Origin of the sequence: Streptomyces sp. NBC_00028 (genome assembly GCF_045041065.1) — a bacterium.
Classification (GTDB): domain Bacteria; phylum Actinomycetota; class Actinomycetes; order Streptomycetales; family Streptomycetaceae; genus Streptomyces.
Genome location: NZ_CP108293.1, coordinates 3,330,032 through 3,444,968 on the forward strand (window position 1 = coordinate 3,330,032; position 114,937 = coordinate 3,444,968).

The following is a 114,937-nucleotide window of genomic DNA, read 5'->3' on the forward strand; positions in this document are numbered from 1 at the left end:
GGCAGCGCGACGGCCGAGGTGGTGGCGTACGCAGTGGGCCTGTTCACCGTGATCGTCCTCCTCCGGGGTCAGGGGGTTCCCCTCCCCACCGAGCGTAAAGAGAAGGTAATGGGGTGTCTCTCTTGTTTTGGTGATCGTCCTGCCACAAGCCAGTTACAAAGGCCACGCCAGGTGCGGCCCTGCCGTTGATGACGGATGCGTGCAATGATGTCCGCGCCAACTGCATACCGGCCGTTTGAATCCGCGCGGGAGAGTCCCCACCACTGGTTGGGGCGCCGAAGGAGCAAGTCCCTCCCTTGAATCTCTCAGGCCCCGTTACCGCGCGGGCGAGGCACATCTGAAAAGCGAGCCGCCCTCCGGTGGCTCCACCCAAGGTGCAAGTCATGTCCCCTACGGTCATGGCGAACCTCTCAGGTTCCGATGACAGATGGGGAGGAACGACCTCGCCTGTCATGCCTTGGGAGACAACCGTCCGATGAGCAATGAACCCCGTCTGACCGCGCTCGACGCCCTGCATCGCGCGCTCGGCGCGACGATGACCGACTTCGCCGGCTGGGACATGCCCCTGCGCTACGGCTCCGAGCGCGACGAGCACAACGCCGTGCGGACGAGGGCCGGGCTCTTCGACCTTTCCCACATGGGCGAGATCACGGTGACCGGGCCTGAGGCCGCCCAGCTGCTGAACTTCGCCCTCGTCGGCAACATCGCCTCCGTCGGCGTCGGCCGCGCCCGCTACACCATGATCTGCCGCGAGGACGGTGGCATCCTCGACGACCTGATCGTCTACCGGCTCGAAGACACCGAGGCCGCTTCTTCTGAATACCTGGTCGTCGCCAACGCCTCCAACGCCCAGGTCGTCCTCGACGCGCTCGTCGAGCGCTCCGCCGGCTTCGACGCCGAGGTGCGCGACGACCGGGACGCGTACGCGCTGCTCGCAGTCCAGGGCCCCGAGTCCCCCGGCATCCTCGCGTCCCTCACCGACGCCGACCTCGACGGACTCAAGTACTACGCCGGTCTGCCCGGCACGGTCGCCGGCGTCCCGGCGCTGATCGCCCGCACCGGCTACACCGGCGAGGACGGCTTCGAGCTGTTCGTGAAGCCGGAGCACGCGGTCGAGCTGTGGCAGGCGCTGACCAAGGCCGGCGAGGGCGTCGGTCTGGTCCCCTGCGGCCTGTCCTGCCGGGACACCCTGCGCCTGGAGGCGGGCATGCCGCTGTACGGGCATGAGCTGAACACCTCGCTCACCCCCTTCGACGCCGGGCTCGGCCGGGTGGTGAAGTTCGAGAAGGAGGGCGACTTCGTGGGGCGCGAGGCGCTTCAGGAGGCCGCCGCCCGGTCCGCCGAGAACCCGCCCCGCGTCCTCGTCGGCCTGATCGCCGAGGGCCGCCGCGTCCCGCGCGCCGGGTACACCGTGGTCGCCGACGGCCAGGTGATCGGCGAGGTCACCTCCGGCGCCCCCTCGCCCACCCTGGGCAAGCCGATCGCGATGGCGTACGTCGACGCCGCGCACGCCGCTCCGGGCACCTCCGGCGTCGGGGTGGACATCCGGGGCACCCACGAGCCGTACGAGGTCGTGGCTCTCCCCTTCTACAAGCGGCAGAAGTAGACACTGGACGCCAGGTCGCGCGTCCGCACGTGACCCTGCGCACATTTCCGCTGCTCACGCACGTTCCCAGCAGTCCCGGACATTCATCATCACCCCGCGTACAGGAGAATTCAGGCCATGAGCAACCCCCAGCAGCTGCGCTACAGCAAGGAGCACGAGTGGCTGTCGGGCGCCGAGGACGGCGTCTCGACGGTCGGCATCACGGAGCACGCGGCCAACGCGCTCGGCGATGTCGTCTTCGTGCAGCTCCCGGAGGTCGGTGACACGGTGACCGCGGGCGAGACCTGCGGCGAGCTGGAGTCGACCAAGTCGGTCAGCGACCTGTACTCCCCCGTCTCCGGTGAGGTCACCGAGGTCAACGAGGACGTCGTCAACGACCCGTCGCTGGTGAACTCCGCCCCCTTCGAGGGCGGCTGGCTGTTCAAGGTACGCATCGCGGACGAGCCGGCCGACCTGCTCTCCGCCGACGAGTACACCGCCTTTTCCGCCGGCTGAGGAGTCGTAGACGTATGTCCGTCCTGAACACGTCCCTGCATGAGCTCGACCCGGAGGTCGCCGCCGCGGTCGACGCCGAGCTGAACCGTCAGCAGTCCACCCTGGAGATGATCGCGAGCGAGAACTTCGCCCCGCTCGCGGTCATGGAGGCCCAGGGCTCGGTCCTGACCAACAAGTACGCCGAGGGCTACCCCGGCCGCCGCTACTACGGCGGCTGCGAGCACGTCGACGTCGCCGAACAGATCGCCATCGACCGGATCAAGGAACTGTTCGGCGCCGAGTACGCCAACGTCCAGCCCCACTCCGGCGCCTCCGCCAACCAGGCCGCCCTCTTCGCCCTCGCCTCCCCCGGCGACACCATCCTCGGCCTCGACCTCGCCCACGGCGGCCACCTCACCCACGGCATGCGCCTGAACTTCTCCGGCAAGCAGTTCAACGTGGTCGCCTACCACGTCGACGACGCCGGACTCGTCGACATGGCCGAGGTCGAACGCCTCGCCAAGGAACACCGCCCCAAGGTGATCATCGCCGGCTGGTCCGCCTACCCGCGCCAGCTGGACTTCGCCGAATTCCGGCGCATCGCCGACGAGGTCGAGGCCTACCTGTGGGTCGACATGGCCCACTTCGCCGGCCTCGTCGCCGCAGGACTGCACCCCAACCCCGTCGAACACGCCGACGTGGTCACCTCCACCACCCACAAGACCCTCGGCGGCCCGCGCGGCGGCATCATCCTCGCCAAGCAGACCTTCGCCAAGAAACTCAACTCCTCCGTCTTCCCCGGCTTCCAGGGCGGCCCCCTGGAACACGTGATCGCCGCGAAGGCGGTCTCCTTCAAGGTCGCCGCCTCCGAGGAGTTCAAGGAGCGCCAGCGGCGTACCGTGGAGGGTGCACGCATCCTCGCCGAGCGCCTGACCGCGGCGGACGCCCGCGAGGCCGGGATCAACGTGCTCTCCGGCGGCACGGACGTGCACCTGATCCTGGTGGACCTGCGCGAGTCCGAACTGGACGGACAGCAGGCCGAGGACCGTCTCCACGAGGTCGGCATCACGGTCAACCGCAACGCCGTCCCCAACGACCCGCGCCCCCCGATGGTGACCTCCGGCCTGCGCATCGGCACCCCGGCCCTGGCCACCCGCGGCTTCACCGCCGCCGACTTCACCGAGGTCGCGGACGTGATCGCGTCGGCGCTGAAGCCGTCGTACGACGTCGAAAGCCTCAAGACCCGGGTCAGGGCACTCGCCGACAAGCACCCGCTTTACCCCGGTCTGAACAAGTAGTTCCCTGGTGGGGGCACCCGATGGCGTGTGCCCCCACCCTTTCTTTAGGAGTTCCCGTGGCCATCTCGGTCTTCGACCTGTTCTCGATCGGCATCGGTCCGTCGAGCTCGCACACGGTCGGCCCGATGCGTGCGGCCCGTATGTTCGCCCGCCGTCTGCGCAACGAGGGCGTGCTGTCCTCGGTGGCGACGGTCCGCTCGGAGCTGTACGGCTCCCTGGGCGCGACCGGCCACGGCCACGGCACACCCAAGGCGGTGCTGCTGGGTCTGGAGGGCGCGTCCCCTCGTACGGTGGACGTCGAGACCGCGGACGACCGGGTGTCGTCGATCAAGGACACGGGGCGGCTGAACCTGCTGGGTGAGCGTGAGATCGCGTTCTCCTACGACGACGATCTGGTCCTGCACCGCCGCAAGACGCTCCCCTACCACGCGAACGGCATGACGCTGTGGGCGTTCGACGCGTCCGGGGCGGAGCTGCTGTCGAAGACGTACTACTCGGTCGGCGGCGGGTTCGTCGTCGACGAGGACGCGGTGGGCGCGGACCGCATCAAGCTGGACGACACGGTCCTGAAGTACCCCTTCCGCACCGGCGACGAGCTGCTCCGCCTGACGAAGGAGACCGGCCTGTCGATCTCCGCCCTCATGCTGGAGAACGAGCTTTCCTGGCGCACGGAGGACGAGATCCGGTCCGGGCTCCTCGACATCTGGCGCGTCATGCAGGCCTGCGTCTCACGCGGCATGAGCCGTGAGGGCATCCTGCCGGGCGGACTCCGGGTCAAGCGCCGCGCCGCCGTCACCGCCCGCCAACTCCGGGCGGAGGGCGACCCGTTGGCGCACGCGATGGAGTGGATCACGCTCTACGCGATGGCGGTGAACGAGGAGAACGCGGCCGGTGGGCGCGTGGTGACAGCCCCGACGAACGGCGCGGCCGGCATCATCCCCGCCGTCCTGCACTACTACATCAACTTCGTTCCGGGCGCCGACGAGGACGGGGTCGTGCGGTTCCTGCTGGCCGCCGGCGCCATCGGCATGCTCTTCAAGGAGAACGCCTCCATCTCCGGCGCCGAGGTCGGCTGCCAGGGCGAGGTCGGCTCCGCCTGCTCCATGGCCGCCGGCGCGCTGGCGGAGGTGCTGGGCGGCTCCCCGGAGCAGGTCGAGAACGCCGCCGAGATCGGCATGGAACACAACCTCGGCCTCACCTGCGACCCCGTCGGCGGACTCGTCCAGATCCCCTGCATCGAACGCAACGGCATGGCCGCCGTCAAGGCCGTCACCGCCGCACGCATGGCCATGCGCGGCGACGGCTCCCACAAGGTCTCCCTCGACAAGGTCATCAAGACCATGAAGGAGACCGGCGCCGACATGAGCGTCAAGTACAAGGAAACGGCTCGGGGCGGACTCGCGGTGAACATCATCGAGTGCTGAACGGGCAAGGGGCCTCCATGCCAAGGTGGTTGGCGATTCACCCGCCGACCCCTGCCCCCCAACGGCACTTCAGGGAGCCCCCATGCTGCGCGGCATCGACGTAAGCGCCTACCAGTCCTCCTCCTACAGCACCGACGGCCTCTCCTTCGTCTTCGTCAAGGCGACGGAGGGGCGGACGTACACCAACCCCAAACTCGCGGCCCAGACGAAGCGGGCCCGGGACGCGGGGCTGGTCGTCGGCTTCTATCACTTCCTCTGGCCGGGCAACCTGACGGCCCAGGCGGAGTACTTCGTGAGCAAGGCCCCGGAGCGGGCGGGCGACATCCTCGCCGTGGACTGGGAGACCACGGGCGAGGGGACGCACGCGACCAACGCGGAGAAGGACCGGTTCATCCGGAAGGTGAAGGAGCTGCGGCCGGACAACCGGGTCGTCCTCTACACGAACCGGAACTACTGGCTGAACATCGACACGACCTCCTACGCGGGGGACGGTCTCTGGATCGCCGACTATGTGACGGCGGGCAAGCCCCGCATCAAGGCGAAGTGGCGCTTCCACCAGTACACCGACGACCCGCTGGACAAGAACGTGGCGGACTTCACGAGCAAGGCCGCACTGCGCGAATGGGCCGAGGACGCCTGACGTAGAGTCCGTGCCATGGGCGGGAAGATCACTGCGGTCAGCAGCAACGGGACCTACTCCTTCACCAAACCCAACCGGGAGAGCATCACGCTGCTCGCCGGGCTGGGAGTCGAAGGGGATGTGCACGCCGGGGTGACGGTCAAGCACCGGTCCCGGGTGGCGAGGGACCCCTCTCAGCCGAATCTGCGCCAGGTGCACCTTCTTCACCAGGAGCTGTTCGACGAGGTCAGGGAAGCCGGCATCGAGGTCGGCGCCGGGGAGCTCGGGGAGAACGTCACCACACAGGGCATCGATCTGCTCGCGCTGCCCGTCGGGGCCCGGCTGCGCCTCGGCGAGCGGGCCGTCGTCGAGGTGACCGGGCTGCGGAACCCCTGTCTTCAGATCGACAACTTCCGGCAAGGGCTGCTGAAGCAGGTCGTCACCCGGGACGCCGAGGGGAAGCTCCGGCTCAAGGGCGGGATCATGAGCGTCGTCCTGGAGGGCGGGGTCGTGCGGCCCGGCGACGGGATCGTGGTGGAGCTGCCGGACGGGCCGCACGTGCCCTTGGAGATCGTCTGACCGTCGGCAGGCGTCAGGCGCGGAAACCCTCCGGGCGCTCCGGGCTCGCGTCGGCCAGGGCCTTCGCCACCGCGTCCACGCCCTCCTGGAGTCCGTACACCGGCGTGTCCGGCTGCTGGCGCCAGGAGTCGTCGAGGCCGCCCGCGTCGACCGTGTCGAAGCCGAGTTCGTCGATGAGGGCGCGGACCTTCGCCTTGGCCGCCTCGTCGTCGCCGGCGACCGGGAGGGCCTGGCGGTCGGGGGCGCCGGCCGGGCGGTGGCGGTCCAGGATGTCCTGGGCGTAGGTGCCGTTGAAGGCCTTGATGACGGGGTGGCCGAGGTGCTGTTCCGTCCAGCGGCTCTCCGTCAGACCCTCGTCCTCGATCCCGGCGATCCGGCCGTCCCGCTGCTTCGGGTAGTAGTTGCCGGTGTCGATCACCGCCACCCCGTCCGCCGCCCCGTCGAGGACGCCCTTCGGCAGGTCCGGGATCGCCTTGAGCGGGATCGTGACGACGACCACCTCCGCACCGCGCGCGGCCTCCTCGACCGGGACCGGCGTCGCGCCCGTCTCCTCCGCTAGCGCGGTGAGGGTCTGGGGGCCGCGGGAGTTGGCCACCGCCACCTCGTGCCCGAGGGCGGTGAGCCGTCGGGTGAGGTTGCCGCCGATGTTGCCCGCGCCGATGATGCCGATCTTCATGACAAGCCCTCCAGATCTTATGCATGTGCATATGTCTGAGTGGCATCAACCCCGGTCGGCCGGGGTGTATTCCGGCGGGCTCAGATCCGGACCACGATCTTCCCCGTATGGCGGTTGGACTCCATCAGAGCATGGGCGTCCCGGATGCGGTCCAGGCCCTCGAAGACCTCGGCGATCACCGGCCGGAAGCCGCCGTCGGACAGGCCCGCGTTGAGGAAGGCCGTGGAGCGGCGGCGCCCGCCCGGCGTCGCGGTGAGGATCATGTTGGCGTACGTGTGGATCGTGAAGGGCCAGTTCCAGGGGATCTCGGCGGGACGGCTGTCCAGCCAGCCGTAGGCCACCACCGAACCGCCCTCCGCGAGCGCCTCGGCCAGGGGACGGAAGCCGGGGCCGCCGATCGCGTCGAAGATCACCTCGACGCCCTGACCGCCGGTGAGCCGCCTGGCCTCCTTCGCCACCGTCTCGGCGCCGCCCTCGGAGACGATCACCTCCGCCGCGCCCGCCTCCAGCAGCCCCTGCCGCTTGGCCTCCGTACGGGTCGTCACCAGCGGGATCGCGCCGATACGGCGGGCCACCTGGATCGCCGCCGTACCCACCCCGCTGGAGGCCCCGGTGATCAGGACGTGGTCGCCGGGCCTGAGCCCGGCCGTCTCCAGGAGGGCTCCGTAGGCGGTCGTGTACGTCAGCCAGGACGCCGCCCCCGTGACGGCGTCCACGGAAGCGGGGCGGGGCAGCACCGAGGTCTCGGGCAGGACGACCCGTTCCGCGTAGACGCCCTGGGCGCTCATCTCGATGCCGGGTCCGGTGGTCACCGGGTCGCCGACGGTGAGTGCGGTGACGCCCTCGCCGACCGCCTCGACGACTCCGGACGCCTCGTAGCCGAGGCGGGAGGCGGGGAGGGCGGGCTGGTAGTAGTAGGCGCCGGAGCGGAAGAGGGCTTCGGCGCGGTTGAGGCCCAACGCCTCGACGCGGACGGTGACTTGACCGGGACCGGGGGCGGACACCGGAACGTCCTCGATCGTCAGCACCTCGGGTCCGCCCAGGTCATGAAAGAGCACGGTACGTGCGGTGGTTGGCATGTCGTCCACGCTAGGAGCCACGGCTGAGACGATCCATGTCTGTCGATCTCCGTTTCCTGTCCCAGCGTCTCTTCCCCCAACTCCCGGCTACGGTGGCGGACATGGACGTACTCAGCGACGCGATCGCCGCGATGCGCACCGGGCGGCCGCACTCGGGCAGGCGGGACAAGTACGCGCCCTGGGGCATGCGGATCGAGGACTCGGAGGGCGCCGGGTTCCATGTGGTGCTGCGCGGGTCGGCCTGGCTGTTGCCCTCGGCGGGCGAGCCGGTGGCGCTCGCACCGGGGGACGTGGTGTTCCTGGCGCACGGGCGGGGATACGCGCTGACCAGCGGTCCGGACGTGGAGCCGACGGTCGTCCGGTTCCGCCCGGACGAACCCCCGTCCCCGCCCCCGCCTCCCGTGCGGGACGCCGTGCCGGACACGGTCCTGCTGTGCGGCGCCTACTGGCTGGACCGCAGCCGGGCGCACCCCCTGCTTACCGAGCTGCCGGAGGTCGTGCATCTGCCCGCCACGGTCGGCGCCCACCGGTCCCTGGGGGCGACCGTGGAACTGCTGGGCACCGAGCTGGAGGAACCGCGGCCCGGCGCGGACATCATCGTCGCCTCGCTCCTGGACACCCTGCTGCTCTACATCCTGCGCGCCTGGTGGCAGGGCGAGGCCCGCACCGACCGGCATCCCACCGGCTGGGCGGCGGCGCTCGCCGACCCCGCGGTGACTTCGGCGTTGCAGGCCATCCACGCCGCGCCGGACCACCCCTGGACGGTGGAGGAACTCGGCGCCCACGGCGGCCTGTCCCGGGCGGCGTTCGCCCGCCGGTTCACCACGCTGGTGGGGCGGCCGCCGCTCGCGTATCTGACGTGGTGGCGCATGACGACGGCCGGCCGACTGCTGCGCGCGGCGGACCTGCCGCTCCGCCAGGTCGCCCAACGCACCGGCTACACCTCGGAGTTCGCCTTCGCCAAGGCGTTCAAGCGGGAGTACGGGGTAGCGCCGGGGCAGTACCGCAGGCACGCCTCCTAAGCCGCGAACGGGTCCTCCAGCTCTGCCCGTACCACCTCCGCCGCCGCTTCCGCGTCCCCGTCCGCGACCGCCCGCACCAGCGCCTCATGGGCCTCGTCGGCCGTGTTGGGGTCGTGGCTGCGCAGGCCGGTCAGGGCCAGGAGCTCGATCAGGCCCTGTCGCAGGACCGGGGTGAACTCCGTGAAGAGATCGGCGAGTACGGGGTTGTGGGCGGCCCCCACCACCGCCGCGTGGAAGGCGATGTCGGCGTCGATGAACGCCTCGTCGTCCCGCTGCGAAGCCGCCCTGCGGCCCCGCAGCCCCAGCTCCATGGCCGCCACGTCCTCCGGTGTCCGGCGCCGCGCGGCGAGGCGGGCGGCGTGCACTTCCAGACCCATCCGCACCTCGTAGACATCCGTCACCGCGGCCCGCCGCAGCCGGGTCGGCCAGTCCGCCGTCGGTTCCGTGGCGAGGACGAACACCCCGGCGCCCTGCCGGGGTTGGACCAGCCCCGCGCCGGCCAGGGCGCGCAGGGCCTCGCGGACCGTGGAGCGGCCCACGCCCAACTCCCTGGCGAGGGTGGTCTCGCCGGGCAGCTTGCTGCCGACTTCCCAGTGGCCGGCGGCGATCTGGGCGCGCAGGCGTTCGGCGGCCTGTTCCACCAGCGGGCTGGGCCGGAGGGGGCCCAGGGGCGATGACGACGTACTCACTTCACGTTTCCCACTTGTCTGAGGACCTGAGGAGTGGCTAGCGTACCCCCATGATCTTCCGTGGTCTCCTTCTTCTCGGCTGCCGCGGCGGGGCCTGACGCGACCGGCACCCCGCCGCGGGCGCCGTGCTGCCGCCGGTCTCCCGCGACCGAGCCGAAGGAAACGCCGAAGCCATGACCAGCGTCTGGAATCCACAGCGCCCGAGTCCCATGCCGTACCACCGCTACCGCCCGTACGACGAGCGGGTGAACGTCCCCGCATCCGACCGGAGTTGGCCCTCCGCCCGGATCGAGCGCGCCCCGCTCTGGGTCCCCGTGGACCTGCGCGACGGCAACCAGGCGCTGGCCGAACCGATGGACACCCCGCGCAAGCGCCGTCTGTACGACCTGCTGGTGGCGACCGGGTTCAAGGAGATCGAGGTGGGCTATCCGTCCGCCAGCCGCACCGACTTCGACTTCGTCCGGCATCTGGTGACCACCGACGCCGTACCGGACGACGTCACCCCCGTCGTCTTCACCCCGGCCAGGGCCGACCTCATCGACCGGACCTTCGCGTCGATCGAGGGGTTGCCGAGGGCCGTCGTCCATCTGTACATCGCCACGTCACCGGTGTGGCGCGAGGTCGTCCTCGGCCGTGACCGGGCGGACATCCGGCGGACCGTCCGGGAGGCGGCCGAGCGGATGGCCCGGCTCGGCCGACACCCCGGTGTCCGCTTCCAGTTCTCCCCCGAGACCTTCAACCTCACCGAGCCGGACTTCGTGCTGGAACTGTGCGACCTGCTGACCGGACTGTGGGACGCGAGCCCGGACCGTCCGGTCACCCACAACCTCCCGGCGACGGTGGAGATCGCGACCCCGAACGTCTACGCCGACCAGATCGAGTACGTCCACCGCAACCTGTCCCGCCGTGACTCGGTCATCCTCTCCGTGCACCCCCACAACGACCGCGGCACAGGCGTCGCCTGCGCCGAACTGGCCGTCCTGGCCGGTGCGCAGCGCGTCGAGGGCTGTCTGTTCGGCAACGGCGAGCGCACCGGGAACGTCGACCTGGTGACCCTCGCCATGAACCTGTACGCCCAAGGCGTGGACCCCATGGTCGACTTCAGCGACATCGACCGCGTCAAGGAGACGGTCGAGCACTGCAACCGCCTGCCGGTGCACCCCCGCCACCCCTATGCGGGCGACCTCGTCCACACCGCGTTCTCCGGCACCCACCAGGACGCCATCAGCAAGGGCCTCGCACATCGGGCCGCTCACCCGGACGAGCCCTGGAGCGTCCCGTACCTGCCGATCGACCCGGCCGACATCGGCCGCTCCTACGAGGCGGTGATCCGGGTGAACTCCCAGTCGGGCAAGGGCGGCATGGCGTACCTGCTGAAGACCCACCACGGCGTCGACCTGCCGCCGCGCATGCGTCCGGACTTCTCCCGGGTCGTGCAGGAGGCCACGGACGACAGCGGGCGGGAGATGACACCGAAGGAGCTGTACGACCTGTTCCGCTCGACGTACGTCGTCGCGGACGGCGAGGTGGCGCTGGAGACCTGGTCCACCCAACCGGACGGTTCCGGCGGACACCGCTTCGTCTGCACCCTGCGCACCGGTGACCGGGTCGGCGACTACGAGGGCACGGGCGCGGGCCCGGTCTCCGCCTTCGTCGACGCCCTCGCCGGCGCCGGGTTCACGGTTCGCGTCCTGGACTTCACCGAGGACGCCGGGGCCGCCTACGCCGAGGTCGAGGTCAACGGCCGCACCGCGTGGGGCGCCGGGGAGAGCGCGACGGCGGCGGTGCTGTCCGCGGTGAACCGGGGGCTGCGATGACGGAGGTGCTGCGCGCGGAGGGCGTGGACGTCGTACGGGAGGGGCGGCCGATTCTCCAGGAGGTGAGCCTGACCGTCCGGGCCGGCGAGCACTGGGCGCTCCTCGGCGCCAACGGGGCGGGCAAGTCGACGCTGCTGAGCCTGCTGGGCGCGGTGGTCCATCCCACACGCGGGACGGTGGAGGTGCTCGGGCGCCGCCTGGGCCGGGTCGATCTGCGGGAGCTGCGGGCGTACGTGGGTCATGTCGATCCGCGCCATCCGCTCACACAGCCGTTGCGCACCCGGGACGTCGTCCTGACCGGGCTGACCAACTCCGTGGCCCCGCTGCCGCGTTGGCGTCCGACGCCCGCGCAGGAGGAACGGGCGGACCGGCTCATCGACACGCTCGGTCTCACGGCGCTCCGCGACGCCCGCTGGCCCACGCTCTCGCAGGGGCAGCGCGGGCGCACCCTGATCGCGCGGGCGCTGATGCCCGAACCGCGGCTGCTGCTCCTGGACGAACCGGCGACCGGCCTCGATCTGCCCGGACGGGAGCACCTGATCGGGGCGCTGGACGAGCTGCGCCGGGAGCATCCGACGCTGGCGACGGTCCTGGTCACCCACCATCTGGAAGAACTCCCCGGCGGCACCACCCACGCCCTGCTCCTGCGCGAGGGAAGGGTCCTCGCCCGGGGTCCGGCCGCCGAGGTCCTCACCGGTGACCAGGTCGGCAAGTGCTTCGACCTGCCCCTGGTCCTGGACCGGCGGGACGGCCGCTGGAGCGTGCGCCGGGCATGACGAAGGGGGCGCCCCCAAAAGCCTCTTGCGGCTCCTCGGGCGCCCCCTTCCCGCTCGCGTCACTTGCTCAGGTACGCCCAGAACTCGTCGAAGGAGAGCACCTTGTCGCCGTTGAGGTCACGGGTCTTGATGATCACCTCGGCGACCGACTCGGTGACGTTCCAGTCGCCTTCCTGAGCGAGGGCGCTCTTGAACTCCGCGGCGGTGATGAAGCCGTCACCGTCCGTGTCGATCCGCTCGAAGTCCTTGCGTGCCTCGTCGATGTTCGCCACCGATCCGCCCCTTTTCGTCGTACCTTGCTTGGCTTGTTGCCGGGGGTCAGATTAACCGGCGGTCCGAGAGCGCAGCGCGGCGACCACCCACGCGAACTCCTCCTCGTACGCCGCCTGCGGTCCGAGCCCCGCCACCGCCGCCCACAGCCGGCGGTAGCGGGCCACCCGCACGTTGGAGCCCGCCTCCAGCCGGGTCAGCACCTCGGTCGGGTCCGCGTCGCCGAGCAGTCCCCGCAGCAGGTCGGCGGCCTCGGGCGCGTCCGGCGCGATCCCCCGCTCCAGCGCCTCCCCCGCGAGCTGCACCAGGCGGCTCATGAACCACAGCGAGGTGCCCGCGGGCACGTCCGGGCCGCGGTCGGCCGCGTTGAACTCGATCATCCTGCGCATCAGCGTCCGGAACTCGGGGTCCTGCATCATCTCGGCGAGCTCGACCCACGCGTCGACCTGCTCGGGCGTCGGGTCGTCCGGCAGATCCGCCGGGGCGAACCGCAGCCGCGTGCGGATCTCGGGGTCGGCGGTGTCGAGCCCGTCGAAGATCTCCGTCGTGAAGTCCTCGACGATCCGGGCCCGTTCGGCCGCCGACAGCCGTGCCAGCTTGTTCATCAGGGTCATCTCCTCTGCGGTCGAACCGCGTCGCGCCACGGTCGACAGCACCGCCCGGGTCACCTTGAGCGAACGGATCTGCGCGTCCAGCGCCGTCACATGCGCCGCCGCCACCTCCACGACGGTCCGCTCCCCGTCCAGCACCTTCCGTACGTCGTCCAGGCCGAGGCCCAGCTCGCGCAGGGTGCGGATCAGCTCCAGGCGGGCGGCGCACGAGGTGTCGTAGAGCCGGTAGCCCCCGGCGGAGCGGGTCACTGGCACGAGTACGCCCTCGTCGGACCAGTAGCGGATGGTCCGGACCGTCAGGCCCGTCGCCCGGGCCAGCTCGCCGATGGTGAGAAGTCCGGTGCCGTCGTCGATCATGTGTGTGAGTCTGGGCCTTCCAGTGGGTGGAGACTCAAGGGCGGGTGCGGTGGAGACTCTTCGGGACATTCTCGACGCGGCGGCCCGCGGGGTCTTCCCGCCGGCGGACGGCCGTACGACGGTCGTGCCGCAGCACTCGGCCCGGGACGCGGGGGTGCTCGCCTTCACCGCGCACTCCGTCGTCTTCACCGACGAGGATCCAAACTGGGTGCACGAGACGCTGCGCGGGCTGGACTGCGATCCGCTCGCCGCGACCATGAACCCGCGGTTCCTGGCGGCCTTCCTGGAGCGGACCGGGCGTAGGGCCGAGACGATCGACACGATGCTGGTCGGCCCGCCCCTGTCCGGCGAACCGCCGCTCGCGCTCAGGGAGATCGAGGACGCCGGTCATCCGCGGATCGCCTACGCGCGCGGGCGCCGTGACGAGGTGCGGGCCTGGACGGCGGACGGCGGGGTGCTCGTCATGGGGCGCGGGATCGGTGGCCGCCTGGAGGTCTCGGTCGAGGTCGACGAGGGCGTGCGGCACCGGGGGCTGGGGCGGCTGCTGGTGACGGCCGCCCGGCAGCTCGTCGCCGAGCCGCTGTGGGCGCAGGTCGCGCCGGGGAACGCCCGCAGCACGCGGGCGTTCCAGGCGGCCGGTTACCGGCCGGTGGGGGCGGAGGTGCTGCTGCTCAGTGCCACGCCTCGTAATGCGGGTTGCTCTGACAGCCGCTCATGATCTCGACCTTGGTGGTCTTGTTCACCGGGCAGACGCCGATGATGTACTTCCGGGCGATGCCGCCGGGGAAGGCCACCTCCACCTGGTCGGCCCATTTGTGGGTGTCGCCGATGGTCTTGTTGACGTCCACGCCACCGGGGGCGTCGATGTAGTAGTTGTAGCCGGACTTCCACCACGTCTTGTACAGGTCGTGGTCGTAGGTCGTGGAGACGTACGGGGAGGGCTGGTTGACCAGCACGTACTTCTCGATGTCGTACTGGCCGTCGACGACGTCCTTCGGCTTGAAGCCCTCCGCGAAGACGATCTCCGGGCCGCGGCCGTCGCTGCGGTAGAGGGTGCCGCAGCTCTTGCGCCAGACCGGCTCGGGGGTGATGCGACCGACGTCGACGGTTCGGTCGACGGCGGCCTTGATCGGGTCGTCGAACTGGACCTTGCAGTCAGGGGTCGTGGGGGCCTTCGAGGGAGCGGTGGCCGCCGTGGTGGCGAAGACGGCGGCGAGGGACAGGACGGCGGCAGCGGCACGCCGCCGCAGGCGAGTGGTGATCATGGGAGCACCCTCCCGGCCCGGGCCGGTCGGGTTGCGGATCTTCACTCGTGCGGCGGCGTGTCAACTGACCGAAGATCAGCGGAAGATGCCGGTGTGGCCCAGTGAGTAGCGTCCGGGCTGCGGGTAGACGGCGAGCCCGTGCGGGCCGCTGCCGACCTTGATGCGGGCCAGCTGGGTGCCGGTGCGGGTGTCGATGGCGTACACCTCGGCGTCGTAACGCCCCGACAGCCACAGCACCTTGCCGTCGGCCGAGACGCCGCCCATGTCGGGGCTGCCGCCGTCGGGCAGACGCCACTTCTTCGTCACCTTGTCCTGCGCGAAGTCCCAGACGGAGATGGTCCCTTCGCCCCGGTTGGAGACGTACATCTCGCGCGAGTCGCGGCTGACGTAGAGGCCGTGGGTGCCCTTGCCGGTGGGGATCAGCCTCGGCTTGTCGAACGTGGCGCCGTCGAGGACCCACATGCCGTCGGCCATCATGTCGGCCACGTAGAACCGCTTGCCGTCGGGCGAGATCTTCACGTCCTGCGGCATGGCTCCGCGGAAGGGGAGCTTCTGCTGTCCGACGACCTTCATCTTCTCGGTGTCGACCTTGAGCAGCTCGCCGCTGAACTCGCAGGACACGATGAAGTACCGGCCGTCGAGGGAGAAGTCTGCGTGGTTGACGCCGTAGCAGGTGACCGGGACGGTCTTCTTGCGCTCCATGGTGTGCGGGTCGCGGAAGACGAGTTCGCGGTCGAGGGAGGCCATGACGACGGCGTACTTGCCGTTGGGCGTGAAGTAGAGGTTGTAGGGGTCGTGCACCTCGACCGGCTTGCCCGCCTTCCCGGTGCTCGGGTCGATGGGGGTGAGGGTGTGACCGCGGTTGTTGTTGACCCACAGGGTCTTCATGTCCCAGGAGGGGACGACGTGTTGGGGCTGGCGGCCGACATGGATCGTCTCGATGATCCGGTACGTCTTCGGGTCGATGACGGAGACCGTGTCGGACTCGGTGTTGGGGACGTACACCCGCGACGGGAAGTCCTTGACGACCGGGGAGAGCTTGTTGGGGCGGTCGGCGGCGTAGACGTCCCGCGGATCGAGGACCGGCGGCATGCCGGGCAGTCCGTGGACGGGCTTCTTCTTCGGCGGCGCGGGGACGGCCGCCTGGGTGGGAGCCGCCCGGGTGGGGGTGTGGTGGGGCGCGGCGTGGTCGCGGGTGTCGGTGCCACAGGCGGCGAGGGCGGCGAGGACGGCCCCCGCGGCCAGGGTCTGCTTCACAAGGCGGTGCATCAGCTGAACAGCTCCGTGGTGGTCACCGCGGCCAGGCCGCGGCGGTCGAGTGCTTCCAGTACGGCGGGGAGGGCGGCGACCGTGTCGGCGTACCCGAAGTGCAGGCTCACCACGGACCCGTTCCGGACCTCGCCGAGCACCTTGCGGGTGATCGCGGGGGCGCCGGGCGAGGTGAAGTCCAGGGCGTCGACGTCGTACGACAGGACGTGCGGGTAGCCGACGCGGCGGGCCAGCCGTTCGACGAGCGGCGAGGCCCGGGCGGCGCGCGAGGGCCGGAACCAGCTGCCGATGGAGCCGGTGAGGCCGCGCAGCCGGTCGGCGCAACCCTCGATCTCGGCGAGCGCGTCGGCCTCGGACATGTCGTTGACGCCGAGGTGGTGGAGGGTGTGGTTGCCGAGGTCATGGCCGCCGTCGAGGATGCGGCGGGCGAGCTCGGGGTGCGCGTCGAGCCAGCTGCCGACGGCGAGGACGGTGATACGGGCGCCGTGTGCCTCGGCTGCGGAGAGCAGTGCCCGGGCGGTGGCGGGCTCGCCGTTGCCGTGGAAGGTGAGGGCGACGCGGGGACGGTCGCGGGGGCCGTGGGTGAGCTGGGCGGGAAGGCCGGGCAAGCGGCGGGGGCCGGGGGCGGGGGGTCCGGCCGAGGGGGCGGCGGACCGGGAGGGGGCCGGATGAGCGACGGCACCATGGGTGGCGCACCCGGCGGTGAACGCGAGTCCGGCGGTGAACGCGAGCCCGGCGGTGGCGCGGAGCACTGTCCGACGATCGGTAGTGGTCACTTGCCCCATTTAAGGGCGGTTTGCCTCGACTACCGATCAGCGACCCGCATCTCGAACCACGTCGTCTTCCCGCGCGGCAGCAGATCGACGCCCCAGCGGTCGGACAGCTTGTCCACCAGGAACAGCCCCCGCCCGCTGATGTCCATCTCCTGCACCGGCATCAGACACGGCAGCCCGCGCGAGGGGTCGCGCACCTCGACGCGGATCCAGCCCCGCCGCCGGCGCATCCGGAGCCCGAACACCCGCGCGCCCGTGTGCCGGACGGCGTTGCCGACGAGTTCGGAGACGAGTAAAACGGCGTCCTCGGTCATCTTCGGGGTGAGCCCCCACTGGCGGAGGACGACGACCTGGGTCAGCCGGCGGGCCGTGGCCGCGGACTCGGGGCGGGACGGAAGCGGAACCTCCGCCTCGGTGGGATCTCCGAACAACTCCAGCGCCTTCTGCGCGTGTTCGTCCTCGACCGTGGGCGACCAGCGCGCCGCGGTCGCACGGCCGTGTCCCCGCGGCTGTTCGATACCCTCCAGCCCCGCCATGCCCCCATCATGGCCGCACCGGCCGCCCTCCGGGGCCGTTCCTGCCGAATACGCCCCCCGGAATCCACCATTCCGCTGTTTCCGATCGGCATATGCCAGCGGCAGTTCGGGGTGGTCGACAGTCTCGCTGACCTGCGACGGAGGCTCGGTTGGTGGCAATCGACGGTCCCCCTCGACAAGGCAGACTTAAGGTTGCGTTAAGGCTCCCATAAACCGCCCCATCGAGGGACCCGGATGAGACATCCCGTCAATTGCAAGTGGTTCAAGGAAGTTTCACCACCGGCTTTTCCGCCCGGACCGTCAGAGGAACTTCGCCTTCCCCGGCCCTTCCTCGACGAAGCTGCGCATGCCGATCTCCCGGTCGGCGGTGGCGAACAGGCCCGCGAACCAGTTCCGTTCGACGGCGAGCCCGGTGTCGATGTCCGTCTCCAGACCCGTGTCGATCGACTCCTTCGCGGCCCGCAGCGCGATCGCCGGACCCTGTGCCAGCTTCGCCGCCCACGCCCGCGCCTCGGTGTACACCTCGGAGGCCGGGACCACCCGGTCCACCAGACCCAGCCGCTCCGCCTCGTCCGCCTTGACCATCCGGCCGGTGAAGATGAGGTCCTTCGCCTTGGACGGGCCGATGAGCCGGGCCAGACGCTGGGTGCCACCGGCGCCCGGGATCAGACCGAGCAGGATCTCGGGCTGGCCCAGCTTGGCGTTGTCGGCGGCGATCCGGAAGTCCGCGCACAGCGCCAGCTCGCAACCGCCGCCCAGCGCATAGCCGGTGACGGCCGCGACGACCGGCTTGGGGATGCGGGCCACGGCCGTGAACGAGTCCTGGAGGGCCCGGGCGCGCAGGACCATCGCGGTGTGGTCCATGGCCTGCATCTCCTTGATGTCCGCGCCGGCCGCGAACACCTTCTCCCCGCCGTAGACCACCACGGCCCGCACGTCCTCACGCCGCGTCGCCTCCTCGGCGAGCTCCTTGAGGCGGTCCTGGGTGGCGACGTCCAGCGCGTTCATGGGCGGACGGTCGAGAAGGATGGTGCCGACGCCTTCGGCGACTTCCAGAGTTACGGTCATGGGGGAAGGTTAACGGCCACTAACGACAACGGCCCCGGTGGAGTAGCTCACACCGGGGCCGCACGCCGAGCGTCGTGGGACTACTTCTCACCCCACTTCTCGGACTACTTCTTCCACTCCGACCAGGACATGTTCCAGCCGTTGTAGCCGTTGTCCGGGGCGACCGTGGCGTCGTTGGAGTGCTTCACGACCACCACGTCGCCGATGATCGAGTGGTCGAAGAACCACGCGGCCGGCGCGGAGCGGTCGCCGCCGCCGCGGTTGTCGCGCAGGCCCACGCAGCCGTGGCTGGCGTTGTAGTTGCCGAAGGCGTCGCCGCCCCAGTAGTTGCCGTGGATGAAGGTGCCCGAGTTGGTCAGGCGCATGGCGTCGGGGACGTCCTTGATGTCGTACTCGCCGCCGTAGCCGACCGTCTCGCCGTTCATCCGGGTCACCCGGAGGCGCTCGCTGATGACCATCTGGCCGTTCCAGGTGTCGTAGCCGGGCTTGCCGGTGGTGACGGGCAGGGTCTTGATGACCTTGCCGTCCTGCATGACCTTCATCGTGTGCTTCTTGGCGTCCACGACGGAGACCTGGTTGCGGCCGATGGTGAAGGACACCGACTTGGCCTGCTTGCCGTAGACGCCGTCCCGGCCCTCGACGCCGTCGAGGTTGAGGTCGACGGTGACCTTGGTGCCCTCGGCCCAGTAGTCCTCGGGGCGGAAGTCGAGGCGGTCGTTGCCGAACCAGTGGCCCTCGACGTCGACGGCCGGCTCGGTCTTGATGCTGATGGCCTTCTCGACGTCGTCCGGGTTGGTGATCCCCCGGGTGAAGCGGATCGAGAAGGGCATCCCGACGCCGACCTTCGAGCCGTCCTCCGGCGTGAAGTTGCCGACGAAGGTGTTCTTCGGCGTCAGGGTGGTGAAGCTGGAGTCCTCGGCGGCCTCACGGCCCTCGGAGTCCTTCGCGACCGCGTGCACCGCGTACGTGGTGGCACCGGCCAGGTGGGTGGACGGCGTCCAGGAGGCGCCATCGGCGGATATCTCGCCGTCGACCTTGTCACCCTTGGCCGTCTTGACCTCGACCGCCGTCAGCTTGCCCTTGGTGGCGCTCACCTTGAGGGCGCCGCTGGTCTCCACGGACTTCGCGCCGTCCTTGGGCGCGATGGCGACGACGGCCGCCGACTGCTTGCTCTCCGCGGCGCTCGCGTCCTCGCCCTTGCCGGCCCCGGCCTTGCCGTCCGAGTCCCCGCCGCCGCCCCCGCACGCGGTGACGGCGACCAGCATCACTCCGGACACCACGGCCATCCAGCCCTTGCGCCGCCGCACGCGTGCGTCAACCGACGCCCCCGATATCGGTCGCACGTTCAAAGTGTTTCTCCCCTCGCCGGGCCCGGTCCAGGCCCGCAACCCCCTGCGCGTCCCGCGCACTCGGCGCATATTAACCAGAAGATCCCGGCCGTCGGCGGGGTGTGATTGTCACCGTTCGGTCCCAACCGTGACCCCCGCCCCGCCCGTCAACCCGCCCCCCCCACCTGGTTACTTCACCGCGCTGCCCGCCTTCCACTCCTTCCATCCCATATTCCACCCTCCGAGCCCGTTGTCAGGAGCGACCTTTTTGTCATCACTGTGGACGACCTCGACGACATCCCCGATGAGGCTGCGGTCGAAGAACCAGCCCGCGGGGGTGTCCGAACCGCCCCCCTTCACATCCCTCAGACCGACACAGCCGTGGCTGACGTTGACCTTGCCGGGGGCGTCCGGCGCCCAGTAGTTGCCGTGCAGGAAGGTGCCGGAGTCGGTGAGGCGCAGGGCGTGCGGGACGTCGGGGATGTCGTACTCGCCGCCGAAGCCGACCGTGCGGCTGTTCATCCGCGTCACTTCGAGCATCTCGGTGATGACCATCTTGCCGTTGTAGGTCGTGGTCCGGGGTGCCCCGGCCGTGATCGGCACCGTGGCCAGCAGTTCGTCGTCCCGTCTGACCTGCATGGTGTGCTTGGCGGCGTCGACCAGGGAGACCTGGCTGCGGCCGACGGTGAAGGAGAACGTCTTGTACTGCAGGCCGTAGACGCCGGGGGCGCCCTCGACGTCGCGGAGGCGGAGCGAGACGGTCACCTGGGTGCCGGGCTTCCAGTAGTGCTCGGGGCGGAAGTCGAGGCGGCCCTTGTCGAACCAGTGCGGGCGGATCTCCACGGGCGGCTCGGCGCTGACGTGGACGGCGCGTTCGACGGCGGCGCGGTTCTCGATGTCGCGGTTGAAGCCGAGGGAGACGATCATCCCGGTGCCGACCGTGGAGCGGTTCTCCGGGGTGACGTACCCGATGAAGCGCTCCTCGGGGACGTAGGTGGTGAACGTGGTGTGCCGGGCGGAGCGGCGGCCGTGGCCGTCGAGGGCGACGGCGTCGACGGTGTACTTCGCGGCGAGGGCGAGCCGCCCGTCGTCGGGCTCCCACCTCAGCCCGTCCTCGGAGACGCGACCGGGCACCGGGGTGTCCTGCGCGTCCTGGGACTTGACGACCTTCACCGACTCCAGCCGCCCGCTGGGCACCCGCACCCGCAGCCGGCTGTCCTGTTCCACGCCCTTGCTGCCGTCGTCCGGGGTGACCCGGATGACGTCCTCGGGTGCGGGTGGTTTCCCGAGCCCCCCGAGGTCGAGCCCGCCCGACCCCGAAGTGCAGCCGGCCAGCAGTCCTGCCCATGTCAGTACGGCGGCCAGAGCGGCCCCTGCGCGCCGAGCGCGCCTGTGTGCATGCCTCACGGGGGGTCCAACGATCAGGCCCGCCCTGGGGAAACGTGAGTGCGAGCCTAGCTCTGGGCAGAACAGTGGGGAGGACGACGCGATGGGGAGCCGCGGCCGGGACGCCGTGCGCTCGTTTTCGTGTCGTTCCGCGAGCCGTGGGAGGCCTGAGGTGTCCAGCGCAGCCGAGCAGGAGGCGGTGGCCGACGACGTACGGCCGGCTGCCGTGAACGGTGCGCGGCGCACGCCGTCGGCGCCGGCCGTGCCCGTGTGGCCCGGTGCGCCCGTGCCGTTGGGGGCCCGGTTCCGGGTGGGCCCGGACGGGGTCGCGGGCACCAACTTCGCGTTGTGGGCGGGCGGCGCGGAGGGCGTCGAGCTGTGCCTCTTCGACGAGCACGGCAAGGAGACCCGGGCCCCGCTGACCGAGCTGACGCACGAGATCTGGCACGGGTTCGTGCCGGGCGTCGGGCCGGGTCAGCGGTACGGCTATCGGGTGCACGGACGCTGGGACCCCTGGACCGGCGGGCGCTGGAACCCGGCGAAGCTGCTCCTCGACCCGTACGCCCGTGCCGTGGACGGCGACTTCAGCCTGCCGCCCGAGGTGTACGGGCATGTCCGCGACTGGCCCCAGCAGCAGGTCGCGGACACCGTGCGCGACGACCGGGACTCGGCGCCGTACGTCCCCAAGGGCGTGGTCGTCCACGACGACGCCCCCGACGACGAGTGGGCGGACGACCGCCGCCCGAAGACACCGTGGGCGGACTCGGTCATCTACGAGTTGCATGTACGGGGGTTCACGAAACTGCACCCCGGCATCCCCGAGGAACTGCGCGGCACCTACGCGGGGTTGGCGCATCCGGCGGCCATCGAGCACCTCACCAAGCTCGGTGTCACGGCCGTCGAGCTGCTGCCCGTCCACCAGTTCGCCCACGAGGACCATCTGCTGCGCCGCGGTCTGAAGAACTACTGGGGCTACAACTCCATCGGCTACTTCGCCCCGCACGCCGGCTACGCCGCCTCCGGCACCACCGGCCAGCAGGTCGGCGAGTTCCGCGACATGGTGCGCGCACTGCACGAGGCGGGCATCGAGGTCATCCTCGACGTGGTCTACAACCACACGGCGGAGGCGGGCGAGTTGGGCCCGACGCTGTCGCTGAAGGGCATCGACAACCGGGGCTACTACCGGCTCCAGTCGGACGCCCGCAGGTACGCCGACTACACCGGCTGCGGCAACACCCTCCACGTCGTCCAGCCGCACGTCCTGCGCCTCATCACCGACTCGCTGCGCTACTGGGTCACGGAGATGGGTGTCGACGGCTTCCGCTTCGACCTGGCGGCGGCGCTGGCGCGTTCGATGCACGACGTCGACATGCTGTCCCCGTTCCTCGCGGTGATCGCCCAGGACCCGGTGCTGCGCCGGGTGAAGCTGATCGCCGAGCCGTGGGACGTCGGGTCGGGCGGCTATCAGGTGGGCGCCTTCCCCCCTCTGTGGACGGAGTGGAACGACCGCTACCGCAACGCCGTACGGGACTTCTGGCGCGGCGCGCTGCCGGACGTACGGGATCTCGGCTACCGGCTGTCGGGGTCGAGCGATCTGTACGCCTGGGGCGGGCGGCGGCCGTACGCCTCGGTCAACTTCGTGACGGCGCACGACGGTTTCACGCTGCGCGACACGGTGTCGTACGAACGCAAGCACAACGAGGCCAACGGCGAGGGGAACCGGGACGGTTCGAACGACAACCGGTCGTGGAACTGCGGCGCGGAGGGCGAGACGGACGAGGAGCGGGTACGGGCACTGCGGCGCCGCCAGTTGCGCAATCTGCTCACCACGCTGCTGCTGTCGACGGGCGTGCCGATGCTGGTCGCGGGCGATGAACTGGGGCGCACCCAACGGGGCAACAACAACGCGTACTGCCAGGACAACGAGATCAGCTGGCTGGACTGGGGGCTGCTGGAACAGCCGGGCTGGAAGGCGCTGTTCGAGCTGACGTCCCGGCTCATCGCGCTGCGCCACCAGCACCCCGTACTGCGTCGGCGGGCCTTCTTCTCAGGACGGGCGCACTCCGCGGACGGGCTGCGCGATCTGGCGTGGTTCACGGCACGGGGCGCCGAGATGACGGAACGGGACTGGTACGCGCCGGCCGCCACGCTCGGTATGTATCTCTCCGGGCGGGACATCCCGGGCCGCGACGAGCGCGGCGATGCCGTCCTCGACGACAGCTTCCTCGCCGTGCTGCACGCCGGGGACCGTCCGGCGAGCTTCGTGTTGCCGGGGCCGCCATGGGCGGAACGGTACGAGGTCGTCGTCGACACCTCGCGGGAGGAGCAGGGGTCGGCGCCGGGGGTCGTGCACCGGGCGGGGGCGGCGATCACGGTTCCGGCGCGGGCGGTTCTGCTGCTGCGCGTCGGGTAGGAGTCGGCGGTGACCAACGGGAACACGTACTTCCTGCGGAACAACGACCGGTCGCCACGCGGGCGACAGGACCGTGGCGTGGGGCGGCGGCTGATCGTCGTCGGGTGGGTGCTGCGGGTGGGCGGGGCCGCACTGGGGCTGGGGAGCGTGTTCGTCGCCCAGGCTTGTGTCCGGCGCCTCCTCGAAGGCACATCGCACCAGGGCGGGTGGCTGCTGGCTCTCCTGGTGTGCGTGCCCGTCTTCTTCCTCGGCTGGTGCGGGTTCGCCCTGGGCCGGGTCTGGGAGCAGAACGGCAGACGGCACACCGCCGAGATCCTCGACCCGCTGCGGGCGGCCCACTCGACCGAACACGTCCTGTATCTGCGGCCGTTCGACCTCGACACGGTCATGTCCGGCATGCCGATGGAGCTCTCGGGCGGCGGGGCGAGTCTCACCAACGTCTTCTTCCTCTCCGGCCGGACCTTGGAGGAGGACCTGGTGAGGCGGTTTGGGCGGCTCGGCCGGGTGGTCGCGATCGGCCGTCCCGGGGAGCCGCTGCCGGAGGCCGGCGCCGAGCGCATGTACGTGGCCGACGACGAGTGGCAGCGGGTGGTGAGCGGCCTCATCGCGCGGGCGCGGGTGGTGACACTGTCGGTGGGCACGGGGCAGGGCACGGTGTGGGAGTTCGTGGAGTCCCTGCGCGTGCTGCCGCCCGAGCGGCTGGTGCTGTTGATCTACTGCGACCGGACGGCCTACGACGCGTTCCGCGAGGTCGTGGCGGAGCGGTGCGCCCTGCCGGAGTACCCGCCGCCCGCCCGTCCAAAGCGGCCCCGGTGGGAGGTGCTGATGAACGGCGGCCGCAAACGGCTGCTCTGGGACTTCGCGCTGAAGGGCGTGATCGTCTTCGGTCCCGACTGGCAGCCGCGGTTCGTGCGCTTCGATCCGTCGACGCTGCGGGTGCCGAGCGTGTTCTCGGTGCGCAAGCTGCTGCGGCGTGAGCTCGATCCGGTGCTGGACCGGCTGGCGGCTCTCCCGCCCCGCCGCTGAGACCCGCGTTGCGGGGTCGTTGCAGCCCCGTGAACTCCGCCTGTGATTCCTGGCCAGGACACCCGTCCGGCGATCAGACTCGGCCGCATGCCGAAGATCTCCCGCCGTACGTTCGGTGGTCTCGTCGGTGGCGGTGCCGTGACCGCCGTCGCCGGTACGACCACCGCCGCCGAAGCCGCTCCTGCCGAGCGCCCGTTCACCGCACGTGCCGGCGGTACGAGCCGGCGTCCCAACATCCTCGTCATCCTCGGTGACGACCTCGGCTGGGCCGACCTCTCCTCCTACGGCGCCCCGCACATCAAGACGCCGCACCTCGACCGTCTCGCCCGGCAGGGTGTGCGGTTCACGGACGCGTACTCGGGGTCGGCGACCTGCTCCCCGACCCGGTTCAGCCTCTACACCGGACGCTATCCGGGCCGTACGCCGGGCGGGCTCGCCGAGCCGATCGGCAACCGGACGCAGGGCCTCGACCCGAACCACCCCACCCTCGCCTCCCTGCTGAGGGGGGCCGGTTACGCCACCGCCCTGATCGGCAAGTGGCACTGCGGCTGGCTGCCCGACTACAGCCCCACCAAGTCGGGTTGGGACGAGTTCTTCGGCAACCACGGCGGCGTGCTGGAGTACTTCTCCAAGCTCGGCCAGCTCGGCGAGTACGACCTCTACGAGGGCGACGCCACCTACAAGGACCTGCGCTACTACACGGAGGTCCTGACCGAGCGGGCCGTCGAGTACGTGGGCCGCAAGCACGACAAGCCCTGGCTGCTGAACCTCAACTTCACCACCCCGCACTGGCCCTGGCTCGCGGAGGGCGACGAGGAGACCGGCGCCGAGATCGAGGCGAAGATCCGGGCCGCCACGTCACAGGCCGAGGTCGTCGCCGCGCTCAACCACTACGACGGCGGCTCGGTCGAGAAGTACGCGGAGATGGTGGAGTCCCTGGACGCGGCCGTCGGCGAGGTGCTCGCCGCGCTGCGCCGCTCGGGGCAGGAGGAGAACACGGTCGTGGTGTTCGCCAGCGACAACGGCGGCGAACGCTACTCCTACAACTGGCCCCTCAGCGGTGAGAAGTTCGTCCTCCTGGAGGGCGGTATCCGGGTCCCGACGATCGTCCGCTGGCCCGCCCGCATCGACGGCCACCAGGTCAGCCACGAGCCGAACTTCTCCCCCGACTGGACGGCGACCCTGCTGGAGTTCGGCGGCGCCCGTCCCGACCCGGCGTACCCCCTGGACGGCACGAGCCTCGCGGGCTATCTCCTGCGCGGCGAGGAGCTGCCGGAGCGCGACCTGTTCTGGCGGGTGCGGGCCAACCGGGCGCTCAGGCGCGGCGACTGGAAGTACTACCAGGACGCCGACCAGACCGACCACCTCTACAACCTGGCCGCCGACGCCCGCGAGCAGGCCGATCTCGCCCCGGACAAGCCGGAGTTGCTGGCCGAGCTGAAGGCGGCGTGGGAGAAGAAGGCCGCCACCTTGCTGCCGTATCCCGCCTAGATGATCACTTCGGGTCGACTTCGGGGTGGGTGAACCGCACGGGCCTGCCCAGCGACCGGGCGTAGGCGATCTCGGCTCGGGTGCTGTCTCCGATGTAGTCGCCGACCACGAGCACCTCGTCGGCGAGTCGGATCTTCGCTCGGTGCAGGTCGTCGAGTCGCGCCTTCAGCGCCTCGGCCTCGACAGGATCGGACCAGAGTGCGTGCGGCGACTTCAGGTCGCAGCCCGGCTTGACGACGATCCGTCCGGCTGTCGTCTCCCGCAGATCGGCCTCGGCCATCTCGGCCATGAACCGGGTGGAGCCGCAGATCACGACGATGTGCGGGAGGCCCAGCCGCTTCTTCGCGGCGGCGAGTTCCTCCTCGCCGCCGGTCCGATGAGAAGAGGTCATCAGCCCAGGATCCCCCGCCGGTACGCCGTCGCGACCGCCGCCGCGCGGTCGTTGACGCCCAACTTGGCGTACAGGTGGGTGAGATGGGTCTTCACGGTGGCCTCGCTGATGAAGAGTTCGCGGGCGATCTCGCGGTTGGACGTGCCCTTGGCGACGAGTGTCAGCACCTCGCGTTCGCGTGCGGAGAGCGGCTCGTTGCCGGGGGCGCGGACGGCGGAGACCAGCCGGGTCGCGACCGCCGGGGAGAGGACGGTGCGGCCCTCGGCGGCGGCCCGAACGGCGGTGAACAGCTCGTCGCGCGGGGCGTCCTTGAGCAGATAGCCCGTCGCGCCCGCCTCGATGGCGGGCAGGGTGTCGGAGTCGGTGTCGTACGTCGTCAGGACGAGCACCTTCGCGCGGGCGGCGCGGCGGGTCAGCTCGCGGATGGCGTCGACTCCCCCGCCGCCCGGCATGCGCAGGTCCATGAGAACAACGTCGGGGTCGAGGGCGGCTGTCTTCTCCAGCGCCTCGACACCATTCGACGCCTCACCGAGGACACGGAAGCCGGGGGCGTTCTCGAACATGCCGCGCAGACCGTCCCGTACGACGGGATGGTCGTCGACGATGAGCAGCGAGATGTCAGGGGTCATGGCGGACCAACGGTACGCGAGCCGACAGGGCCGTGCCCTGACCCGGCTCCGACTCCACGGTGAGGGAGCCGGCGATGCGTTCGGCGCGGGCGCGCATGCCGTCGAGGCCGAAGCCGCCGGTGCGGGTGCGTTCGGGGACGGTGGCGGGGTCGAAGCCCCGGCCGTCGTCGCGGATGTCGAGGATGACCTCGTCGCCGAGGTAGGACAGGGTGACGCCGACCCGGCCGGCCTGGGCGTGCCGGGCGGCGTTGGACAGGGCCTCCTGGACGATCCTCAGCAGGGTCGCCGAGACCTCGTCGTGGAGTTGCTCGGCGGTGCCGGTGACGGTGAACTCGGCGCGTACGCCCGTCCGTTCGCCCCATTCGGCGACCGTCTTCTTCAGGGCCTCGGCGAGTCCGGCGTTCTCCAGCGCCACCGGGGCGAGGTTGTGCACGGAGCGGCGGGCCTCGCCGAGGCTGTGCCGGGCCAGGTCGGAGGCGCGGGCCAGATGGGTGCGGGCGAGGTCCAGGTCGGGGGCGTTCGCGACGACCTGGAGCTGGGCGATGATGCCGGTCAGGCCCTGCGCGATGGTGTCGTGGATCTCCGCGGCGAGCCGCCGGCGCTCGTCGGCGACGCCCGCTTCCCGTGCCTGGACGAGGAGTTGGGAGTGCAGGGAGGCGTTTTCGTCGAGCGCCTGGCGCAACGCCTCGATGGTGGCCGCGCGTTCCCGGGAACGCTGTTCCTCCTGGAAGGTGAGGTGGGCGACGGCCATCAGCAGCGCGTTGTTGGCGACCAGCAGTCCGCCGAACACCGCGACCTGGGCCCAGCTGCGGAACGGCAGCCCGCCGGACTGTGAGCCCGCCACCACGATCGAGGTGGCGAACAGCCCGAGCCGCTGCCGCCGTACGCCCGGGATGACCTCGTCGGCGTCGAAGTAGCCGGTGACCGCGTAGAACGCGAAGAACGGGTTGATCCAGGTGAGGACGAAGGCGATGGCCCAGCGCAGGACGTAGTAGACGACTCCGCGCCGGGACGGGACCCGGCGGCCCCGGCGGGGTCCGTGCCACAGCTGGAGCACCAGGGCGGCGATCACCAGGGCCCCGGCCGCGTACCACTCTGCGGGCCCCATCATCAGGTCGCCGGTGACGGCCGAGAGGAAGCTGCCGATGGCGAGCAGCCCGTAGGCGCCCCAGGTGTGGAACTGGTTCCAGCGCCGCTCGATCTGCTCGTCCGCCGCGGTCATGCCCCCAGTCTGCACGGTGGACCGCCTACTCCCAGCGGAACCAGCGCGCGGCGCCGGCCGTCAGCAGGACCGTCCAGGCGACCAGGACGCCAAGGTGGGTCCAGCCGATCCAGTGGCCCGCCGCGGCCCGGTTCAGCGCCTCGGCCGCCGCCCCGAAGGGTGTGCAGCCGACGATCCGGGCGAGGACGTCCGGCATGGTCTGCACCGGCGCCCACAGCCCCGCGCAGAACATCGCCGGGAAGAACACGGCGGAGCCGATGGCACCGGCGATCTTCGTGGTCCGGGACAGCGCACAGACCACCGCGCCGAGCGCGAGGGCGACGAGGACGGCCAGGACCAGGGCGAGGAGATAGCCGAGGGGCTGCTCGGGCAGGCGTACGTCGAAGGCGAGCAGGCCGACGGCGAGGGCGAGCAGCGCGGAGCCGAGGGCGGCCCCGGCGAACACCGTCATCTGGGCGGTGAGCAGGGCGGACGGGCGGACCGGAGTGGTCGACATCCGGCGCAGGATGCCGCGCTCGCGGTAGCCGGTGAGGGTCTGCGGCATCGCCTGGAGGCCGCTCACGATCAGACCGAGCAGGACGGCCACGGGGACGTAGACGTCGATGGTCCGCAGCCCGCCGAGGTCGGCCTCCGCGTGCCGGAAGGACGGGACCGAGCCCAGGATCACCAGCAGCAGGGTCGGGAAGAGCAGGATCCAGAAGAGGGCGCCGGGTTCACGGCGGAAGAGGCGGATCTCGGTGCGCAGGACGGCGGTGTTCATGCCGCGGCCTCTTTCGTCAGGTCGAGGAACGCGTCGTCGAGGGTGGCTTCGGTGACGCGGAGCTGGTGGGCGGTGATGTGGAGCCGGGCGAGGAGGGTCAGTACGGCGCTGACGGTCTCGTCGGTGCCGGACAGGGTGACGCGGCCGTCGTGGTGCGCGAGGGAGGCGAGCCCCGGGAGGGTGTTCAGCTCACGGTCGTCCAGCGGCGCGGACGGGGTGAAGCTGATGACCGTGGCGCCCGCCGAGCGCCGGATGAGACCGGCCGGGGTGTCCAGGGCGGCGATCCGCCCCTTGTCGATCACGGCGATCCGGTCGCACAGCCGCTGCGCCTCCTCCATGAAGTGGGTGACGAGCAGGACGGTGACGCCGCCGGCCCGGACGTCCTCGATGAGTTCCCAGGTGTCGCGGCGGGCGCGGGGATCGAGGCCGGTGGTGAGTTCGTCGAGGACGACGATTTGGGGGTCGCCGATGAGCGCGAGCGCGATGAACAGGCGCTGCTTCTGCCCGCCGGACAGTTTGGCGAACCGCGTGGTGAGCCGGTCGGTGAGGCCGAGGCGTTCGGCGAGGGGCCGCCAGTCGGCGGGGCGGGCGTGGAAGGAGGCGTACAGCTCCAGGGCCTCGCGGACGGTGAGCTTGGCCTGGAGCTCGCTCTGCTGGAGCTGGGCGCCGAGGACGCGGGCGACCTTCTCGTGGTCGGCGACCGGGTCGAGGCCGGTGACCCGGACGCGGCCCGCGTCGGGGACCCGCAGGCCCTCGACGCACTCGACGGTGGTGGTCTTGCCGGCTCCGTTGGGGCCGAGGACGCCGAAGATCTCGCCCTCCTCGACGGCGAAGGAGACACCGTCGACGACGGTTCGGCCGTCGTAGGACTTGCGCAGTTCGCTGACTTCGATGACGGACATGACCTCAGCGTCGCGGTGAGGGGGGCTCGCGCACATCGACCGTCGCGCTCGAACGGACATCAACCGATCGGTCGATGCCGTGGTACGACCCTTCGAACGCGCAGGTCGTAGGACCAGCGCCCGACCCCGGTCAGGCCAAAACTCGGTAGGCGTTGTCAGTGCCGATCCGTAGGCTCGCTGCTGATGCCCACGACACGTGCAACCACCAGGAAACGCTCCGCCGTCAGGACCCTGCTGCGTCTTTGGCCTTACGTCAGACCGGTGCGGGCGCGGCTGTTCACCGCCGCGTTCGTGGCGGTCCTCGCCTCCTGTACCGGCCTGGTGATCCCGCTCGTCCTCAAGTGGATGGTGGACGGCCCGGTCGCCGACCGGGACCCGGCGGGCGTGTGGCTCGGCGCGCTGTTCCTGCTGTTGCTGGGCTTCGGGGAGGCGCTGCTGTTCGGGCTGCGGCGGTGGCTGGTGGCCCGGCCGCTGTCGCATGTCGAGGCGGAGATGAGAGCGGGCCTCTACCGGCATCTGCAACGGCTGCCGGTGGCCTTCCACGACCGCTGGGCGTCCGGTCAGCTGCTGTCGCGGGGCACGACCGACCTGATGCTGCTGCGCATGTTCCTCGCGTTCCCGTTGACGTTCCTGCTGGTCAACAGCGTGACGATCCTCGCCGGTGTGATCATCATGCTGATCCAGGACTGGACGCTCGGGCTGGTGATCCTGGGGCCCGCGATCCCGGTGATCGTCTCCTGTCTGCTCTTCGAGCAGCGCTACTCCTCCGTGGCCCGGCAGGCCCAGGACCAGGTCGGCGATCTGACGACCGTCGTCGAGGAGAGCGTCCTCGGCATCCGCATCATCAAGGGGTTCGGCCGGCATCGCAGTCAGGCGCGGGCGTTCTGGGAACTGTCCCGGACGCTGCGCGGGACGGAGTTGCGCAAGGCCCGGCTGCTCGCCGCGATCCTGGCCGTCATCGTGACGCTGCCGGAGGTGGCGATCGGGGCGGCGCTGGTGCTGGGGTCGGTGCAGGTGGCGGACGGGGAGCTGTCGGCGGGGACGCTGGTGGCGTTCCTGTCGACCGCGCTGGCGCTGCGGTGGCCGATCGACTCCATCGGCTTCCTGCTGGCGATGAGCCAGGACGCGGCGAGTGCGACGGAGCGCTACTTCGAGGTGATGGACGAGGCGCCGGAGGACACCGCCGTCTCCGGTACCCGGGCCACGAGCGCCGAGGGCACCGCCGTCTCCGGTGCCCGGCCCACGAGCGCCAAGGGCACCGGGCTGCGGTTCCACCACGTCCGCTTCCGCTACCCCGACGCCGCACCGGACTCCCCGCCCACCCTCGACCTCGTCGACCTCCACATCCGCCCCGGCGAGTCGATGGCCCTGGTCGGCGCGACCGGCAGCGGCAAGACCACCCTCACCGCCCTCGTCCCCCGCCTGCACGAGGTGACGGAGGGCCGCATCACCCTCGACGGCGAGGACATCACCGCCATGTCCCGCGAAGAGCTGCGCTCCCTGGTCGCCATGGCCTTCGAGGAACCCACCCTCTTCTCGGCCGGCGTCGGTGAGAACGTCCTGATGGGCGCCGCCGACCACGAACTGGACCGTGCCCTGTCCATCGCGCAGGCCGACTTCGCGCACGCCCTCCCCCAGGGCACCGACACCCGGATCGGCGAGCAGGGACTGAGCCTCTCCGGCGGCCAGCGCCAGCGTCTCGCGCTGGCCCGCGCGGTCGTCGGCAGGCCCAGGTTCCTCGTCCTGGACGACCCGCTGTCCGCGCTGGACGTGCACACCGAGGCCGCGGTCGAGGCCGCCCTGCGCGACGTGCTCGCGGACACCACCGCCCTGATCGTCGCCCACCGCCCGTCGACCGTGCTGCTCGCCGACCGGGTGGCGCTGCTGTCGAACGGCCGTATCACCGCAGTCGGCACCCACCACGAACTGCTGCGGACGAACGCCGAGTACGCCCATCTCATGTCGGGCTCCGAGGACCGGCTCGGGTCCGGCTCCCAGGCCCCTCTCCTGCCCGCGACGGAGGACGCCCGATGACCGCGCCGACGACGGCCGCGCCCGCCCCCGCCGACGACGAGGAACCGGACGTCCACAGGAGCGCGGGCGGCGGCGACCCCTTCGACCGTGACGTCCTGCCCACCCCGCCCCGCGCGACCTCCCTCCTCCTGCGCTCCCTGCTCGCGCCCATGCGGGCCCGGGTCGTCGGCACGACCCTTCTGCTGCTGCTCCAGCAGGCGGCGGTGCAGGCGGGCCCGCTGCTGGTGGCGTACGCGATCGACCGTGCCGTACCGGCGTTCCGGGAGGACCGGCACGGGCCGCTGATCGCGGTCGGCGTGGCCTATCTGCTGTGCTCGGTGGCGTCCGGCGGGCTTCAGTACGCGTTCATCCGCGCCTCGGCCCGGATCAACCAGGACGTCCTCCTCGATCTGCGCGGCCGGATCTTCCGCCATGCCCAGGCGCTCAGCGTCGACTTCCACGAGCGCTACACCTCGGGCCGGCTGATCTCCCGCTCCACCACGGACGTCGAGTCGCTGCGCGAGCTCCTCAACGAGGGCCTCCAGGAGCTGATCACGGTCATCCTGTCCTTCGTCTACATCTCCACGCTGCTGCTCTGGCTGGACCTGGGCCTCGGCGCGGTCGCGGTGGCGTCGTTCGTGCCGCTCTACCTCCTGGTACGGCTGTACCGGCAGCGCGCGGGCCGGGTGTACACGCTGCGGTCCACGGCCATCGCGGCCGTCATCGTGAAGTTCGTCGAGACGATGAACGGCATCCGCCCGGTGCGGGCGTTCCGGCGCGAGGCCGCCAACGACGCCGACTTCGCCGTACTGAACAAGCGTCACGAACGCACCAACGGCGACGCGCTGCTGGAGATGGCCCGCTATGTCGTCGGGTCCCGGCTGGTCGCCAACACGGCGGTCGCGCTGATCGTGCTGTGGGGCGCCTACCGGGTGGCGGGCGGCTCGCTGGAGCTGGGTGTGCTGGCGGCGGCGGTGCTGTATCTGCGTCGGCTGTACGACCCGATCGACCGCCTCGGCATGTTCCTCAACTCCTACCAGTCCGCGGCGGCCTCGCTGGAGAAGATCGCGGGCCTGCTGGCCCAGACCCCGTCGGTCCCCGAGCCGGCCACGCCCCGCGAACTCCCGCCGCTGGAGTCCGAGCACCCCGGCCGTGAGGTCGTCTTCGACGATGTCCGCTTCGCCTACCGCACCGGCGGCGAGGTCCTGCCCACCTTCGACCTCACCCTCCCGGCCGGGCAGACGGTGGCGGTCGTCGGCTCCACGGGCGCCGGGAAGTCGACCCTCGCCAAGCTCCTCGCCCGCTTCTACGACCCCACCGAGGGCCGGGTCCTGCTCGACGGCGTCGACCTGCGTGACCTGTCCGTGCCCGAACTGCGGCGCGGGGTCGTCATGGTGACGCAGGAGGCCTTCCTCTTCTCCGGCACGGTCGCCGACAACATCGCCATCGGCCGCCCCGACGCCTCCCGCGAGGAGATCGAGCGGGCCGCGAAGGCGATCGGCGCCCACGAGTTCATCAGCGCCCTGCCCGACGGCTACGACACGGACGTACGCAAGCGCGGCGGCCGGATCTCAGCGGGTCAGCGTCAACTGGTGGCCTTCGCGCGGGCGTTGCTGGCCGACCCGGCGGTCCTGATCCTCGACGAGGCGACCAGCTCCCTGGACATCCCCGGCGAACGGGCGGTGCAGCGCGCCATGTCGACGGTGCTGCACGGCCGTACCGCGGTCGTCATCGCGCACCGGCTGTCCACGGTGGAGATCGCCGACCGGGTCCTGGTGATGGAGCACGGCCGCATCGTGGAGGACGGCTCTCCGGCCGAACTCATCGCGGGCACCGGCCGGTTCGCGGATCTGCACCGGGCGTGGCGGGACAGCCTGGCGTGACACGGCTCTGGGCAGGGGGGACATGATCGACGCATACGAGGATCCCGGCACACCCGACCGCCGGGGCGGCTGGCATTACCTGTGGTGGCTGGTCCGCTGCCAGCGGGGCCGCTCCGCCCTCGGGGCGCTGATCGCCAGCACCTGGATGGTGCTGCTGGCGGCGACGCCGTATCTGATGGCGAGGGCGATCGACGAGGGCCTGGAGCCGGGCGACCTCGGCCGGCTCACCGTCTGGTCGGCCGCGCTGTTCCTGGTGGGCGCCTTCAACGCGTGGCTGAGCATCATGCGGCACCGCACGATGACCCGGGTCCGGATGGACGCCAACTTCCGTACGGTGAAGGTGGTCGTGGGCCACGCGGTCCGGCTGGGCGCCGCGCTCTCCCGCCGGGCGGGCGCGGGGGAGGTCGTCACGATCGGGGTGGGCGACGTACAGACGATCGCCTCCGCCCTGACCGTGGTCGGCCCCGGTGTCGGCGCGGTGATCGCCTATCTCGTGGTCGCGGGCCTGCTGGTCTCGGTCTCGCCGGTCATCGCCGTGGTCGTGCTGCTGGGCATGCCGCTGATCGTCGGCGTGGTCGGGCCGCTCCTCACCCGCCTCCAGGGCACCGAGACCGAGTACCGCGAACGCCAGGGCGTCCTCACCGCCCGTATCGCCGACCTCGCGGGCGGCCTGCGCGTCCTCAACGGCCTCGGCGGCAAGGGCCTGTTCGCCGACGCCTTCCGGCGCGACTCCGGGCGGCTGCGCGAACAGGGCTACCGGGTCGGCGCGGTGACCAGCTGGGTCCAGGCCCTCGGCGTCGGCCTGCCGACGCTCTTCCTCGCGGTGGTGACCTGGCTGGCGGCCCGCCTGGCCGCCCAGGGGCACATCAGCATCGGCGAGTTGGTGTCCGTGTACGGCTATGTCGCCGTTCTGGTGGGCCCGGTGGCGTTCTGGGTCGAGTGCGGCTACATGCTGAGCCGGGGTGTGGTGGCGGCACGCAGGGTCGTACGTTTCCTGAACCTGGAACCGATGGAGGACAGAGGAACGAGGGACGCCCCCGCGGAACCGTCGGCGCTGCACGACCCCGAATCGGGGGTGCGGATCCTGCCGGGCCGCTTGACGGCCTTGGCGGGAGCCCGTCCTGCGGACGCCGCGGAGGTGATCGACCGTCTCGGGCGTTACACCCCGTCGAGGGCGACGTGGGCCGGAGTGCCGCTTGACGAAATCATCTTGGCGCAGATCAGACAGCGCATCCTGGTGGCGGACCACGAGGCGGACGTGTTCGCAGGACGCCTGCACGAGGTAATCGGCGGTGTGTACAGGGCTTTCAGGGGCGCGGGGCTGTATCGAACTGCGGCTCCGCCGCGGGGCGCGGCAAGCCACGACGGCGCCGCACCCGCCACTCAACACCACGCGGCACCCCCTCCCGCGCACCTCACCTCCGCCCTCCACACAGCCGCAGCCGAAGACATCGTCCAAGCTCTCCCCGACGGCCTCGACTCCCCCATAGACGCGAACGCCCGCAACCTCTCCGGCGGCCAACGCCAACGCATCCGCCTGGCAAGAGCCCTCGCCGCCGACCCCGAGATCCTCCTCGCCACAGAACCCACCTCAGCCCTCGACGCCCACACCGAGGCCCGAGTAGCCACCCGCCTCAAAGAAGCCCGCCACGGCCGCACCACCGTCGTCACCACCACCTCCCCCCTGGTCCTGGCCCACGCGGACACCGTCATCCACCTGGTCGACGGCAAGGTCGCGGCCACCGGCACCCACCAAGCCCTCCTCGACCACGACCCGGCGTACAAGGCCCTCGTGGCGAGGGACACCGACACAGAGGAGGCCATGCGATGACTTCCGGCCACCTCCCCGTTGCAGAGCCGGCCGATGTCAGAAGGGCCGCCCAACGTCTGATCCGCGCCGACCGAACCGCGTTCATCACCGCCCTCGCCCTCAACGCCGCCGCAGCCGTCGCAGGCCTCGGCGGTCCCTGGTTCCTCGGCCGCATCATCGACGAGGTCAGATCCAAGGCCGGCGTCGGCACGGTCGACCACCTCGCCCTCGCGCTGCTCATATGTTGCGTAGCGGAGCTACTGCTGGCCCGTTGGGCCCGCTTCGTCGGTCACCGCTTCGGCGAACGCACCCTCGCCCGGGTGCGCGAGGAGTTCGTGGACCGCACGCTGGCCCTGCCCGCGTCGACGGTCGAGAGGGCGGGCACCGGTGACCTCACGGCACGCGGCACCGCCGATGTCTCCACCGTCGGCACCACCCTCCGCGACGCCGGCCCCGACCTCCTCATCAACACGGTCCGTTTCCTGATCGCGCTCGTCGCGGTGTTCGTGCTCGCCCCGCTGCTCGGCGTGGTCGGCCTGTTCTGCCTGGCGCCGATCTGGCTCGCGCTGCGCTGGTATCTGCGCCGCGCCCGGGACGGCTATCTGGCCGAGGGCGCGGCCACGTCGGAGGTCGCCGAGATCGTCGCGTCGACGGCGTCGGGGGCGCGCACGGTGGAGGCGCTGCGGCTGGAGGGGGAGCGGATCGCGGCGAGCCGGGACGCGCTCGCGACCGCGCGCCGCACCCGCCTGCACACCCTCTACCTGCGCAGTGTCTTCTTCCCTGCCGTCGAGGTGTCGTACGTCCTGCCGATCGCCGGGGTCCTGATCGTCGGCGGTGTGCTGCACACGCACGGGTCGATGAGCCTGGGGGCCGTGGTGGCGGCGGCCCTGTATCTGCAGCAGCTCACCGGCCCGCTGGACCAGATCCTGGTCCGGGTCGAGCAACTCCAGAGCAGCGGCGCCTCGTTCGCCCGGGTGGAGGGACTCGCCCGAGCCCCTCAAGTCCCCCGCGGCGACTCCCCGACGCCCGCCGACGACCGGATCGACGTCACCGGCGTGCGCTACTCCTACGGCCGGGGCGGCGAGGTGCTGCACGGCGTGGATCTGACGGTGCGGCCCGGGGAGCGGCTGGCGATCGTCGGCCCGTCCGGGGCCGGGAAGACCACGCTGAGCCGGCTGCTGGCGGGCGTCGACGCGCCCACCGAGGGCACGGTGACCGTCGGTGGCGTTCCGGTCGGCGCGCTCGGTCCCGAGCAGCTGCGCCGCCAGGTCGTGCTGGTCACCCAGGAGCACCATGTGTTCCTGGGCACGGTCCGGGACAATCTCCGTATCGCCGAACCCGGCGCCGGGGACGAGGAGTTGTGGGCAGCGCTGGCCGCCGTCGGCGCCGACACCTGGGTGCGTGAGCTGTCCGACGGTCTCGACACCCCGCTCGGGGAGGGCGGTTGCCGTACGGACGGGTCGCAGGCGCAGCAACTCGCCCTGGCCCGCGTGGTGCTGGCCGACCCGCACACACTGATCCTCGACGAGGCGACGGCGTTGCTGGACCCGACGACCGCCCGGCACACCGAGCGCGCCCTGGCCGCCGTACTGGAGGGCCGTACCGTCATCGCGATCGCGCACCGGCTGCACACCGCGCACGACGCGGACCGGGTGGCGGTGATGGCGGACGGCCTGCTGACCGAACTCGGTTCGCACGAGGAGCTGGTGGCGGCGGACGGGGCGTACGCGGCGCTGTGGCACTCGTGGCACGGGGACCGGCCGTCCTGACCTTCAGGCACATTGCCCGTATAACGAACACGACTATCCGGGCAACGGACGATTTCCAGCCAACTTCCTGACGCGGTCCTGACAGAAACCGCAAACTCCTGCGACTCTTCCCACGGCCACGACACAGCAACCCCACAGCATGCGCACAGTGCTGTGCCGCGGTCGAACTCCCGCACGCGCAATGCCCGTTCTGCCCGGCCGGCCCACCAGCCGCCCGGTCTCCCCATGGCCGCGCGACCCGCGGCCCGCAGACGCAGGAGTCAGTGTTGAGAGAGAGTTCCTCCCACAGACGCACCTCCCACACCATGCACCGCCGTGCCGCCGCCGTCGCGCTCGTCGGTGTGTCCGCCCTGATCGCCGCGGCCGTCCAGTCGGGCGCCGCGTCCGCAGCCCCGGAGAAGGCACCGTCGGCCGCGGGCAAGGTCATACCGGGCGCCGAGTCGGTCAAGCTGACCCCCGCCCAGCGCGCCGAGCTGCTGCGCACGGCCAACGCCGGCAAGGCGGACACCGCCAGGGAACTCGGCCTGGGCGCCAAGGAGAAGCTGGTCGTCCGTGACGTCGTCAAGGACGGCAACGGCACGGTCCACACGCGTTACGAGCGCACCTACGGCGGGCTGCCCGTGCTCGGCGGCGACCTGGTCGTCACCAGCACCAAGGCCGACGCCACCGCGTCCGTCACCAAGGCGACGAAGCAGACCATCAAGGTCGCCTCCGTGAAGCCGCAGCTGTCGACCGCCAAGGCAGAGAAGCAGGCGCTGAGCGCGGCCAAGGCGGAGAAGGCCAAGAGCCCCGCCGTCAGCCACGCCCCGCGCAAGGTGATCTGGGCGGCCGACGGCAAGCCGACGCTCGCCTACGAGACGGTCGTGGGCGGCTTCCAGCACGACGGCACCCCGCAGGAGCTGCACGTCATCACCGACGCGGCGACCGGCGCGAAGCTGTACGAGTGGGAGGCCATCGAGACCGGCACCGGCAACACGGTGTACTCGGGCACGGTCAACCTGACGACGACGCAGTCGGGTTCGACGTACAACCTCACCGACGGCGCCCGCGGCGGCCACAAGACGTACAACCTCAACCGCGGCACCTCCGGCACCGGCACGCTGTTCTCCGGCTCCGACGACGTCTGGGGCAACGGCAGCGCCTCGAACGCGGAGTCGGCGGCGGCGGACGCGCACTACGGGGCGGCGCTGACGTGGGACTACTACAAGAACATCCACGGGCGCAGTGGTATCCGCGGTGACGGGGTGGCGGCCTACAGCCGGGTCCACTACGGCAACCAGTACGTCAACGCGTTCTGGGACGACAGCTGCTTCTGCATGACCTACGGCGACGGCACGGGCAACACCAACCCGCTCGTGTCGATCGACGTGGCCGGCCACGAGATGACGCACGGCGTCACCTCCAACACCGCGGGCCTCAACTACAGCGGTGAGTCCGGCGGTCTCAACGAGGCCACCTCGGATATCTTCGGCACGGCCGTCGAGTTCTACGCGGCCAACGCCAGCGACGTCGGTGACTACCTCATCGGCGAGGAGATCAACATCAACGGCGACGGCACGCCGTTGCGTTACATGGACAAGCCGAGCAAGGACGGCGCGTCGAAGGACAGTTGGTACTCCGGTATCGGCTCGGTCGACGTGCACTACTCGTCCGGCCCGGCGAACCACTTCTTCTACATGCTGTCCGAGGGCAGCGGCGCCAAGGTCATCAACGGCGTCAGCTACAACTCGCCGACCTCGGACGGCCTCCCGGTCACCGGCATCGGCCGCGACAAGGCGGAGAAGATCTGGTTCCGCGCGCTGACCACGAAGTTCACCTCCACCACCAACTACGCGGCGGCCCGCACGGGCACCCTCGCGGCGGCCGGTGAGCTGTACGGCACCACGAGCACCGAGTACAAGGCGGTGCAGGACGCGTGGGCGGCCGTGGCGGTCGGTTCGCGCTCCGGTGGCGGTGGCGGCGGCGGTACGTCCTTCGAGAACACCGCCGACGTATCGATTCCGGACAACGGGGCCGCGGTGACCTCGTCGATCACGGTCTCCGGGCGGACGGGCAACGCGCCCTCCAACCTCCAGGTCGCGGTCGACATCGTGCACACCTACATCGGTGACCTCAAGGTCGACCTCGTGGCCCCCGACGGCAGTGCGTACACGCTGAAGGCGTACGGCACCGGTGGCAGCGCGGACAACATCAACACCACGTACACCGTGAACGCCTCCTCCGAGGTAGCCAACGGGACATGGAAGTTGAGGGTCCAGGACAACGCGGCCATCGACACCGGCTACATCAACAGCTGGAAGATCACTTTCCCGTAGGCCGTCACCTTCTGAGGCCTCCTGGACAGGGCGCCGCCCCGGTGGTTCAACTCCCCGGGGCGGCGCCCTCTTTTTGCCATCCGCTTACCGACGGCTTGTTGGGCCTTTGCCGAGGTCAAGTCGCTTTACATTGCGGCAATATTCACCCGACAGTCGACTTTCAGCCAACATCACTTCAGGGTCCTGACATGTACGCGCCCTGATGCCAGGCTTCCTCACACCCGCCGCACAACTTCACAACTACCCCGGCCCGCTACCCCAACGTCAGGCCGGGCTCCCCCACGAAGGAGCTTGTGTGACCCCCGTCTACGCGCGTCACAAGCGCACCACTCTGGCCATCGCCACCGCCGTTGCCGCCGGAGCCCTCCTCACCACCGGTCTGGCCACCGGTACCGCCACCGCCCAGACCCCGGCGGAGACAAGCGGCAAGGCCACCCTCGCCGCCGCGCCCCTCCAGCTCTCCCCGGCCGCGCGCACCACGCTCATCAAGCAGCAGCAGGCCGGCGCCGCCGACACCGCCGCGGAGATAGGCCTCGGCGCCAAGGAGAAGCTGGTCGTCAAGGACGTCGTCAAGGACACCGACGGCACGGTCCACACCCGCTACGAGCGCACCTACGCGGGCCTCCCGGTCCTCGGCGGCGACCTGGTCGTCCACGCGTCCAAGTCCGGTGCGACCAAGGCCGTCTCCAAGGCGACGACCAGAACCATCAAGGTCGCCTCCCTGACCCCGAAGCTCACCGTCGCCAAGGCGGAGAAGCAGGCGCTGACCGCCGCCAAGGCCGCGGGCTCGGAGAAGACCGCCGCCGACGGCGCGCGCAAGGTCATCTGGGCCGGCTCGGGCACCCCCGTCCTCGCCTACGAGACCATCGTCGGCGGCTTCCAGGACGACGGCACCCCGAACCAGCTGCACGTCATCACCGACGCCGCCACCGGCAAGAAGCTTTTCGAGTACCAGGGCATCGAGAACGCCACCGGCACCGGCAAGAGCCTGTACTCGGGCACGGTCAGCCTGGAGACCACCCTCTCCGGCTCGACGTACCAGCTGACCGACGGCACCCGCGGCAGCCACAAGACGTACAACAAGGCCCACGGCACCAGCTCCTCCGCGGGCACGCTGTTCACGGACGCCGACAACACATGGGGCACCGGCGCGGCCTCCAGCTCCACCACCGACCAGACCGCGGCCGTCGACGCCGCCTACGGCGCGGCGGAGACCTGGGACTTCTACAAGAACACCTTCGGCCGCAGCGGCATCAAGAACAACGGCGTCGCGGCCTACTCGCGCGTCCACTACGGCAACGCGTACGTCAACGCGTTCTGGGACGACAGCTGCTTCTGCATGACGTACGGCGACGGCTCCAGCAACACGCACCCGCTGACCTCGCTGGACGTGGCCGGCCACGAGATGAGCCACGGCGTCACCTCCAACACGGCGGGCCTGAACTACTCGGGCGAGTCCGGTGGCCTCAACGAGGCGACCTCGGACATCTTCGGCACGGGTGTGGAGTTCTACGCGGCGAACTCCTCCGACGTCGGCGACTACCTCATCGGCGAGAAGATCAACATCAACGGCGACGGCACCCCGCTGCGCTACATGGACCAGCCCAGCAAGGACGGCGGCTCCGCCAACTACTGGTCCTCGTCGGTCGGCAACCTGGACGTGCACTACTCGTCCGGCGTCGCGAACCACTTCTTCTACCTCCTCTCGGAGGGCAGCGGTTCGAAGACCATCAACGGCGTCAGCTACAACTCGCCGACGTACAACGGCTCCACGGTCACCGGCATCGGCCGCGCCAAGGCGCTGCAGATCTGGTACAAGGCGCTGACGACGTACTTCACGTCCACGACCAACTACAAGTCGGCGCGCACGGGCACCCTGTCCGCGGCGGCCGCCCTGTACGGCTCCGGCAGCACCGAGTACAACGCGGTCGCGGCGGCCTGGACGGCCGTGAACGTGAGCTAGTCCGAGAGGGACTGACGGGACTGACGGGCGGCACCCGGGAGGAAGGCATTCCGGGGTGCCGCCCTACCCTTGTCTCCCATGCCGCCGAATGAGCCCCCGAACCCCTTCACCTACGCCGACGTGGGCGCGACCCGCCGCCCCGGCTTCTGCCCCCCGGACTTCCACCCCCTCCACGTCCGCACCCGCATAGGCGAGGGCCACGATGTCTTCGACCGCGCCTCGGAAGCGGTCCTGACCTGGGAGATGCACCGCGCGATGGGCGTGGGCATCGACGCGGCGGCGGACCGGGCGGCCCCGGACGTGGACGTCACGGTCACCCTGGCCGGGGTCATCAAGGCCCCCTGCCGGGTGGTGTGGACGGTCGAGGAACCGCGCCGCGCGGGCTGGGCCTACGGGACGCTTTCCGGCCACCCGGAGTGCGGCGAGGAGTCCTTCGTCGTGGACCGCACCGGGGACGGCACGGTGTGGCTGACGGTGTCCGCGTTCAGCCGGGGCGCCAAGTGGTACGCGAAGGCGGGCGGACCGGCGACCCGGGGGTTGCAGCACGCCTACGCGCGCCGCTGCGGAGTGGTTCTGCGCCGGTTGTCCGGCGGGGAGGAGGACTGAGCCGGGCCCAGTCCTCCGGCCGTCATCGCAGCAACACCCCCGCGGCCTCCACCGCCTCCTCGGAAGGCACCGCCACCAGCCCCAGCTCCGCCCCGGAGGCGAGCAGCCGGTGCGCCGGCAGAATGCGGACGGTGTATCCGAAGGGCCCCGTGCGGTCGAGCGACAGCGGCCCCTCGTACACCCACCGCCCCTCCGGATCAGGCCCGCCGACCGGCTTCAGGGGCACGGTCAGCGCGTCCGTGATGCGGTCCTCCTCGTCGACCCGGCCCGAGAGGGCCTGGACGTCCACGTCCTCGGGGCCGAGTTCTCCCAGGCCGACCCGGACCCGCAGCCCCAGGGTCGTCCCCAGCTCCGCCGTCGTGGTCGTCACGGACGTCTCCACATGGTCGACGGTCACGCCCTGCCAGGACGAGCGGGCCCGCGCCTTCCAGCCCGCCAGCTCCCGCGCCGCCGCGGGGTCCATCGCACGGTGCGCGTGCGCGGCCGGGGTGTAGAGGCGCTCCACGTACTCGCGGACCATGCGTCCGGCCAGCACCTTGGGGCCGAGCAGGGTCAGCGTCTGGCGGACCATCTCGATCCAGCGGTCGGGCAGCCCGCCCTGGCCGCGCTCGTAGAAGCGCGGGGTGACCCGCTGTTCGAGCAGGTCGTACAGGGCCGCGGCCTCGATGTCGTCCCGGTGGTCCGGGTCCGTGCCCGTCCCGTCCGCCGTCGGGATCGCCCAGCCGAAGTCCGGCTGGAACCATTCGTCCCACCAGCCGTCCAGCACCGACAGGTTGAGGCAGCCGTTCAGCGCCGCCTTCATGCCGGACGTGCCGCAGGCCTCCAGCGGGCGCAGCGGGTTGTTGAGCCAGATGTCGCAGCCGGGGTAGAGCTTCTGCGCCATCGCCATGCCGTAGTCCGGCAGGAAGACGAGGCGATGGCGGACCCGCGGGTCGTCCGCGAACCGCACCAGCTCCTGCACCAGCCGCTTCCCGCCGTCGTCCGCCGGGTGCGCCTTGCCCGCCACCACGATCTGGATCGGTCGCTCGGGGTGCAGGAGCAGGTCCATCAGCCGGTCACGGTCGCGCAGCATGAGGGTCAGGCGTTTGTACGAGGGGACCCTGCGCGCGAACCCGATCGTCAGGACGTCCGGGTCCAGTACCCCGTCGATCCACCCCAACTCCGCGCTGCCCGCGCCGCGTTGGCGCCAGGACGCGCGCAGCCGCCGCCGTACCTCCACCACCAGCTGCTCGCGCAGGTTGCGCCGCAGCTCCCAGATGTCCTGGTCCGGGATCTCGCCCACCGCGTCCCAGCGGTCCGAGCCGCCGACGGTCAGCGCGTCCTCGGTGCGCTGGGCGCCGATCTGCCGGGCACCGAGGCGGAAGACCTCCGGGGCGACCCAGGTCGGAGCGTGCACCCCGTTCGTCACGGACGTGATCGGAACCTCGTCCGCGTCGAAGCCCGGCCACAGGCCGGAGAACATCTCACGGCTCACCTGGCCGTGCAGCAGCGAGACCCCGTTCGCCCGCTGGCCGAGGCGCAGGCCCATCACCGCCATGTTGAAGAGGTTCGGCTCGCCTCCCGGATAGGTCTCCATGCCCAGGCGCAGGACGTGTTCCACGTCGATGCCGGGGAGTTCGGCATCGGGGCCGAAGTGGTGGGCGACCAGTTCGCGGTCGAAGCGGTCGATGCCGGCGGGGACGGGGGTGTGGGTGGTGAAGACCGTTCCGGCCCGGACCGACTCCAGGGCCGCGTCGAAGTCCAGCCCTTCGGCGGCACACAGTTCGGCGATCCGCTCCAGGCCCAGGAAGCCCGCGTGACCCTCGTTGGTGTGGAAGACCTCCGGCTGGGGATGGCCGGTCAGGCGGCAGTACGTCCGCACCGCCCGCACCCCGCCGATCCCCAGCAGCATCTCCTGCAACAGCCGGTGTTCGCTGCCGCCGCCGTACAACCGGTCGGTCACGCCCCGCTCGCCGAGGTCGTTCTCCTCGACGTCCGAGTCGAGCATCAGCAGCGGCACCCTGCCCACCTGCGCCAGCCAGACGCGGGCGTGCAGCTGCTTGCCGCCGGGCAGCGCCAGGGACACCTGCGCGGGGGTGCCGTCCTCCTCCCGCAGCAGCGCCACCGGCAGCTCGTTGGGGTCCAGGACGGGATAGTGCTCCTGCTGCCAGCCGTCCCGGGACAGGGACTGGCGGAAGTAGCCGTGGCGGTAGAGCAGGCCCACCCCGATCAGCGGTACGCCGAGGTCGCTGGCCGCCTTCAGATGGTCGCCGGCCAGGATGCCCAGGCCGCCGGAGTACTGCGGGAGCGCGGCCGTGATGCCGAACTCGGGCGAGAAGTAGGCGACGGCGGCGGGGAGTTCGCCGGGCTGGACCTGGTACCAGCGCTCGCCGGAGACATAGTCGTGGAGATCGTCGGTGACCGCTGTCAGCCGGCGCAGGAAGCGGCGGTCCTCCGCCAGCTCCGCGAGCCGCCGGGGCGGCACGCTGCCCAGCAGCCGTACCGGGTCGCCGCCGGAGGCGGCCCACTGCTCGGGGTCGACCGACTGGAAGAGGTCGCGGGTCTCCGCGTGCCAGGACCAGCGCAGATTGCGTGCCAGGTCACTCAGCGGGCGGAGGGGTTCGGGGAGTACGGGTCGGACGGTGAAACGACGGATAGCCTTCATTGCCACTGCCACCTCGTCAGGCGTCTCGTCAGGCGTGCGGAAGCGGACGCACCGCGTTGTGCGTCCCGTCGTCGACACCGACGGTATCGGTGAGGGGCCTCCGTAACCACGGTGCCGCGGAGGCAGACAGAACGGAACCAGACCGGAATCGGACCGGAAATCGCCGCAACCTTCACGCACCCCCCATGGCCGATATGGCCGATTCCGCCCCCGTAGGCGTCCTTGTGGTGACTTCACGCCCCACGAGAGGCTGCAAGTGGCGTACCGGTCACCCGCCGGTGACTCCTGGCGCACCACGACCGCCGTACGCCGAGTCGAGGAGGGGAACTCACACCATGGCACGGACGCGAACCCGGCGTCTGCGCCGGGCGGGGGTCTTGACCGCGGTGACTTGTGCCGCCGCGTTTTCGGCCAGCACCCTGCCCGCGCACGCCGCACCTCAGGGGCGGATACTCGGCGCCGGAGCCCCCGGCTCCGTCGGCGGAAGTTACCTGGTGACACTCAAGGGGGATACGCAGGCTCCGTCGTCGGCGGGACAGAGCATCGCCGAGAAGTACGGGGCGAGAATCAGCCACACCTACGGCACGGTCCTCAACGGCTATGCGATCAGGGCCGACGAGAGACAGGCGAGGCTCCTCGCGGCCGACTCCCGGGTCGCCTCGGTCGTCCAGGACACCCGGGTGAGCCTCGACCGCACCCAGCCGAACCCGCCGTCCTGGGGCATCGACCGCGTCGACCAACGGGATCTGCCGCTGGACAAGAGCTACACCTGGCCGAATTCCGCGGGCGCCGGCGTCACGGTGTACATCATCGACACCGGCATCCGCATCTCGCACAAGGACTTCGGCGGACGGGCCGGATACGGCTGGGACTTCGTCGGCGACGACAAGTACGCCGGTGACGGCAACGGCCACGGCACGCATGTCGCCGGTACCGTCGCGGGCAGCAAGTACGGAATCGCCAAGCAGGCCAAGGTCGTCGCCGTCCGCGTCCTCGACAACGCCGGATCCGGTACGACGGCCCAGGTCATCGCCGGCATCGACTGGGTCACCCGGCACGCCAGGAAGCCCGCCGTCGCCAATCTCAGCCTCGGCGGCTACCACAACGCCCAACTCGACGCCGCCGTACGCAACTCGATCAAGTCCGGTGTCACCTACGCGGTCGCGGCGGGCAACGACGGGCTGCCGGCCGGCCTCTACTCCCCCGCGGACGTGAAGGAGGCGATCACGGTCGGCGCGACCGACTCCACGGACACCCGGGCGAGCTTCTCCAACTACGGCTCCGCCCTTGACCTGTTCGCCCCGGGCGTCGCGATCACGTCATCTTCCAACAAGGGCGACAGCGCCAAGGCCACCTACTCGGGTACGTCGATGGCGACCCCGCACGCCGCGGGCGCCGCCGCGCTCCATCTGTCCGACCACCCGAAGGCCACGCCCGCTCAGGTGTCGAAGGCGCTGGTCACGCTGGCGGCGTCCGGCGAGATCTCCGGACGCGGGCCGGGTTCACCGGACAGACTCCTACAGGTTCCTGGCCCGTAGCACTTGTGCGCGAGGCTGCGGGCACGCTCGGCGAACACCGGCCCCGTTCGTTTCGGACGGGGCCGGTCTTGTGTGTAGACATACGCGTGAGTAGTTAACAAAGTGCCGGATTGCCCACCCGAATAGGGTGGGAAGGCTCCTCCGGTACACCCCCAGCCACATCACGGGACCACACGGCACCACTCGGGATCACCACGCAGGACCCACCTCCCCACAGCCATCCGCCCACCCCCAGTTGACGCGGACAGGAGCGGTCATGCCCGCCACGCACCACTCGTCAGCACCCCCGACGTCCAGCACCCGGCCCGCCGTCACCGGGCCACCGTCCCCTCCGGAGCCACCCTCCGCGGACGGCACACCTGACATCGGCCGGATACCTGTTCTGGACGTCCGCCCGGTCGTCCAGCGAGGCCGCCGCCCAGCCAAGGCCGTCACCGGCGAGACCTTCCAGGTCACCGCGACCGTGTTCCGCGAGGGCCATGACGCGGTCGCCGCCAACGTCGTCCTCACCGATCCCGAGGGGCGCCCCGGCCCCTGGACGCCGATGCGTGAACTCGCCCCCGGCACCGACCGCTGGGGCGCCGACGTCACCCCGGGCTCGACGGGACGCTGGACCTTCCACGTGGAGGCATGGGGGGATCCCATCGCCACCTGGCGCCACCACGCCGGCATCAAGATCCCGGCCGGCATGGACACCGAACTGGTCCTGGAGGAGGGCGCGCGCCTGTACGAGCGGGCCGCCGAAGGCGCTCCCAAGGGACAACGCAAGATCCTCCGAGCCGCCGTGACCGCCCTCAGGGACGACTCCCGCCCGGCCACGGCCCGGTTGGCGGCGGCGTTGACGCCGGAGGTGGACGCGGTGCTGGCCGCGCATCCGCTGCGGGAGTTCGTCACCGCCTCCGAGCCACTGCCCCTGCTGGTGGAACGGGAACGGGCCCTGTACGGCTCCTGGTACGAGTTCTTCCCCCGCTCCGAGGGCACCCCCGAACACCCCCACGGCACCTTCCGCACCGCCGCCCGCAGGCTCCCCGCGATCGCCGCGATGGGCTTCGACGTCGTCTACCTCCCCCCGATCCACCCCATCGGCACGACCTTCCGCAAAGGCCCGAACAACACCCTCTCCGCCGGCCCCCAGGACGTCGGCGTGCCCTGGGCGATCGGCTCCCCCGAGGGCGGACACGACGCGATCCACCCGGACCTGGGCACCATCGAGGACTTCGATTACTTCGTGAGTGAAGCCCGCAGGCTTGATCTCGAAATCGCCCTCGACTTCGCGTTGCAGTGCTCCCCGGACCACCCCTGGGTCCACAAACACCCCGAGTGGTTCCACCACCGCCCCGACGGCACCATCGCCTACGCCGAGAACCCGCCCAAGAAGTACCAGGACATCTACCCCATCGCCTTCGACGCCGACATGGACGGCCTGGTCGCCGAGACCCTGCGGGTCCTGCGGCACTGGATGGACCACGGAGTGCGGATCTTCCGCGTCGACAACCCGCACACCAAACCGGTCCTCTTCTGGCAGAGGGTGATCGCGGACATCAACACCACCGACCCCGACGTCATCTTCCTCGCCGAGGCCTTCACCCGGCCCGCGATGATGCGCACCCTGGGGCAGATCGGCTTCCAGCAGTCCTACACGTACTTCACCTGGCGCAACACCAAGCAGGAACTCACCGAGTACCTCACCGAGCTGTCCGGGGAGGCCGCCGCCTCCATGCGGCCCAACTTCTTCGCCAACACCCCCGACATCCTGCACGCCTACCTCCAGCACGGCGGACGCCCCGCCTTCGAGGTCCGCGCCGTCCTGGCCGCCACCCTCTCCCCCACCTGGGGCATCTACAGCGGCTACGAACTCTGCGAGAACACCCCCCTCAGGGACGGCAGCGAGGAATACCTCCACTCGGAGAAATACCAACTCCGCCCCCGCGACTGGGAATCGGAGAAGGACAACATCACCCCCCTGATCACCCGCCTCAACCAGATCAGGCGGGCGAGCCCCGCCCTCCGGCAGCTGCGCGATCTGCACTTCCATCACGCGGACAAGGAGGAGGTGATCGTCTACTCGAAGCAGAGCGGTTCGAACACGGTTCTGGTGGTGGCCAACCTCGACCCCCACCACACCCAGGAGGCCACGGTCTCGTTGGACATGCCGCAACTCGGCCTGGAATGGCACGAGTCGGTGCCGGTGCGCGACGAGCTCACCGGCGAGACCTATCACTGGGGCAGGGCGAACTACGTGCGTCTCGAACCGGGTACTCGTCCCGCGCACATCCTCACCGTCCTGCGACCGTCCACCCCGCAGATCGGAGGGTCACCCACAACATGATCGTCAACGAGCCCGTCCCGGACACCTTCGAGGACACCCCGGCCAAGGACCGGGACCCCGACTGGTTCAAGCGCGCCGTCTTCTACGAGGTGCTCGTCCGTTCCTTCCAGGACAGCAACGGCGACGGCGTCGGCGACCTCAAGGGCCTCACCGCCAAACTCGATTACCTGCAATGGCTGGGCGTCGACTGCCTGTGGCTTCCGCCCTTCTTCAAGTCGCCGTTGCGCGACGGCGGTTACGACGTCTCCGACTACACCGCCGTCCTGCCCGAGTTCGGTGACCTCGCCGACTTCGTCGAGTTCGTCGACGCCGCCCACCAACGCGGCATGCGCGTCATCATCGACTTCGTCATGAACCACACCAGCGACCAGCACCCGTGGTTCCAGGAGTCGAGGCGGGACCCCGACGGCCCCTACGGCGACTACTACGTCTGGGCCGACGACGACAAGCAGTACCAGGACGCGCGGATCATCTTCGTCGACACCGAGGCGTCCAACTGGACCTTCGATCCGGTCCGCAAGCAGTACTACTGGCACCGCTTCTTCTCCCACCAGCCGGACCTCAACTACGAGAACCCGGCGGTCCAGGAGGAGATGATCTCCGCCCTGCGCTTCTGGCTGGACCTCGGCATCGACGGCTTCCGGCTCGACGCGGTGCCGTACCTCTACCAGGAGGAAGGCACGAACTGCGAAAACCTTCCGGCAACCCATGAGTTCCTCAAACGGGTCCGCAAGGAGATCGACGCGTCCTACCCGGACACGGTGCTGCTGGCGGAGGCGAACCAGTGGCCCGAGGACGTCGTCGACTACTTCGGCGACTACCGGTCCGGCGGCGACGAATGCCACATGGCCTTCCACTTCCCCGTCATGCCCCGCATCTTCATGGCGGTACGCAGGGAGTCCCGCTACCCGGTCTCCGAGATCCTCGCCAAGACCCCGGCCATCCCCTCCAGTTGCCAGTGGGGCATCTTCCTGCGCAACCACGACGAGCTGACGCTGGAGATGGTCACCGACGAGGAACGCGACTACATGTGGGCCGAATACGCGAAAGACCCGCGTATGCGCGCCAACATCGGCATCAGGCGAAGGCTCGCCCCGCTCCTCGACAACGACCGCAACCAGATCGAGCTCTTCACCGCTCTCCTGCTGTCCCTGCCCGGCTCGCCGATCCTCTACTACGGCGACGAGATCGGCATGGGCGACAACATCTGGCTCGGCGACCGCGACGCCGTCCGCACCCCCATGCAATGGACCCCGGACCGTAACGCAGGCTTTTCCTCCTGTGACCCCGGGCGGCTCTATCTGCCGACCATCATGGACCCGGTCCACGGCTACCAGGTCACCAACGTCGAGGCGTCGATGGCGTCGCCCTCCTCGCTGCTGCACTGGACCCGCCGCATGATCGAGATCCGCAAGCAGAACCCGGCGTTCGGCCTCGGCTCCTACACCGAGCTCCCATCGTCGAACCCGGCGGTGCTCGCCTTCCTGCGGGAGTACGAGGACGACCTGGTCCTGTGCGTGCACAACTTCTCCCGGTTCGCACAGCCCACGGAACTGGACCTGAGCACCTTCAACGGGCGGCACCCGGTGGAGCTGTTCGGCGGGGTGCGATTCCCGGCCATCGGTGAGCTGCCGTACTTGCTGACGCTGGCAGGGCACGGTTTCTACTGGTTCCGGCTCCGCAAGGACGCCGCCTGAGAGACCCGGCGGGGCGGCGGATTCCCGGTTTCTCCCGCCCCGCCCTGGGCACGCATCAGTAACACCCCGACCACCCGGGGAAAGGACGCGACGCCATGTCGGAAGCCGTCATCCGTACTGCCACGACACATCCGGGCCTGCTTGCGTCACTTGATCCGCTGCTGCGGGAATGGCTGCCGCGGCAGCGCTGGTTCGCCGGCAAGGGCCGTCCGATCACCGGCTTCACGCTGGTCGCGGCAACCGAACTGCTGCCCGCCGACCGCAAGCTGGGCCTGTACCACCTGCTCGTCCAGGCCCATCAGCCGGCCGCGCCCTGGGACTGCTACCAGCTCCTCATAGGCGTGCGCGAGGCGCTGCCACCCCATCTCGCGCCCGCGCTGATCGGCCATGTGGAAGAGGGCCCCCTCGCCGGACGCACGGTGTACGAGGCCCTGTACGACCCCCGGCCCGCCGAGGTGCTCCTGGAGGCGCTGCGCTCCCGGACCCGCATCGGCGGGCTCCGCTGTGAACGGGACCCCGGCCAGGAGATCCGGTCGGGTCTGGTGCCCCGCGTGATGACCGCCGAGCAGTCGAACACGTCGGTCGTCTACGGAGATACGTTCATCCTCAAGCTGCTCCGCCGGGTCGTTCCGGGCGTCAACCCCGATCTGGAGCTGCCGCTGGCGCTGGCCCGCGAGGGCTGCCCGCGGGTACCGGCACCGACGGCGTGGATGAGCGCCGAGCTGGACGGGGAGTCGTACGTCCTCGGCGTGCTGCAACCCTTCGTCAAGGGCGCGGCGGACGGCTGGGAGCTGGCGCTGCGCGAGCTGGCCAAGGGCGAGGACTTCAGCGCGGAGGCGCGGGCGCTGGGGCGGGCCACCGCCGAGGTGCACACCGCGCTCGCCGGCGCCCTGCCCTCGGTGACGCTCGGCGCCGCTCAACTGCGCCTCCTGGTCGACGGCATGATCGAGCGCCTCGACGCGGCCGTCCAGGCGGTGCCCGCGCTCACGTCGTACGGCCCCGGGCTGCACTCGGCGTTCAGCGCGCTGGCCGACCTGGCCGCGGAGGGCCGTACCTGGACCGCGCAGCGCGTCCACGGCGATCTGCATCTCGGCCAGTGTCTGCGCGCGCCCGACGGGCAGTGGTCGCTGATCGACTTCGAGGGCGAGCCGTCCAAGCCGCTGGCCGAACGGCGGATGCCGCAACCACCCGCCCGGGACGTGGCCGGCATGCTCCGCTCCTTCGACTACGCGGCGCTCTCCGCCGACCCGCCGGCGCCGGGCTGGGCCCACGCCTGCCGGGCCGCGTACTGCTCCGGATACGCCGAGGTCAGCGGCGCGGACCCGCGGACCGACCCGGTCCTGCTGCGCGCGTACGAGACGGACAAGGCGATCTACGAGGTCGTCTACGAGGCCAGGCACCGCCCGGACTGGCTGCCGGTGCCGCTGGCGGCGATCGAGCGGTACGCCACATCCGACCTGTTCTGACTTCACGCTCGCCGAGGAGGCTCCCCCGTGACTCCGCCCACGCCCAGCGGATCGGACCCGAAGAAGAAAGCGACAGCGAAGAAAGCGATAGCCAAGAAGGCGGCAACGAAGAAGGCAACAGCCAAGGACGCAATAGCCAAGAAGGCGACGGCCAAGAAAGCCACGGCCAAAAAGGCGACAGCCAAGAAGGTGACAGCCAAGAAAGCGGCAGCCGAGAAGACCACCGCGAAGGCGAAGAAGACCGTCGCCCCGAAGCCCGCCCCGCTGCCGGAGGCCCCCGTCTCCCCCGCCATCGGCGCGGACGACCGCGACCGTCTCCTCTCCGCCACCCACCACGACCCGCACTCCGTCCTCGGCGCCCACCCGGTGCCCGGCGGCACGGCCTTCCGCGCCTTCAGGCCGTACGCCCTCTCCGTCACCGTCCTCGCCGACAACCTGCGCGCCGAGCTGCACGACGACGGGGACGGGTTCTTCAGCGGTCTCCTCCCGCTCAGGGAGGTCCCGGCCTACCGGCTGCTGGTGACGTACGAGGGCTCGGAACAGGAGATCGAGGACGCGTACGGCTTCCTGCCCGCCCTCGGCGAACTGGATCTGCATCTGATCGGCGAGGGGCGGCACGAGGAACTGTGGCGGGCGCTCGGCGCCGAGCCCATGACCCACCAGGGCGTGACCGGCACCCGCTTCACGGTGTGGGCGCCGAACGCCCGCGGCGTCAGCCTGGCCGGCACCTTCAACTTCTGGGACGGCACGGGCCATCCGATGCGCTCGCTGGGCGGCTCCGGCGTCTGGGAGCTGTTCGTGCCCGGCATCGGCGAGGGCGAGCTGTACAAGTTCGCGATCACGCGTCCGGACGGTTCGAGGACCCTGCGGGCCGACCCGCTGGCCCGCCGCACCCAGGTCCCGCCCGAAACGTCGTCCATCGTGCACGCCTCGCACCATGTGTGGCAGGACGCGGCCTGGCTGGAGTCCCGGGCGGCCGTCCCCGCGCACGAGGCGCCGTTCTCGGTGTACGAGGTCCATCTCGCCTCCTGGCGCCCCGGCCTGACCTACCGCCAACTCGCCGAACAGCTCCCGGCGTACGTCAAGGACCTCGGCTTCACACACGTCGAGCTGATGCCGGTGGCCGAGCATCCCTTCGGCGGCTCCTGGGGCTACCAGGTCACCGGGTTCTACGCCCCGACCGCCCGCCTCGGCACCCCCGACGACTTCAAGTTCCTCGTCGACGCCCTGCACCAGGCCGGGATCGGTGTGCTGATGGACTGGGTCCCGGCCCACTTCCCGCGTGACGACTGGGCGTTGGCCGAGTTCGACGGTCGGCCGCTGTACGAGCACGCGGATCCGCTCCGTGCCGCCCACCCCGACTGGGGCACCCTGGAGTTCGACTTCGGCCGCCGTGAGGTGCGCAACTTCCTGGTCGCCAACGCCCTTTACTGGTGCGAGGAGTTCCATATCGACGGGCTGCGGGTGGACGCGGTGGCGTCCATGCTCTACCTGGACTACTCGCGCGAGCCGGGCCAGTGGCTGCCCAACGAACACGGCGGCCGGGAGAACCTGGACGCGGTGGCGTTCCTCCAGGAGATGAACGCGACGGTGTACCGGCGGGCCCCGGGCGTGGTCACCATCGCCGAGGAGTCCACGGCCTGGGACGGTGTCACCCGGGCCACCCACCACATCGGCCCGGGCGGCTTCGGCGGCCTCGGTTTCGGCCTGAAGTGGAACATGGGCTGGATGCACGACTCGCTCGGCTACGTCCAGCACGAGCCGGTGCACCGCAAGTACCACCACCACGAGATGACCTTCTCGATGGTCTACGCCTACAGCGAGAACTACGTCCTGCCCATCTCCCACGACGAAGTGGTGCACGGGAAGCGGTCGTTGGTCTCCAAGATGCCGGGCGACTGGTGGCAGCAGCGCGCCACCCACCGCGCCTACCTCGGCTTCATGTGGGCGCACCCCGGCAAGCAACTCCTCTTCATGGGGCAGGAGTTCGCCCAGGGCGCCGAGTGGTCCGAGGCGCACGGGCCGGACTGGTGGCTCCTCGACCCGGCATACGGCGCCGAACCCGACCATCGCGGCGTCCGTGACCTGGTCCGCGACCTCAACGTCGTCTACCGCCACACCCCGGCGCTGTGGCAGTGCGACACCAATCCCGACGGTTTCCAGTGGGTCGTCGGGGACGCGGCGGACGACAACGTCTTCGCCTTCCTGCGCTACGACGCCGAGGGCACGCCCCTGCTCGCGGTCTCCAACTTCGCCCCCGTCGTCCGCCACGACTACCGCCTCGGCGTCCCCGACGACATCCCCGCCTGGCACGAGGCCCTCAACACCGACCTCGGCAGGTACGGCGGCAGCGACGTCATCAACCCGGACGCCGTGAAACCGGAGGCCACCCCGTGGCACGGCCGCCCGGCCAGCGTCCAGCTGACGCTTCCGCCCCTGGCAACGGTCTGGCTACGGCCCGCGTAGCCGGCCGAGCCGCTCGGTAGAGTCGCCCGGTCGGGGTCATTCACGGGGAAATCGGGGGCGGCACGTGCGGTCCGGAGACATACGCGGGGCGGTCATGGCCGCCCTGCTCAGCACACTCGCCGTCCTGCTCCTCGGCGCGTGCGGGACGCAGGTGGCCGGTCAGAACGGGCCCACCCCGTCGGCCACCGCCCTGCCCTGGACGCTGTCCGCACCCATCGACGTCACCAGCGCGACCCTCAGCTCCGACCAGCGCACGGTGACGCTCGCCGCGACGGTGCCCAGCGGCCCGAAGCCCTGTGTGCGGAACCTCAAAGCGGTCCTCACCGAGCCCGTGCGGAACACCGTGCACGTCCAGGTCACCTACGACTCACCGTCGGGCGACCGAGCCTCCGGCTGCACGAGGACCACCACGGCCAAGGCCCGGGTCGAGCTCACCGAGCCGCTGGGGAAGGACGAGCTGGTGGTCGGCTACCCCGGCACCGTCTTCACCGCCGACGGCGCCACCCCGCCCGCCCTGCGCCTCTGCGGCGACCTGGGCTGCACACCCCCGGCCACGGGCTGCACCACCGGCTCCTACGAGCAGGCGGTGTACGCGGTCGACGCGCCCGCGCACACCTACCGCGACGCGGAGCACTGCGACGGCAAGTGGCTGGTCCTGGACCTCTCCTGGCGCACCGGCCCGGTCTGCGGCGACCCGGCGGACAGCGCCTGCACCTCCCGGCTGGGCGACCGCTGGTTCTACAAGGCCGAGAAGCCGGGCTGGAAGCCGTTCTTCCGGACGACGGAAGGGGGCTGCCAGGCCGTGCGGGACAGGGAGCCGGACTTCCCGACCGCCCTGTGCGCGTCCCTGGAGCCCCTCGCCCCGTCGCTGCACCCGACCTACTCCCCCTCACCCACGGCGAGCCCGTCCTCCTGAACCGCCAGCGCCTTCGGCAGCCGCCCGGTGTGCAGCACCCCCAGCCGCTGCGTGGCCCGCGTGAGCGCGACATAGAGATCGCTGGTCCCGTACAGCCCCGGTTCGACCACCAGCACCGAGTCGAACTCCAGGCCCTTGGACTGGCGCGGTTCGAGGAGTACGACGGTCCGGGTGAGGTCGGGCTCGGCGCCCGCCGTGACCCCGTCCAGCTGGGCCGCCAGCCTGCGGTGCAGATGGCGCGGGGCGATGACCGCGAGCCGGCCCTCCGCGGGGGTCAGCTCCTCGACCGCCTTGGCGACGGCGCCGGGCAGGTCGTCGGTGGCGCGGACCCAGGGCCGTACACCCGTGGAACGGACCGAGCTCGGCGGTTCGAAGTCCGGGTTCTCGGCCCGTACGACGGCCGCCGCGAGGTCCATGATCTCGGCGGGGGTGCGGTAGTTGACGCCCAGTCGGGTGTGCTCCCAGCGGTCCGCGACATACGGCTCCAGGATGTCCGACCAGGAGCCGACACCGGCCGCCTCCGCCGTCTGGGCCGGGTCGCCGACCAGGGTCATCGAGCGGGTCGGGCTGCGCCGCATGAGCAACCGCCAGGCCATCGGCGACAGTTCCTGCGCCTCGTCGACGATGATGTGGCCGAACGCCCAGGTCCGGTCGGCCGCCGCGCGCTCGGCGGCGCTGCGGTGGTCGTCCTCCTCCTGCCGCTCGGCGAACCGTTCGGCGTCGATGATGTCGTGCGCCGACAGCACCTCGGAGTCCTCGTCGTCGATGTCCTCGAACTCATAGGTACGGGAGGCGTACGACACGTCAAGGACGCCCTGCGCATAGGCGACCTGCGTCTCCCGCTCCTGCTCGGCGCGGGCCCGCGCCACCCGCTCGTCCACGCCGAGGAGTTCGGCGGCCTCGTCGAGCAGCGGTACGTCCGCTACCGTCCAGCTCCGGGTCACCGGGCGGCGGATCGCGGCCGCGTCCTCGTCGGGGAGGTAGCCCACGGGATCGGCGAGGAAGTCCGCGACCAGCCGCTGCGGGGTGAGCCGGGGCCACAACTGGTCGATGGCGGCCCATACTTCGGGGTTCTCGGCGATCTCGTCCCGGATCTGGGTGACGTCGGCCGGGTCGAGGAGGCTGCCGCCGTCGTACGGGTCGGTGCCGACCCGCTCGGCGTACAGCTCGGTGAGCGTGTTGAGGATGTGGCCCTCGAAGTGCTCGCGCGCCACGTTGTGCGGCAGCCGCGCGGCCCGGGTCTGCTCCCGGGCCACCTTCACCAGCCCGTCGTCGAGCATCAGCACCTCCCGGTCGTGCTCGATCGCGATCACCGGGTCGGGCAGCGCCTGCCAGTCGCGTACGGCGTCGGCGAGGACGTCCGCCATGTCGGCGCGCCCCTTCACCGCCGCCGCGGCCCGGGTGTCGGTGGCCGTCGCCCTCACCCCGGGGAACAGCTCCCCGACCGTCGCGAGCAGCACGCCCGTCTCGCCGAGCGAGGGCAGCACCTCGCCGATGTAGCCGAGGAAGGCGGGGTTGGGGCCGACGATCAGCACGGCGCGCTTGGCGAGCAACTCCCGGTGTTCGTAGAGCAGATAGGCGGCGCGGTGCAGGGCGACGGCCGTCTTGCCGGTGCCCGGTCCGCCCTCGACGACCAGTACCCCGCGGTGCGGGGCGCGGATGATCTCGTCCTGCTCGGCCTGGATGGTCTGCACGATGTCGTGCATCCGGCCGGTGCGCGCGGCGTCCAGCGCGGCCAGCAGCACGGCGTCGCCGGTCGGGTCCTCGTGGCCGGTGCGCTCCTGGTCGCCGAGGTCGAGGATCTCGTCGTGCAGGGCGGTGACCGTACGGCCCTCGGTGGTGAGATGGCGTCGGCGCCTGAGCCCCATCGGGGTGTGGCCGGTGGCCAGATAGAAGGGCCGGGCGACCTCCGCCCGCCAGTCGATCAGGACCGGGGTGCGTTCGGCGTCGTCCGTGCGCAGTCCGATACGGCCGATGTGATGGCTGGTCCCGGACGTCAGGTCGATCCGGCCGAAGCACAGCGAGCCGTCGACCGCGTTGAGCGCGGCGAGCAGCCCGGAGCGCTCGGCGACCAGGATGTCCCGCTCCAGCCGGGCCTGCATGGGCGTGTTGCCCTGGGCGAGGGCGTCGGTGACTCCGACCTCGGTGTCTGCGCGCAGGGCGTCCACGCGCGCGTACAGGGTGTCGATGAATTCCTGCTCACCGCGAATTTCATCGCTGTTTGACAATTCCACTCCCACGCCGATATACTGTGCCTACTGAACTTCTCCGCGACTCAATTCCCGTAAAGTCGCGAACCATTGAGTGTAAGCAAAATAATCCCCCCGGCGCAATTGCCGGGGGGATTCTTTCGTTATGGCGGAATCAGATCACGTCGGCGATCTCCTCGAGCAGCCGCCGCTTCGGCCGGGCCCCCACCATGGACTTCACCGGCTCACCGCCGCGGAAGACCATGAACGTGGGCATCGAGAGAACCTTGTAGGCGTTCGTGGTCAGCGGATTGTGGTCCACGTTCAGCTGCACCACCTTGAGCCGGTCCGCCTCCTCGGCGGCGAGCGCGCGCAGCACCGGCCCCATCTGCCGGCACGGCGGGCACCAGTCCGCCGTGAACTCCACCAGCACCGGCAGCTCGGCCCCGATCACCTCGTCCGCGAAGTCCGCGTCCGTCACATCCATCACAGTTCCTGCCCTCCCAGTTCGCACAGGGGCGGCTCGCCCCCGGCCGTGGCCAGCCGCACGCCGATCTGCGCCCGTACCGCCTGGAGCTCGCCGATCAGCTCGTCCAGCTCCGCCAGCTTGCGGCGGTAGACGTCGATCGAGGCGGGACAGGTGTCCCCCTCGGGGTGACCGGCCTGCAGACACTCCACGAACGGCCGTGTCTCCTCCAGGTCGAACCCGAAGTCCTGGAGCGTCCGGATCTGCCGCAGCAGCCGCAGATCGCTCTCGTCGTAGGTCCGGTATCCGTTGCCGCCCCGCCGGGCGGGCAGCAGCCCGCGTGACTCGTAGTACCGCAGCGTCCGGGTCGTGGTCCCGGCCCGCGCGGCCAGCTCGCCGATGCGCATGTCCACGAACGTAGTCCTTTACGCCGACGTCAAGGCAACAGTGGCTTCCGCTCCACCGGGGAGGTCAGCACGATCGAGGTCGTGGTGCGGCCGAGGGCGGAGACCTCTTCGAGCACCTCCTCCAGATGGACGGTGTCCCGGACGGCGACCTTGAGGATCCAGCAGTCCTCGCCGACCGCGTGGTGCACCTCGATGATCTCCGGGCGCTCGATCAGCTCCAGGGTCCTCGGATGCTTGAGGTTGTAGCCGCCGTGCGGGTTGACCCGGATGAACGCCTGGATGCCGTACCCGAGCCGGCTCGGCACCACATGGGCGCCGTAGCCGCTGATCACGCCCGCTGCCTCCAGCCGCCGCACCCGCTCGGTGACGGCCGCGGGACTCAGCCGGACCCGGCGGCCCAGCTCGCTCAGCTTGATGCGGCCGTCAGTCTGGAGCAGCTGGAGGATCTCCCGGTCCAGCGCGTCGAAGCCCGCCGAGGTTTCGCCGGCGGCGGGGCGCAACTGCCGAGGTTCTTTCGGTGCCGCGGCCTGAACTCCCATGGTTCCCCCTTCAGGACGTGGGTGTACGCCGGGAGAATTATGGTCATGGAAAAGGCACGAGAGGTACTGGTCATCGGCGGCAGCCGCTATTTCGGCAAGCGGCTGATATCGCGGCTGCTGGCCGCCGGGGACCGGGTGACGGTCCTCAACCGCGGCTCGTCGGCGCCGCCGCCCGGTGCGGTGCATCTCGTGGCCGACCGCGACGACGAGCAGTCCCTTCGGGAAGCCCTCGGTTCGCGCACGTTCGATGTCGTCGTCGACCAGGTCTGCTACACCCCGCGCCAGGCGGCGCTCGCCCGCCGGGTCTTCACGGGCCGCACCGGCCGCTATGTGATGACGTCGACGGTCGAGGTGTACGAGTACGAGGACTCCCTCGCGCCCGTACGGGAGGACGCCGTCGATCCGTCGACGGTCGCGGTCGATCTCGAACTCCCCTGGGGCGACCCGGAGTTCCTGGACTCCCACTACGGCGAGGGCAAGCGGCAGGCGGAGGCGGTGTTCGCGGCCGCCCCCGACTTCCCGTACGTGGCCGTGCGCGTGGCCCATGTGCTGGGCGGCGCCGACGACTTCACGGGACGCCTCGATCACTACGCCGCCCGGATCCGGGCCCGCGAGCCGATCGCGGTGCCCTTCTCCAACCAGCCCGCCACCTACATCCACGTCGAGGAGATCGCCGATTTCCTGGCCTGGACGGTGGGCGAGGACTTCACGGGCCCCATCAACGCGGCCTCCCACGGCCTGTTGACCACCGTGGACCTGTGCGAGGCGGTCGTCGCGCGGATTCCCGAGGGCAAGGTCATACTCCAGCTCGTCGAGGTCGGCGAGGTCTCGCCGTTCTCCTTCTTCCGCTCCTACGGCATGGACAACTCCCGTGCCACACGGCTCGGTTTCGTCTTCCGCGCCGCACCGGCGTGGCTGTCGGCGGCGGTGGCGGAGACCCTCGGAAAGGACGGCGACTGACATGCGGTACCGCACTCTCGGCGACCTGAAGGTGAGCGCAGTAGGCCTCGGCGCGATGCCGCTGTCCATCGAGGGCAGGCCGGACGAGGAGCGTGCCCTGGCGACCGTGCGGGCGGCGCTGGACGCCGGGGTGACCCTCTTCGACACGGCGGACTCGTACCACCTGCCCGGCGCCGAACCCGGCCACAACGAACGACTCGTGGCCTGCGCCCTGGCCGGCGCCGACGTCCTGATCGCCACGAAGGGCGGCCGGGGCCGGCCGGCCGACGGCAGCTGGACGGTGAACGGCGACCCGCGCCACCTCAAGCGCGCCGCCGAGGGCTCCCTGAAGCGGCTCGGCGTCGAGGCCATCGGCCTCTACCAGCTCCACAAGCCCGATCCCGCCGTCCCCTTCGAGGCGTCGGTCGGCGCGCTGCGCGAACTGCTCGACGAGGGCAAGATCCGGCTGGCCGGCGTCTCCAACACCGACGTCGACCAGATCCGGGTGGCACACGGCATCCTGGGCGACCGCCTGGTCTCGGTGCAGAACCGCTACTCGCCCGAGGTCCGGGACAGTGAGGCCGAGTTGCGGCTCTGCACGGAACTCGGCCTCGCCTTCCTCCCCTGGAGCCCGCTGGGCGGCCTCTCCCGCAGCTCGCTGGACGGCCCGTCGGGCCTGACGGGTTCCGTCCGGTTCGGCGCCTTCCACGAAATAGCGGCGGAACGCGGGGTCAGCCCGCAACAGGTGGGCCTGGCCTGGCTGCTGGCGAAGTCACCGACCGTGCTCCCGATCCCCGGGGCCAGCCGCCCGGAAACGATCCGGGACTCGGCGGGCGCGGCGGAACTGATACTGAGCGGGCGGGAGCTGGCGCAGCTGGAGCCGCTCGGTCAGGGCCTGTCGGACAGGCCCTAGTCCTCGGTCCACTCCTCGTCCTCGATGTCCCTCGCGCCCCGCACTCCCAGCAGCCTGCGGGTCAGCCGGTCGCGGTCGGACAGCAGCTCGTCGAGGGCCTCGCGGACATCGCCCGCCTCGGTGCGCGCCGACTCCCTCTCGGCGGCGATCAGCACGGAGCGGCGTACGAGCTCCTTGGTGAAGGAGGCGGTCGTGCCGTCGGTGCGGGCCACGACCTCGTCCGTGATCTCCCCGCCCAGGCCGAGTCCACCCCCGTACAGCGCCAGCAGGGCCGCGCGGCCCTCGGCGTCCGGGAGCGGGATCTCGACGGCCAGGTCGACGCGTCCCGGGCGCTGGACGAGGGCGGGTTCCAGCAGGTCGGCGCGGTTGGTGGTGAGGAGGAAGGCGACATCGGCGTCGTCGCCGAGGCCGTCCATCTCGTTCAGCACCTGGAAGAGCAGGGGCTGTTCACCTCCGCCGTAGTCGCGGGCCTCGGCGATGAGGTCGCAGTCCTCCAGGACGACGAGGGCGGGCTGGAGCATCCGGGCGAGGGAACAGGCGGGGCCGATGGCCGAGATGCTCTCGCCGGACAGGATCACCACGGTGAACTGCGGCAGGTGGGACAGGAGATACCGGAGGGTGTGGGTCTTGCCGGTGCCGGGCGGACCGTACAGCAGCAGGCCGCGGCGCAGGTGCTGACCGGCCGCGAGGAGCTGCTCCCGGCGCCGGGCCACCCCCACGACCTGGCGCTCCACCCGCTCCAGCAGCCCGGCGGGCAGCACGATGTCCTCGCGGGTCAGACCGGGGCGGCGGTGGAAGCGGAACGGACCGAGGCCGTGCCCGAACTCGGAGCCCTCGAAGGAGAGGACCTGGCCGCGGAAGACGTTGTGCGCGCGCACGAGCACGTCCACCTCGGCGAGCAGCCGGTCCGCGAACTCCTTGTCGGCGGCGAGGACTTCGACCTCGACCTTGTTGCGTCCGTACTCGTCCTGCGGGCCGCGCAGCAGGACGGCGAACCGCTCCTCGCCGTCCGTACCGAGGTAGAAGCCGCAGGAGACGCAGGCCAGTTCGGCGTCCGGGGAGACGGGCAACTGGGCGTAGTCGACGGCGCCGACGACGAAGCGGTCGTAGCGGTCGGCGGCGTCGATGATGTCGCCGAGGGTGAGTTCGCCGTGGTGCTGGGCGCCGCGCATGCCGATCAGCTCATGGGTGCGGCCGTCGGCGGCGAACCAGCGCTCCAGGGCGAGATGGACGTTGGGCAGTTCGAAGGAGGCGTACGCGGCCTTCACCACCGGGCGGTCCGTGGGGGCCGCGCCGAGATGGTCGCGGAGGCGCTTGGCGAGGTCGCGGCTGCCGTCGGGGTCGGCGCGTCCGGGGCGGGCGACGGCCATGAGGAACTCGGAGAACAGCTCGTTGATGCGGTTGATCGACAGGGGTGAGGGTTCCCGGTGCTCGCCGTACCTCGCCTCGTACTCCTTGCTGCCGAGGATCTCCACATCGCCCGGTTCCCCCATGCCCACCTCCGTGTGTCGCGACCGCCCACGACCGTGCCCGTCGTGGCTCTCCAGCCTGGGCCCTCGCACGACGGCGGGTCAAAGCATTTGGGGCAACTGGTCGCGAAGAGCCCGGAAAGGGACAGGGCATGTCACGGCGTCACCAGGGAGTCGCGTCACCGGGGAGTCGTGACCCCCGTCCACGGCTCCCCGGTGCGCCCCGCCCACTCGCGGGCCGCCTCCGGGCGGCCGGTGAGCAGCAGGAGCAGGGCGGCGATCGGGCCCCGGATCTCGTCCCCGGCCCCGCGCGTCCACTCGATGTCGGTGGCGACGAGCCGCGCCTTGGGCAGGGGCCACGGCCGGGGCGGGAGCCGCATGGTGCAGACGCGCTCGGCGGCGGCGCGGGCGGCCGTCGGCGACACCTCGCGCTCCCGGCCCAGCGCGAGGGCGATGTCCTGGCCGTGGACGAGGAGGTCGAGCAGGGGCTCGTGGGGTGAGGTCATGGGCGCGAGGCGCCGGGAGCCGATGATCGACCGCAGATGGCCGACGATCACCTCACCGGGGGCCTCGGCCTCACGCACGGCCGTGTCATGGATCATCCGGTTCCAGTTGCCGCGGGCGCGGATCATCTCCCGTACGGCCTGCCCTCGGGTGATACGCGCCGCGAGGGTCAGATGGGCGGCCACGTCCCGCACCCGCCAGTCCCCGCACCGCGTGAGTGTCTCCCACTCCTCGGCGTCCAGGCTCTCCAGCAGGTCCGCGAGGCTCGCGCGCTCACGGTCGACGACCTGCCACAACTCGTCGGTCTCCAGCATGACGCCCATGGGAATCACCCACTCAAGTGGTAAGCTTCTCTGACCAAATTAGTCAGAGTCTCTGACCAAAGTCAAGCAGATCAGGACAGACCGAGGGAGCGTCGACGATGGTGGCGGAGAGCGAGCTCAACACGGGCGTGCTCCTGTTCCTCCCGTACCGGGCGCTGGAGAACCGTGTCTTCGCCGCGCTCGCCGAGGCCGGTTTCGACGACTTCACCCCCGCCCAGGCCCGGGTCATGCAGCGCATCGGCCCCGACGGCACCCGGCTGACCGAACTGGCCGAACAGGCCCAGATCACCAAGCAGACCGCGGGCTTCCTGGTCGACCAGCTGGAGAAGGCGGGCTATGTGACCCGGACACCGGACCCGACGGACAAGCGGGCCCGACTGGTGTGCGGGGCACGGAAGGCATGGGAGGCAAAGGAGGTCGCCGACGGGGTGGTGGCCGAGGTGGAGAGGGAGTGGGAGGAACACCTGGGCAAGCGGCGCATGAAACAACTACGGGAGGCGCTGACGCTGCTGCGGGAAATCACCGACCCTTGGGCCTGACACCCTCCCGCCGGGTTCGGTCGCCGAACAGGACCATATCCAGCCGTCGCCGAACAGGAACACAGCCAGCCGATGCTCACCGCCGTCCTCGCCGTCGCCGGCACGCTCCTCGGATCGATAGTCACCGGCACGTTCCAGCACCTGTCGGCCGGCCGGGCCGAACGGACGGCCGCCGCCGAACAGCTGCGCCGCGAGCGCCTCGAAGCGGTGACGACCCTCGCCTCGGCCGGCTCGGACCATCGCCGGGCCCTGCGGATGCGCGGTCTCGCCCGGCTGCGCGGTGCCGACGAGGCGGAACTGGAGGAACTGCGCGCCAGGTCCCACGCCACCCGCTCGGCCATCACCCGCCCGCTGGTCACCCTGCGGCTCCTGATTCCCGATCCGCGGGTCCACGCCACCGCACAGGAGATGGTCGTGGCGACGTACGACATGGTCGACGCGGCCACCAGCGCCGAGGCGCTCGACGCGGCACAGGAAGCGGCCCGAGCCGCACACGACCGTTTCGTGGAGGCGGCCGCCGCCTACTTCCGCCCGGCCTGAAGGGGTAATGGCCGCCGCCGCTTCCGCCCGCCCGGACGCCTACGGCCGTGGCCCGACCTCCGCCCCGCCCGGACGCCTACGGCCGTGGCCCAACCTCCGCCCCGCCCGGACGCCTACGGCCGTGGCCCAACCTCCGCCCCGCCCGGACGCCTGCGGCCGCCTCCTACCTCCGACCCGCCTCGGTCGGTGCGGTCGCCGCCTCCTCCACCTCCAGCAGTGAGGCGCCGCGTCGTTCCTCCTCGAAGGCTCGGTGGCCGCCGCGTAGGCCGAACAGGCGCTTGGTCAGGAGGATGTAGAGCACCGCGAGGATGTTCAGCACCAGGGTGCCGATCTTCAACCAGCTGATGTGCTCGGTGAGTTCGTAGATTTCCAGGGGGAGGAAGGCGGCGGTGGCGACGACCGTCAGATATTCCGCCCAGCGCTTGGCGTACCAGAGGCCGACCGCCTCGACCAGCTCGATGAGCGCGTAGGCCAGGAGCAGCACCGCCACCAGGAGCAGGGTGTTGTGCCGGTACCCGAAGGTCTTCTGGATGGTGCCGACGACCGGTGAATGGTCGAGGTCGTAGTGGAAGTGCCGGAAGACGGGGCGGAAGACGTCGAGATACTCGTCGAAGAGCCGGCGTACCGCGTCCTGGGAGTTGCTGAACTTCCACACGGCCGCCGCGACCAGCACGATGAACACCCCGCGCACGCCCCGCTCGATCGCGAGGAAGCGCAGCACGAACAGATCCCGCAGCACCTTGCCGCGCGGCACGAGGGGCGCCTCGGCGGCCGGACCCGAGCCATGCGGCTCCCCGAGCACGAAGTCACCGCAGCGCAGACAGCGCCAGACCTCGCCGAGTGCGGTCTCGGCACGCAGCCGGATCCGCAGCCGGGGGTCGTCCGGCGCGTAGGTCACATGGCCGCGGCGCGCACACGTCCGCCGGTCCCAGTCGATCGTCATCCCCCGTGCCTCTCCACCGAAAAAGCCTGCCGCGCCTGTAGGGGGCAGGCGCGGCAGGCTAGTGGGGGCGGGTAAGAGTTCGGTGAGGCCACGGCCCTCGCGGTGGTGTGGCCCGGGCGGCTGAGCGACGGGGGAGTTACTCAGCCGCCCGGAGTCTCAGCGGGCGCTCACGCCTTGGCGAGTTCCTTCTCGCCGCCCTGCTCCGGCAGCTGCGCGTGCACGTCGGCGCCGTCGCCGTCCTCGTCCAGCAGCGTCTTCTCGTCGAAGGGCAGCTGTCCGGCGAGCACCTGGTCGACCCGGGTGCGGTCGATCTCCTTGGTCCAGGTGCCGATCAGCACCGTGGCGACCGCGTTGCCCGCGAAGTTGGTCAGGGCGCGGGCCTCGCTCATGAAGCGGTCGATGCCGACGATGAGGCCGAGGCCGTCCACCAGGGCCGGCTTGTGCGACTGGAGACCGCCGGCGAGCGTGGCCAGACCGGCACCGGTGACACCGGCGGCGCCCTTCGAGGCGACGAACAGGAACAGCAGCAGCGGGATCTGCTCACCGAGCGACATCGGCGTACCCATGGCGTCGGCGATGAACAGCGAGGCCATGGTCATGTAGATCATGGTGCCGTCGAGGTTGAAGGAGTAGCCGGTCGGGACGGTGATGCCGACGACGGGCTTGCTGACGCCCATGTGCTCCATCTTCGCGATGAGCCGCGGCAGCGCGGACTCGGAGGAGGAGGTGGAGAGGATCAGCAGGAACTCGCGGCCCAGGTACTTGAAGAGCTTGAGGATGTTCAGGCCCGCGATCACCCGCAGCAGCGCGCCGAGCACGATGAAGACGAACAGGAAACAGGTGATGTAGAAGCCCACCATGAGGAGGGCGAGATCCTTCAGCGCGTCCACACCCGCGGAACCGACGACGGCGGCCATCGCGCCGAAGGCGCCGATCGGGGCGGCCCACATCACCATGGAGAGAATCCGGAAGACGAGCCGCTGGATGTGCTCGACACCGCGCAGGATCGGCTGCCCCGTGGAGCCCATGGCCTGGAGCGCGAAGCCCGCCAGCAGGGCGATGAGCAGGGTCTGGAGGACCTCGCCCTCGGTGAAGGCGGAGACGAAGGTCGTCGGGATGATGCCGAGCAGGAACTCGGTGGTGTCCTTGGCCTCAGCGTCGACCTGGGCGTGGCCGACGTCCTTGACGGCGTCGGTGACGGCGAGGCCGGTGCCCGGGTCGAGGATGTTGCCGACGACGAGGCCGATACCGAGCGCGACCAGCGACATGACCATGAAGTAGCCGAGGGCGATACCGCCGACGGCGCCGACCTTGGCGGCCTTCCGTACCGAGCCGATGCCCAGGACGATCGTGCAGAAGATGATCGGCGAGATCATCATCTTGATCAGGCTCACGAAGCCGGTACCGATCGGCTTCAGCTCGACGGCGAAGTCCGGTGCGACCATACCGACGAGGATGCCGAGGGCGACCGCGACGATCACCGCGATGTAGAGATAGTGCGTGCGGTCCTTCTTGACCACGGGTGCCGTATCGGGTGATCCAGTCGATCCGGGGGTGCTGGCGGCCACGGCTGCCCTCCTTGACGTCTTCGTCGGCATGACCGGCGTGCGGCTCACGTCCGGGCTGTTTGAGGAATGCGGTGACTATCTCCTGCCCTGTGAGGGCGGTCACCCTTCCGTTCATTTAGTTCATGCTTAACCGGGGAGGCACACTGACGACATGCGCATCCCCGTCCCCCGTCCCCGCAGCCTGGCCGGCCAGCTCTTCGCCATGCAGGCCGTGCTGATAGCGGTACTCGTGGCCGGATACGCGCTGTTCACGTACGTCAGCGACCGCAGCCAGGCCGAGGAGGCGGCGGGCCGGCAGGCCATGGCGGTGGCGGGCACGGTCGCCGACTCACCTTCCGTCCGGGCGGCGATCCACACCGCCGACCCGTCGGCCCGGCTCCAGCCGTACGCCCTTCAGGTCATGGGCGACGCGGACGTCGACTTCGTGACGATCATGAACACCCACGGCATCCGCTGGACCCACCCGACGCAGAAGGAGATCGGCAAGAAGTTCCTGGGCCGTATCGCCCCGGCCCTGGCCGGCGACTCCTTCACCGAGACCTACAAGGGCACCCTGGGCCGCTCGGTCCGCGCGGTCACGCCGATCATGGAGGACGGCAAGGTCATCGGCCTGGTCAGCGCCGGCATCAAGGTCGAGGCGATCAGCAAGCGGGTCCAGGGCCAGCTCACGGCCCTGCTCGGCGTCGCGGCGGGCTCGCTGGCGCTGGGCGCGATCGGCACGTACGCCATCAACGCCCGCCTGCGCCGCCACACCCACAACATGAACGCGGCCGAGCTGAGCCAGATGCACGACTACCACCAGGCGGCCCTGCACGCGGTGCGCGAGGGGCTGCTGATGCTGGACGGCCAGTACCGGGTGGCGCTGATCAACGACGGTGGCCGGGAGCTGCTGGGCGTCGCCTCGGAGGGCGAGGTCGTCGGCCGCTCGGTGGCGGAGCTGGGGCTGCCGGCACCGCTGACGGGCGCGCTGCTGGCGTCGGAGCCGAGGGTGGACGAGGTGCATCTGGCGGCGGACCGGGTGCTGGTGGTGAACACCTCCCCGGTGTCCGGGGGCGAGCGCAGGGGCACGGTGGTGACCCTGCGAGACGTGACGGAACTCCAGTCGGTGATGGGCGAGTTGGACTCGGAGCGGGGCTTCACGCAGGCGCTGCGCTCGCAGGCGCACGAGGCCGCGAACCGTCTGCACACGGTGGTCTCGCTGATCGAGCTGGGCCGGGCGGAGGAGGCGGTGGACTTCGCGACGGCGGAGTTGGAGTTGGCGCAGGCGCTGACGGACCAGGTGGTCGCGGCGGTGAGCGAACCGGTGCTGGCCGCGCTGTTGTTGGGGAAGACGGCACAGGCGAACGAGCGGGGCGTGGAGCTGGTGGTGTCGGAGGACAGCCGCCTGGACGACGGCTTGCTGCCGCCGTCGCTCCCCTCGCGGGATCTGGTGACGATCCTCGGGAACCTCATCGACAACGCGGTGGACGCGGCGCAGGGGAGTGTGGGGGCGCGGGTGACGGTGACCGCGTACACGGACGGTGGCGAGCTGGTGTTGCGGGTCGCGGATACGGGCGGGGGTGTCGACCCGGCGCATGCCGAGGCGGTGTTCGAGCGCGGGTTCTCGACGAAGCCGGCGGGGCCGGGTGGGCGGGGGCTGGGGCTGGCGCTGGTGCGGCAGGCGGTTGCGCGGCACGAGGGGACGTTGGCTGTGTCGGAGGCGGAGGGGGGCGGCGCCGAGTTCGAGGTGCGGGTGCCGTTGCGGGATGCCGGGGGTACGGCGCCTGCGGGCATGGTCGAAGATGCGTCGACGACAGCTGCCGTACCGGCCAAGACCGAGCGAGCTGCGCAAGGCACCGCATCCGGAGGCGACGCATGACGACCCAGCCACAGCCGATCCGCGTCCTGGTCGTGGAGGACGACCCGGTGGCCGCGGACGCCCATGTGATGTACGTGGGACGCGTGCCGGGGTTCGTCGCGGTCGGCAAGGCGCACACGGGCGCGGAGGCGCGGCGACTGCTGGACCGTACGGCGGTGGATCTGCTGTTGCTGGACCTGCATCTGCCGGATGTGCACGGCTTGCAGTTCGCGCGGTCGCTGCGGGCGGCGGGGCATCAGGCGGACGTGATCGCGGTGACGTCGGCGCGGGATCTGACGGTGGTGCGGGAGGGGGTGTCGCTGGGGGTCGTGCAGTACGTGCTGAAGCCGTTCACGTTCGCCACACTGCGGGACCGGCTCGTGCGGTACGCCGAGTTCCATGCGGCCGTGGGGGAAGCGAGCGGACAGGACGAGGTGGACCGGGCGCTGGCTTCGCTGCGGGCGCCGGGGCCGGCGGCGCTGCCGAAGGGCTTGAGCGCACCGACGTTGGAACGGGTGACGGTCGCTCTGCGGGAGTCCGGGGAGGGCCTTACGGCGACCGGGCTGGCCGAGGTGGTGGGGATCTCGCGGATCACCGCTCGGCGGTATCTGGAGCATCTGGTGGACGCGGGACGGGCGGCACGGGCTCCGCAGTACGGGACTGTGGGGCGGCCTGAGTTGCAGTACCGGTGGGTCAAGGGGGAGTCGGGGCGTTAGAGGGGGCGAGGGTGAGGGTGTCGAGGGCATTGACCTGACTAGACCACCCCACCTACCTTCACCAGGCACCCATCCCGCGCCCCACCCCCACGTGAGCCCGCAGGAGGTCATGCCCGTGCGCCCCACCGCCGCCCTCCCCGCACTCCTCGCAGCCGCCCTCGCCGCCACCGCCCTCACCGCGTGCGGCAGCGGCTCCGGCAGCGACCCGGACACTCTGAATGTCTCCTTCAAGCAGTCGACGGACAACTCCATCAAGGTGATGGACGACTATCTCGCCGGTATCAAGACGCAGTTCGAGAAGAAGTACCCCGGCAAGAAGGTCGAACTGATCCCCATCAAGGCCCCGGACTCGGAGTACTACACCAAGGTCCAGCAGATGCTCCGCTCCCCCAAGACCGCCCCGGACCTGGTCTACGAGGACACGTTCCTCATCAACTCCGACATCACCAGCGGGTACTTGAAGCCCCTCGACCCGTACCTCGCCAAGTGGCCGGACTGGAACCAGTTCATCGACACGGCGAAGTCGGCGGCCAGGGGTGAGGACGGGAAGACGTACGGCGTCCCGGACGGCACCGACACCCGCGGCCTCTGGTACGACAAGGACATCTTCGCCAAGGCTGGTCTCCCCACCACCTGGCAGCCGAAGACCTGGGGCGACGTCCTCGACGCGGCCCGCGCGATCAAGGCGAAGGTCCCCGACGTCACGCCCCTCAACGTCTACACCGGCAAACCCGCGGGCGAGGCGGCGACGATGCAGGGCTTCGAGATGCTCCTGTACGGCACGGACACCGGCGGCACCGACCCCCTGTACGACTCGGCCGCCAAGAAGTGGATCGCCGGCGGCCAGGGCTTCAAGGACGCCCTCGCCTTCGTGGAGACCGTCTACAAGGAGAAGCTCGGCCCGGACGTCGAGACCGCCCTCGACCCCAACATCCAGACCATCGTCCGCGGCGACCTGCTGCCCAACGGCAAGCTCGGCATCGACCTCGACGGCTCCTGGCTCCCGCAGGACTGGTTGAAGGGCAGCGGCCACGAATGGCCGCAGTGGTCGAAGGAGTTGGGGCTCGCCCCCATGCCCACCCAGCACGGCCAGGCCCCCGGCAAGGTGAGCATGTCCGGCGGCTGGACCTGGGCGATCCCCGCCAAGGCGGCCCACCCGGACCTGGCCTTCGACTTCATCAGGACCATGCAGACCAAGGCGAACGCCCAGAAGTGGTACATCGCCAACTCCGGCATCGCCGTCCGCAAGGACGTCGCCGAGGACCCCGCGTACACGGCCGCCCAGCCCGGCATCAAGTTCTTCACGGACCTGGTCGCGAGCACGCACTACCGCCCGGCGTTCCCCGCGTACCCGAAGGTGTCGACGGCGATCCAGGAGGCGATGGAGGGAGTCACGACGGGCGACAAGTCGGTGGCGGACGCGGCGAAGGAGTACGACGAGGAACTGGAGTCGGCGGCCGACGGCCAGGTGATCCGGAAATGATCCGGGCATGAGCCGCCGATCCCTGGTCCGCGTCCTCCCCCTCACCCCCGCCACCGTCCTCCTGCTCCTCTTCCTCGCCGGCCCCATCGCGTACTGCGCCTACATCGCCTTCACCGACCTCCAACTCACCGGCCAGGCCCATGAGTCGTTCGTCGGCTTCGACAACTTCCGTACGGCGTTCGGGGACGAGGCGTTCCTCAACGCCGTATGGCTGACGCTGGTCTTCACGGTCGTGTCGGCGCTGCTCGGCCAGAACACCCTGGGCCTGGCGCTGGCGGCGCTCATGCAGCGCGCCTCGAAGCCGGTCCGCACCCTGACAGGCGCGATCGTCATCACCGCGTGGGTACTGCCGGAGGTGGTCGCCGGCTTCCTCCTCTACGCCTTCTTCCGCAAGGAGGGCACGCTCAACGCCCTCCTCGACTGGCTCCATCTCCCCACCCAGAACTGGCTGTTCACGCTCCCGATCCTCGCGGTGTCGTTCGCGAACGTCTGGCGGGGTACGGCCTTCTCGATGCTGGTGTACTCGGCGGCCCTGAACGAGATCCCGAAGGAGATCACGGAAGCGGCGGAGGTGGACGGCGCGGGCGGCTGGCGCCGCATGTGGCACATCACCCTCCCGATGATCCGCCGCTCCATCGCCACCAACCTGATGCTCATCACCCTCCAGACCCTGTCGGTCTTCGGCCTGATCTGGGTGATGACGAGAGGCGGGCCCAGCGGCAAGAGCCAAACCCTCCCCCTCTTCATGTACGAGGAAGCGTTCCAGAAGAGCATGATCGGCTACGGCACGGCGGTGGCGTTGTTGCTGCTGGTGGTGGGCGGGCTGTTCTCGATGGTCTACGTACGCCTGCTACGAACGGAGGTCTGACCCCGTGGCATCGGCACCCCGCGCAACCACCCGCCGCCTGGCCGCCGACGCAGGCCTCCTGGTCGTCGCCGCCGCGTTCCTGCTCCCCCTCGCCTGGGTGCTGCTGTCCGCCCTGGACCCGGACGCGAACCTGAAGGTGAAAGTCCCCGGCAGCCTGACCCTGGACAACTTCGACGCGATCCTGACACCGGACATCACCTTCACCCCCCTCCTCAACAGCCTCCTCCTCTGCGGCGGCGGAACGGCGCTGACGGTGGCCTGCGCGGCCCTCGCCGCGTACCCCCTCTCCCGCTTCCGCTCCCGCCTGAACCGCCCCTTCCTCCTCACGATCCTCTTCGCGACGAGCCTGCCCATCACCGCGATCATGGTCCCGGTCTACGCCCTGTTCGTCCGCGTGAACCTCATCGACACCGTGCAGGGCACGATCTTCTTCTTCGCCGCCTCCCAACTCCCCTTCGCCATCTGGCTGATGAAGAACTTCATGGACGGCGTACCGAAGGAGTTGGAGGAGGCGGCCTGGACGGACGGCGCCTCACCGTTCCAGTCCCTCCTGCGCGTCGTCCTCCCCCTGATGGGTCCGGGACTGGCGGTCGTGACCGTCTTCTCGTTCGTCATGATGTGGGGCAACTTCTTCGTCCCCTTCATGCTCCTGCTCACCCCGGACCAGATGCCTGCGGCGGTGAGCATCAACGAGTTCTTCGGGAACCGGGGCATGGTGGCGTACGGGCAGCTGGCCGCGTTCTCGGTCGTCTACTCGACGCCGGTGATCCTGCTGTATGTGCTGGTGGCCCGGCGGTTGGGCGGTGGGTTCGCGCTGGGCGGGGCGGTCAAGGGGTGAGACGGCGGGATTGCGCCGCGGGTTCTGCTCCTTCACGCGTCCGATCGGCGTGTTGACCATGACGTACTCGCCTTCGAGATCCGTTCACACGGGCGAGATCTGTGGCGTCCCCTCGGCGCCGACCATCGCGAGGTGCCCTGAGTCGGGCGTCGGCAGCCGCTCGCGAATATGCCCCTCCACCTTGCCGTTCACCTAGTACACGGAGTCGCCGCCCGTCCCCGCACGCACGCGCCGGCCGTCGGACGACCTCCTCACCAACCGATCTCCGGACACTAGAATCCCTGGCCGAAACCGTACGTTCCTACAATCCGTGATCCTGGCCGAACAGACCGTAGTCACCACCGGCGCACGCCCCTACGTTGTGCCCCGTGCGCCGACCCCCAGCTCTCCCGAACCAGCCAGGTCCTCCCTTCAACGCTCCCGCCGCCCGCCGCCTCCGAGCCGCCCTCAACATGGGGCCCGAGCATGTCGCCTACGGCATGCGGGCCTCGTACGGGATGCCGTACGTCACCCCGGACCTCGTGATCGCCTGGGAGCGGGGCACGGTCTCGCCGACCAGCCCGGAACTGACCGCCCTCGCGGGCGTGCTGTGGTGTTCCCCCGGTGAGCTCATCGGGCGGCCGCGCACCTTGCGCGAGCACCGCATCACCCGCGGCCTCGCCCCGGACGACGTCGCCCGCGCCCTCGGGTTGGAGATCCTCGCCTATCTGCGCATGGAGGAGAACAACGACTGGCGCGGCACCGAACGCCAGGCCTCCGCCCTCGCCGAGCTGCTCGAACTCGACCTGCCGGACTTCGTCACCGTCACGGGGCGCGAGCCGCGCCTCGCCGAGCACCTTCGCAGCGCGGTCACCACGCGGTGGCAGGCCTACGTCCGCCCCATCACCAAACTCGTACCCCTGGACCGGCGGCTCCTGGAGGACGCCCTCCAGGAGCTGCACCGTGAGTACCAGGGGCAGATGGTGGCCACCCTGAGCTGGGGCGGCAGCGGCGGCGACAACGGGGCGGGCGCGTCGGGCCGGGACTTCCTCGACCGGATCGTGGATCACTTCTGGACGAACGTCCAGGAGATCACCGGCTAGCCAACCGGGCGAACACCCAGGAAACGACCTACAGGCAAAGACCTAGAAGACCGACTCCGCCTCGTCCATCCGGTCCTTCGGCACCGTCTTCAACTCGGTCACGGCCTCCGCCAGCGGCACCATCACGACGTCCGTCCCGCGCAGAGCCGTCATACGGCCGAACTCGCCCCGGTGCGCCGCCTCCACCGCGTGCCAGCCGAAGCGGGTGGCGAGGACGCGGTCGTACGCCGTCGGCACGCCACCGCGCTGGACATGGCCGAGGATGACCGGCTTGGCCTCCTTGCCGAGGCGGCGCTCCAGTTCGTACGCCAGGGCCGTACCGATGCCCTGGAAGCGCTCGTGGCCGAACTGGTCGATCTCGCCCTTGCCGTAGTCCATCGAGCCCTCGGCGGGGTGCGCGCCCTCGGCCACGCAGATGACCGCGAACTTCTTGCCGCGGGCGAAGCGCTCCTCGACCATCTTCACCAGGTCGGTGGGGTCGAAGGGGCGCTCGGGCAGGCAGATGCCGTGCGCGCCCGCCGCCATCCCGGACTCCAGCGCGATCCAGCCCGCGTGGCGGCCCATGACCTCGACGACCATCACGCGCTGGTGGGACTCGGCCGTCGTCTTGAGACGGTCCATCGCCTCCGTGGCGACGCCCACGGCCGTGTCGAAGCCGAAGGTGCGGTCCGTCGAGGAGATGTCGTTGTCGATCGTCTTCGGGACGCCGACCACCTGCAGACCGGCGTCGGCGAGCATCCGGGCCGCCGTCAGCGTGCCCTCGCCGCCGATCGGGATCAGCGCGTCGATGCCGAAGTCACGGGCGATGTCGGGGGCGTTCTCGCAGGCCTCGCGCAGCCGGTCACGCTCCAGGCGGGAGGAGCCGAGGATGGTTCCGCCGCGGGCCAGGATGCCGCTCACCGCGTCCAGGTCGAGGGTGCGGTAGTGGCCGTCCAGGAGGCCGGCGTATCCGTCCTCGAAGCCGATGACCTCGTCGCCGTACTGTGTGACGGCTCGGTGCACGACCGACCGGATCACTGCGTTCAGGCCAGGGCAGTCGCCGCCTGCGGTGAGAACTCCGATGCGCATCGTGCTGTGTCTCCTGCTCGCTGTTGATACCGGTGAGCCTTGTCCGATTGTTCCACGTCCCACAGCGCGCTGCCGCATCCGGTCTTGACGGGCGCCTTAACCACCGTGAGAGGTATTGTCAAGAGGGTTCTGCTCACCTCGGTGGGCGATTTTTATGACACCCGACGGAACGGAGAGCACGCGTGACCCGCAGCGTGTACGTGACCGGTATCGACCGCGGCGACGGCCGCCAGGTCGTCGAGCTGGGGGTCATGGAACTCCTGACCCGGCAGGTCGACCGGGTGGGTGTCTTCCGGCCCCTCGTACATCACAGTCCCGATCGCCTGTTCGAGCTGCTGCGCGCCCGCTACCGCCTCTCCCAGGACCCGGCCACGGTCTACGGCATGGACTACCACGAGGCCTCCGCCCTCCAGGCCGAACAGGGGACGGACGAGCTGGTGTCGACGCTCGTCGACCGGTTCCATCTCGTCGCGCGGGACTACGACGTCGTCCTCGTCCTCGGCACCGACTTCGCCGACACCCAGCTCCCGGACGAGCTCAACCTCAACGCCCGCCTCGCCAACGAGTTCGGGGCGTCCGTGATCCCCGTCGTGGGCGGCCGCAAGCAGCCGGCCGAGTCGGTGCTCGCCGAGACCCGCAACGCCTACCGCGCCTACGACGGCCTCGGCTGCGACGTCCTCGCCATGGTCACCAACCGGGTCGACCGCGAGGACCGCGACCTCATCGCCGAGCGGCTGGCCGCCTCCCGGCTGCCCGTGCCCTGCTACGTACTGCCCGACGAACCCGCCCTCGCCGCGCCGACCGTCGCGCAGGTCACCCACGCCCTCGGCGCCAGGGTGCTCCTCGGCGACGACGCGGGGCTCGCCCGGGACGCGCTGGACTTCGTCTTCGGCGGGGCGATGCTGCCGAACCTCCTCAAGGCCCTGACCCCGGGCTGCCTGGTCGTGACGCCGGGCGACCGGGCCGATCTGGTCGTCGGCTCGCTCGCCGCGCACAGCGCCGGCACCCCGCCGATAGCCGGGGTGCTGCTCACCCTCGACGAGGTGCCGAGCGACGACGTCCTGACCCTCGCCGCCCGCCTCGCCCCCGGCACCCCGGTGCTGTCGGTGCCCGGCAACAGCTTCCCCACCGCCGAGCAACTCTTCTCCCTGGAGGGGAAGTTGAGCGCGGTCACCCCGCGCAAGGCGGAGACCGCGCTCGGGCTGTTCGAGCGGCACATCGACACCGGCGACCTGCTCAAGCGGGTCTCCGCGCCGAGCAGCGACCGGCTCACGCCGATGATGTTCGAGCACAAGCTCCTGGAGCAGGCCCGCTCCGATCTGCGCCGCGTGGTCCTGCCGGAGGGCACCGAGCCCCGGGTGCTGCACGCCGCCGAGGTGCTGCTGCGCCGCGGGGTCTGCGCGCTCACCCTCCTCGGCCCGGTGGACCAGATCCGCAAGAGGGCCGCCGACCTCGGCATCGACCTCGCCGACGCCCAGCTGATCGACCCCGCCACCTCCGAGCTGCGGGACGCCTTCGCCGAGAAGTACGCCGGCTTCCGCGCCCACAAGGGCGTGACGGTGGAGCTGGCCTACGACGTCGTCTCCGACGTGAACTACTTCGGGACCCTGATGGTCCAGGAGGGGCTCGCGGACGGCATGGTGTCCGGGTCCGTGCACTCCACGGCCGCGACCATCCGGCCCGCCTTCGAGATCATCAAGACCAAGCCGGACGCCGACATCGTCTCGTCCGTCTTCTTCATGTGCCTCGCCGACAAGGTGCTCGTCTACGGCGACTGCGCGGTCAACCCCGACCCGAACGCGGAGCAGTTGGCCGACATCGCCATCCAGTCGGCCGCGACCGCCGAGCAGTTCGGCGTGGCCCCGCGGATCGCGATGCTGTCGTACTCCACCGGCACGTCCGGCTCCGGCGCCGACGTCGACAAGGTGCGCGAGGCGACCGAGCTGGTACGGCTGCGGCGGCCCGACCTCAGCATCGAGGGGCCGATCCAGTACGACGCCGCGGTCGAGCCGACGGTGGCCGCCACCAAGCTGCCGGACTCCGAAGTCGCCGGGCAGGCCAGCGTGTTGATCTTCCCCGACCTCAACACGGGCAACAACACCTACAAGGCCGTGCAGCGCTCGGCCGGCGCGATCGCCGTCGGTCCGGTCCTCCAGGGGCTGCGCAAGCCGGTCAACGACCTGTCCCGGGGCGCCCTCGTCCAGGACATCGTCAACACCGTCGCCATCACGGCCATCCAGGCCCAGTCCCCCGCCCCGTCCCCGATCGAGAAGGCCACCGCCCAGTGAGCGCCTCCCGCGTCCTCGTCCTCAACTCCGGCTCCTCGTCGGTGAAGTACCAGCTGCTCGACATGGGCGACAGCAGCCGGCTGGCGGTGGGGCTCGTCGAGCGGATCGGTGAGGAGACCTCCCGGCTCAAGCACACCCACGTCGAGTCCGACACCACCCGCGAGTGGTCCGGCCCGATCCCCGACCACGAGGCCGCGCTGAAGGCCGTCGCCGAGGAGCTGGCCAAGGACGGGCTGGGCCTCGACTCGCCGGAGCTGGCCGCCATCGGGCACCGGGTCGTGCACGGCGGACAGGCCTTCACCGCCCCGACCGTCGTCGACAGCGCCGTGCTCGCCGAGATCGAGCGGCTGATCCCCGTCGCCCCGCTGCACAACCCCGCCAACCTCACCGGCATCCGCACCGCCCAGGCGCTGCGCCCCGACCTGCCCCAGGTCGCCGTCTTCGACACCGCCTTCCACACGACGATGCCGGAGTCCGCCGCCCGCTACGCCATCGACACCGAGACCGCCGACGCCCACCGCATCCGGCGCTACGGCTTCCACGGCACCTCGCACGCCTATGTGGCCCGGGCGACGGCGAAGCTGCTGGGGAAGGCGCCCGAGGACGTGAACCTCATCGTGCTGCACCTCGGCAACGGGGCCTCCGCCTCCGCGGTACAGGGCGGCCGATGCGTGGACACCTCCATGGGGCTGACGCCTTTGGAGGGGCTCGTGATGGGTACGCGCTCCGGTGACATGGATCCGGCCGTCATCTTCCATTTGATGCGTGTTGGCGGAATGTCCACGGACGAGATCGACACTCTTCTCAACAAGAAGAGCGGCCTGATCGGCCTGTGCGGTGACAACGACATGCGGGAGATCCGCCGCCGGGTGGACGAGGGTGACGAACAGGCGCAACTCGCCTTCGACATCTACATTCACCGATTGAAGAAGTACATCGGCGCCTATTACGCGGTGCTCGGCCGGGTGGACGCCGTCGCCTTCACAGCGGGAGTCGGCGAAAACGCGAGCCCCGTGCGGGAGGCTGCCGTGGCGGGCCTGGAGGAGCTGGGCCTCGCGGTGGACGCCGAACTGAACGCCGTACGGAGTGACCAGCCGCGGCTGATCTCGCCGGAGTACGCGCGCGTGGCCGTCGCCGTGGTGCCGACCGACGAGGAACTGGAGATCGCGACACAGACTTACGCACTGGTCGGACGGAACAACTGAGGCATTACACGGCAGTAACACGCGTGAGCGCATTGCCGCCCATTTGTATCTTCCGCCAGACGGAATATTCCGTTGCGAAACAAACCGATAGGATCGCCCCATGCGCCGTTCGAAAATCGTCTGTACTCTCGGCCCCGCGGTCGACTCCCACGAAATGCTCGTGTCCCTGATCGAAGCCGGCATGAACGTGGCCCGCTTCAACTTCAGCCACGGCAGCCACGCCGAGCACCAGGGCCGGTACGACCGCGTCCGTGCCGCGGCCAAGGAGACCGGCAAGGCCATCGGTGTCCTCGCCGACCTCCAGGGCCCGAAGATCCGTCTCGAGACCTTCGCCGAGGGCCCGGTCGAGCTGGAGCGTGGTGACGAGTTCGTCATCACCACCGAGGACGTCCCGGGTGACAAGGCCATCTGCGGGACCACCTACAAGGGCCTGCCGGGCGACGTCTCGCGCGGCGACCAGATCCTCATCAACGACGGCAACGTCGAGCTGAAGGTCCTGGACGTCGAGGGCCCCCGGGTCAGGACGATCGTCATCGAGGGCGGTGTCGTCTCCGACCACAAGGGCATCAACCTGCCCGGCGCGGCCGTCAACGTGCCCGCGCTGTCCGAGAAGGACGTCGAGGACCTCCGTTTCGCGCTGCGCATGGGCTGCGACATGGTCGCGCTGTCCTTCGTCCGGGACGCCCAGGACGTGCAGGACGTCCACAAGGTGATGGACGAGGAGGGTCGTCGCGTCCCGGTCATCGCCAAGGTGGAGAAGCCGCAGGCGGTGGCGAACATGGAGGACGTCGTGATGGCGTTCGACGCCGTGATGGTCGCCCGTGGTGACCTCGCCGTCGAATACCCGCTCGAGAAGGTCCCGATGGTGCAGAAGCGCCTCATCGAGCTGTGCCGCCGCAACGCCAAGCCGGTGATCGTGGCGACCCAGATGATGGAGTCGATGATCACCAACTCCCGCCCCACCCGCGCCGAGGCCTCCGACGTGGCCAACGCGATCCTGGACGGCGCGGACGCGGTCATGCTCTCGGCGGAGTCCTCGGTCGGCGCCTACCCGATCGAGACCGTCAAGACGATGTCGAAGATCGTCCAGGCGGCCGAGGAAGAGCTGCTGAGCAAGGGTCTGCAGCCCCTCGTCCCCGGCAAGAAGCCGCGCACGCAGGGTGGTTCGGTCGCCCGCGCCGCCGCGGAGATCGCCGACTTCCTCGGCGGCAAGGGCCTCATCGCCTTCACCAAGTCCGGTGACACCGCCCGCCGGCTGAGCCGCTACCGCGCCGCCCAGCCGATCATCGCCTTCACCACCGACGAGGGCACCCGCAACCAGCTGGCGCTCAGCTGGGGCGTGGAGTCGCACGTCGTGCCGTTCGTGAACAGCACCGACGAGATGGTCGACCTGGTCGACGGCGAGGTCTCCAAGCTCAACCGCTTCAGCAACGGCGACATCGTCATCATCACCGCCGGCTCGCCCCCCGGCGTCCCCGGCACCACCAACATGGTCCGGGTCCACCACCTGGGCGGCGAGAAGTAACCCCACAAGGGTCCTGTACGACGCTGAGGGCGCCCCCTGCGACAGGGGGCGCCCTCAGCGCTTGTGCGGCTCCCGAACGGGCTTGTGCGGGCGCTCAGTCGATGTACTGATGCAGCCCGGGCACATGCAGGGTCCCGCCGAACTGGCCGGCCTGCACGACCTTCACCTTGGTGAAGTAGATCAGCGGGATGTTGAGCGGCGGCGGGTTCTCCGGATCGAACGTGATCGGGATCAGGCCCAGCAGGTTCCCGGAGATGGACTCCGTGTACATCACCGTCTCGCCGTCCCGGATGGTCGACGTCGAGCCCTTGGCCGCCTGCACGTGGTAGGTCTTGCCGGACTGCTCGTCGTTGACCGTCTGGTGCAGGTCGCCGATGTCGGTGCCGTCGGAGATGACGTACTTCAGCACCTTCTTCTTGGTGCCGTTGGCCGTCTTCACCTCGACGATGCCCTTGTAGTCGGCGCCCTTCAGCAGCAGCGAGCTGGCGTTCAGGTACCAGGGGTCGTCGGGCAGCGGCACGGTGTTGTCGACGCCGCTCTCCGCGTCCGTGGCGACCGGGCAGTCGTCCGGGTCCGTGGTGGAGCTCGCCGACGGGCTGGCGGTGGCCTCGGCGGCCGCCTCCTTGACCGCGTCCGTGGTGTCCTCGGCCGCCTTGGTCGCCGTGTCGGTCGTGTCCTTCACGGTGTCCTCGACCGTGTCGGTGACCTTCTCGGTGGTGTCCTTGACCGCGTCGCCCGCGTCGTCCTTGCCGTCCTCCGTCGCGGAGGCCGAGGCGGACGGCGTCGGGCTGGCACTCGCGGACGGCGAAGCGCTCTCGCCACCCGTGAAGATGCCGGTGATCGCGTCGCCGATCTCGTCCAGCACGTTGCCGCTGCTCTCGGAGGCCGAGGGCGAGGGCGTGGCCGTGCTGCCCGACTGCGCCTCGTTGGAGGCGGACGCGGACGGCGTGGGCGTGGCCTCGTCGTCGGAACCTGAATCCGACGAAGAGCCGCTGCCCGAGGAGCCGTTGTCCGAGGAGCCGGAGTCCTTGGACTCGGAGGCCGAGGGGGTCGGCGTCGCCTCGTCCTTGGACTCGCTCGCGCTCGCGGACGGCGTGGCCGACGCGGACGCGCCGTCCTCCAGGGCCGCGACACAGTCCTTGTACTCGTCCGCCGTGAGGCTCTTCGCGGCGGGCTGGTCCTCGGCGTTGGCGAGCGTCGGCGTGAATCCCATCCCCATGAGGACCGCCGTCGGCATCGCCGCCAGGGCTATCGCCTTGCCCGCCGGCATGTGGAACCGGGTGAACAGCGGCTTCTTGGGTGCCGCGTGCCGCGGCCCGGTTCTCACACGGGACTCGTCCACATCAGTCCCGTGGGTCACCTCGTCAGCCGGCACTGTGCCTCCCGTTCGCCCCGTTCGCCGGGCTCGTTCCTGACAGATCGTTCGGCTCAACGTCGTACGCGTCCTTGGAGAGCGTGGGGACCGCGCCCTGAGGCGCGTCACTCTCCCCGGCGCCGGCCTCCGCCACCGGCTGCGCCTCGGGCGCCTCGCCCGGCACCCACGCCACGGCCATCGCTCCGCCGACGAGGGCGAAGAGGAAGCCGATGAGGAAGCCGCCGAGGTTCGAGACCGGGATCGACACCAGGGCCAGCAGGATCGCCGCGACGCCCGCGAAGGTGCGGACGTGCTTCTGGAACCAGAGGCTGATGCCGAGGACGACCAGCAGCACACCGATGATCAGGGATCCCGCGCCCGCGGTGGTGGCCATCGCCAGCGTCAGATGGCCGATCTGGAGGTTTGCGTACGGGAAGTAAGCGATGGGGAGTCCGCCGAGCATGACGAACAGGCCGGCCCAGAACGGCCGGTCACCCCGCCAGCCGCGGAACTTCCGCTTGGCGACCCGGAGGTAGTGCTCATCGTGGCCGGGTACGGCAGGAGTCTCGGCGCTCATGGAAAACAGCTCCCTGTCACGGTGTTGCTGTGGTGGTGAGTCGTGCTTCGTGCGGCCGCTTGTGGAGAACGTGCGAACAGCGGCCGGAGAGTGGACGGGCGGGGGCGCCACCGGCCCCCCCGCCCGTCAGCGAGTGCTTAGTAGCACTCCTTGACACCCGTCGCCAGCGACATCTTCAGGCCGCTGAGCTTGAAGGTTCCGGCGGTGGTCGCCCACGCCGTCTGCTTCACACCGGTCAGGGTGACCGAGTCGGCCTGCTGCGCGAACCCGTAGGGGTTCGCGGTGTCGCCCTTGGCGATACCCGGACCCTTGGCCGCGTCCTTGGCCGCCACACCGATGTCGATGCCACGGAAGGTGGCGTCGGCGCTGAGGTCGGCGACGTCGATGTACAGGTTCTCGGCCTCGACCGGGGTGTCGCCACCGCCGGCCTTCAGGATGAGGCTGACGGAACCGAGCAGCGGGATGTCAGGGGTGACAACCGACTGGCACAGGTTCTTGATGGTCGCGGACTTGAAGCCCGACACCGCGACCGGGTGGGCCGTCTTCTGGCCGCTCATCGTGTAACCCGAGTCAATGGCTCCGTACTGGACGAAGCCCTTGCCGTCGAGCTGGTCGGTCGTCACCTTGAACGACTGACCCGACACACTGAACGACGCGGCGAGAGCGCCCTGCGCGAGGGCGACACCTATCGCAGCCGTGGCGGCCACGCTGGGCACCATGACGACGGCGAACCGCTTCCATCTGGTCCCGCCACGCACCTGGGACTCCATATTTCCTCCTTCTCGGACGTACATCTCCTGACCCTGACTGCCCCTGTCGAACAAGACGGCTCAGCCGGGCAGGGATGGGAGAAGTGCTACGTCCTCGGGAAGGGGAGCGCCCGTACTCAGGCGCGAACCGCGCACCGATCACCGGCGATCACCCCCGAGCGACAACCACTGGTCGCGCCTGACGCACATCACGCACAACCTGGACAGGCTTCGCCAAGTGGACGAAGACCCCCCTGTCCAAGAGCCGGCGCCACTGCCGTCGGCTCTGCTCGGTGGGGACCCAGGAGTTCCCGCGGGCCCGACCGGCTGTCGGGGTACGGGAATGGACCGAGCGTCGCCGATCGTGGTGCATTCTCGCCGCCCGCACAAGGGGCTTCGTTACTCGGTAGTAACGGCCGGATAACCGAACAACGACCCGCTGGTCTCGGACGACGACTCCCGGTAGCACTCCGGGGCCGGACAAAGACGTTGACGGCTGGACATAATCCGACAGAACAACGCCCAGAACTTACTTCCAGTAACAGCGGCCGCGATTACCAAGATTTGGTAAAGCGCGGCCGCAGTGACGCTCCATCGGCAAATCTTTCACTCGGGCACCACATGCCCGGGTGTTTAGAGGCTGCTCAGAACGGGGGCCTCGCCCCGGTCGACGGCCCGCTCAGAACAGCGCCCGCGCGAGCGCCCGGCGCGCCGCGATCACCCGCGGCTCATCGGGCCCGACGACCTCGAACAGCTCCAACAGCCGTACGCGTACGGCGTCCCGGTCGTCGCCCGCCGTGCGCCGCACGGTCTCGATGAGCCGCCCGAAGGCGTCCTCGACATGTCCGCCGACCAGATCCAGGTCGGCCGCGGCGACCTGGGCCGCCACGTCTCCCGGCTTCGCGGCCGCGTCCTGCCGCACCCGCTGTGGGTCGAGCCCCTGCACCCGGTACAGCAACTCGGCCTGGGCGAGGCCCAGTTTGGCCTCCGTGTTGCCCGGGTCGTCGCTCAGGACGTTCTTGTACGCCTGCACCGCACCGCCGAAGTCCCCCGCATCCAGGGCCTGTACGGCGGCCTCCAGGAGGGCGTCGTAGGGCCCGGCGGGAGCGGCCGGAGCGGCGACCCGCTCGGCACCGGGCGCGGCGTCGGGGTCGACGGTGAGGCCGGTGAGACCGAAGCGCTGCTCGGCGACCTGTACCAACTGGTCCAGGGTCTGCTGGATCTGCTCCTTGCCCGCGGCGCCCTGGAAGAGCGGCAGGGCCTGACCGGCGACGACGGCGAAGACGGCCGGGATCCCCTGGACCCCGAACTGCTGCATCAGCATCTGGTTGGCGTCGACGTCGATCTTGGCGAGGAGGAGGCGTCCGTTGTACTCGAGGACGAGCTGCTCAAGCACCGGGCTGAGCTGCTTGCAGGGCTCGCACCACTCGGCCCAGAAGTCGATGACGACCGGCACCTCGGTGGAGCGCTGCAGGACTTCGAGCTCGAACCCGGCCTCGTCTACGTCGATGACGAGGTCGGCGGGCGACACGGCCCCGGGGCCGCCGCCCTGCCGGGCCGCCTCGGCCCGCGCCTGCTCCGCCTTCGCCTTGGCCTCCTGGGCCGCCTTCACCGCGGCGAGGTCGACGACTCCGCTCATGGACATGTTCCGTGGCTGCATGCGTCTATCCTCCCCCGTTCGCGCGCGTACGTGAAAAGCATCATGAAAGCTGGTCAGGCTCTGTACTGGTCCTGCGGTGCGTTGTTCGACGCCGGGTCCCCACCCCACGCCAGTGGTTTCGCTACGAGTCGTAGCGTAATGGCACTCAGTGCCTCCTCGCGACCACTCCCCGGTGATCTCCCTCACGGCTTCACAGGAATCGCCGGTTATGGTCGGTGGATGCAGAGCCGCACTCCCGTCCCCCGCGCCACCGGACGCCCCCGCTCCGCCGCCGCGGACGCCGCGATCCTCGCGGCCACCCGGGAGGCTCTGGTGGAGCTGGGCTGGTCCAAGCTCACGCTGGGAGACGTGGCGACGCGGGCGGCGGTTGCGAAGACGACGCTTTATCGCCGCTGGCCCGGCAAGAACGAACTCGTCGTCGACGCGGTGGCGGAGCTCTTCGACGAACTGCGCCTCCCCGACCGCGGCACCCTGGCCGCCGACATCGAGGGCGTGGTCCTCCAGTTCGCGGCGATCCTGGCCCGCCCGGAGGCGAAGAGCGGCCTGATGGCGGTCGTAGCGGAATCGACCCGGGACGACGCCCTGCGCGAACGCATCCGCGCCTCGATCGTCGACCGCCAGAAACGCCTGGTCCTGGAGGGCCGGGCGCGCGCACAGCGGCGCGGCGAGCTGCCTCCCGAGACGGACCCCGGGGAGACGTCCCGCACGGTCGACCTGATCTTCGACGTGGTGGCGGGTGCGGTGGTCCACCGCACCCTGGTGAGCGCGGAACCGGCGGACGAGGAGTGGGTACGGGGGTTCACGCGGGTGTTGCTGCTGGGGTTGGCGGGGGCGTCGGACGGCGCGAACCCCGCCGAGGCGGCAGGGGCGGGGGCGGGCGGCGCCCCGTAGCGCCGGGCTGCGCAACCCACCCCGCCGGCCTCATCCGTCGGCCACTCAGAACCCGGCGGGCTCCGTGTACACCCCCCACTCGTCCCGCAGCACCCCGCAGATCTCGCCCAGCGTCGCCTCGGCCCGCACGGCGTCGAGCATCGGCCCGATCATGTTGGACCCGTCCCGCGCGGCGGCGAGCATGGCGTCCAGCGCCCCCCGCACCGCGGCGTCGTCCCGCCCGGCCTTACGGCCGCCCAACTCCCGCACCTGCTCCCGCTCGACCTCGTGGGAGACCCGCAGGATCTCCAGGTCCCCGGTGACGGAGCCGTGATGGACGTTGACGCCCACGACCCTCTTGTCCCCCTTCTCCAGGGCCCGTTGGTACTGGAACGCGGACTCGGCGATCTCCCCGGTGAACCATCCGTCCTCGATGCCCCGCAGGATCCCGGAGGTGATCGGCCCGATGGGGTGCTGCCCGTCGGGGTACGCCCGCAGCCCCCGCTCCTTGATCTGCTCGAAGATCTTCTCGGCGTCGGCCTCGATACGGTCGGTCAGCTGCTCGACGTACCAGGAACCGCCCAGCGGATCCGCGACGTTGGCGACGCCGGTCTCCTCCATGAGGACCTGCTGGGTGCGCAGCGCGATCTCGGCGGCCTGCTCGCTCGGCAGCGCGAGGGTCTCGTCGAGGGCGTTGGTGTGCAGGGAGTTGGTCCCGCCGAGCACGGCGGCGAGCGCCTCGACGGCGGTCCGCACGACGTTGTTGTAAGGCTGCTGGGCAGTCAGCGAAACACCGGCGGTCTGCGTATGGAACCGCAACCACTGAGCCTTCTCGGACTTCGCCCCGTACACATCCCGCATCCACCGGGCCCAGATCCGCCTCGCTGCCCGGAACTTGGCGATCTCCTCGAAGAAATCGACGTGCGCGTCGAAGAAGAAGGAAAGTCCCGGAGCGAACACATCCACATCGAGCCCGCGCGAGAGCCCCAACTCCACGTACCCGAACCCGTCGGCGAGCGTGTAGGCAAGCTCCTGCGCGGCCGTCGACCCGGCTTCCCGGATGTGATACCCGGAGACGGAGAGCGGCTTGTAGGCGGGAATGCCCGCCGCGCAGTACTCCATCAGGTCCCCGATGAGCCGCAGATGGGGCTCGGGCTGGAAGAGCCACTCCTTCTGGGCGATGTACTCCTTGAAGATGTCGGTCTGGAGCGTCCCGTTGAGCACGGCGGGATCGACCCCTTGCCGCTCGGCGGCGACGAGATACATACAGAAGACCGGCACAGCGGGCCCGCTGATGGTCATGGAGGTGGTGACGTCCCCGAGCGGGATGTCCTTGAACAGCACCTCCATGTCGGCGGCGGAGTCGATGGCCACCCCGCAGTGCCCGACCTCGCCGAGCGACCGCGGATCATCGGAGTCCCGCCCCATGAGGGTGGGCATGTCGAAGGCCACGGACAGCCCGCCCCCGCCATTGGCGAGGATCATCTTGTACCGCTCGTTGGTCTGCTCGGCGTTCCCGAACCCGGCGAACTGCCGAATGGTCCAGGTCCGCCCCCGGTACCCGGTGGCGTACAGCCCGCGAGTGTACGGGTACTCCCCGGGCCACCCGATCCGCTCGAACCCCTCGTACCGATCCCCCGCCCGAGGCCCGTACACCGGCTCCACGGCGTCCCCGGACAACGTGGTGAAGTCGGCCTCCCGCGTACGAGAGGAGTCATACCGGGCCTGCCACCGTCGGCGGCCCTCTTCGATGGCGTCAGCGTCCATACCTTCGAATTTACTAGGACGTCCTAGTAAATGTCGATGGCGACCCACCCGTTACTCTCGACGGCATGAAGAAGAGCGTCCTGACCCGTTACCGGGTGATGGCCTACGTCACCGCCGTGCTGCTCATCCTGCTGACGATCGGCGTGATCGGGAAGCGAGTGCTGGGCCTGGACGGGTTCGACGGCTTCGTCACCGGCGTCGGTATCGCCCATGGCTGGCTGTACGTGCTCTACCTGGTCTTCGCCTTCGACCTGGGCACGAAGGCGAAGATGCCGCTGGGCCGTCTCGCCTGGGTCCTGCTGGCCGGCACGGTCCCGACCGCCGCCTTCTTCGTAGAGCGCAAGGTCACCCGAGAGGTCACGCCACTCGTCCTCGAGGACGCGACCCCCAAGACGGCCGCGGCCTGAACCTCACTTCGTGATGAAGTGACACTGCACGGCGCGCAGTTTCCCGTTCACATAGAACTTCGCGCAGGCCTTGCCGTACTTCGGCAGCGTCTGCGCCGAGGCCCGTCGCAGCGGATTGCCCCGGCACTCCAGGTGCGTCGCGCCGCGTGACGTCCTGTACGTCCTGTTGTCGGTGTCCGCGAAGGCGAAGTCGATCCTCCAGTTGCAGAACTTGGAGAAGGTCGCCGCGAGCCCCATACAGTCCACACCGGCCAGCTGGCTCTTGATCCGCCTGCCCGAGCCGTCGATGGAGTGCGTCAGAAAGCACCCCACCGGGACCTTCACACCCGCTCCCCGCAGGTCGTAGTCGAACGTCCCGATCGGGGTCGACCCGGTGGCACTGGCCCGTGCCGGACCTCCGGCCCCCAGGGTCACGGCGGCGATCAGAGCGACCGCTCCTCCGGCGGTCACCAGACGGCGGGTGGCATTACGTAACGTCGACAACGCGCATCTCCCTGCTTCACGCGGATCCGGATTCCGAATCACCGGATCACGGCCGATCCACAAGATCGCAGAGCGGACGCCGGGCCCCTGCCGCCGGATCGATTATGCGCGGGGAAGATCACCTTCAGGCGCGATCAGCCCCGTCCGCGTTGACCCGCGGTCTCAGTCCTCGTCGAAGTCGCTCGCCGCCACCCGCAGTGGTCTCAGCAGGGCGAAGATCTCGCCGCATTCCTCCGCGTCGTAGACGCCGAGGCCGAAGTCCATGGCCATGAGGTCGCGGGTGGCGGCCTCGACGACCTCGCGGCCCTTATCGGTGATGACGGCGAGCGTGCCGCGCCCGTCGTTGGGGTTGGGCTTCTTGTCGACCAGGCCCGACTTGACCAGGCGGTCCACCGTGTTCGTCACCGACGTGGGGTGCACCATCAGGCGTTCGCCGATCTTGGACATGGTCAGCTCGCCGGCCTTGGAGAAGGTGAGCAGAACCAGGGCCTCGTAGCGCGCGAAGGTCAGTCCGTAGGGCTTGACCACCGCGTCGACCTCGGCCAGCAGGATCTGATGGGCACGCATGATCGACGTGATCGCGGCCATCGACGGCACGTTTCCCCAGCGCTGCTTCCAGAGCTCGTCCGCGCGGGCGATGGGATCGAAGGGGAGACTGAGGGGCTTCGGCACGGCACCGACCTTACCGGCCGGTCACATGGTGGTCAGCCCCGTCTTGGTATTCGGTCCACCGCACCCCCCGTCACCCCGTCCGCCGCGCCTCCACCGCCAGCAGCGCACAGCACCCCGCCCCCAGCACCCCCGCTCCCGCGACCGTCCACGCCACCCCCGCGAACTCCGCCGCGACCCCCGCGAGCGCCATGCCCACCCCCTGGATCGTCATCAGCCCGGCCGTGAGCAAGGTCATCGCACGCCCCCGCAGCCCCTCCGGCACCGCCCGCACGAACCACTGGTCCAGGCCCAGCGTGTACGCCGAGCCGGCGCCCGAGAGAAAGAGGAGAAGGAGAGCCGTCGGCAGGCCCGGGCGCAGGGCGTAGCCCACGTACGGAAGCAGCGTCACGCACACCAACGGAAGCGCGATCCGTTCCCTCGCCTCGGGGCGGAGGCGGGCGCCCGCCCACAGTTCCCCGGCGATCGTGCCCACCGGCAACGCGCACATCAGCAACCCGAGCCCCACCGAACCGACGCCCAGGTCATCGGCGTACGGCGCCGCCAGCGCCTCCGGCACCACCGCGAACATCGGCGGCACCCAGAAGAGGAACAGCAGCACCCTGGTCCTGCGGTCCGCCAGTACCTGCCGCGCACCCTTCAGGGAGTCCGTCACCAGCGAGCCCCCACTCGCCCGCGCCGGCCGCCGCCGGGTCCCGAACCGCAGCAGTCCCGCCGAGGCGCAGAAGGTGACCACCGTGATCAGCAGGGCGTGGCGTGGGGACACGGCGGTCAGGAGCAGGCCGCCGACGCCGTACCCGGCCAGCAGCGCCCCCTGCGACACGATCCGCAGCAGGGAGCGGCCCAGCACGAACGGGTCGCCGTCGCCCAGGATGTCGGCCAGCGTCGCCATCCGCGTCCCGGCGAACACCGGCGACACCACGGCCAGCGCACACCGCAGCGCGAGCAGCACCGCGATGTGCGCGCCCGGCAGCGTCATCAGCAGCACGCACGCCGCGCACACCAGATCGCACAGGACCAGCACCCGCCGGGCCGGGAAACGGTCGGCGACCCCCGCGAGAAGGGTGCCGCCGACGACGTACGGCAGGAAACCGAGCGCGAACGCGAGCGCGCTCAGCAGGGGCGAGCCGGTCAGGTCGTAGACGAGGACGGACAGCGAGATCTCGGCGACCACCACGCCCAGGAGCGAGAGCAGGTGTGCCGCGAAGACCGCGCGGAACTCCCGTACGGCGAAGACGCGGGCATATCCGGTGGGTGGGGCGCTGAGGGTGTCCGTCATGGGCAGCAGCGTGACCGGCGCCGGAGCCACGCCATAGAGTTTCGGCGTCAGCCGAATCTTCCCGGTCCAGGAAAGGGCGCGTCATGCCGTCCCGTCTGCACTTCGGTGAGGACGACTTCCTCCGCTGCCGCTTCGCCGTGTCGCCGTTGTGGGAGACGCAGGACGCGGTCCGTACGCTCAAGCGGCCGGACCGGCACGGCTATCACGCGCCCTGGCTGCGGCGGATCCGGGACGCCGCCGCCACGCTCGACCTCACCCCGCTGTGGCTGCTGATGCCGCGCCGCGGCCACTCCCCCGACTGGCTGTGTCCGCCGCCGAGCAGCGCGGCGACGTTCGAGGAGGAGATCGCGGCGGTCCGGGCGGCCGATCCCGAGGCGGCCCGGGAGGACACCGCCCAGTCCCTCGCGGACACCCCGGGCGCGCTGGACTCGCCGTACGGGCGGGCCTGGCTGGCCGATCCGGTGCGGATGGTGCGGGAGCTGGCGGACGCCATGGAGGCGGCCTGGCACCGGCTCATCGAACCGGACTGGCCCCGGCTGCGCGCCCTGCTGGAGGCCGACGTGGCGTTCCACTCGCGGCGACTGGCCGAGGTGGGGCTGGGCGGGCTGCTGCCGGAGATCAACCGGCGGTGCGGCTGGGACGCGGGGACGCTGACCGTGGAGAGCAACGGCCGGCACGAGCGGCGGCTCGCCGGGCAGGGGCTCGTGCTCATGCCCAGCGTCTTCGTCTGGCCGGACGTGGTCAGCACCTTCGATCCGCCCTGGCAGCCGATGCTCGTGTATCCGGCGCGGGGCATCGGCGGTCTGTGGGCGGAGTCCGCCGACCGTACGCCGGACTCGCTCGTACGACTCCTGGGGCGCGGCCGGGCGTCCGTGCTCACCGCCCTCGACGAACCCGCCACCACCACCGCGCTCGCCCACCGCCTGGGGCTCGCCCCGTCGTCGGTGTCGGCGCATCTGACGGTGCTGCGCGAGTCGGGCCTGCTGACCTCGCGGCGGTACGGCCACCAGGTGCTGTACGAGCGCACGCCGCTGGGGATCGCGCTGGCGTCGGGGCCCGGTGTCGCGTCCGGCTCGGACATGTGACCCATGTGACGATGGGTCACAAACCTACAAACCTCACATATCGGTCTGATACGCCACCGCACATCCCCTCGCGCAAGGGAGCAGCATGTCCCGGCTGACCCACACCCTCGCCGCCCTCACCACCGCCGCCGCGCTCGGGCTCACCGCCGGCTGCTCGTCCGTCTCCGAGGTCGGCGAGGCCTCCGTGGCGGGCGCGGCCAGCGGAATCGCGAGCCCGGACCCGAACTCGCCGTTCTGGGTCGACCCCGCCGGCCCCGCCGCCGAGCAGATCGAGCTGTGGCGACGCGAGGGGCGTACGGCGGACGCGGCGCTGCTGCGGAAGATCGCCGACCAGCCCACCGCGCTGTGGCCGGCCGGGGAGATCGACCCCGGCCCGACCGTACGGGCGGCGACCTCGGCGGCGCGGGCCGAGGACCGCACCGCGCTCTTCGTGGCGTACAACATCCCGCACCGGGACTGCGGTCAGCACTCGGCGGGCGGGGCCGCGGACGCGGACACCTACCGGGACTGGATCGGGAAGTTCGCGCAGGCGCTCGGCGACGCCAAGGCGCTGGTGGTGCTGGAGCCGGATGCCGTCGCGCACATCGTGGACGGGTGCACGCCCGGCGAGTACCACGCCGAGCGCGAGCAGTTGCTGGGCGAGGCGATCGGCCGGTTCAAGCGGCAGCCGCACACCAAGGTGTACCTGGACGCGGGCAACCCGTCCTGGATCCGGGACCCGGAAAGACTGGTCGAGCCGCTGAAACGGGCCGGGCTGGAGACCGCGGACGGGTTCTCGCTCAACGTCTCCAACTTCCAGACCGACGCCGTCACCAAGAAGTACGGCCTCCGGCTGTCCCAGGACCTCGGCGGCAAGCACTTCGTCATCGACTCCAGCCGCAACGGCAACGGGCCGCTGCCGGGCGCCTGGTGCAACCCGCCCGGCCGGGCCCTGGGGACCCGGCCGACCACGAGGACCGACGAGCCCACCCTCGACGCCTATCTGTGGGTGAAGCGGCCCGGCGAGTCGGACGGCACCTGCGAGGGCGGTCCCGCCGCCGGACAGTGGTGGCCGGAGTACGCGCTGGGCCTGGCGCGCAACACCCAGGGCTCGTAGCTCACTTCACCTGGATCCACTTCGCCTCCGACGGCGTGCCGTCCGCGTCCGTCACGAACAGCATGTACCAGCCCGGCGGGACGAGGCTCGGGTCCTTCGGCACCTCGACCGTCACCGAGTGGGCGTCCTTGGTCAGGCCCAGTTCGATGGAGCGCTGCTCGACGTCGGTGGTGTGGGTGACCGCGCTCGGCCGCATCAGCCGGGCCTTGACGATCCGGTCGGGGTGGTCGGTGCGGTAGGTCGCGCGGTGGTTCTCGTCGAGGACCTCCGCACCGCCCCGCAGTACGGGCCGGTCGTCGCCGGCCCGGTGCAGGGCGGGCGGCGTGAAGACCTCCATCCGCTGCTCGAAGTGGCCGAGCTTGGTGTTCTGCTGGTCGTCGAAGAGCGGGTCGGAGCCGAACGTGGCGACCCGGCCGTCGGGCAGCAGCAGCGCCTCGGAGTGGTAGTTGCGGCCGACCGTCGGGGCCGCGGCCTCGTGGAAGACGTTGTCCTTGGGGTCGTAGAACTGCGCCTTGAGGATGTTGCTGGCGCTGCGGCCGCGGTAGTCCTCGGAGCCGTTCGAGGTGAAGACGGTGTCGTCCGGCATGATCACGCTGTTCAGGTAGCGGGTCCCCTGGGGGAGGTTGGGGCCGTCCTTGAAGACGGGGTCGGCCGCCTTGAGGTCGACGACCGCGGTGCGCGGAGTCGACTTCCTGGACTCACCGACGCCTCCGCCGCCGAGGATCATCACCTTCTGGTCCTGCGCGGGCGGCAGCAGCAGGGAGGCCGAGGTCTCGGTCTCGTCGGCGTCGCGCAGGCCCGGGATCTTCTCGAAGGTGTTGGTCTTCAGATCCCACAGGCCCGGCTCGCGGCCCTGGTCGGCGGGCCCGTAGCCGGCGTTGGAGGCCGGGTAGAAGAGCTTGCCGCCCTTGGTGAGGAACAGCGCGGGGTAGGTGGGGAAGTACCGCTTGGGGCCGCGGGACCACTTCTTGGTCTTCGGGTCGTAGATCTCGTTGTCGCCCGGGTCGATCACCCCGACGTCGTCCAGTCCGGAGACGGCGAGGACCCGGCCGTCGTCGAGGCCGACGAGGGTCGGGTACCAACGGGCCTTGTCCATCGGGTCGACGGGGATGTACCGCTCGGCGGCCGGGTCGAACTCGTAGGCGGCGCGGATGCCCTGGAAGTCCTGCTTGTCGAGGGTGATCTTCTCCGACAGGCCGTACGTGTTGGCCGCGTCCTTGCCCTTCAGGCCGACGACCTCGTACTGGGCCCGCTTCTCGGTGACCGACATCGGGCCCTTCTCGACGGCCTCTACGAAGACACGGGCCTCGCTCGCCGTCACCTTCGTCTGCCAGGGCTGCATCACACCGCGGGCGTCGTACGTGACCTTGAACTTCTTCTTCGCCTTGGGGACGGTGACGTCGAACCTGGTGACGTACTCGACTCCGGCGGGCGAGCGGAAGCGGGTGCCCTTCTTCAGGACCATGGCCTTGTCCGGGTTCTCGTTCTTCACCCGCATGCCGCCGCCGGCCCGGTCGATCTCGCCGTCGAGGAGTTCGTAGCGGGCGGTGCCGCCGGCCACGAGCAGGCGGCCGTCGGGGAGTTGGGCGTGGCCGGAGCAGAAGAAATCGTCGGGCGTGGGGATCTTCTTGAAGGTGTCCGTCTTCGGGTCCCACAGGATGGTGTCGAAGGAGCCCTCGTCGAATTTCTTCTGCTCGTTGCCGGAGCCCGCGACGATCAGGACCTTGCCGGTGTGCAGCAGCGCCGCATGGATGGCGTTGGTGCGGTACTGCTCCGGGATGTCGACCGTGGCCCAACTCCCGTACTTGGCCTGGTACTCGGGCTGCGCGATCTTGTACGCGTGGTACTGCTTCCCGGCGAAGTCCAGCGCGGCCGGGGCGTTGAGGCCGGCGAGGACGGCGATGCCGCCGATGCCGAGGACGGTCTTCTTGGTCTTCTGGGACGGCTGGTAGGCCATGGCCTAGTTGCCTCCTGTCGTGGTGCTGGAGGTGGCGGCGAGGGCGGGCTCGCTGCCGTCGACGACCCGGGCGGAGCCGTGCAGGGACTGCCGCTCGCGGCGCTCCTTCAGCAGCGTGGCCGCCCAGACCGCCACCGGGGCCAGCGAGATGGCCATCGCGAGGACCGCCCAGGTGCGCATGGCCACATGCGTGTGGTCGAGGACGACCGAGGCGGCCAGCGAGGTCCCGAGGAGGACCGCCCAGAAGAGATGGATACGGAAGGTGAGGAGCCGGTCCGGACTGGCGTCCCCGCCCTTGGGGGTGACGACGAACCGGCTGGGGCGGCGCAGCAGGGCCGCGCCGAGGGACTTGAGGTAGATGGGCGCCGAGAGCGCCGACATCGCCATGCCCGCGAGGCCGCCCGAGCCCTCGGGTTCGTGCGGGGAGACGTTGTGGCGGCGGTTCCACAGATAGAGGCCGATCTGGAGGGCGGCCGCGTCGCTGTAGAGCATCAGCCAGACGGAGGCGGCGACCTGGGTGCCGGACGCGCCGAACCAGAGGAAGAGGAAGCAGCTGAGGATGCCGAGGAACCAGTTGACGGCCGTCATCGGGTAGTAGACGAGCATCAGCGTGTACGAGAACAGCCGCCCGGGCGGCATCGTGAACGGCGCCTTCCAGTACTGCTTGAACAGGGTCTCGTACGTCCCCCTCGACCAGCGCATCTGCTGGGTGAAGAAGTCCGTCCAGGAGGCCGGTCCCTCGCCGACCGCCACGACGTCCGGGGTGTAGACGGAACGCCAGTGGTGACGGGTCTTCGGATTGCGGTGCCGGTGCAGCTCGAAGCCGGTGGCCATGTCCTCGGTGATGGAGTCGTACAGGCCGCCGATCTGCTTGACGGCCGCGATCCGTACGACGTTGTTGGTGCCGACGAACATCGGTGAGCGGTAGCGGTTGCCGGCCCGCTGGATCAGCGCGTGGAAGAGGAACTGCTGCGACTCGGCGGCCTTGGTGACGGGGTTGTGGTAGTTGCCGTACACCTGCGGGCCGACGACGAAGGAGACGTCCGGGTCACGGAAGTAACCCATCATGCGCTCAAGGAAGTTGGGCAGCGGCACATGGTCGGTGTCGACCGAGGCGAAGAACTCGTACTCGGCGCCGTGCATGGCGATCCACGCGTTGTAGTTGCCGTGCTTGGTGCGGGCCTTGTGGACACCCTTGGCGCGGTTCCACTCCGGGACGCCGTGGCGGGTGAAGTGCCGGACGCCGAGCTCCGCGCACAGGGCCTTCGCCTTTTCGTCGTCCCCTTCGTCGAGGAGCCAGACGTCGAGCGGGCCGGTGTGGGTGACCTTCGTGGCGCCTTCGAGGGTGGCGCGGACCATCGAGAGGGGTTCCTTGCCCGGGACGTACGTCGTGAGGAAGGCGACGCGGGTGCCGGGTTCGGGGGTGACGGGGACGGGGTCACGGGCGACGAGGGTCGCGTGGGCCACGGAGGCCACGTTGACGACCATGAACAGCTCGATGAGCCCGATGGCTATGAGCATCGTGATGTCGAGCCCTACCATCCACGCGTCGCCGCCCTCGCGCTCGACCCAGTGGGTCGGCCAGACGAGGTACACCAGCAGGACGCCGGTGAGCACGGGTGCGAGGGACATCAGCAGGATGGCGCGTATTCGGTGCGGCTCGCCGGCGAGGAGTGAGGTGTACTGCACCCGGTACGACGAGCCGGACGGCTCCGTCAGCGGTCCGGCCAGTCGGCTGTAGGTGTCGTAGTCGTAGCCCTCCGGCCGCACAGCGCCCTCCAGTGATCGAAACATCCGATATGCCCGATAGAGACACAAAAGTGGAGTTTCCTGGGTGTGTCGAACTGGGAGGGTCCAGCCGGGCGACCGTGGACTCAGAGGCGCGGGGCCCCGGTCACGGACATCACCAGCGAGTACAGCGAGGTACTGGCGGCGATGAACAGACGGTTGTTCCGGGGCCCGCCGAAGGCGATGTTGGCGACCGGCTCGGGCACCCGCAACCGCCCGATGAGGGTGCCGTCGGGGTCGTAGCAGTGGACTCCGTCGGCGAGGGCGGCCGCCCACAGGCGCCCCTGGTCATCGAAGCGGATGTTGTCGAAGTGGACGCCGTCACGGGCCTCGGCGAAGACCTTGCCGCCGACGAGCGTGCCGTCGTCGTGGACGTCGTACACATGGATACGGGCGGCCCGGGAGTCGGAGACGTACAGCCGCCGCTCGTCCGGCGACAGGATGACGCCGTTGGGCCCCTCGAACCCGTCGGCGGCGAGATGCACCCGCCCGTCCGCCGGGTCGATCCGGTAGACGTTGCAGGCACCGATCTCGGACTCGGCGCGATGGCCCTCGTAGTCGGTCACAATGCCGAAGTCCGGGTCGGAGAACCAGATCGTGCCGTCGGAGCGGACCACGGAGTCGTTCGGCGAGTTGAGCCGCCTGCCCTCGTAGTGGGTGGCCAGGACGGTGACCGTACCGTCGGCCTCGGTACGGGTGAGGCGCCGGTTGCCCTGCTCACACGTCACCAACCGCCCCTGCCGGTCGAGGGTGTTGCCGTTGCTGTATCCGGCCGGGCTGCGGAACACCCCCACCGCGCCGGTGCCCTCGTCCCAGCGCAGGATGCGGTCGTTGGGGATGTCGCTCCAGATCAACTGCCGCCACGCGGGCAGATACAGCGGCCCCTCGGCCCAGCGGCAGTCGTCGTACAGCACCTCCAGCCTGCTGTCGCCGTTCGTGCAACGCCCGGTGCGGAAGCGGTCGTCCAGGATCTCGTACAGGCTGTCGGTGGCCATGGGGTCCTCTCGGGTACGCGGGTCCTACAGGTCAACGGCGGTTCGTGCGCCGCAGATGAAGTCGTACCGCACGCTGGGCCACCGGCCCCAGCTCCTCCAACGCGGCCACCAGGACGCCGAGTTGTTCCAGCGCGTCCAACGCCGCCGTCGCGCCCGGCAGGTCCACGCCCTCGTACAGCTCGATGCCCACGAAGGACGCGGCGACCGCCCGCGCCAGGCCCGCCGGATCGGTGAACTCCTCGAACGGCGTGCCCGCGAGCACCCTCCTGAGCACCTTCTCGATCTCGGTGATCCAGGACTCGAGGCCCGCCGCCGTGGCCGCCGCGAGGCTCTCATGGGTCTGGGCGCCGGCCAGGAGCTGGCCGAGGAGGGCGACATGGCCGCCGGAGCGCTCCTCCTCGTGGATCCGCCGTCCCACCACGAGGAGTTCGGAGAGCGAGCCCACCTGGTCGAAGCGGGGGCGGTAGCGGGCCACGGCCTGCTCGGCGCCGTACCGGCAGGCCGCCGCGAGGAGTTCGTCGACCGAGCCGAAGTGGTAGAAGACCAGGGCCTGGTTGACCCCCGCCGCCGAGGCGATCGTACGGGCCGACGCCTTGGCGATGCCCTGGTCCACGAGGGTCCGCAGGGCGCCTTCCAGCAGCTTGGTCTTCGTCTCCGCCGACTTCGCGGTCTCCGGGCTCACGCGCGCGACTCCTCACGGACCGGGCGCAGGCCGGGGCGGACGCCGCAGGAGCGGATGTCGCGGTACGTCGCCCTGAAGGAGCCCTCGTAGCCGAAGAGGGGCCCGAAGTACTTGTTGACGACCCTGACCCGGATGCGGAAACGGCCCGTCGAGTCGTCGTAGGACTCACGGACCTCGGCCGTCGCGCCGATCAGCTCGGGCACGCGGACGTCCACCACACCCTCCCTGAACCGGTGTTCACCGGAACGGATGAGGAGCGAGCCGTCGGACTCGGCGTGGAAGCGGAGGTCGGTGGCCAGGTGCTGGTGGGTGCCGAGGTAGTCCAGGATCCGGTCGCCCCGGGGGCCCAGAACCATCTGGGCGTCGAAGCGACGGGAGCGGCCGGGCAGGTCGAAGGTACGCACGAAGGTCACCGTCTCACGGCCGTACGTGTCGGCGTACGGCACGTTCTCGATGACGAAGGGAACGTTCCGTCCGGTACGCGGGACCAGGATGTTCCGGGTGGTACCGAGCGCGAGAAACGGCTTCACGAACGCCCCGCCGTGCCAGATCCGCTCCATGACACCCCGCCCGATACAGGCCTCCCCACTCACCAGGCCGACCGAGAACCGGCGCTGGAGCTGGGGGTGGAGGGTGTCGAAGGCGGGGCCCATCGCGGTACGGAAGATCGAGGTCGGGGCGGGCGACGCGTGGGGAGCGGGCGTTTCGGAGGGCACGGGAGGCGTGGTCATCGCGGGGCTCCTGGGTGGGCGGGAAGGCGCGGTGGGCGCGGGGGTTCTCGGGTGGTGGGGCGCTGTCGTCGCGGGGGTGGTCTGGCGGGCGGAAGGGCTGATGGGGTGCGGTCGGCGCGGGTTCTCGGGTGGGCGGGGGTGCGGGCGTCGCCGGGTCTGTCCGGGGGAGGCGCGGTCGTCGCGGGGTCTTGCCGGTGCGCGGGGTGGGCGGTCACCGCGGGGGTCCCACGCGCAAGACGCAGCCGTCGCGGGCTCTCACCGGTGTGCGGCAGGCGTGGTCGCCGCGAGGTATGTCCGGCGCGAAGGGGGCACGGTCACCGCAAGCGCTCCCCGGCGCAAGGAAGTCGCGTTCGCCATGGGCACTCCCCACGCGCGGCAGGCACGGTCACCGCGGAGTATCCAAGGCGAGCGGAAGACCCGTCGCAGCCAGATCTCTCGGGCACCCGGCAGGCCCGGTCGTCGCAGCGCCTCCGCGGAGCGACGGCGGCGTCGCCGCGCGGGCTCCCCGGTGCGAGGAAGGCGCGTTCGCCCCGGGAACTCTCCTGCTCGCGGCCGGCCTGGTCACCGCGGGTTCTCCAGGGTGCGCAGCAGGCGAGGTGCCTGGATGCGGGTCGGCGGTCGGCGTAGGCAGCGGCGGGCCGCCGGGGTGCCGGGCAGGGGCGGCGCGAGGAGGGCCAGGGCGAGGGTGACCAGGGCGAGCGTGGGCATCCAGTAGAAGAAGAGCGGGGCGAGCGGCCCGGTCAGCCGCAGCAGGCTGCCGAAGCCGAAGCCCGTGCACGCGAGGACCAGCAGGAGCGTCCGCCCCGCCATCTCCAGCAGCCAGTTCGTCCGCGCCCGCTCCGGGGTGATCCCGCGCTCCAGCCACAGCCGGAGCCGGTCGAAGGACCAGGCCGTCGCCCAGCCGATGAGCGGACGGAACAGCAACCGGTCCGCGCACGCGCCGAAGGCGCCCCAGCGGGGCCGGTAGTCGTAGCCGGTCAGGAAGCGGACCCCGTCACCCTCCGGTACGTATCGCCAGTAGCCGCTGCCCTCGGCGAGCAGGGAGAGCGGATGCGGGGATGAGAAGCGCAGGGCGGAGGTACGGGTGCCGTCGGGGCGCTCCTTCTCGCCGGCCGAGACACCGGTCCCGGCGACGGTGAGGCCGGGCAGGACACGCGTGGCGTACCGGAAGTGCTGCGGCTCGCCCTCCGCGCGCGGGAGGTAGCCGATCTCGGTGAACCGGAGGTCCCAGCGCTGATGCTCGGACGGCTCCTGGGTACGCGCCCACAGCTCGTCGAGATCGGCACGGATGTGCGCCTCCACGTAGAGATTTCTCTGACCCATTCGATTCCCCCAGGTCAACCTGATGTTTGAGCGACTGCTCAAACTCTCTGGGGCAGAAGCTACACCCGTTTGAGCGATCGCTCAAACAGCGGGCACAAGAAAACCCCGGCCCGCGCGGGCCGGGGTTCACCGGAAACGGAAGACGGAGGCTCGGGCCTACTCGGCGAGGTGCCGCTCCACCGTCGCCACCTTCGACGTCAGACCGTCCGTCACCCCGGGGCGGATGTCCGCCTTGAGGACCACGGACACGCGCGGGGCCCGTGCCTCGACGGCCGCGACGGCGCGCTTGACCACGTCCATCACCTCGTCCCACTCCCCCTCGATCGAGGTGAACATCGCGTCGGTGCGGTGAGGCAGACCGGACTCGCGGACGACGCGGACGGCGTCGGCGACGTACTCCCCCACCTCTTCGCCGACCCCCAGCGGCGTCACGGAGAAGGCGACGATCACGAGGTCTTCACCGCCTGCTCATGCCGCGCGCGGGAGGCGATGACCGCGTCCTCGGCCTCACGCCGGAGCCTGCGCTCGGCGAAGAAGCCGCCGGTCGGCAGGACCGAGAGCACGAAGTAGAGGGTGGCGGTGCCGACGGACCACTTCGCGCGGTTCCAGGCGTCCGCCCAGAAGATCACGTACAGGACGAAGAGAACGCCGTGGACCATGCCCATGACCGGCACCGCGTTGAAGTCGGTGGTCCGCTTCAGCACCGAGCACACGAGCAGAAGCAGGAAGGAGACCGCCTCCGGGGCGGAGACGAGACGGAGGCGGCGGAGGGCGCTGGCGGTCTTGAGGTCCACGGGTCACCTTCGGTGGGAGTTGCGTCGAGAGGGGGCCTGCCGGTTTGTGAACACATGCACAAACGTTCGTCCATTGTGGCAAACGACGGAGCGGAAGCAGGCTCGGGGGTCGGTGGAGACCTGAGGAGTGGGTGTGCGATTCGTCTTCCCGGTGACCCTGCCCCGGATTCCGGGGACGCGCGGCTGATCCCCTAGGGGCGCGTTCAGGGTCCATCTCCACCCACGGGCCCTGTCGGCAAGGCCTTGCCGCGGGCTACCTTCGCAGCGTGGCGATGTTCCGACTTCAAGGCAGCAAGGTGCTCGCCGTCGAGATGACCGGGGACGCCGTGAAGGCGAAGAACGGCTCGATGGTCGCGTACGACGGACAGATGGCGTTCAAGAAGCTCAGCGGGGGTGGCGAGGGGATCCGGGGGATGGTGACCCGACGGATCACCGGTGAGCAGATGACGGTGATGGAGGTGAGGGGGCAGGGGACCTGCTGGTTCGCCGATCGCGCCTCCGAGATCAATCTCGTCGGCCTTCAGGGGGACAAGCTGTACGTGGAGTCGAGCAACCTGCTCGCGACCGACGGCGGCCTGCGGACGGGCACGAGCTTCACGGGACTGCGCGGCGCCTCGCAGGGCAACGGACTGTTCACGACGACCGTCGAGGGGCAGGGCCAGGCGGCGATCACCTCGGACGGCCCGGCCGTGGTGCTGCGGGTCAGCCCCCAGTTCCCGCTGAACGTCGACCCGGGGGCGTACATCGCGCACCAGGGCGACCTGCGGCAGTCCTTCCAGTCGGGCGTGACGTTCCGCACCCTCATGGGCGAGGGCGGCGGCGAGGCCTTCCAGATCCGCTTCGAGGGCGACGGCCTGGTGTACGTCCAGCCCAGCGAGCGGAACACGATCGCGGGGGACGTCTGACATGACCTTCCGGGAGCTCAACTCGAAGATGGTCGAGGCGACCGTCCTGCCGGGCCGGCGGCTGTTCAGCCAGCGCGGGGCGATGCTCGCCTACCGGGGCGAGGTGTCCTTCACCCCCAACATGAGCGGCGGCCAGGGCGGGCTGATGTCGATGATCGGTCGCCGGGTGGCCAACGAGGCGACCCCGCTGATGACGGTCGAGGGCAGCGGCACCGTGCTGTTCGGGCACGGCGGCCATCACATCCAGGTGATCAACCTCTCCGGCGAGACCCTCTACGTGGAGGCGGACCGTCTCCTCGCCTTCGAGGGCACCCTGGAGCAGGGCACGATGTTCATGGGCTCCCAGGGCGGCGTCATGGGCATGGTGCGGGGCCAGGTCTCCGGGCAGGGCCTGTTCACCACCAAGCTCAAGGGCAGCGGCGCGGTGGCCGTGATGGCGCACGGCGGAGTCATCGAACTCCCCATCACCCCCCAGCGCCCGGTCCATGTCGACCCACAGGCCTACGTCGCCCATCACGGCGACGTGCGCAACAAGCTGTCGACCGCGCTCGGCTGGCGCGACATGGTGGGCCGCGGCTCGGGCGAGGCCTTCCAGCTGGAGCTCAGCGGCAGTGGAGCGGTGTACGTCCAGGCCTCGGAGGAGAAGCTGTGAGCCACTACTCGGGCGCGGGTCCCACCGTGCACGACCCGACGACGCTGCCCCGCGACGACAACGTCAACAACTACACCTTCTGCGTGGAGCTCAAGGGGAGCCAGTGGTTCCTGCAGAAGGGGAAGATGATCGCCTACTACGGCTCGATCGACTTCAACGGCGTCGGGCACGGGCGACTGGACCGACTTGTCCGTACGTCCTTCCATTCGCCTCTGCACGCGAGCGACTGGGTCGTGGCGGAGGGCTCGGGCAAGATGCTCCTCGCCGACCGGGCCTTCGACGTGAACTCGTACGACCTGGAGAACGGCAATCTGACCATTCGCTCGGGCAATCTGCTCGCTTTTCAGCCAAGTCTCGCGCTCAAGCAGTCGATCGTGCCGGGTTTTCTGACGCTGATCGGAACCGGAAAGTTCGTGGCGGCATCTAACGGTCCGGTGGTGTTCATGGAACCCCCGATCCGGGTGGACCCGCAGGCGCTTGTCGGCTGGGCCGACTGCCCGTCGCCGTGCCATCACTACGACCACGGCTACATGACCGGCCTGATGGGCGGTCTACGTGCGATGACGGGCCTCGGTGGGGCCTCCGGGGAGGAGCACCAGTTCGAGTTCGTGGGCGCCGGCACCGTACTGCTCCAGTCGTCCGAGACGCTGATGGCGGAGCAGGCGACGGGAATGGTTCCACAGCAGGCCGGAGTACCCGGTTCCGGAGTGCCGTCCACAGGCCCTTCACAGCCTGCGGGCACACCGCGCCTTCCCGGACAGCTGGGAGACCTCCAGCGTCGCTTCGGGCTGTGAGCGGTAGTCTGCGGAGTGTGACGTCGAACGTGTGCACGCCGTCACGAACAAACCCTCACTAGTTCGCCTTTCAACTTCTTAGGTAGACTTCATTCATGGAGACCGAGACGGCCACGCGCTGGCTGACCGATGCGGAGCAGTGCGCCTGGCGCACCCACCTGGAGGTCAACAGGCTGTTGACGTACCAACTCGAGAAGGACCTCCAGCCGTTCGGCCTGACTATGAACGACTACGAGATCCTGGTGAACCTCTCCGAGTCGGAGGATGTCCGGATGCGGATGAGCGATCTCGCGTCCGCCACCCTCCAGTCCAAGAGCCGGCTCTCGCACCAGATCACCCGGATGGAGAACGCGGACCTGGTCCGCCGGGAGAACTGCGAGTCCGACCGCCGCGGCCTGTACGCGGTACTGACCGAGCACGGCATGGAGACGATGAAGAAGGTCGCGCCACACCACGTGGCGTCCGTGCGGCGGCACTTCATCGACCTGGTCTCCCCCGAGGCGCTGGCGGAGCTGGACAAGTCCCTGAAGCCCATCGCGGAGCACCTGCGGGGGCACCGCGGGCGCCCGTGACGCACTGATCAGGCGAGCGGCAGGCGGAGCGCGAACAGGGCTCCGCCTGCCGGCGCGTCGCGGAGCGTGAGGGTGCCCCCGTGGCGGGCGGCGACGTCCCGGGCGATGGCGAGACCGAGCCCGGCGCCGCCGTCGTCGCGGCTGCGGGCCTCGTCGAGCCGGACGAACCGCTCGAAGATCCGCTCCCGGTCGGCCTCGGCCACCCCGTCCCCGTCGTCGGCGACCTCGGCCACCGCCCAGGCCCCGTCCCGGCGCACGGACACGGTGACCGTCGACCGGGCGTGCCGCTGGGCGTTGTCCAGCAGATTGCCCAGAATCCGCCCCACCTGCCCCCGGGATCCGGCCACTTCGACGGCCTCCGCCTCGACCGACACCCCGTCCCGTCCCCGCGCCTCCCGCCGCGCCAGCTCCCCCAGGTCGAACCGCCCGCCCCCGGGCCGCTCCCCCGCGTCCAGCCGAGCGAGCAGCAACAGATCGGCGGCGAGCCGCTGAAGTCGTACGGTGTCCTCGACGGCCCCGTCCAGATCCAGCAGCCCGGGGTGCGCGATGCCCACTTCGAGCTGGGTGCGCAGGCTGGCGATGGGGCTGCGGAGTTCGTGCGAGGCGTCGGCGACGAAGCGGCGCTGGCGTTCGACGGAGGCCTCCAGGGCGGTGAGCGTCTCGTTGGTGGTGCGCGCGAGCCTCGCCACCTCGTCGTGCGTGTCCGGCTCCGGCACCCGCCGGGCGAGGTCCTCGGACGCGGTGATCGCGGCCATCTCGCGCCGGATGCCCTCGACCGGGCGCAGCGCCCGCCGGGTGACCAGCCAGGTCACGGCGGCGACGACCCCGAGCAGCAGCGGGAAGCCCACCAGCATGACGGAGAGCGCGGTGTGCACGGCGCCCTGCTCGGCGTCCAGGGACTCCCCGGCCCAGACGGTGAGCGGGACGCCGTCCCGGGTCTCCACCTCCAGGGCCGCGAAGCGGTAGTCGGCGCTGTCGCCGTCGATCGTCGCGGTGCCGTCGGAGAGCACGGCGTCGTCGCCGATCTCGCCGGGTTCGAGCGAGGCGCTGTCGTCGTCCGCGTCGTCGTCATCGGAGTCGCCCGCGGCGGAACCCGAGCCGGCCCGCGGCTTCACCGCGTCGGTGGCGGTGCCGCCGATCCGCTCCAGGCCGTCGCTGACGGCGACCAGCCTGCCGCCCTCGTCGACGACCTGCACCGGACGGTCGTCGTCGAGGTCCAGTCCGGCGTACGACGTCCCGTTGCTGATCAGCGTGGCGACGCTCCGCGCCGAACGTTCCGCCTGGGTGTCCGCCTGGTCCACGAGGTTGGACCGCAGCGACAGCAGCACGGCCGTGCCGGCCGCCACCAGGGCGACGGCCACGACCAGGGCGGCGCCGAGCGTCGCCCGCGCCCGCACGGACCCGAAGAGACGTCTCATCGCTCCTCCGCCTCCAGCCGGTACCCGGCGCCGCGCACCGTCCGGATGAGCCCGGCGCGCAGTTTGCGCCGCAGGGCGCTGACGTAGACCTCCACGATGTTGGGATCGCCGTCGTACGCGAAGTCCCAGACGTGCTCCAGGATCTGCGCCTTGGACACCACCTCCCCCGCGCGCGTGACGAGCTGCTCAAGGACCGCGAACTCCTTGGCGGTGAGCGTCACTTCGTCCTCTGCGAGGAAGACCCGGCGGGCCGCGGTGTCGACCCTGAGGTCGCCGTGCGCGAGGACCGGTGACGCCGTGCCGCCCCGCGGTCCGCGGCGGCGCAGCAGCGCCTTGACGCGGGCGACGAGGACGACGTACGAGAACGGTTTGGTGAGGTAGTCGTCGGCGCCGGTGTCCAGCCCCTCCGCCTCGTCGTACTCGCCGTCCTTCGCGGTGAGCATCAGGATCGGCACGTCGTGGCCCGCGGCGCGCAGGGCGGCGCAGACGCGGTAGCCGTTGAGGCCGGGCAGCATGATGTCGAGGATCACGAGGTCGTACGACCCCTCCGTGGCCCGGTGCAGGCCCTCGCGGCCGTCGTGGACGACGTCCACGGCGTATCCCTCGGCGGTGAGTCCCTTGGCGAGCGACAGGGCCAGCCGCTTCTCGTCCTCGACGATCAACAGACGCATGCGTACAGCCTGACAAAGCCAACCTGAAGATCCCTTCAGGTGGCTTCAGCTTCTCCTCAGCGTCGGTCGGGGACGGTGGTGCACGTCGAAAGCGGAACGAGACGTGACGTGACGTATCTGGAGGAACTCTCATGAAGCGCAACATCGTGATCGCCGCCCTCACCGCGACCGCTCTGATCGGGGGCGGCACGGCCACGGCCCTCGCGGTGGCCTCGGACGGGGAGAGCGCGTCGCAGCGGGCGGACGTGCGGTCGGCGGCGGAGGCGGACCGCGCGACGGCCGCCGACGCCGTCAGCGCGGCGCTGAGGCACACCCCGGGCACCGTCGCCTCCGTGGACCTGGAGGACGACGGCGCCGGGGTGTGGGACGTGGACGTGCTGAAGGGCGACGGCACCGAGTACACCGTGAAGGTCTCCCCGGACACCGGAAAGGTCGTCGGCGCGCACAAGGACCACGACGACGACACCGACGACGACGCCGACGACCGCGCCGAACTCACCGCCCTGAAGAACGCGAAGACCGACGCCCGCGAGGCCGCCCTGGCTGCCGCCGCCAAGGGCACGGTCACCGAGGTGAGCCTCGACGACGATGACGACAGCGGCGCGGTGGTGTGGAGCGTGGACACCACGAAGGGCGACTGGAAGGTCGACCTCCGCACTGGTGAGGTCACCGCGGACCTGGACGACTGATCAGCCGGTCCGGCGTTTGAGGACGAGGCCCTTCGGGCCGGTCGGGTAAGGGTGGCGGGGGCGAAGAACACTCAGTCCCGCCACCCCCGCCGCCCCCAGCGCCACGCTCCCCGCCACCACGAAGCACCACCCCAGCGGCAGCCGTTCCACCAGCAGCCCCGCCGTCGCCGCCCCCGTCGAACTCCCGGCGTTCACGGCGGTGTTGACCCAGGCGCCGGCCCGGGTACGGAACCCCTCCGGAGCGGCCTCGTCGGCGATCAGATAGGCCGTGGTCAGCGCCGGTGCGACGAAGAACCCGGCGCAGGCGGCGGCAACCGCGAGGACGCCGACGCCCGGGGCGAGCCCGGCGAGGCACAGGGTCAGCCCCAACCCCGCGGCGAGCAGGGCGAGTCGGGCCCGGGCTGACGAACGCCAGTCGACGGCACCGTTCGCCAGCCCGCCCACCGCACTGCCCGCCGACAACGCCGCCAGCACCCAGGCCACGGTGTCGTCCCCCTGCCCGCGTTCCGCGGCGAAGGCGACGACCAGCAGGTCCACGGCGCTCAGCGCGAGCCCCGTACCGGCCGCGACCACCACCGGTTGCAACAGACCCCGGCCACGCAGCGAACCCGTGCCGCCGGAAGGGGACTTGGGCCGCCCGGCAGGGCGTACCGCCGCCATCGCGGGCGAGGTGACGAAGACGAACGTGCCCACCGCCATCAGCAGCGCGCCCAGCACCACACCGACCGCCGGTGCCGCGACGGCGATCACCGCGCCGACCAGCAACGGGCCGACGACGTACAGCAGCTCCTCGGCGACCCCGTCCAGGCTGTACGCGCGCTGCAACAGCCTTCGGTCGCCGACGAGTTCGCCCCACACGGCACGCATCGTGGGGCCCAGCGGCGGCGCACAGGCGCCCGCGACGGCGGCCACCGCGCCGAGTACCACCGCGGACGCACCGGACCGCCAACTCAACGCCGCGAGCGCGCAGAGCAGGCCGGAGTGGAGCAGCGACATGGGGAGGAGGGCCCGCCGGGGGCCGTAGCGGTCGACCAGCGCCGCGCGGTAGGGCGACAGGAAGACGACCGCGGCGCCGAACAGCGCCATGACGACGCCCGCCACGGCGTACGACCCGGTCGCGCGGGTTACGGCCAGCATCACGGCGATGGGGGCCACGCCGTAGGACAGGCGGCCGACGAGGGCCGCGGTGAAGATGCGGCGGGCATGGGGAACGGACAGCACGGCGGCATACGAGGGCCGCCGCGTGGAGGACGCGGACATGGGAGGGGTTCCTCTGCGTGAGGCATGAGCAAGGGACGCCGAAGGCCGCGACGGCTGTGATCAGCGGGTCGCGAGCGGGGCGCGCTCTATGCCAAGAGGAGGAACACGGGGGTCAACGTACCAACATCGACAGCGGGTCGACCAGAGGATTCAGCTCTCGGTCAGGCCCGCCACCAGCTCGTCCGCCGCCCGGTACGGGTCCAGTCGCCCCGCCACGATCCGTTCCGCCAGCGCGTCGAGGCGGCGGTCTCCGTGGAGGTAGCCGATGCGTTCGCGCAGGGCGGTGACCGCGATGGTCTCCACCTCGCGGGCGGCGCGGGCCTGGCGGCGCTCGGTCAGGACGCCGTGCTCCTCCATCCACGCGCGGTGCTTCTCCAGGGCCTCGACGACCTCGTCGACCCCCTCCGCGCGGGCGGCGACCGTCTTGACGATCGGGGGGCGCCAGTCGCCGGGGCCGCGGGACTCGCCCAGGCCCAGCATGTGGTTGAGCTCGCGGGCGGTGGCGTCGGCGCCGTCGCGGTCGGCCTTGTTGACGACGTAGACGTCGCCGATCTCCAGGATTCCGGCCTTGGCCGCCTGGATGCCGTCGCCCATGCCGGGGGCCAGGAGAACGACCGAGGTGTCCGCCTGGGAGGCGATCTCCACCTCGGACTGGCCGACGCCGACCGTCTCCACCAGGATCACGTCGCAGCCCGCCGCGTCCAGGACCCGGATCGCCTGCGGGGCGGCCCAGGCGAGACCGCCGAGATGGCCTCGGGTCGCCATCGAGCGGATGTAGACGCCGGGGTCGGAGGCGTGGTCCGACATCCGCACCCGGTCGCCCAGCAGCGCGCCGCCGGAGAACGGCGAGGACGGGTCGACGGCCAGGACGCCGACCCGCTTGCCCTGCTTGCGGTACGCGGTCACCAGGGCGGACGTCGACGTGGACTTGCCGACGCCCGGAGATCCCGTCAGGCCCACGACGTAGGCCCCACCCGTCAGCGGGGCCAGCGCCGCCATGACCTCACGGAGCTGCGGGGACGCCCCCTCCACGAGGGAGATCAGCCGGGCCACGGCCCGTGGCCGGCCTTCCCTGGCCTGGGACACCAGGGTGGAGACGTCCTGCATCACAGCTCCGATCAGCTCGAACTCGACAACCTACGGGAACTCAGGCCTTGGGTACCCGCACGATCAGCGCGTCACCCTGACCCCCGCCGCCGCACAGCGCGGCCGCGCCGACGCCACCGCCGCGCCGCTTCAGCTCCAGCGCCAGGTGGAGGACCAGACGGGCGCCGGACATGCCGATGGGGTGGCCCAGGGCGATGGCTCCGCCGTTGACGTTCACCGTTTCGGTGGAGACGCCGAGGTCCTTCATTGACTGGACCGCGACGGCGGCGAAGGCCTCGTTGATCTCGATCAGGTCGAGGTCGGCGACCTCCAGGCCCTCCTTCTTGAGGGCGTGCAGGATCGCGTTGGAAGGCTGGGACTGGAGGGAGTTGTCCGGGCCCGCCACATTGCCGTGGGCGCCGATCTCGGCGATCCACTCCAGGCCCAGCTCCTGCGCCTTGGCCTTGCTCATCACGACCACGGCCGCCGCACCGTCCGAGATCTGCGAGGAGGTGCCGGCCGTGATCGTGCCGTCGCGGGTGAACGCGGGGCGGAGCTTGCCCAGGGACTCCGCCGTGGTGTCGCCGCGGATGCCCTCGTCCTTGCTGAAGACGACGGGCTCGCCCTTGCGCTGCGGGATCTCGACCGGGGTGATCTCGGCCTCGAAGACGCCGTTCTTCTGCGCGGCGGCGGCCCGCTGGTGGGACAGGGCGGCGATCTCGTCCTGCTCGGGGCGCTGGATGCCGAGGCGGGTGTTGTGCTTCTCCGTGGACTCGCCCATGGCGATGCCCTCGAAGGAGTCGGTCAGGCCGTCGTACGCCATGGCGTCGAGCATCTCGATGGCGCCGTACTTGAAGCCCTCGCGGGACTTGGGGAGCAGGTGCGGGGCGTTGGTCATGGACTCCTGGCCGCCCGCGACGATCACGTCGAACTCGCCGGCGCGGATCAGCTGGTCGGCCAGCGCGATGGCGTCGAGGCCGGACAGACAGACCTTGTTGATGGTCAGCGCCGGGACGCTCATCGGGATGCCGCCCTTGACGGCGGCCTGGCGGGCCGGGATCTGGCCCGCCCCGGCCTGGAGGACCTGACCCATGATCACGTACTGGACCTGGTCGCCACCGATCCCCGCACGGTCGAGGGCGGCCTTGATCGCGAAGCCGCCGAGGTCGGCCCCGGAGAAGGACTTCAACGAACCGAGCAACCGTCCCATGGGCGTACGAGCGCCCGCGACGATCACCGAAGTAGTTCCGGAAGACATGAGGTGCGATCCCCTTCCAGCTGGACAGCCGAGGAGTGAACGAGGGTTTACTTCGAATGTACTGAGTGGCACTCCGTGCCGTCACCGGCCCGTCGGTGTGATCGCTGGCACGTTGCGTAACCATCTCCCGAGCGCTGCACTAACACCATGCTGACGCGAATCGACCACATCGGGATCGCCTGCTTCGACCTCGACAAGACTGTCGAGTTCTACCGGGCCACCTACGGCTTCGAGGTCTTCCACTCCGAGGTCAACGAGGAGCAGGGCGTCCGCGAGGCCATGCTCAAGATCAACGACACTTCCGACGGCGGCGCCTCCTACCTGCAGCTTCTGGAGCCGACCCGCCCCGACTCGACCGTCGCCAAGTGGCTGGACAAGAACGGCGAAGGCGTCCACCACATCGCTTTCGGTACGGCGGACGTGGATGCGGACGCCGCGGACATCAAGGACAAGGGCGTACGCGTGCTGTACGAGGAGCCGCGACGTGGCTCCATGGGGTCACGCATCACCTTCCTGCACCCCAAGGATTGCCATGGCGTACTGACAGAACTGGTCACTTCGGCGCCGGTTGAGTCACCTGAGCACTGACCCTCGTACATATGGGCCGGTAGGGTTGGGGGCGGTCGCTCCCGGAAAGGGGGGTGTCCGCATGCCGGGGCCCGGTTTCGGGGGGCGAGCGTCGGGGCAGCAGCCCGTGCTCCGCCGTTGATCTGACACCATTCCCCGGGGGCCCCGTTCGGCGGACGGACGGAGCTCGTTTGGCCAGACTTGCGACCAGGGGACGGATGGGACCGCGCAGTGCGGGGCTACGAACGCCAGGAGCGAGAGCCGGCGGCTGACGTCGACCACCTCTCTCGGTTCGAGGCCGAGATGGATCGGCTGAAGACCGAGCGGGAAAAGGCGATCCAGCACGCCGAGGACCTCGGCTACCAGGTCGAGGTGCTGCGCGCCAAGCTGCACGAGGCGCGCCGCACCATCATGTCCCGGCCCGAGTTCACGGGCGGCGACATCGGCTATCAGGCCGAACAGCTGCTCCGTAACGCCCAGATGCAGGCTGACCAGCTGCGTCAGGACGCCGAGCGCGAGCTGAGTCAGGCGCGGGCGCAGACCCAGCGCATCCTCCAGGAGCACGCCGAGAACGCGGCGCGGCTCCAGGCGGAGCTGCACCAGGAGGCGGTCACCCGCCGCCAGCAGCTGGACCAGGAGCTCGCCGAGCGCCGCCAGACCGTCGAGTCGCACGTCAACGAGAACGTGGCGTGGGCCGAGCAGCTGCGCGCCCGCAGCGAGCAGCAGGCGCGCCGGCTCGTCGAGGAGTCCCGCGCCGAGGCCGAGCAGGCCGTGGCCGCGGCCCGCGCCGAGGCCGAGCGGGTCGCGAGCGAGGCCCGCCAGCGCCTGCAGAGCGAGGCCGAGGCGGCCCGCGCGGAGGCGGAGCAGCTGCTGCGCCGGGCCCGCGCGGACGCCGAGCGGCTGCTGAACGCGGCGTCGACACAGGCCCAGGAGGCCACCGACCACGCCGAGCAACTGCGTACGTCCACGGCGACCGAGTCGGACACCGCCCGCCGCCAGGCCACCGAGCTCAGCCGCGCCGCCGAGCAGCGGATGACGGAGGCCGAGGAGGCGCTGCGCAAGGCGCAGGCCGAGGCCGAGAAGGTGCTCACCGAGGCCAGGACGGCCGCCGAGAAGGCCCTGTCCAGCGCCGAGTCGGCGAACGAACAGCGCGTCCGTACGGCGAAGGAGCAGGTCGCCCGGCTGGTCAGCGAGGCCACCCAGGAGGCCGAGACCACCAAGGCGGACGCCGAGCAGGTCGTCGCGGACGCCCGCGCGGAGGCCGAGCGGATCGTCGAGGAGGCCTCCGAGAAGGCCCGCACGATCACCGCCGAGGAGAGCGCGACCCAGCTGTCGAAGGCGGCCAAGACCGCCGAGGACGTCCTCAACAAGGCGCAGGAGGACGCGCAGAACACCACCAAGGCGGCCGCCGAGGAGGCCGAGCGGATCCGCCGTGAGGCGGAGGCCGAGGCCGACCGGCTGCGGTCCGAGGCGCATGACATCGCCGAGCAGCTCAAGGGCTCCGCGAAGGACGACACCAAGGAGTACCGCGCCAAGACGGTCGAGCTCCAGGAGGAGGCCCGCCGGCTGCGCGGTGAGGCCGAGCAGCTGCGTGCCGACGCGGTCGCCGAGGGCGAGAAGATCCGCGCGGAGGCCCGCAAGGAGGCCGTCCAGCAGATCGAGGAGGCGGCCAAGACCGCGGAGGAGCTGCTCGCCAAGGCCAAGCAGGACGCGGACGAGCTGCGTCAGACGGCGACGGCGGACAGCGAGAAGGTCCGCACCGAGGCCATCGAGCGGGCGACCACCCTGCGCCGGCAGGCGGAGGAGACCCTTCAGCGCACCCGGCAGGAGGCCGAGCGCCACCGCGAAGAGGTCATCGAGCAGTCCGAGGGCATCAGGAACGACGCCGAGCAGGCCGCGCGCGAGCTGCGCGAGGAGACCGAGCGGGCCATAGAGGCCCGCCGGGCCGAGGCCGCCGAGGGGCTCACCCGGCTCCAGACCGAGGCCGAGGAGCGGCTCACCGCCGCCGAACAGGCGCTGACCGAGGCCCGTGAGGAGGCCGCGCGGATCCGCCGCGAGGCCGCCGAGGAGAGCGACCGGCTGCGTTCCGAGGCCGCCGACCGCATCCGCACTTTGCAGCAGCAGGCGGAGGCGGAGGCGGAGCGGCTGCGCACCGAGGCCGCCGCCGACGCGTCCGCGTCCCGGGCCGAGGGCGAGGCCGTCGCCGTACGGCTGCGTTCGGAGGCCGCGGCCGAGGCCGAGCGGCTCAAGACAGAGGCCCAGGACACCGCCGACCGGGTGCGCACCGAGGCGCAGGCCGCCGCGGAGCGCCTCGCGACGGAGGCGTCCGAGACGCTGGCCGCCGCGCAGGAGGAGGCCGTACGGCGTCGTCGTGAGGCCGAGGAGACGCTGGGCGCCGCGCGTCAGGAGGCCGACCAGGAGCGTGTGCGGGCCCGCGAGCAGAGCGACGAGCTGCTGGCCGCGGCGCGCAGCCGGGTCGAGGAGGCGCAGGCCGAGGCGGTGCGGCTGGTCGAGGAGGCCGACCGGCGCGCCACCGAGATGGTGTCGGCGGCCGAGCTCCACGCCCAGCAGGTGCGCGACTCGGTGGCCGGGCTGCACGAGCAGGCCCAGGAGGAGATCACCGGGCTGCGCAGTGCCGCCGAGCACGCGGCGGACCGTACGCGGCGCGAGGCCGAGGAGGAGGCGGACCGGGTCCGCGCCGACGCCTACGCCGAGCGGGAGCGGGCCAGCGAGGACGCGAGCCGTGTCCGGCGCGAGGCGAACGAGGAGTCGGAGGCCGCCAAGTCGCTCGCCGAGCGCACCATGGCGGAGGCGATGTCCGAGTCCGAGCGGGTGCGCACGGAGGCGGCCGAGTACGCCCAGCGGGTGCGCACGGAGGCTTCCGACGCGCTCGCCGAGGCCGACCAGGCCGCGTCGCGGACCCGGGCGGACGCCCGTGAGGACGCCAACCGCATCCGCTCGGACGCGGCGTCGCAGGCCGACACCCTGATCACCGAGGCGCGCAACGAGGCCGAGCGGCTCACCACCGAGACACTGCGGGACACCGACCGGCTGCGGCAGGACACGGTCGCCGACGCGGAGCGGCTGCGTCAGGAGACGGTCGCCGAGGCCGAGCGGGTCCGGGCCGAGGCCGTCAGCAAGGCCGAGCGGCTCATCGCGGACGCCACCGACGACGCGGAGCGGCTGCGGGCCGAGGCCGCCGAGACGGTCGGCTCCGCCCAGCAGCACGCCGAGCGGGTCCGCGGCGAGTCCGAGCGGGTCAAGGCCGACGCCCTGGCCGAGGCGGAGCGCATGCTGGGCGCCGCGCGCGCGGAGGCCGAGCACACTCTTGACGAGGCCCGTAAGGACGCCAACAAGCGGCGTCAGGACGTGGCCGAGCAGGTGGACACGCTCATCAACGAGACGACCGCCGAAGCCGACAAGCTGCTCACCGAGGCGCAGCAGCAGGCCCACAAGACCACCGCGGACGCGGAGGGCCAGGCCGACACGATGGTCGGCGCGGCCCGCAAGGAGGCCGACCGGCTGGTCTCCGAGGCGACGGTCGAGGGCAACTCCCTGGTGGAGAAGGCCCGTACGGACGCGGACGAGCTGCTCGTCGGCGCCCGCCGGGACGCCACCGCCATAAGGGAGCGGGCCGAGGAGCTGCGCGACCGCATCACCACCGAGATCGAGAGCCTGCACGAGCGGGCCCGCCGCGAGGCCGCCGAGACGATGAAGTCGACCGGCGACCGTTGCGACGCGCTCATCAAGGCGTCCGAGGAGCAGCTGGCGAAGGCTCAGGCCAAGGCCAAGGAGCTGGTGTCGGAGGCCAATTCGGAGGCCGGCAAGGTCCGGATCGCCGCCGTGAAGAAGGCCGAGCTGCTGCTGAAGGAGGCCGAGCAGAAGAAGTCGGCCCTCGTGAGGGAGGCCGAGGAGCTCAAGGCGGAGGCGATCCGCGAGGCCAAGCGCACGGTCGAGGAGGGCAAGCGCGAGCTGGAGATCCTGGTGCGGCGCCGCGAGGACATCAACGCCGAGATCTCCCGTGTCCAGGACGTCCTGGAGGCGTTGGAGTCCTTCGAGGCTCCCGCCGGGGGCAAGGACGGGGGCGTCAAGGCGGGCGTTTCGGTCGGCGCCCCTCGTTCGGGTAAGCCTTCGGACAGCTAACCGACAGGTTCCGACCGGTTACGACCGGTCGAACTCCGGTGTCATCTGGGGCCTTTGACCAAGTTTTTGGCAAGCCGTCCGTGGGTTAGCCACTCAAAAGGGGTGTCATTCTCCAGATCAAACACGTATCCGCTCGATGACACACCGCTTCGGCCCCTAGGATTCCCCCTATCACCTCACCGGTCTCATTTGACAGGAACCCCATGAGCGACACTTCCCCCTACGGCTTCGAGCTTGTGCGGCGTGGGTACGACCGCGCTCAGGTGGACGAACGGATCTCCAAGCTCGTCTCCGACCGTGACAGCGCTCTCACCCGCATCACCGCTCTGGAAAAGCGCATCGAGGAGCTCCACCTCGAAACGCAGAACGCCCAGGCCCAGGTAAGCGACGCGGAACCGTCGTACGCCGGCCTCGGCGCGCGTGTCGAGAAGATCCTCCGCCTCGCCGAGGAGGAGGCAAAGGACCTGCGCGAGGAGGCTCGTCGCGCGGCCGAGCAGCACCGCGAACTCGCCGAGTCGGCGGCCCAGCAGGTGCGCAACGACGCGGAGTCGTTCGCGGCGGAGCGCAAGGCCAAGGCCGAGGACGAGGGCGTCCGGATCGTCGAGAAGGCGAAGAGCGACGCCTCTCAGCTGCGTTCCGAGGCCCAGAAGGACGCGCAGTCGAAGCGTGAGGAGGCGGACGCCCTCTTCGAGGAGACCCGCGCCAAGGCCGCTCAGGCCGCGGCCGACTTCGAGACCAACCTGGCCAAGCGTCGCGAGCAGTCCGAGCGCGACCTGGCGTCCCGTCAGCAGAAGGCCGAGAAGCGTCTCGCGGAGATCGAGCACCGCGCGGAGCAGCTCCGCCTGGAGGCCGAGAAGCTGCGTACGGACGCCGAGCGCCGCGCCCGCCAGACGGTGGAGACGGCTCAGCGTCAGGCCGAGGACATCGTGGCGGACGCCAACGCCAAGGCCGACCGCATCCGTTCGGAGTCCGAGCGCGAGCTGGCGGCTCTGACGAACCGCCGCGACTCGATCAACGCCCAGCTGACGAACGTCCGCGAGATGCTGGCGACGCTCACGGGCGCCGCGGTGGCTGCGGCCGGCACGCCGGCCACGGACGACGAGCCGATCTCCCGCGGGGTCCCGGCTCAGCAGTCCCGGTAACACCGCCTGACGGCAGCGACAAGGGTCCGCACCCTCTCCCCCGAACGGTGCGGGCCCTTTGTCCTGCCTGCGACCGGCTCAAGTGGCAGCGTCC

Annotated in this window: 100 protein-coding genes and 1 riboswitch (1 of these 101 only partly in view); of the genes, 51 read left to right on the plus strand and 49 right to left on the minus strand. The window is 70.5% G+C overall.

From position 1 onward, the window contains the following. Positions 1-47, minus strand: partial view of an AAA family ATPase gene (locus tag OG885_RS14535; protein ID WP_405730994.1) — the start only. Its footprint begins 616 nt before the window's first position; 47 of the gene's 663 nt are visible here — the first part of the coding sequence; the start codon lies at positions 45-47; the stop codon falls past the left edge of the window. 189 nt (positions 48-236) lie between these two features. Next, a riboswitch (glycine riboswitch) is annotated at positions 237-331 on the plus strand. Between the two features lie 144 nt (positions 332-475). On the opposite strand from OG885_RS14535, the gene gcvT reads away from it, so the two are divergent. The 6 genes from gcvT (at position 476) to OG885_RS14565 (ending at position 6,000) form a co-directional block, all read left to right on the plus strand. After that, positions 476-1,606, plus strand: coding sequence for a glycine cleavage system aminomethyltransferase GcvT (gcvT, locus tag OG885_RS14540; RefSeq protein ID WP_405730996.1), 1,131 nt, complete (start codon positions 476-478; stop codon positions 1,604-1,606). A 117-nt stretch (positions 1,607-1,723) separates the two neighbouring features. Next, on the plus strand, positions 1,724-2,101 hold the full coding sequence (gcvH, locus tag OG885_RS14545) for a glycine cleavage system protein GcvH (protein WP_405730998.1): 378 nt from the start codon (positions 1,724-1,726) through the stop codon (positions 2,099-2,101). A gap of 14 nt (positions 2,102-2,115) precedes the next feature. Continuing rightward, positions 2,116-3,378 carry a serine hydroxymethyltransferase gene (gene glyA, locus OG885_RS14550; RefSeq protein ID WP_405731000.1) on the plus strand — a complete coding sequence of 421 codons (1,263 nt, stop codon included), beginning with the start codon at positions 2,116-2,118 and terminating at the stop codon, positions 3,376-3,378. Positions 3,379-3,434: 56 nt separating this feature from the next. After that, a complete protein-coding gene (locus OG885_RS14555; RefSeq protein WP_405731002.1) occupies positions 3,435-4,802 on the plus strand; it encodes an L-serine ammonia-lyase in 1,368 nt (455 codons plus the stop codon). 82 nt (positions 4,803-4,884) lie between these two features. After that, the gene (locus tag OG885_RS14560) at positions 4,885-5,442 is read left to right on the plus strand and encodes a glycoside hydrolase family 25 protein (protein ID WP_405731004.1); all 558 of its coding nucleotides are present in this window, start codon (positions 4,885-4,887) and stop codon (positions 5,440-5,442) included. A 15-nt stretch (positions 5,443-5,457) separates the two neighbouring features. Next, positions 5,458-6,000 (plus strand): MOSC domain-containing protein, encoded by a 543-nt coding sequence (locus OG885_RS14565; protein WP_405731006.1) that lies wholly within the window; start codon positions 5,458-5,460, stop codon positions 5,998-6,000. A gap of 13 nt (positions 6,001-6,013) precedes the next feature. On the opposite strand, the gene OG885_RS14570 is transcribed toward OG885_RS14565, so the two are convergent. Continuing rightward, the gene (locus OG885_RS14570) at positions 6,014-6,676 is read right to left on the minus strand and encodes an NADPH-dependent F420 reductase (RefSeq protein WP_405731008.1); all 663 of its coding nucleotides are present in this window, start codon (positions 6,674-6,676) and stop codon (positions 6,014-6,016) included. Positions 6,677-6,756: 80 nt separating this feature from the next. Next, positions 6,757-7,755 (minus strand): zinc-dependent alcohol dehydrogenase family protein, encoded by a 999-nt coding sequence (locus OG885_RS14575; protein WP_405731010.1) that lies wholly within the window; start codon positions 7,753-7,755, stop codon positions 6,757-6,759. Positions 7,756-7,856: 101 nt separating this feature from the next. Between OG885_RS14575 and OG885_RS14580 the strand changes: the two genes are divergently transcribed. Next, positions 7,857-8,777: an AraC family transcriptional regulator gene (locus OG885_RS14580; protein WP_405731012.1), complete on the plus strand. Its 921-nt coding sequence runs from the start codon at positions 7,857-7,859 to the stop codon at positions 8,775-8,777. Here the strand turns inward: OG885_RS14580 and OG885_RS14585 are convergent. Further along, positions 8,774-9,466, minus strand: coding sequence for a FadR/GntR family transcriptional regulator (locus tag OG885_RS14585; protein ID WP_405731014.1), 693 nt, complete (start codon positions 9,464-9,466; stop codon positions 8,774-8,776). The two genes, OG885_RS14580 and OG885_RS14585, sit on opposite strands and share 4 nt — an antisense overlap. Positions 9,467-9,639: 173 nt before the next feature. Here OG885_RS14585 and OG885_RS14590 point away from each other — a divergent pair, with 173 nt between their 5' ends. Then, positions 9,640-11,283, plus strand: coding sequence for a 2-isopropylmalate synthase (locus OG885_RS14590; RefSeq protein WP_405731016.1), 1,644 nt, complete (start codon positions 9,640-9,642; stop codon positions 11,281-11,283). Beyond that, on the plus strand, positions 11,280-12,059 hold the full coding sequence (locus OG885_RS14595; protein ID WP_405731018.1) for an ABC transporter ATP-binding protein: 780 nt from the start codon (positions 11,280-11,282) through the stop codon (positions 12,057-12,059). Before OG885_RS14590 ends, OG885_RS14595 begins: the two co-directional genes overlap by 4 nt. Before the next feature lie 59 nt (positions 12,060-12,118). Here OG885_RS14595 and OG885_RS14600 read toward each other — a convergent pair whose 3' ends face one another. Both OG885_RS14600 and OG885_RS14605 read right to left on the minus strand, forming a co-directional pair. Then, on the minus strand, positions 12,119-12,331 hold the full coding sequence (locus tag OG885_RS14600; RefSeq protein WP_405731020.1) for an EF-hand domain-containing protein: 213 nt from the start codon (positions 12,329-12,331) through the stop codon (positions 12,119-12,121). A 51-nt stretch (positions 12,332-12,382) separates the two neighbouring features. Then, positions 12,383-13,297: a MerR family transcriptional regulator gene (locus OG885_RS14605; RefSeq protein WP_405731022.1), complete on the minus strand. Its 915-nt coding sequence runs from the start codon at positions 13,295-13,297 to the stop codon at positions 12,383-12,385. A 49-nt stretch (positions 13,298-13,346) separates the two neighbouring features. Here OG885_RS14605 and OG885_RS14610 point away from each other — a divergent pair, with 49 nt between their 5' ends. Next, on the plus strand, positions 13,347-14,015 hold the full coding sequence (locus OG885_RS14610; protein WP_405731024.1) for a GNAT family N-acetyltransferase: 669 nt from the start codon (positions 13,347-13,349) through the stop codon (positions 14,013-14,015). Here OG885_RS14610 and OG885_RS14615 read toward each other — a convergent pair. The 7 genes from OG885_RS14615 to OG885_RS14645 form a co-directional block, all read right to left on the minus strand. Beyond that, entirely contained in the window at positions 13,969-14,562 is a 594-nt protein-coding gene (locus tag OG885_RS14615; RefSeq protein ID WP_405731026.1) for an ADP-ribosyltransferase, read from the minus strand. The two genes, OG885_RS14610 and OG885_RS14615, sit on opposite strands and share 47 nt — an antisense overlap. Before the next feature lie 75 nt (positions 14,563-14,637). After that, complete coding sequence (locus tag OG885_RS14620; RefSeq protein ID WP_405731028.1) at positions 14,638-15,831, minus strand: YncE family protein; 1,194 nt, start codon at positions 15,829-15,831, stop codon at positions 14,638-14,640. Beyond that, on the minus strand, positions 15,831-16,616 hold the full coding sequence (locus tag OG885_RS14625) for a polysaccharide deacetylase family protein (RefSeq protein WP_405731030.1): 786 nt from the start codon (positions 16,614-16,616) through the stop codon (positions 15,831-15,833). The genes OG885_RS14620 and OG885_RS14625 overlap by 1 nt, the downstream gene beginning before the upstream one ends. 20 nt (positions 16,617-16,636) lie before the next feature. After that, positions 16,637-17,140: an ATP-binding protein gene (locus OG885_RS14630; RefSeq protein ID WP_329334479.1), complete on the minus strand. Its 504-nt coding sequence runs from the start codon at positions 17,138-17,140 to the stop codon at positions 16,637-16,639. A gap of 300 nt (positions 17,141-17,440) precedes the next feature. Further along, a complete protein-coding gene (locus tag OG885_RS14635) occupies positions 17,441-18,208 on the minus strand; it encodes an enoyl-CoA hydratase/isomerase family protein (protein WP_405731033.1) in 768 nt (255 codons plus the stop codon). A gap of 104 nt (positions 18,209-18,312) precedes the next feature. Next, positions 18,313-19,557, minus strand: a complete 1,245-nt coding sequence (locus tag OG885_RS14640) for an Ig-like domain-containing protein (protein ID WP_405731035.1) — start codon at positions 19,555-19,557, stop codon at positions 18,313-18,315. A gap of 168 nt (positions 19,558-19,725) precedes the next feature. Then, positions 19,726-20,943 carry an Ig-like domain-containing protein gene (locus OG885_RS14645; RefSeq protein WP_405731037.1) on the minus strand — a complete coding sequence of 406 codons (1,218 nt, stop codon included), beginning with the start codon at positions 20,941-20,943 and terminating at the stop codon, positions 19,726-19,728. Positions 20,944-21,094: 151 nt separating this feature from the next. On the opposite strand from OG885_RS14645, the gene glgX reads away from it, so the two are divergent. The 3 genes from glgX (at position 21,095) to OG885_RS14660 (ending at position 25,852) form a co-directional block, all read left to right on the plus strand. Next, positions 21,095-23,335, plus strand: a complete 2,241-nt coding sequence (gene glgX, locus OG885_RS14650) for a glycogen debranching protein GlgX (RefSeq protein WP_405731039.1) — start codon at positions 21,095-21,097, stop codon at positions 23,333-23,335. Between the two features lie 9 nt (positions 23,336-23,344). Then, complete coding sequence (locus OG885_RS14655; protein ID WP_405731041.1) at positions 23,345-24,361, plus strand: hypothetical protein; 1,017 nt, start codon at positions 23,345-23,347, stop codon at positions 24,359-24,361. 87 nt (positions 24,362-24,448) lie between these two features. Further along, entirely contained in the window at positions 24,449-25,852 is a 1,404-nt protein-coding gene (locus tag OG885_RS14660; RefSeq protein ID WP_405731043.1) for a sulfatase, read from the plus strand. Positions 25,853-25,856: 4 nt separating this feature from the next. Here the strand turns inward: OG885_RS14660 and OG885_RS14665 are convergent, their stop codons facing one another. Genes OG885_RS14665 through OG885_RS14685 form a run of 5 tightly spaced genes read right to left on the minus strand, consistent with a single transcriptional unit; the run spans position 25,857 to position 29,756 of the window. Further along, complete coding sequence (locus OG885_RS14665; protein WP_405731045.1) at positions 25,857-26,243, minus strand: hypothetical protein; 387 nt, start codon at positions 26,241-26,243, stop codon at positions 25,857-25,859. Beyond that, on the minus strand, positions 26,243-26,872 hold the full coding sequence (locus OG885_RS14670; RefSeq protein WP_405731047.1) for a response regulator: 630 nt from the start codon (positions 26,870-26,872) through the stop codon (positions 26,243-26,245). The genes OG885_RS14665 and OG885_RS14670 overlap by 1 nt, the downstream gene beginning before the upstream one ends. Then, the gene (locus OG885_RS14675; RefSeq protein WP_405731049.1) at positions 26,862-28,094 is read right to left on the minus strand and encodes a sensor histidine kinase; all 1,233 of its coding nucleotides are present in this window, start codon (positions 28,092-28,094) and stop codon (positions 26,862-26,864) included. Before OG885_RS14675 ends, OG885_RS14670 begins: the two co-directional genes overlap by 11 nt. Positions 28,095-28,119: 25 nt before the next feature. After that, positions 28,120-28,854: an ABC transporter permease gene (locus OG885_RS14680; protein ID WP_405731051.1), complete on the minus strand. Its 735-nt coding sequence runs from the start codon at positions 28,852-28,854 to the stop codon at positions 28,120-28,122. After that, positions 28,851-29,756, minus strand: a complete 906-nt coding sequence (locus OG885_RS14685; protein WP_405731053.1) for an ABC transporter ATP-binding protein — start codon at positions 29,754-29,756, stop codon at positions 28,851-28,853. The genes OG885_RS14680 and OG885_RS14685 overlap by 4 nt, the downstream gene beginning before the upstream one ends. Positions 29,757-29,939: 183 nt before the next feature. Here OG885_RS14685 and OG885_RS14690 point away from each other — a divergent pair, with 183 nt between their 5' ends. From OG885_RS14690 to OG885_RS14720, 7 genes are all read left to right on the plus strand, one after another. Continuing rightward, positions 29,940-31,790 (plus strand): ABC transporter ATP-binding protein, encoded by a 1,851-nt coding sequence (locus OG885_RS14690; RefSeq protein ID WP_405731055.1) that lies wholly within the window; start codon positions 29,940-29,942, stop codon positions 31,788-31,790. Further along, positions 31,787-33,652, plus strand: coding sequence for an ABC transporter ATP-binding protein (locus tag OG885_RS14695; protein WP_405731057.1), 1,866 nt, complete (start codon positions 31,787-31,789; stop codon positions 33,650-33,652). Before OG885_RS14690 ends, OG885_RS14695 begins: the two co-directional genes overlap by 4 nt. Positions 33,653-33,674: 22 nt before the next feature. Beyond that, positions 33,675-35,483 (plus strand): ABC transporter ATP-binding protein, encoded by a 1,809-nt coding sequence (locus tag OG885_RS14700; RefSeq protein ID WP_405731059.1) that lies wholly within the window; start codon positions 33,675-33,677, stop codon positions 35,481-35,483. Continuing rightward, positions 35,480-37,231: an ABC transporter ATP-binding protein gene (locus tag OG885_RS14705; protein WP_405731061.1), complete on the plus strand. Its 1,752-nt coding sequence runs from the start codon at positions 35,480-35,482 to the stop codon at positions 37,229-37,231. Before OG885_RS14700 ends, OG885_RS14705 begins: the two co-directional genes overlap by 4 nt. Positions 37,232-37,536: 305 nt before the next feature. Next, positions 37,537-39,546, plus strand: a complete 2,010-nt coding sequence (locus OG885_RS14710; protein ID WP_405731063.1) for a M4 family metallopeptidase — start codon at positions 37,537-37,539, stop codon at positions 39,544-39,546. A 295-nt stretch (positions 39,547-39,841) separates the two neighbouring features. Next, the gene (locus tag OG885_RS14715; RefSeq protein WP_405731065.1) at positions 39,842-41,509 is read left to right on the plus strand and encodes a M4 family metallopeptidase; all 1,668 of its coding nucleotides are present in this window, start codon (positions 39,842-39,844) and stop codon (positions 41,507-41,509) included. 78 nt (positions 41,510-41,587) lie between these two features. After that, complete coding sequence (locus OG885_RS14720) at positions 41,588-42,115, plus strand: DUF1990 family protein (protein ID WP_405731067.1); 528 nt, start codon at positions 41,588-41,590, stop codon at positions 42,113-42,115. 22 nt (positions 42,116-42,137) lie between these two features. On the opposite strand, the gene OG885_RS14725 is transcribed toward OG885_RS14720, so the two are convergent. Further along, on the minus strand, positions 42,138-44,759 hold the full coding sequence (locus OG885_RS14725; protein ID WP_405731069.1) for a glycosyltransferase family 1 protein: 2,622 nt from the start codon (positions 44,757-44,759) through the stop codon (positions 42,138-42,140). A gap of 335 nt (positions 44,760-45,094) precedes the next feature. Between OG885_RS14725 and OG885_RS14730 the strand changes: the two genes are divergently transcribed. The 6 genes from OG885_RS14730 to OG885_RS14755 all read left to right on the plus strand — a co-directional run bounded on the left by OG885_RS14730 (position 45,095) and on the right by OG885_RS14755 (position 55,171). Beyond that, positions 45,095-46,297: a S8 family peptidase gene (locus tag OG885_RS14730; protein ID WP_405731071.1), complete on the plus strand. Its 1,203-nt coding sequence runs from the start codon at positions 45,095-45,097 to the stop codon at positions 46,295-46,297. Positions 46,298-46,553: 256 nt separating this feature from the next. Then, positions 46,554-48,626 (plus strand): alpha-1,4-glucan--maltose-1-phosphate maltosyltransferase, encoded by a 2,073-nt coding sequence (locus OG885_RS14735; RefSeq protein ID WP_405731073.1) that lies wholly within the window; start codon positions 46,554-46,556, stop codon positions 48,624-48,626. Then, a complete protein-coding gene (treS, locus tag OG885_RS14740; RefSeq protein ID WP_405731075.1) occupies positions 48,623-50,323 on the plus strand; it encodes a maltose alpha-D-glucosyltransferase in 1,701 nt (566 codons plus the stop codon). The genes OG885_RS14735 and treS overlap by 4 nt, the downstream gene beginning before the upstream one ends. Positions 50,324-50,418: 95 nt before the next feature. Then, a complete protein-coding gene (locus tag OG885_RS14745; protein ID WP_405731077.1) occupies positions 50,419-51,789 on the plus strand; it encodes a maltokinase N-terminal cap-like domain-containing protein in 1,371 nt (456 codons plus the stop codon). A 27-nt stretch (positions 51,790-51,816) separates the two neighbouring features. Next, positions 51,817-54,255, plus strand: coding sequence for a 1,4-alpha-glucan branching enzyme (gene glgB / locus OG885_RS14750; RefSeq protein WP_405731079.1), 2,439 nt, complete (start codon positions 51,817-51,819; stop codon positions 54,253-54,255). Positions 54,256-54,319: 64 nt separating this feature from the next. Next, positions 54,320-55,171, plus strand: a complete 852-nt coding sequence (locus OG885_RS14755) for a hypothetical protein (RefSeq protein ID WP_405731081.1) — start codon at positions 54,320-54,322, stop codon at positions 55,169-55,171. Here OG885_RS14755 and OG885_RS14760 read toward each other — a convergent pair. The 4 genes from OG885_RS14760 to OG885_RS14775 all read right to left on the minus strand — a co-directional run bounded on the left by OG885_RS14760 (position 55,135) and on the right by OG885_RS14775 (position 58,772). After that, complete coding sequence (locus OG885_RS14760; RefSeq protein WP_405742733.1) at positions 55,135-57,381, minus strand: HelD family protein; 2,247 nt, start codon at positions 57,379-57,381, stop codon at positions 55,135-55,137. The two genes, OG885_RS14755 and OG885_RS14760, sit on opposite strands and share 37 nt — an antisense overlap. A 154-nt stretch (positions 57,382-57,535) precedes the next feature. Beyond that, positions 57,536-57,850 (minus strand): thioredoxin family protein, encoded by a 315-nt coding sequence (locus OG885_RS14765; protein WP_399948122.1) that lies wholly within the window; start codon positions 57,848-57,850, stop codon positions 57,536-57,538. Further along, positions 57,847-58,233 carry a MerR family transcriptional regulator gene (locus tag OG885_RS14770; protein ID WP_329344077.1) on the minus strand — a complete coding sequence of 129 codons (387 nt, stop codon included), beginning with the start codon at positions 58,231-58,233 and terminating at the stop codon, positions 57,847-57,849. The genes OG885_RS14765 and OG885_RS14770 overlap by 4 nt, the downstream gene beginning before the upstream one ends. Before the next feature lie 29 nt (positions 58,234-58,262). Continuing rightward, positions 58,263-58,772, minus strand: coding sequence for an Lrp/AsnC family transcriptional regulator (locus OG885_RS14775; RefSeq protein ID WP_405731083.1), 510 nt, complete (start codon positions 58,770-58,772; stop codon positions 58,263-58,265). 45 nt (positions 58,773-58,817) lie between these two features. Here OG885_RS14775 and OG885_RS14780 point away from each other — a divergent pair, with 45 nt between their 5' ends. Together OG885_RS14780 and OG885_RS14785 are read left to right on the plus strand one after the other, a co-directional pair. Further along, complete coding sequence (locus tag OG885_RS14780) at positions 58,818-59,732, plus strand: NAD-dependent epimerase/dehydratase family protein (protein WP_405731085.1); 915 nt, start codon at positions 58,818-58,820, stop codon at positions 59,730-59,732. 1 nt (position 59,733) lies between these two features. Further along, entirely contained in the window at positions 59,734-60,624 is an 891-nt protein-coding gene (locus OG885_RS14785; RefSeq protein WP_405731087.1) for an aldo/keto reductase, read from the plus strand. On the opposite strand, the gene OG885_RS14790 is transcribed toward OG885_RS14785, so the two are convergent. Beyond that, positions 60,621-62,117 (minus strand): AAA family ATPase, encoded by a 1,497-nt coding sequence (locus OG885_RS14790; RefSeq protein WP_405731089.1) that lies wholly within the window; start codon positions 62,115-62,117, stop codon positions 60,621-60,623. The genes OG885_RS14785 and OG885_RS14790 overlap by 4 nt on opposite strands. A 155-nt stretch (positions 62,118-62,272) precedes the next feature. Next, on the minus strand, positions 62,273-62,911 hold the full coding sequence (locus tag OG885_RS14795) for a maleylpyruvate isomerase family mycothiol-dependent enzyme (protein WP_405731091.1): 639 nt from the start codon (positions 62,909-62,911) through the stop codon (positions 62,273-62,275). Positions 62,912-63,018: 107 nt separating this feature from the next. Here OG885_RS14795 and OG885_RS14800 point away from each other — a divergent pair, with 107 nt between their 5' ends. Both OG885_RS14800 and OG885_RS14805 read left to right on the plus strand, forming a co-directional pair. Continuing rightward, a complete protein-coding gene (locus OG885_RS14800) occupies positions 63,019-63,459 on the plus strand; it encodes a MarR family winged helix-turn-helix transcriptional regulator (RefSeq protein ID WP_405731093.1) in 441 nt (146 codons plus the stop codon). Between the two features lie 72 nt (positions 63,460-63,531). After that, entirely contained in the window at positions 63,532-63,999 is a 468-nt protein-coding gene (locus tag OG885_RS14805; protein WP_405731095.1) for a hypothetical protein, read from the plus strand. Between the two features lie 163 nt (positions 64,000-64,162). Here the strand turns inward: OG885_RS14805 and OG885_RS14810 are convergent, their stop codons facing one another. After that, positions 64,163-64,942, minus strand: a complete 780-nt coding sequence (locus OG885_RS14810) for a DUF2127 domain-containing protein (RefSeq protein ID WP_405731097.1) — start codon at positions 64,940-64,942, stop codon at positions 64,163-64,165. Positions 64,943-65,109: 167 nt separating this feature from the next. Then, positions 65,110-66,540: a cation:dicarboxylate symporter family transporter gene (locus tag OG885_RS14815; RefSeq protein WP_399949977.1), complete on the minus strand. Its 1,431-nt coding sequence runs from the start codon at positions 66,538-66,540 to the stop codon at positions 65,110-65,112. Positions 66,541-66,661: 121 nt separating this feature from the next. Between OG885_RS14815 and OG885_RS14820 the strand changes: the two genes are divergently transcribed. The 6 genes from OG885_RS14820 (at position 66,662) to OG885_RS14845 (ending at position 73,334) form a co-directional block, all read left to right on the plus strand. Next, complete coding sequence (locus OG885_RS14820; RefSeq protein WP_405731099.1) at positions 66,662-68,368, plus strand: ATP-binding protein; 1,707 nt, start codon at positions 66,662-66,664, stop codon at positions 68,366-68,368. After that, positions 68,365-69,063 (plus strand): response regulator, encoded by a 699-nt coding sequence (locus OG885_RS14825; RefSeq protein ID WP_405731101.1) that lies wholly within the window; start codon positions 68,365-68,367, stop codon positions 69,061-69,063. The genes OG885_RS14820 and OG885_RS14825 overlap by 4 nt, the downstream gene beginning before the upstream one ends. A 109-nt stretch (positions 69,064-69,172) precedes the next feature. Further along, positions 69,173-70,546, plus strand: a complete 1,374-nt coding sequence (locus OG885_RS14830; RefSeq protein WP_405731103.1) for an extracellular solute-binding protein — start codon at positions 69,173-69,175, stop codon at positions 70,544-70,546. A gap of 7 nt (positions 70,547-70,553) precedes the next feature. Beyond that, on the plus strand, positions 70,554-71,414 hold the full coding sequence (locus OG885_RS14835; protein ID WP_405731105.1) for a carbohydrate ABC transporter permease: 861 nt from the start codon (positions 70,554-70,556) through the stop codon (positions 71,412-71,414). Positions 71,415-71,418: 4 nt separating this feature from the next. Further along, the gene (locus tag OG885_RS14840; RefSeq protein ID WP_405731107.1) at positions 71,419-72,252 is read left to right on the plus strand and encodes a carbohydrate ABC transporter permease; all 834 of its coding nucleotides are present in this window, start codon (positions 71,419-71,421) and stop codon (positions 72,250-72,252) included. A 368-nt stretch (positions 72,253-72,620) separates the two neighbouring features. Further along, positions 72,621-73,334, plus strand: a complete 714-nt coding sequence (locus OG885_RS14845; RefSeq protein ID WP_405731109.1) for an XRE family transcriptional regulator — start codon at positions 72,621-72,623, stop codon at positions 73,332-73,334. A gap of 42 nt (positions 73,335-73,376) precedes the next feature. Here OG885_RS14845 and OG885_RS14850 read toward each other — a convergent pair whose 3' ends face one another. After that, positions 73,377-74,402, minus strand: coding sequence for an ATP-dependent 6-phosphofructokinase (locus tag OG885_RS14850; RefSeq protein WP_405731111.1), 1,026 nt, complete (start codon positions 74,400-74,402; stop codon positions 73,377-73,379). A 182-nt stretch (positions 74,403-74,584) separates the two neighbouring features. Between OG885_RS14850 and pta the strand changes: the two genes are divergently transcribed. From pta to pyk, 3 genes are all read left to right on the plus strand, one after another. Then, positions 74,585-76,690, plus strand: a complete 2,106-nt coding sequence (gene pta, locus OG885_RS14855; RefSeq protein WP_405731113.1) for a phosphate acetyltransferase — start codon at positions 74,585-74,587, stop codon at positions 76,688-76,690. Next, positions 76,687-77,895: an acetate kinase gene (locus tag OG885_RS14860; RefSeq protein ID WP_405731115.1), complete on the plus strand. Its 1,209-nt coding sequence runs from the start codon at positions 76,687-76,689 to the stop codon at positions 77,893-77,895. The genes pta and OG885_RS14860 overlap by 4 nt, the downstream gene beginning before the upstream one ends. Before the next feature lie 100 nt (positions 77,896-77,995). After that, entirely contained in the window at positions 77,996-79,420 is a 1,425-nt protein-coding gene (gene pyk, locus OG885_RS14865) for a pyruvate kinase (protein WP_405731117.1), read from the plus strand. Between the two features lie 94 nt (positions 79,421-79,514). Here pyk and OG885_RS14870 read toward each other — a convergent pair whose 3' ends face one another. The 4 genes from OG885_RS14870 to OG885_RS14885 all read right to left on the minus strand — a co-directional run bounded on the left by OG885_RS14870 (position 79,515) and on the right by OG885_RS14885 (position 83,760). Beyond that, a complete protein-coding gene (locus OG885_RS14870; RefSeq protein ID WP_405731119.1) occupies positions 79,515-80,795 on the minus strand; it encodes a hypothetical protein in 1,281 nt (426 codons plus the stop codon). Continuing rightward, on the minus strand, positions 80,785-81,351 hold the full coding sequence (locus tag OG885_RS14875; protein ID WP_399948160.1) for a DUF6114 domain-containing protein: 567 nt from the start codon (positions 81,349-81,351) through the stop codon (positions 80,785-80,787). Before OG885_RS14875 ends, OG885_RS14870 begins: the two co-directional genes overlap by 11 nt. A 137-nt stretch (positions 81,352-81,488) precedes the next feature. Beyond that, on the minus strand, positions 81,489-82,121 hold the full coding sequence (locus tag OG885_RS14880; RefSeq protein WP_329334577.1) for a DUF6230 family protein: 633 nt from the start codon (positions 82,119-82,121) through the stop codon (positions 81,489-81,491). Positions 82,122-82,779: 658 nt separating this feature from the next. Continuing rightward, positions 82,780-83,760, minus strand: a complete 981-nt coding sequence (locus OG885_RS14885) for a tetratricopeptide repeat protein (RefSeq protein WP_405731122.1) — start codon at positions 83,758-83,760, stop codon at positions 82,780-82,782. A gap of 219 nt (positions 83,761-83,979) precedes the next feature. Here OG885_RS14885 and OG885_RS14890 point away from each other — a divergent pair, with 219 nt between their 5' ends. Continuing rightward, entirely contained in the window at positions 83,980-84,651 is a 672-nt protein-coding gene (locus OG885_RS14890; protein WP_405731124.1) for a TetR/AcrR family transcriptional regulator, read from the plus strand. A gap of 45 nt (positions 84,652-84,696) precedes the next feature. Here OG885_RS14890 and OG885_RS14895 read toward each other — a convergent pair whose 3' ends face one another. After that, positions 84,697-86,397 carry a methylmalonyl-CoA mutase gene (locus tag OG885_RS14895; RefSeq protein WP_405731126.1) on the minus strand — a complete coding sequence of 567 codons (1,701 nt, stop codon included), beginning with the start codon at positions 86,395-86,397 and terminating at the stop codon, positions 84,697-84,699. Between the two features lie 65 nt (positions 86,398-86,462). On the opposite strand from OG885_RS14895, the gene OG885_RS14900 reads away from it, so the two are divergent. Beyond that, positions 86,463-86,804 carry a DUF3817 domain-containing protein gene (locus OG885_RS14900; protein ID WP_399948168.1) on the plus strand — a complete coding sequence of 114 codons (342 nt, stop codon included), beginning with the start codon at positions 86,463-86,465 and terminating at the stop codon, positions 86,802-86,804. Positions 86,805-86,807: 3 nt separating this feature from the next. Here OG885_RS14900 and OG885_RS14905 read toward each other — a convergent pair whose 3' ends face one another. The 3 genes from OG885_RS14905 to OG885_RS14915 all read right to left on the minus strand — a co-directional run bounded on the left by OG885_RS14905 (position 86,808) and on the right by OG885_RS14915 (position 89,235). Further along, entirely contained in the window at positions 86,808-87,287 is a 480-nt protein-coding gene (locus OG885_RS14905) for a hypothetical protein (RefSeq protein WP_405731129.1), read from the minus strand. A gap of 162 nt (positions 87,288-87,449) precedes the next feature. Further along, the gene (locus tag OG885_RS14910) at positions 87,450-87,959 is read right to left on the minus strand and encodes a MarR family winged helix-turn-helix transcriptional regulator (RefSeq protein WP_399948172.1); all 510 of its coding nucleotides are present in this window, start codon (positions 87,957-87,959) and stop codon (positions 87,450-87,452) included. A 70-nt stretch (positions 87,960-88,029) separates the two neighbouring features. After that, positions 88,030-89,235 (minus strand): MFS transporter, encoded by a 1,206-nt coding sequence (locus OG885_RS14915; protein WP_405731131.1) that lies wholly within the window; start codon positions 89,233-89,235, stop codon positions 88,030-88,032. An 83-nt stretch (positions 89,236-89,318) separates the two neighbouring features. On the opposite strand from OG885_RS14915, the gene OG885_RS14920 reads away from it, so the two are divergent. Beyond that, entirely contained in the window at positions 89,319-90,320 is a 1,002-nt protein-coding gene (locus tag OG885_RS14920) for a DUF5937 family protein (RefSeq protein ID WP_405731133.1), read from the plus strand. Between the two features lie 85 nt (positions 90,321-90,405). Next, positions 90,406-91,416: a glycoside hydrolase family 6 protein gene (locus OG885_RS14925; RefSeq protein WP_405731135.1), complete on the plus strand. Its 1,011-nt coding sequence runs from the start codon at positions 90,406-90,408 to the stop codon at positions 91,414-91,416. 1 nt (position 91,417) lies between these two features. Here OG885_RS14925 and OG885_RS14930 read toward each other — a convergent pair whose 3' ends face one another. From OG885_RS14930 to OG885_RS14965, 8 genes are all read right to left on the minus strand, one after another. After that, positions 91,418-93,373, minus strand: a complete 1,956-nt coding sequence (locus OG885_RS14930) for a galactose oxidase-like domain-containing protein (protein ID WP_405731137.1) — start codon at positions 93,371-93,373, stop codon at positions 91,418-91,420. A 3-nt stretch (positions 93,374-93,376) separates the two neighbouring features. Beyond that, the gene (locus OG885_RS14935) at positions 93,377-95,143 is read right to left on the minus strand and encodes a glycosyltransferase family 2 protein (RefSeq protein WP_405731139.1); all 1,767 of its coding nucleotides are present in this window, start codon (positions 95,141-95,143) and stop codon (positions 93,377-93,379) included. 104 nt (positions 95,144-95,247) lie between these two features. Further along, the gene (locus OG885_RS14940) at positions 95,248-96,156 is read right to left on the minus strand and encodes an SMP-30/gluconolactonase/LRE family protein (RefSeq protein WP_405731141.1); all 909 of its coding nucleotides are present in this window, start codon (positions 96,154-96,156) and stop codon (positions 95,248-95,250) included. Between the two features lie 31 nt (positions 96,157-96,187). Then, positions 96,188-96,838: a TetR/AcrR family transcriptional regulator gene (locus OG885_RS14945; RefSeq protein WP_405731143.1), complete on the minus strand. Its 651-nt coding sequence runs from the start codon at positions 96,836-96,838 to the stop codon at positions 96,188-96,190. Beyond that, a complete protein-coding gene (locus OG885_RS14950; protein ID WP_405731145.1) occupies positions 96,835-97,569 on the minus strand; it encodes a DUF4166 domain-containing protein in 735 nt (244 codons plus the stop codon). Before OG885_RS14950 ends, OG885_RS14945 begins: the two co-directional genes overlap by 4 nt. A 561-nt stretch (positions 97,570-98,130) precedes the next feature. Beyond that, positions 98,131-98,892 (minus strand): hypothetical protein, encoded by a 762-nt coding sequence (locus OG885_RS14955; protein ID WP_405731147.1) that lies wholly within the window; start codon positions 98,890-98,892, stop codon positions 98,131-98,133. A 156-nt stretch (positions 98,893-99,048) separates the two neighbouring features. Further along, complete coding sequence (locus tag OG885_RS14960) at positions 99,049-99,342, minus strand: MTH1187 family thiamine-binding protein (protein WP_329334600.1); 294 nt, start codon at positions 99,340-99,342, stop codon at positions 99,049-99,051. Continuing rightward, positions 99,339-99,686 carry a DUF3817 domain-containing protein gene (locus tag OG885_RS14965; protein ID WP_405731149.1) on the minus strand — a complete coding sequence of 116 codons (348 nt, stop codon included), beginning with the start codon at positions 99,684-99,686 and terminating at the stop codon, positions 99,339-99,341. The genes OG885_RS14960 and OG885_RS14965 overlap by 4 nt, the downstream gene beginning before the upstream one ends. Before the next feature lie 272 nt (positions 99,687-99,958). Between OG885_RS14965 and OG885_RS14970 the strand changes: the two genes are divergently transcribed. From OG885_RS14970 to OG885_RS14985, 4 genes are all read left to right on the plus strand, one after another. Beyond that, on the plus strand, positions 99,959-100,591 hold the full coding sequence (locus OG885_RS14970) for an AIM24 family protein (protein WP_405742736.1): 633 nt from the start codon (positions 99,959-99,961) through the stop codon (positions 100,589-100,591). A 1-nt stretch (position 100,592) separates the two neighbouring features. Next, entirely contained in the window at positions 100,593-101,243 is a 651-nt protein-coding gene (locus OG885_RS14975) for an AIM24 family protein (protein WP_405731151.1), read from the plus strand. Continuing rightward, positions 101,240-102,037 carry an AIM24 family protein gene (locus OG885_RS14980; protein ID WP_405731153.1) on the plus strand — a complete coding sequence of 266 codons (798 nt, stop codon included), beginning with the start codon at positions 101,240-101,242 and terminating at the stop codon, positions 102,035-102,037. Before OG885_RS14975 ends, OG885_RS14980 begins: the two co-directional genes overlap by 4 nt. A 95-nt stretch (positions 102,038-102,132) precedes the next feature. Beyond that, complete coding sequence (locus tag OG885_RS14985; protein ID WP_399948199.1) at positions 102,133-102,609, plus strand: MarR family winged helix-turn-helix transcriptional regulator; 477 nt, start codon at positions 102,133-102,135, stop codon at positions 102,607-102,609. 8 nt (positions 102,610-102,617) lie between these two features. Here OG885_RS14985 and OG885_RS14990 read toward each other — a convergent pair whose 3' ends face one another. Further along, positions 102,618-104,027, minus strand: coding sequence for a sensor histidine kinase (locus OG885_RS14990; protein ID WP_405731155.1), 1,410 nt, complete (start codon positions 104,025-104,027; stop codon positions 102,618-102,620). Beyond that, entirely contained in the window at positions 104,024-104,698 is a 675-nt protein-coding gene (locus OG885_RS14995; protein ID WP_405731157.1) for a response regulator transcription factor, read from the minus strand. The genes OG885_RS14990 and OG885_RS14995 overlap by 4 nt, the downstream gene beginning before the upstream one ends. 131 nt (positions 104,699-104,829) lie before the next feature. On the opposite strand from OG885_RS14995, the gene OG885_RS15000 reads away from it, so the two are divergent. Then, positions 104,830-105,387, plus strand: a complete 558-nt coding sequence (locus OG885_RS15000) for a PepSY domain-containing protein (RefSeq protein WP_405731159.1) — start codon at positions 104,830-104,832, stop codon at positions 105,385-105,387. Here the strand turns inward: OG885_RS15000 and OG885_RS15005 are convergent, their stop codons facing one another. From OG885_RS15005 to OG885_RS15015, 3 genes are all read right to left on the minus strand, one after another. After that, positions 105,388-106,647 carry an MFS transporter gene (locus tag OG885_RS15005; protein ID WP_405731161.1) on the minus strand — a complete coding sequence of 420 codons (1,260 nt, stop codon included), beginning with the start codon at positions 106,645-106,647 and terminating at the stop codon, positions 105,388-105,390. 150 nt (positions 106,648-106,797) lie between these two features. Continuing rightward, on the minus strand, positions 106,798-107,754 hold the full coding sequence (gene meaB, locus OG885_RS15010; protein ID WP_405731163.1) for a methylmalonyl Co-A mutase-associated GTPase MeaB: 957 nt from the start codon (positions 107,752-107,754) through the stop codon (positions 106,798-106,800). Positions 107,755-107,794: 40 nt separating this feature from the next. Then, positions 107,795-108,991, minus strand: a complete 1,197-nt coding sequence (locus tag OG885_RS15015; RefSeq protein WP_405731165.1) for an acetyl-CoA C-acetyltransferase — start codon at positions 108,989-108,991, stop codon at positions 107,795-107,797. A 147-nt stretch (positions 108,992-109,138) separates the two neighbouring features. On the opposite strand from OG885_RS15015, the gene mce reads away from it, so the two are divergent. The 3 genes from mce to OG885_RS15030 all read left to right on the plus strand — a co-directional run bounded on the left by mce (position 109,139) and on the right by OG885_RS15030 (position 114,843). Then, positions 109,139-109,579, plus strand: coding sequence for a methylmalonyl-CoA epimerase (mce, locus tag OG885_RS15020; protein ID WP_126274402.1), 441 nt, complete (start codon positions 109,139-109,141; stop codon positions 109,577-109,579). 210 nt (positions 109,580-109,789) lie between these two features. Next, positions 109,790-113,701, plus strand: coding sequence for a polarized growth protein Scy (gene scy, locus OG885_RS15025; RefSeq protein ID WP_405731168.1), 3,912 nt, complete (start codon positions 109,790-109,792; stop codon positions 113,699-113,701). 203 nt (positions 113,702-113,904) lie between these two features. Further along, positions 113,905-114,843, plus strand: a complete 939-nt coding sequence (locus OG885_RS15030) for a cellulose-binding protein (RefSeq protein ID WP_399948215.1) — start codon at positions 113,905-113,907, stop codon at positions 114,841-114,843. Positions 114,844-114,937 lie beyond the last annotated feature (94 nt).

Excerpts from the sequence above, each read along its gene's own strand:
- OG885_RS14790 (WP_405731089.1), bottom strand. The coding sequence starts at position 62,117 with ATGGGGGAACCGGGCGATGTGGAGATCCTCGGCAGCAAGGAGTACGAG.
- OG885_RS14710 (WP_405731063.1), top strand. The coding sequence starts at position 37,537 with ATGCACCGCCGTGCCGCCGCCGTCGCGCTCGTCGGTGTGTCCGCCCTG.
- OG885_RS14725 (WP_405731069.1), bottom strand. The coding sequence starts at position 44,759 with ATGAAGGCTATCCGTCGTTTCACCGTCCGACCCGTACTCCCCGAACCC.
- OG885_RS14830 (WP_405731103.1), top strand. The coding sequence starts at position 69,173 with ATGCCCGTGCGCCCCACCGCCGCCCTCCCCGCACTCCTCGCAGCCGCC.
- OG885_RS14890 (WP_405731124.1), top strand. The coding sequence starts at position 83,980 with ATGCAGAGCCGCACTCCCGTCCCCCGCGCCACCGGACGCCCCCGCTCC.
- OG885_RS14680 (WP_405731051.1), bottom strand. The coding sequence starts at position 28,854 with ATGAACACCGCCGTCCTGCGCACCGAGATCCGCCTCTTCCGCCGTGAA.
- OG885_RS15030 (WP_399948215.1), top strand. The coding sequence starts at position 113,905 with ATGAGCGACACTTCCCCCTACGGCTTCGAGCTTGTGCGGCGTGGGTAC.
- OG885_RS14775 (WP_405731083.1), bottom strand. The coding sequence starts at position 58,772 with ATGGGAGTTCAGGCCGCGGCACCGAAAGAACCTCGGCAGTTGCGCCCC.
- OG885_RS14580 (WP_405731012.1), top strand. The coding sequence starts at position 7,857 with ATGGACGTACTCAGCGACGCGATCGCCGCGATGCGCACCGGGCGGCCG.
- OG885_RS14605 (WP_405731022.1), bottom strand. The coding sequence starts at position 13,297 with ATGATCGACGACGGCACCGGACTTCTCACCATCGGCGAGCTGGCCCGG.
- OG885_RS14875 (WP_399948160.1), bottom strand. The coding sequence starts at position 81,351 with ATGAGCGCCGAGACTCCTGCCGTACCCGGCCACGATGAGCACTACCTC.
- OG885_RS14660 (WP_405731043.1), top strand. The coding sequence starts at position 24,449 with ATGCCGAAGATCTCCCGCCGTACGTTCGGTGGTCTCGTCGGTGGCGGT.
- OG885_RS14785 (WP_405731087.1), top strand. The coding sequence starts at position 59,734 with ATGCGGTACCGCACTCTCGGCGACCTGAAGGTGAGCGCAGTAGGCCTC.
- OG885_RS14990 (WP_405731155.1), bottom strand. The coding sequence starts at position 104,027 with ATGAGACGTCTCTTCGGGTCCGTGCGGGCGCGGGCGACGCTCGGCGCC.
- OG885_RS14735 (WP_405731073.1), top strand. The coding sequence starts at position 46,554 with ATGCCCGCCACGCACCACTCGTCAGCACCCCCGACGTCCAGCACCCGG.
- OG885_RS14815 (WP_399949977.1), bottom strand. The coding sequence starts at position 66,540 with ATGCCGACGAAGACGTCAAGGAGGGCAGCCGTGGCCGCCAGCACCCCC.
- OG885_RS14810 (WP_405731097.1), bottom strand. The coding sequence starts at position 64,942 with ATGACGATCGACTGGGACCGGCGGACGTGTGCGCGCCGCGGCCATGTG.
- OG885_RS14885 (WP_405731122.1), bottom strand. The coding sequence starts at position 83,760 with ATGCAGCCACGGAACATGTCCATGAGCGGAGTCGTCGACCTCGCCGCG.
- OG885_RS14950 (WP_405731145.1), bottom strand. The coding sequence starts at position 97,569 with ATGACCACGCCTCCCGTGCCCTCCGAAACGCCCGCTCCCCACGCGTCG.
- OG885_RS14850 (WP_405731111.1), bottom strand. The coding sequence starts at position 74,402 with ATGCGCATCGGAGTTCTCACCGCAGGCGGCGACTGCCCTGGCCTGAAC.
- OG885_RS14920 (WP_405731133.1), top strand. The coding sequence starts at position 89,319 with ATGCCGTCCCGTCTGCACTTCGGTGAGGACGACTTCCTCCGCTGCCGC.
- OG885_RS14560 (WP_405731004.1), top strand. The coding sequence starts at position 4,885 with ATGCTGCGCGGCATCGACGTAAGCGCCTACCAGTCCTCCTCCTACAGC.
- OG885_RS15005 (WP_405731161.1), bottom strand. The coding sequence starts at position 106,647 with ATGTCCGCGTCCTCCACGCGGCGGCCCTCGTATGCCGCCGTGCTGTCC.
- OG885_RS14900 (WP_399948168.1), top strand. The coding sequence starts at position 86,463 with ATGAAGAAGAGCGTCCTGACCCGTTACCGGGTGATGGCCTACGTCACC.
- OG885_RS15015 (WP_405731165.1), bottom strand. The coding sequence starts at position 108,991 with ATGTCTTCCGGAACTACTTCGGTGATCGTCGCGGGCGCTCGTACGCCC.
- OG885_RS14635 (WP_405731033.1), bottom strand. The coding sequence starts at position 18,208 with ATGACCGTAACTCTGGAAGTCGCCGAAGGCGTCGGCACCATCCTTCTC.
- OG885_RS14880 (WP_329334577.1), bottom strand. The coding sequence starts at position 82,121 with ATGGAGTCCCAGGTGCGTGGCGGGACCAGATGGAAGCGGTTCGCCGTC.
- OG885_RS14675 (WP_405731049.1), bottom strand. The coding sequence starts at position 28,094 with ATGACCGCGGCGGACGAGCAGATCGAGCGGCGCTGGAACCAGTTCCAC.
- OG885_RS14930 (WP_405731137.1), bottom strand. The coding sequence starts at position 93,373 with ATGGCCTACCAGCCGTCCCAGAAGACCAAGAAGACCGTCCTCGGCATC.
- OG885_RS14940 (WP_405731141.1), bottom strand. The coding sequence starts at position 96,156 with ATGGCCACCGACAGCCTGTACGAGATCCTGGACGACCGCTTCCGCACC.
- meaB (WP_405731163.1), bottom strand. The coding sequence starts at position 107,754 with ATGCAGGACGTCTCCACCCTGGTGTCCCAGGCCAGGGAAGGCCGGCCA.
- OG885_RS14700 (WP_405731059.1), top strand. The coding sequence starts at position 33,675 with ATGATCGACGCATACGAGGATCCCGGCACACCCGACCGCCGGGGCGGC.
- OG885_RS14820 (WP_405731099.1), top strand. The coding sequence starts at position 66,662 with ATGCGCATCCCCGTCCCCCGTCCCCGCAGCCTGGCCGGCCAGCTCTTC.
- gcvH (WP_405730998.1), top strand. The coding sequence starts at position 1,724 with ATGAGCAACCCCCAGCAGCTGCGCTACAGCAAGGAGCACGAGTGGCTG.
- OG885_RS14895 (WP_405731126.1), bottom strand. The coding sequence starts at position 86,397 with ATGGACGCTGACGCCATCGAAGAGGGCCGCCGACGGTGGCAGGCCCGG.
- OG885_RS14720 (WP_405731067.1), top strand. The coding sequence starts at position 41,588 with ATGCCGCCGAATGAGCCCCCGAACCCCTTCACCTACGCCGACGTGGGC.
- OG885_RS14630 (WP_329334479.1), bottom strand. The coding sequence starts at position 17,140 with ATGGCGGGGCTGGAGGGTATCGAACAGCCGCGGGGACACGGCCGTGCG.
- OG885_RS14835 (WP_405731105.1), top strand. The coding sequence starts at position 70,554 with ATGAGCCGCCGATCCCTGGTCCGCGTCCTCCCCCTCACCCCCGCCACC.
- OG885_RS14665 (WP_405731045.1), bottom strand. The coding sequence starts at position 26,243 with ATGACCTCTTCTCATCGGACCGGCGGCGAGGAGGAACTCGCCGCCGCG.
- OG885_RS14770 (WP_329344077.1), bottom strand. The coding sequence starts at position 58,233 with ATGCGCATCGGCGAGCTGGCCGCGCGGGCCGGGACCACGACCCGGACG.
- OG885_RS14780 (WP_405731085.1), top strand. The coding sequence starts at position 58,818 with ATGGAAAAGGCACGAGAGGTACTGGTCATCGGCGGCAGCCGCTATTTC.
- OG885_RS14575 (WP_405731010.1), bottom strand. The coding sequence starts at position 7,755 with ATGCCAACCACCGCACGTACCGTGCTCTTTCATGACCTGGGCGGACCC.
- gcvT (WP_405730996.1), top strand. The coding sequence starts at position 476 with ATGAGCAATGAACCCCGTCTGACCGCGCTCGACGCCCTGCATCGCGCG.
- OG885_RS14615 (WP_405731026.1), bottom strand. The coding sequence starts at position 14,562 with ATGATCACCACTCGCCTGCGGCGGCGTGCCGCTGCCGCCGTCCTGTCC.
- OG885_RS14915 (WP_405731131.1), bottom strand. The coding sequence starts at position 89,235 with ATGACGGACACCCTCAGCGCCCCACCCACCGGATATGCCCGCGTCTTC.
- OG885_RS14695 (WP_405731057.1), top strand. The coding sequence starts at position 31,787 with ATGACCGCGCCGACGACGGCCGCGCCCGCCCCCGCCGACGACGAGGAA.
- OG885_RS14825 (WP_405731101.1), top strand. The coding sequence starts at position 68,365 with ATGACGACCCAGCCACAGCCGATCCGCGTCCTGGTCGTGGAGGACGAC.
- OG885_RS14685 (WP_405731053.1), bottom strand. The coding sequence starts at position 29,756 with ATGTCCGTCATCGAAGTCAGCGAACTGCGCAAGTCCTACGACGGCCGA.
- OG885_RS14670 (WP_405731047.1), bottom strand. The coding sequence starts at position 26,872 with ATGACCCCTGACATCTCGCTGCTCATCGTCGACGACCATCCCGTCGTA.
- OG885_RS14620 (WP_405731028.1), bottom strand. The coding sequence starts at position 15,831 with ATGCACCGCCTTGTGAAGCAGACCCTGGCCGCGGGGGCCGTCCTCGCC.
- OG885_RS14690 (WP_405731055.1), top strand. The coding sequence starts at position 29,940 with ATGCCCACGACACGTGCAACCACCAGGAAACGCTCCGCCGTCAGGACC.
- pyk (WP_405731117.1), top strand. The coding sequence starts at position 77,996 with ATGCGCCGTTCGAAAATCGTCTGTACTCTCGGCCCCGCGGTCGACTCC.
- OG885_RS14970 (WP_405742736.1), top strand. The coding sequence starts at position 99,959 with ATGTTCCGACTTCAAGGCAGCAAGGTGCTCGCCGTCGAGATGACCGGG.
- OG885_RS14955 (WP_405731147.1), bottom strand. The coding sequence starts at position 98,892 with ATGGGTCAGAGAAATCTCTACGTGGAGGCGCACATCCGTGCCGATCTC.
- OG885_RS14625 (WP_405731030.1), bottom strand. The coding sequence starts at position 16,616 with ATGGGGCAAGTGACCACTACCGATCGTCGGACAGTGCTCCGCGCCACC.
- OG885_RS14745 (WP_405731077.1), top strand. The coding sequence starts at position 50,419 with ATGTCGGAAGCCGTCATCCGTACTGCCACGACACATCCGGGCCTGCTT.
- OG885_RS14590 (WP_405731016.1), top strand. The coding sequence starts at position 9,640 with ATGACCAGCGTCTGGAATCCACAGCGCCCGAGTCCCATGCCGTACCAC.
- OG885_RS14995 (WP_405731157.1), bottom strand. The coding sequence starts at position 104,698 with ATGCGTCTGTTGATCGTCGAGGACGAGAAGCGGCTGGCCCTGTCGCTC.
- OG885_RS14800 (WP_405731093.1), top strand. The coding sequence starts at position 63,019 with ATGGTGGCGGAGAGCGAGCTCAACACGGGCGTGCTCCTGTTCCTCCCG.
- OG885_RS15000 (WP_405731159.1), top strand. The coding sequence starts at position 104,830 with ATGAAGCGCAACATCGTGATCGCCGCCCTCACCGCGACCGCTCTGATC.
- OG885_RS14705 (WP_405731061.1), top strand. The coding sequence starts at position 35,480 with ATGACTTCCGGCCACCTCCCCGTTGCAGAGCCGGCCGATGTCAGAAGG.
- mce (WP_126274402.1), top strand. The coding sequence starts at position 109,139 with ATGCTGACGCGAATCGACCACATCGGGATCGCCTGCTTCGACCTCGAC.
- OG885_RS14565 (WP_405731006.1), top strand. The coding sequence starts at position 5,458 with ATGGGCGGGAAGATCACTGCGGTCAGCAGCAACGGGACCTACTCCTTC.
- OG885_RS14985 (WP_399948199.1), top strand. The coding sequence starts at position 102,133 with ATGGAGACCGAGACGGCCACGCGCTGGCTGACCGATGCGGAGCAGTGC.
- OG885_RS14975 (WP_405731151.1), top strand. The coding sequence starts at position 100,593 with ATGACCTTCCGGGAGCTCAACTCGAAGATGGTCGAGGCGACCGTCCTG.
- OG885_RS14595 (WP_405731018.1), top strand. The coding sequence starts at position 11,280 with ATGACGGAGGTGCTGCGCGCGGAGGGCGTGGACGTCGTACGGGAGGGG.
- OG885_RS14570 (WP_405731008.1), bottom strand. The coding sequence starts at position 6,676 with ATGAAGATCGGCATCATCGGCGCGGGCAACATCGGCGGCAACCTCACC.
- treS (WP_405731075.1), top strand. The coding sequence starts at position 48,623 with ATGATCGTCAACGAGCCCGTCCCGGACACCTTCGAGGACACCCCGGCC.
- OG885_RS14730 (WP_405731071.1), top strand. The coding sequence starts at position 45,095 with ATGGCACGGACGCGAACCCGGCGTCTGCGCCGGGCGGGGGTCTTGACC.
- glyA (WP_405731000.1), top strand. The coding sequence starts at position 2,116 with ATGTCCGTCCTGAACACGTCCCTGCATGAGCTCGACCCGGAGGTCGCC.
- OG885_RS14795 (WP_405731091.1), bottom strand. The coding sequence starts at position 62,911 with ATGCTGGAGACCGACGAGTTGTGGCAGGTCGTCGACCGTGAGCGCGCG.
- OG885_RS14925 (WP_405731135.1), top strand. The coding sequence starts at position 90,406 with ATGTCCCGGCTGACCCACACCCTCGCCGCCCTCACCACCGCCGCCGCG.
- OG885_RS14805 (WP_405731095.1), top strand. The coding sequence starts at position 63,532 with ATGCTCACCGCCGTCCTCGCCGTCGCCGGCACGCTCCTCGGATCGATA.